This window comes from Azospira sp. MPR-E4, assembly GCF_058809645.1.
Map to the genome: position 1 here is coordinate 1 of NZ_JBXAST010000009.1, position 83,330 is coordinate 83,330.

Annotated in this window: 73 protein-coding genes and 1 pseudogene; 37 read left to right on the top strand and 37 right to left on the bottom strand. The window is 66.2% G+C overall.

Features of this window, described 5'->3' with window-relative positions:
- Nucleotides 1-166 precede the first annotated feature (166 nt).
- From AC1RTA_RS04570 to AC1RTA_RS04610, 9 genes and pseudogenes are all read left to right on the top strand, one after another.
- A complete protein-coding gene (locus AC1RTA_RS04570) occupies nt 167-526 on the top strand; it encodes a response regulator (RefSeq protein WP_130459035.1) in 360 nt (119 codons plus the stop codon).
- 557 nt (nt 527-1,083) lie between these two features.
- A pseudogene (locus AC1RTA_RS04575) lies at nt 1,084-1,383 on the top strand (methyl-accepting chemotaxis protein); the annotation flags it as partial.
- 295 nt (nt 1,384-1,678) lie between these two features.
- The gene (locus AC1RTA_RS04580; protein WP_014238480.1) at nt 1,679-2,047 is read left to right on the top strand and encodes a response regulator; all 369 of its coding nucleotides are present in this window, start codon (nt 1,679-1,681) and stop codon (nt 2,045-2,047) included.
- Between the two features lie 10 nt (nt 2,048-2,057).
- The gene (locus tag AC1RTA_RS04585) at nt 2,058-2,372 is read left to right on the top strand and encodes an STAS domain-containing protein (protein ID WP_014238481.1); all 315 of its coding nucleotides are present in this window, start codon (nt 2,058-2,060) and stop codon (nt 2,370-2,372) included.
- On the top strand, nt 2,369-4,597 hold the full coding sequence (locus AC1RTA_RS04590) for a chemotaxis protein CheA (RefSeq protein ID WP_492784066.1): 2,229 nt from the start codon (nt 2,369-2,371) through the stop codon (nt 4,595-4,597). The genes AC1RTA_RS04585 and AC1RTA_RS04590 overlap by 4 nt, the downstream gene beginning before the upstream one ends.
- A 60-nt stretch (nt 4,598-4,657) precedes the next feature.
- Nucleotides 4,658-6,829 (top strand): HAMP domain-containing methyl-accepting chemotaxis protein, encoded by a 2,172-nt coding sequence (locus tag AC1RTA_RS04595; RefSeq protein WP_492784067.1) that lies wholly within the window; start codon nt 4,658-4,660, stop codon nt 6,827-6,829.
- 11 nt (nt 6,830-6,840) lie between these two features.
- Complete coding sequence (locus AC1RTA_RS04600) at nt 6,841-7,359, top strand: chemotaxis protein CheW (RefSeq protein WP_152089687.1); 519 nt, start codon at nt 6,841-6,843, stop codon at nt 7,357-7,359.
- Between the two features lie 15 nt (nt 7,360-7,374).
- Nucleotides 7,375-8,634 (top strand): two-component system sensor histidine kinase NtrB, encoded by a 1,260-nt coding sequence (locus AC1RTA_RS04605; RefSeq protein ID WP_492784068.1) that lies wholly within the window; start codon nt 7,375-7,377, stop codon nt 8,632-8,634.
- 246 nt (nt 8,635-8,880) lie between these two features.
- Nucleotides 8,881-9,513 (top strand): DUF8189 domain-containing protein, encoded by a 633-nt coding sequence (locus AC1RTA_RS04610; RefSeq protein ID WP_492784069.1) that lies wholly within the window; start codon nt 8,881-8,883, stop codon nt 9,511-9,513.
- A 105-nt stretch (nt 9,514-9,618) separates the two neighbouring features.
- Here AC1RTA_RS04610 and ssb read toward each other — a convergent pair whose 3' ends face one another.
- Together ssb and AC1RTA_RS04620 are read right to left on the bottom strand one after the other, a co-directional pair.
- The gene (gene ssb / locus AC1RTA_RS04615) at nt 9,619-10,113 is read right to left on the bottom strand and encodes a single-stranded DNA-binding protein (RefSeq protein WP_014238487.1); all 495 of its coding nucleotides are present in this window, start codon (nt 10,111-10,113) and stop codon (nt 9,619-9,621) included.
- A gap of 32 nt (nt 10,114-10,145) precedes the next feature.
- Entirely contained in the window at nt 10,146-11,324 is a 1,179-nt protein-coding gene (locus AC1RTA_RS04620) for an MFS transporter (protein WP_043799797.1), read from the bottom strand.
- Between the two features lie 337 nt (nt 11,325-11,661).
- Between AC1RTA_RS04620 and aspA the strand changes: the two genes are divergently transcribed.
- The 6 genes from aspA (at nt 11,662) to AC1RTA_RS04650 (ending at nt 19,034) form a co-directional block, all read left to right on the top strand.
- Nucleotides 11,662-13,080, top strand: a complete 1,419-nt coding sequence (aspA, locus tag AC1RTA_RS04625; protein WP_014238489.1) for an aspartate ammonia-lyase — start codon at nt 11,662-11,664, stop codon at nt 13,078-13,080.
- 91 nt (nt 13,081-13,171) lie between these two features.
- Complete coding sequence (locus AC1RTA_RS04630) at nt 13,172-14,485, top strand: dicarboxylate/amino acid:cation symporter (RefSeq protein WP_492784070.1); 1,314 nt, start codon at nt 13,172-13,174, stop codon at nt 14,483-14,485.
- Between the two features lie 20 nt (nt 14,486-14,505).
- Nucleotides 14,506-14,856 (top strand): GlpM family protein, encoded by a 351-nt coding sequence (locus AC1RTA_RS04635; RefSeq protein ID WP_492783534.1) that lies wholly within the window; start codon nt 14,506-14,508, stop codon nt 14,854-14,856.
- 112 nt (nt 14,857-14,968) lie between these two features.
- On the top strand, nt 14,969-15,736 hold the full coding sequence (locus AC1RTA_RS04640) for a sulfite exporter TauE/SafE family protein (protein WP_014238492.1): 768 nt from the start codon (nt 14,969-14,971) through the stop codon (nt 15,734-15,736).
- A 74-nt stretch (nt 15,737-15,810) separates the two neighbouring features.
- Complete coding sequence (locus AC1RTA_RS04645; RefSeq protein ID WP_492784071.1) at nt 15,811-17,694, top strand: sensor histidine kinase; 1,884 nt, start codon at nt 15,811-15,813, stop codon at nt 17,692-17,694.
- Nucleotides 17,691-19,034, top strand: a complete 1,344-nt coding sequence (locus tag AC1RTA_RS04650) for a sigma-54-dependent transcriptional regulator (protein WP_492784072.1) — start codon at nt 17,691-17,693, stop codon at nt 19,032-19,034. The genes AC1RTA_RS04645 and AC1RTA_RS04650 overlap by 4 nt, the downstream gene beginning before the upstream one ends.
- 300 nt (nt 19,035-19,334) lie before the next feature.
- Here AC1RTA_RS04650 and AC1RTA_RS04655 read toward each other — a convergent pair whose 3' ends face one another.
- Together AC1RTA_RS04655 and AC1RTA_RS04660 are read right to left on the bottom strand one after the other, a co-directional pair.
- Nucleotides 19,335-20,288 (bottom strand): hypothetical protein, encoded by a 954-nt coding sequence (locus AC1RTA_RS04655; RefSeq protein ID WP_492784073.1) that lies wholly within the window; start codon nt 20,286-20,288, stop codon nt 19,335-19,337.
- A gap of 516 nt (nt 20,289-20,804) precedes the next feature.
- Entirely contained in the window at nt 20,805-21,029 is a 225-nt protein-coding gene (locus AC1RTA_RS04660; protein ID WP_492784074.1) for a DUF3079 domain-containing protein, read from the bottom strand.
- A 215-nt stretch (nt 21,030-21,244) separates the two neighbouring features.
- Between AC1RTA_RS04660 and uvrA the strand changes: the two genes are divergently transcribed.
- Together uvrA and AC1RTA_RS04670 are read left to right on the top strand one after the other, a co-directional pair.
- Entirely contained in the window at nt 21,245-24,064 is a 2,820-nt protein-coding gene (gene uvrA / locus AC1RTA_RS04665; protein WP_014236709.1) for an excinuclease ABC subunit UvrA, read from the top strand.
- Between the two features lie 64 nt (nt 24,065-24,128).
- The gene (locus AC1RTA_RS04670; RefSeq protein WP_050804357.1) at nt 24,129-24,446 is read left to right on the top strand and encodes a diacylglycerol kinase; all 318 of its coding nucleotides are present in this window, start codon (nt 24,129-24,131) and stop codon (nt 24,444-24,446) included.
- 146 nt (nt 24,447-24,592) lie between these two features.
- Here the strand turns inward: AC1RTA_RS04670 and AC1RTA_RS04675 are convergent, their stop codons facing one another.
- The 4 genes from AC1RTA_RS04675 to AC1RTA_RS04690 all read right to left on the bottom strand — a co-directional run bounded on the left by AC1RTA_RS04675 (nt 24,593) and on the right by AC1RTA_RS04690 (nt 29,270).
- Nucleotides 24,593-25,360: a phosphatase PAP2 family protein gene (locus AC1RTA_RS04675; RefSeq protein WP_205230895.1), complete on the bottom strand. Its 768-nt coding sequence runs from the start codon at nt 25,358-25,360 to the stop codon at nt 24,593-24,595.
- Between the two features lie 2 nt (nt 25,361-25,362).
- On the bottom strand, nt 25,363-27,114 hold the full coding sequence (locus tag AC1RTA_RS04680) for a phosphoethanolamine transferase (RefSeq protein WP_492784075.1): 1,752 nt from the start codon (nt 27,112-27,114) through the stop codon (nt 25,363-25,365).
- Between the two features lie 175 nt (nt 27,115-27,289).
- Nucleotides 27,290-28,615, bottom strand: coding sequence for a sensor histidine kinase (locus AC1RTA_RS04685; RefSeq protein WP_492784076.1), 1,326 nt, complete (start codon nt 28,613-28,615; stop codon nt 27,290-27,292).
- Complete coding sequence (locus AC1RTA_RS04690; protein WP_492784077.1) at nt 28,602-29,270, bottom strand: response regulator transcription factor; 669 nt, start codon at nt 29,268-29,270, stop codon at nt 28,602-28,604. Before AC1RTA_RS04690 ends, AC1RTA_RS04685 begins: the two co-directional genes overlap by 14 nt.
- Before the next feature lie 201 nt (nt 29,271-29,471).
- Between AC1RTA_RS04690 and AC1RTA_RS04695 the strand changes: the two genes are divergently transcribed.
- The 5 genes from AC1RTA_RS04695 to AC1RTA_RS04715 all read left to right on the top strand — a co-directional run bounded on the left by AC1RTA_RS04695 (nt 29,472) and on the right by AC1RTA_RS04715 (nt 32,564).
- Nucleotides 29,472-30,062, top strand: coding sequence for a malonic semialdehyde reductase (locus tag AC1RTA_RS04695; protein WP_205230899.1), 591 nt, complete (start codon nt 29,472-29,474; stop codon nt 30,060-30,062).
- A 58-nt stretch (nt 30,063-30,120) separates the two neighbouring features.
- Nucleotides 30,121-30,303, top strand: coding sequence for a hypothetical protein (locus tag AC1RTA_RS04700; protein ID WP_492784078.1), 183 nt, complete (start codon nt 30,121-30,123; stop codon nt 30,301-30,303).
- Between the two features lie 41 nt (nt 30,304-30,344).
- Complete coding sequence (locus AC1RTA_RS04705) at nt 30,345-30,509, top strand: hypothetical protein (protein WP_014236701.1); 165 nt, start codon at nt 30,345-30,347, stop codon at nt 30,507-30,509.
- A gap of 112 nt (nt 30,510-30,621) precedes the next feature.
- Entirely contained in the window at nt 30,622-31,308 is a 687-nt protein-coding gene (locus AC1RTA_RS04710; protein ID WP_492784079.1) for a c-type cytochrome, read from the top strand.
- A 233-nt stretch (nt 31,309-31,541) separates the two neighbouring features.
- On the top strand, nt 31,542-32,564 hold the full coding sequence (locus AC1RTA_RS04715; protein WP_416243046.1) for a hypothetical protein: 1,023 nt from the start codon (nt 31,542-31,544) through the stop codon (nt 32,562-32,564).
- A 164-nt stretch (nt 32,565-32,728) separates the two neighbouring features.
- Here the strand turns inward: AC1RTA_RS04715 and AC1RTA_RS04720 are convergent, their stop codons facing one another.
- From AC1RTA_RS04720 to ppc, 10 genes are all read right to left on the bottom strand, one after another.
- Complete coding sequence (locus AC1RTA_RS04720) at nt 32,729-33,037, bottom strand: hypothetical protein (protein ID WP_492784080.1); 309 nt, start codon at nt 33,035-33,037, stop codon at nt 32,729-32,731.
- A gap of 161 nt (nt 33,038-33,198) precedes the next feature.
- A complete protein-coding gene (locus tag AC1RTA_RS04725) occupies nt 33,199-34,095 on the bottom strand; it encodes a toll/interleukin-1 receptor domain-containing protein (RefSeq protein WP_492784081.1) in 897 nt (298 codons plus the stop codon).
- A 1,409-nt stretch (nt 34,096-35,504) separates the two neighbouring features.
- Nucleotides 35,505-35,735: a DUF3079 domain-containing protein gene (locus AC1RTA_RS04730; RefSeq protein WP_492784082.1), complete on the bottom strand. Its 231-nt coding sequence runs from the start codon at nt 35,733-35,735 to the stop codon at nt 35,505-35,507.
- Between the two features lie 130 nt (nt 35,736-35,865).
- Nucleotides 35,866-36,483 (bottom strand): methyltransferase domain-containing protein, encoded by a 618-nt coding sequence (locus AC1RTA_RS04735; RefSeq protein ID WP_492784083.1) that lies wholly within the window; start codon nt 36,481-36,483, stop codon nt 35,866-35,868.
- 49 nt (nt 36,484-36,532) lie between these two features.
- Nucleotides 36,533-36,841, bottom strand: a complete 309-nt coding sequence (locus AC1RTA_RS04740; RefSeq protein WP_014236696.1) for a hypothetical protein — start codon at nt 36,839-36,841, stop codon at nt 36,533-36,535.
- A 63-nt stretch (nt 36,842-36,904) separates the two neighbouring features.
- On the bottom strand, nt 36,905-37,870 hold the full coding sequence (locus AC1RTA_RS04745; RefSeq protein ID WP_492784084.1) for a rhodanese-like domain-containing protein: 966 nt from the start codon (nt 37,868-37,870) through the stop codon (nt 36,905-36,907).
- Between the two features lie 102 nt (nt 37,871-37,972).
- Nucleotides 37,973-39,466, bottom strand: coding sequence for a DegQ family serine endoprotease (locus tag AC1RTA_RS04750; protein ID WP_416243050.1), 1,494 nt, complete (start codon nt 39,464-39,466; stop codon nt 37,973-37,975).
- A 254-nt stretch (nt 39,467-39,720) separates the two neighbouring features.
- Complete coding sequence (locus tag AC1RTA_RS04755; protein WP_492784085.1) at nt 39,721-41,310, bottom strand: class I adenylate-forming enzyme family protein; 1,590 nt, start codon at nt 41,308-41,310, stop codon at nt 39,721-39,723.
- Nucleotides 41,311-41,495: 185 nt separating this feature from the next.
- Nucleotides 41,496-42,128 carry an acetate uptake transporter gene (locus AC1RTA_RS04760; RefSeq protein WP_014236692.1) on the bottom strand — a complete coding sequence of 211 codons (633 nt, stop codon included), beginning with the start codon at nt 42,126-42,128 and terminating at the stop codon, nt 41,496-41,498.
- 275 nt (nt 42,129-42,403) lie between these two features.
- Nucleotides 42,404-45,211, bottom strand: coding sequence for a phosphoenolpyruvate carboxylase (gene ppc / locus AC1RTA_RS04765; protein WP_492784086.1), 2,808 nt, complete (start codon nt 45,209-45,211; stop codon nt 42,404-42,406).
- Nucleotides 45,212-45,409: 198 nt separating this feature from the next.
- Between ppc and hemC the strand changes: the two genes are divergently transcribed.
- The 5 genes from hemC to AC1RTA_RS04790 all read left to right on the top strand — a co-directional run bounded on the left by hemC (nt 45,410) and on the right by AC1RTA_RS04790 (nt 49,941).
- The gene (gene hemC, locus AC1RTA_RS04770) at nt 45,410-46,369 is read left to right on the top strand and encodes a hydroxymethylbilane synthase (protein WP_492784087.1); all 960 of its coding nucleotides are present in this window, start codon (nt 45,410-45,412) and stop codon (nt 46,367-46,369) included.
- 142 nt (nt 46,370-46,511) lie between these two features.
- Nucleotides 46,512-47,279 (top strand): uroporphyrinogen-III synthase, encoded by a 768-nt coding sequence (locus tag AC1RTA_RS04775; protein WP_492784088.1) that lies wholly within the window; start codon nt 46,512-46,514, stop codon nt 47,277-47,279.
- A 27-nt stretch (nt 47,280-47,306) separates the two neighbouring features.
- The gene (locus AC1RTA_RS04780) at nt 47,307-48,392 is read left to right on the top strand and encodes a uroporphyrinogen-III C-methyltransferase (RefSeq protein WP_492784089.1); all 1,086 of its coding nucleotides are present in this window, start codon (nt 47,307-47,309) and stop codon (nt 48,390-48,392) included.
- Complete coding sequence (locus tag AC1RTA_RS04785; RefSeq protein WP_492784090.1) at nt 48,389-49,591, top strand: heme biosynthesis HemY N-terminal domain-containing protein; 1,203 nt, start codon at nt 48,389-48,391, stop codon at nt 49,589-49,591. The genes AC1RTA_RS04780 and AC1RTA_RS04785 overlap by 4 nt, the downstream gene beginning before the upstream one ends.
- A gap of 110 nt (nt 49,592-49,701) precedes the next feature.
- Nucleotides 49,702-49,941, top strand: coding sequence for a hypothetical protein (locus AC1RTA_RS04790; RefSeq protein WP_014236686.1), 240 nt, complete (start codon nt 49,702-49,704; stop codon nt 49,939-49,941).
- 165 nt (nt 49,942-50,106) lie between these two features.
- Here the strand turns inward: AC1RTA_RS04790 and hemF are convergent, their stop codons facing one another.
- The 7 genes from hemF to pepP form a co-directional block, all read right to left on the bottom strand.
- Entirely contained in the window at nt 50,107-51,015 is a 909-nt protein-coding gene (hemF, locus tag AC1RTA_RS04795; RefSeq protein WP_492784091.1) for an oxygen-dependent coproporphyrinogen oxidase, read from the bottom strand.
- Between the two features lie 77 nt (nt 51,016-51,092).
- Nucleotides 51,093-52,376, bottom strand: a complete 1,284-nt coding sequence (gene purD / locus AC1RTA_RS04800) for a phosphoribosylamine--glycine ligase (protein WP_014236684.1) — start codon at nt 52,374-52,376, stop codon at nt 51,093-51,095.
- An 85-nt stretch (nt 52,377-52,461) separates the two neighbouring features.
- On the bottom strand, nt 52,462-54,027 hold the full coding sequence (gene purH / locus AC1RTA_RS04805; RefSeq protein WP_492784092.1) for a bifunctional phosphoribosylaminoimidazolecarboxamide formyltransferase/IMP cyclohydrolase: 1,566 nt from the start codon (nt 54,025-54,027) through the stop codon (nt 52,462-52,464).
- A 59-nt stretch (nt 54,028-54,086) separates the two neighbouring features.
- Nucleotides 54,087-54,326: a helix-turn-helix domain-containing protein gene (locus AC1RTA_RS04810; protein ID WP_014236682.1), complete on the bottom strand. Its 240-nt coding sequence runs from the start codon at nt 54,324-54,326 to the stop codon at nt 54,087-54,089.
- An 84-nt stretch (nt 54,327-54,410) separates the two neighbouring features.
- A complete protein-coding gene (dusB, locus tag AC1RTA_RS04815) occupies nt 54,411-55,442 on the bottom strand; it encodes a tRNA dihydrouridine synthase DusB (protein WP_014236681.1) in 1,032 nt (343 codons plus the stop codon).
- A gap of 333 nt (nt 55,443-55,775) precedes the next feature.
- Complete coding sequence (locus AC1RTA_RS04820; RefSeq protein WP_492784093.1) at nt 55,776-56,930, bottom strand: FAD-dependent monooxygenase; 1,155 nt, start codon at nt 56,928-56,930, stop codon at nt 55,776-55,778.
- Nucleotides 56,927-58,228 (bottom strand): Xaa-Pro aminopeptidase, encoded by a 1,302-nt coding sequence (pepP, locus tag AC1RTA_RS04825; protein ID WP_492784094.1) that lies wholly within the window; start codon nt 58,226-58,228, stop codon nt 56,927-56,929. Before pepP ends, AC1RTA_RS04820 begins: the two co-directional genes overlap by 4 nt.
- 111 nt (nt 58,229-58,339) lie before the next feature.
- Between pepP and AC1RTA_RS04830 the strand changes: the two genes are divergently transcribed.
- Nucleotides 58,340-58,612 (top strand): hypothetical protein, encoded by a 273-nt coding sequence (locus AC1RTA_RS04830; RefSeq protein ID WP_014236678.1) that lies wholly within the window; start codon nt 58,340-58,342, stop codon nt 58,610-58,612.
- A 13-nt stretch (nt 58,613-58,625) separates the two neighbouring features.
- Here AC1RTA_RS04830 and murU read toward each other — a convergent pair whose 3' ends face one another.
- Together murU and AC1RTA_RS04840 are read right to left on the bottom strand one after the other, a co-directional pair.
- A complete protein-coding gene (gene murU, locus AC1RTA_RS04835) occupies nt 58,626-59,309 on the bottom strand; it encodes an N-acetylmuramate alpha-1-phosphate uridylyltransferase MurU (RefSeq protein WP_130460057.1) in 684 nt (227 codons plus the stop codon).
- Nucleotides 59,309-60,310 (bottom strand): aminoglycoside phosphotransferase family protein, encoded by a 1,002-nt coding sequence (locus AC1RTA_RS04840; RefSeq protein WP_130460058.1) that lies wholly within the window; start codon nt 60,308-60,310, stop codon nt 59,309-59,311. Before AC1RTA_RS04840 ends, murU begins: the two co-directional genes overlap by 1 nt.
- A gap of 208 nt (nt 60,311-60,518) precedes the next feature.
- Here AC1RTA_RS04840 and AC1RTA_RS04845 point away from each other — a divergent pair, with 208 nt between their 5' ends.
- From AC1RTA_RS04845 to pdxA, 3 genes are all read left to right on the top strand, one after another.
- Nucleotides 60,519-63,719 (top strand): LPS-assembly protein LptD, encoded by a 3,201-nt coding sequence (locus AC1RTA_RS04845; protein WP_492784095.1) that lies wholly within the window; start codon nt 60,519-60,521, stop codon nt 63,717-63,719.
- Nucleotides 63,719-65,032, top strand: coding sequence for a peptidylprolyl isomerase (locus tag AC1RTA_RS04850; protein WP_492784096.1), 1,314 nt, complete (start codon nt 63,719-63,721; stop codon nt 65,030-65,032). The genes AC1RTA_RS04845 and AC1RTA_RS04850 overlap by 1 nt, the downstream gene beginning before the upstream one ends.
- A gap of 65 nt (nt 65,033-65,097) precedes the next feature.
- Complete coding sequence (gene pdxA, locus AC1RTA_RS04855) at nt 65,098-66,120, top strand: 4-hydroxythreonine-4-phosphate dehydrogenase PdxA (protein ID WP_492784097.1); 1,023 nt, start codon at nt 65,098-65,100, stop codon at nt 66,118-66,120.
- A 16-nt stretch (nt 66,121-66,136) separates the two neighbouring features.
- Here the strand turns inward: pdxA and AC1RTA_RS04860 are convergent, their stop codons facing one another.
- Nucleotides 66,137-66,916 (bottom strand): YihY family inner membrane protein, encoded by a 780-nt coding sequence (locus tag AC1RTA_RS04860; protein WP_492784098.1) that lies wholly within the window; start codon nt 66,914-66,916, stop codon nt 66,137-66,139.
- Between the two features lie 129 nt (nt 66,917-67,045).
- Between AC1RTA_RS04860 and AC1RTA_RS04865 the strand changes: the two genes are divergently transcribed.
- Nucleotides 67,046-67,408: a DUF2069 domain-containing protein gene (locus tag AC1RTA_RS04865; protein ID WP_492784099.1), complete on the top strand. Its 363-nt coding sequence runs from the start codon at nt 67,046-67,048 to the stop codon at nt 67,406-67,408.
- A 52-nt stretch (nt 67,409-67,460) separates the two neighbouring features.
- On the opposite strand, the gene AC1RTA_RS04870 is transcribed toward AC1RTA_RS04865, so the two are convergent.
- The 4 genes from AC1RTA_RS04870 to AC1RTA_RS04885 form a co-directional block, all read right to left on the bottom strand.
- A complete protein-coding gene (locus AC1RTA_RS04870; protein ID WP_492783543.1) occupies nt 67,461-69,002 on the bottom strand; it encodes a 2-isopropylmalate synthase in 1,542 nt (513 codons plus the stop codon).
- Between the two features lie 166 nt (nt 69,003-69,168).
- Nucleotides 69,169-72,276 carry an efflux RND transporter permease subunit gene (locus tag AC1RTA_RS04875; RefSeq protein WP_492784100.1) on the bottom strand — a complete coding sequence of 1,036 codons (3,108 nt, stop codon included), beginning with the start codon at nt 72,274-72,276 and terminating at the stop codon, nt 69,169-69,171.
- Nucleotides 72,277-72,280: 4 nt separating this feature from the next.
- Complete coding sequence (locus AC1RTA_RS04880) at nt 72,281-73,432, bottom strand: efflux RND transporter periplasmic adaptor subunit (protein WP_492784101.1); 1,152 nt, start codon at nt 73,430-73,432, stop codon at nt 72,281-72,283.
- A gap of 16 nt (nt 73,433-73,448) precedes the next feature.
- The gene (locus AC1RTA_RS04885) at nt 73,449-74,705 is read right to left on the bottom strand and encodes a TolC family protein (RefSeq protein WP_492784102.1); all 1,257 of its coding nucleotides are present in this window, start codon (nt 74,703-74,705) and stop codon (nt 73,449-73,451) included.
- A 76-nt stretch (nt 74,706-74,781) separates the two neighbouring features.
- On the opposite strand from AC1RTA_RS04885, the gene AC1RTA_RS04890 reads away from it, so the two are divergent.
- Nucleotides 74,782-75,492, top strand: coding sequence for a response regulator (locus tag AC1RTA_RS04890; protein WP_014238531.1), 711 nt, complete (start codon nt 74,782-74,784; stop codon nt 75,490-75,492).
- The gene (locus tag AC1RTA_RS04895; protein ID WP_014238532.1) at nt 75,476-76,864 is read left to right on the top strand and encodes a sensor histidine kinase; all 1,389 of its coding nucleotides are present in this window, start codon (nt 75,476-75,478) and stop codon (nt 76,862-76,864) included. Before AC1RTA_RS04890 ends, AC1RTA_RS04895 begins: the two co-directional genes overlap by 17 nt.
- Before the next feature lies 1 nt (nt 76,865).
- Here AC1RTA_RS04895 and pssA read toward each other — a convergent pair whose 3' ends face one another.
- The 5 genes from pssA to ilvB all read right to left on the bottom strand — a co-directional run bounded on the left by pssA (nt 76,866) and on the right by ilvB (nt 81,681).
- Nucleotides 76,866-77,630 (bottom strand): CDP-diacylglycerol--serine O-phosphatidyltransferase, encoded by a 765-nt coding sequence (gene pssA, locus AC1RTA_RS04900; protein ID WP_014238533.1) that lies wholly within the window; start codon nt 77,628-77,630, stop codon nt 76,866-76,868.
- Between the two features lie 12 nt (nt 77,631-77,642).
- Nucleotides 77,643-78,287: a phosphatidylserine decarboxylase gene (locus AC1RTA_RS04905; RefSeq protein ID WP_014238534.1), complete on the bottom strand. Its 645-nt coding sequence runs from the start codon at nt 78,285-78,287 to the stop codon at nt 77,643-77,645.
- A gap of 138 nt (nt 78,288-78,425) precedes the next feature.
- Nucleotides 78,426-79,442, bottom strand: coding sequence for a ketol-acid reductoisomerase (gene ilvC, locus AC1RTA_RS04910; protein ID WP_014238535.1), 1,017 nt, complete (start codon nt 79,440-79,442; stop codon nt 78,426-78,428).
- A gap of 29 nt (nt 79,443-79,471) precedes the next feature.
- On the bottom strand, nt 79,472-79,963 hold the full coding sequence (gene ilvN, locus AC1RTA_RS04915; protein WP_014238536.1) for an acetolactate synthase small subunit: 492 nt from the start codon (nt 79,961-79,963) through the stop codon (nt 79,472-79,474).
- A 17-nt stretch (nt 79,964-79,980) separates the two neighbouring features.
- Entirely contained in the window at nt 79,981-81,681 is a 1,701-nt protein-coding gene (ilvB, locus tag AC1RTA_RS04920; protein WP_152090862.1) for a biosynthetic-type acetolactate synthase large subunit, read from the bottom strand.
- A 216-nt stretch (nt 81,682-81,897) separates the two neighbouring features.
- Here ilvB and AC1RTA_RS04925 point away from each other — a divergent pair, with 216 nt between their 5' ends.
- The 3 genes from AC1RTA_RS04925 to AC1RTA_RS04935 all read left to right on the top strand — a co-directional run.
- Nucleotides 81,898-82,437 carry an RNA polymerase sigma factor gene (locus AC1RTA_RS04925; protein WP_235832439.1) on the top strand — a complete coding sequence of 180 codons (540 nt, stop codon included), beginning with the start codon at nt 81,898-81,900 and terminating at the stop codon, nt 82,435-82,437.
- Nucleotides 82,434-82,805, top strand: a complete 372-nt coding sequence (locus tag AC1RTA_RS04930; RefSeq protein WP_165397465.1) for a DUF3619 family protein — start codon at nt 82,434-82,436, stop codon at nt 82,803-82,805. The genes AC1RTA_RS04925 and AC1RTA_RS04930 overlap by 4 nt, the downstream gene beginning before the upstream one ends.
- A partial coding sequence (locus AC1RTA_RS04935; protein WP_492784103.1) for a DUF3106 domain-containing protein occupies nt 82,802-83,330 on the top strand: 529 nt, incomplete at its 3' end. The genes AC1RTA_RS04930 and AC1RTA_RS04935, both read left to right, overlap by 4 nt.

Below are 83,330 nucleotides of genomic sequence, written 5' to 3' on the forward strand. Positions count from 1 at the left end.
CTCCCATCCCCGGCATGGCCGGCCCGCTGCCGCGGGCACTCCCCTTGTAGGGTTTACCTGACCCCCGAATCAGGCTTGCCCTAAGTCACATTCCGCCGTTGCCGACGGCGGCGCTTTGGCGTCTGGCGTGAAATACACCCATCGCAGCACGCCACGGACAAGCGCCATGAAAATCCTCATCGTCGAAGACTCGAAGCTGGTCAGCGAACGGCTGCGCCTGGCATTCGCCGACCTGCCCCGGGTGGAAACGGTGGTCACCGATCGCATCGACATCGGCCTGCGCCATTTCCGCCTGTTCCGCCCCGAACTGCTGATCCTGGACATCGAGGTGGCCGACGGCAGCGGCATGTCCCTGCTGGGCAAGGTGAAGCTGGAAGCGCCGGCCACCATCGTCGCCATCTTCACCAACCATCCCGGCTTCCGCCGCCGCTGCGCCGCGGCCGGCGCCGATTTCTTCTTCGACAAGTCCTCCGACTTCGAACCCCTGGCCAGTACGGTGCGCCACCTGGCGGAGGCCCGGCAATGAGCGCCCCCACCACCTGGACCCCGCTCGGCCTGGGACTGGCCGGCGCCGCCTGGTCCCTGGGCCAGGGCGGCAGCACGGCCGGCGGCATCGGCGGCGCCCTGCTGCTGGCGATCGCCGGGGCAGCCGGCGCCTGGTACGGCCGGCAGCACAGCCGCCTGCTGCAGGAACGGCTGGCCGCAGCCCTGGCGGCCGGCGCCCGGGGCGAGGCGGAGGAGCGCCAGCGCCAGGCGGGATTGACCGCCCAGGTGCACAGCATCGAAGGCCACATCCTGCCCATCTGGCGCAAGCAGCTGACCCTGGTCGGCGAGCAGACGGAAACGGCCATCGCCGCCCTCTCCTCCCGCTTCGCCGGAATCGTGGACGGCCTGGAGGCCAGCGCCCGGGCCTCCGACGCCTCGGTGGGAGGCAACCTGCTGCAGACCCTGGAGCACAGCCGCCGGGAACTGGACGCCCTGCTCGCCACCCTGGCCGGGCTGCTGGCCAACAAGCGCCGCATGCTGGAAGAGATCGGCCGCCTCGCCGCCTTCACCGACGAACTGGATGCCATGGCCCAGGGGGTCGGCCGCATCGCCGGCCAGACCAACCTGCTGGCCCTCAACGCCGCCATCGAGGCGGCCCGGGCCGGGGACGCGGGACGCGGCTTCGCCGTGGTCGCCGACGCGGTGCGGGAGCTTTCCAACGAATCGGCCGGCACCGGCCGGCGCATCGCCGACAAGGTGCAGCTGGTCAACGAGGCCATCCACGGCGCCCTGCAGGCGGCGGACCAGGGCGCCCTGGCCGACGAGCAGGCCCTGGGCCAGGCCCAGCAATCGGTGGCGGGAATCCTCGAAGGTTTCCAGCGCGTCACCGGCGACCTGGCGGACACCGCCAACACCCTGCGCCGGCAGCACCAGGGCATCCAGCAGGAAGTGGCCGAATCCCTGGTCTCCCTCCAGTTCCAGGACCGCATCGGCCAGATGCTGGGCCACGTCCGCCAGGACATGGAAAGGCTGGAGCAGCACCTGGCCACCGGGCCGGAACACCTGGACGCCCAGGATTGGCTGGACAACCTGGCCAGCACCTACACCACGGCCGAGCAGCACGCCGTGCATGGCGGCAAGAGCAGCCAGGCACCGGCCGACTCCGACATCACCTTCTTTTAGGACCGCCCCCATGGCAAAGACAATTCTCATCGTCGACGACTCCGCCTCCCTGCGCCAGGTCGTCAGCATTGCCCTCAAGGGCGCCGGCTACGAAACCCTGGAAGCCTGCGACGGCCAGGATGGCCTGAACAAGCTCAAGGGCCAGAAGGTGCACCTCATCATCAGCGACGTGAACATGCCGGTGATGGACGGCATCACCTTCGTCACCGAGCTGAAGAAGCTGCCGGAACACCGCTTCACCCCGGTCATCATGCTCACCACCGAAGCCGGCGACAGCATGAAGCAGCGGGGTCAGGCGGCGGGGGCCAAGGCCTGGGTGGTGAAGCCCTTCCAGCCGGCCCAGATGCTCACCGCCGTGACCAAGCTGGTCATGCCCTGAGGAGCGCGCCATGGAGATGAAGACCCATTCCGCCGACGGCGTCATGCACCTTGCCCTGCAGGGCGAATTCACCATCTACGACGCCGGCATCAAGGACGAGCTGCTGGCCCTGTGCGCCGGCCCCCGGGTGGAGATCGACCTGAGCCAGGTCAATGAGATCGACAGCGTCGGCGTCCAGCTCCTGCTGCTGGTCCTGCGCCAGGCCCAGATGCAGCAGCGCAGCCTGCGCCTGGTGGCCCTGCACCCGGCCGTCAACACCATGTTCGAGCTGTACGACCTGCACCAGACCTTCGGTCTCGACAACAACGGGGAGCTGCCGTCGTGAGTACCGATGACGTCCTGCAGACCTTTGTCGCCGAAGCCCGGGAACTGCTGCTGGGCATGGAGGATTCCCTGCTGGCCCTGGAACGGGACCCGCGGGACGGGGAGGCCATCTCCGCCACCTTCCGCGCCATCCACACCATCAAGGGCTCGGCCGGGCTGTTCAGCCTGGACCAGCTGGTGGCCTTCGCCCACGTGGCGGAAACCCTGCTCGACCTGGTGCGGGACGGCCGCGTCGCGGTGGACGGGGACCTCATCGCCCTGCTCCTGGAGTGCAGCGACTACCTGGGCTTCCTCATCAACCAGATCGCCGGCGACGAGGTGGCCGACGCCGCCGCCCAGGAAGCCCGCAGGCCCGCCCTGCTGGCCCGTCTCCAGGCATGCATCGCCAGCAGCGGCGCCCCTTCTGCCTCCCAGGCCGAGAGCCCCCGGCAGGCCTCGCCGAGCGCAGTGCCGGCCGCCGGCGAGGTGGCGGACCCGGTGCATAACGATGCCTGGCACATCTCCCTGCGCTTCGGCCCCGAAGTCCTGAAGAACGGCATGGACCCGGCCTCCTTCCTGCGCTATCTCGGCACCCTGGGGGAAATCGCTCACATCACCACCCTGTGGCAGCAGATGCCGGCGCCGGAAGCCATGGACGCGGAAAGCTGCTACCTGGGCTTCGAGCTGGATTTCCGCAGCGAGGCCAGCCGGGAAGCCATCGACAGCACCTTCGACTTCGTCCGGGACGACTGCCGCATCACCCTCCTGCCGCCCCGCAGTTCCATCGACGACTACCTCAAGCTCATCGCCGAAGCGCCGGAAGGGCTGGAGCGCCTGGGCGAGATCCTGGTGGCCAGCGGCGCCCTCAGCCAGGCCGAGCTGGAACGGGCCCTGGAACGGCAGCGTCAGGCCGCCCCGCCGGCCCTGGGAGAGATGCTGATCCAGGAAGACGGCATTCCCGCCCCCGTGGTCCAGGCCGCCCTGGAAAAGCAGGCGAAAGGCCGGGAGAACCGCTCCGCCGCCACCCGCTTCATCCGCGTCGATGCGGAAAAGCTGGAGGACCTGATCAACCAGGTGGGGGAACTGGTCATCGCCGGCGCCTCCGCCACCCTGCTCTCCCAGCGCAACGGCGATACCGCCCTGATCGAGGCCATGGCCCAGGTGGGACGCCACGTGGAGGAGATCCGGGACCGGGCCCTGTCCCTGCGCATGGTGGAGATCGGCGAGTCCTTCAACCGCTTCCCCCGGGTGGTTCGGGACGTTTCCCGGGAACTGGGCAAGGACATCGAACTGGTCATCACCGGCGCCGAAACCGAGCTGGACAAGACCGTGGTGGAGAAGATCGGCGACCCCCTCATGCATCTGGTGCGCAACTCCATGGACCACGGCATCGAATCCATCGAAGAGCGCCTGGCCCGGGGCAAGCCGGCCCAGGGCCGCCTCAGCCTCCACGCCTACCACGAGTCCGGCAGCATCGTCATCGAGGTGGCCGACGACGGCGGCGGCCTGAAGCGGGACAAGATCCTGGCCAAGGCCATGGACCGGGGCCTGGTGGCGCCGGGCCAGGCCCTCACCGACCGGGACGTCTTCAACCTCATTTTCGAGCCCGGCTTTTCCACCGCCGAGCAGGTCACCAACCTCTCCGGCCGCGGCGTCGGCATGGACGTGGTCCGCCGCAACATCAGCGCCCTGCGCGGCAGCATCGACATCGAGAGCCAGGAGGGCGTGGGCACCACCATGCGCATCCGCCTGCCCCTGACCCTGGCCATCATCGACGGCTTCCTCATCCAGGTGGCGGACAGCGCCTTCGTCCTGCCCCTGGACCTGGTGCAGGAATGCATGGAACTGCCCGACGGGGAGCGCCTGCAGAGCCGGGGCCAGAGCAGCCACTACCTGGACCTGCGCGGCGAGGCCCTGCCCTGCCTGCGCCTGCGCAACCTGCTCAACCTGGAAGGGGAAAGCAGCCAGCGGGAGAACGTGGTCATCGTGCAGTACGGCAACCGCCGGGCCGGCCTGGTGGTGGACCGCCTGCTGGGCGAGTTCCAGACCGTGATCAAGCCTCTCGGCCAGATCTTCCGCCACCTGCGCGGCTTCTCCGGTTCCACCATCCTCGGCACCGGCGAGGTGGCCCTCATTCTCGACGTACCCACCCTGGTGCACGACGCCAGCGACAAGGAAGCCCGGGAGCTGGGCGAGAAGTGCACCACCGCCAACCAACGTTTAAGCAGCAGCGAGCAGGTCGATTAGATCCCGCCCGCCCGGCAACACACCTTAACCGACCGATTTCTTCGTACGAAGGAGCTTGAAATGACTCTCAAACAACGCCTCTACCTGCTCATCTGCAGCGCCGCCCTGGGCCTGGCCATCCTCGCCGGACTCGCGACCTACCAGATCGAACGGGTGTTCACCATCACCAATTTCTCCAACATCAATGCCCTGCCTTCGGTGCAGGTGCTGCAGGAGGCCTACGTGCCCCTGGCCAGTGTGCGGGCCCAGGTATGGCAGCACATCACCCTGGAAGACAAGGGGCGAATGGCCGAGATCGAGACCCGCATCAACGCCAACATGGCCAAACTCGACGAAGCGCTGAAACGCTACGAGGGGCTGATTGCCGACGACAAGGACCGGCAATTGCTGCGCGAAGACCGGGAGGCGCTTGAAGGCTACCGCCAGGTGCGGGAGCAGACCATGGCCCTCTCCCGGGAGAACCGCATGGCCCAGGCACGGGATTATCTCCTGGCCAACCAATCCGCCTTCAACCGTATCAACGACGCTTTCCTCGCTCACCTGCAATACAACCTGGACCTGGGCAACCAGTCAGCCAAGGAAGCGGAGAAGGTAAGTTCTGCCGCGGTATGGCAGTCCGCTGCGCTTAGCATCGCCACCCTGGTACTGGTGGTGGGTCTGGGGATTCTCATCATGCGCTCGGTCTCCCGCCAGCTTGGTGCCGACCCCGCCGTGGTGGCCGTCTGCGTCAATCGGGTGGCCCAGGGCGACCTGTCCCAGGAAATCGCCCTGGATGGCGTGGCCAAGGAAGCGCTGCTGGCCAACGTGGCCCGCATGCAGGACACCATCCGCACGTTGATCAACGACATGAATCACATGAGCCGCGAACACGAACTGGGCGACATCGACGTGGTCGTTCCCACCGACAAGTACCAGGGCGGCTTCCGCGCCGTGGCCGAAGGTGTCAATGGCATGGTGGCGGGGCACATCGCTGTGAAGAAAAAGGCCATGGCCTGCGTCGGAGAATTCGGCCGGGGCAATTTCGAGGCGCCGCTGGAACGCTTCCCGGGTAAGAAGGCTTTCATCAACGACACCATCGAGCAGGTGCGCGCCAACCTCAAGGCCCTCATCGAGGACACCTCCACCCTGGCCACCGCCGCCCTCCAGGGCCGCCTGGAAACCCGCGCCAATGCTGAACGCCACACCGGCGACTTCCGCCGCATCGTGGTCGGCATCAACGACACCCTGGATGCCATCGTCACCCCGCTCAACGAAGCCATGCGGGTACTGCAGTCGGTGGAGCAGGGCGACCTGACCCAGAGCATCAATGGCAACTACCACGGCAAGCTGCAGGACCTGAAGGACTGCGTCAATAGCATGGTGGGCCGCCTCAGCACCGTGGTCGCCGAAGTGCGCACCGCTGCCGACGCCCTCAGCAACGCCAGCGAGCAGATCTCCGGCACCTCCCAGGCCCTCTCTTCCGCCGCTTCCCAGCAGTCCTCCAGCGTCGAGGAGACCAGCGCCTCCATGGAACAGATGAGCAGCTCCATCAACCAGAACACGGAGAACGCCAGCGTCACCGACGGCATCGCCAGCAAGGCCTCCACCCAGGCGGTGGACGGCGGCAAGGCCGTCACCGATACCGTGGCCGCCATGAAGTCCATCGCCGCCAAGATCGGCATCATCGACGACATCGCCTACCAGACCAACCTGCTGGCCCTCAACGCCGCCATCGAGGCGGCCCGGGCCGGGGACCACGGCAAGGGCTTCGCCGTGGTTGCCGCCGAAGTGCGCAAGCTGGCCGAACGCAGCCAGGTGGCGGCCCAGGAAATCGGCCAGGTGGCGGGCAACAGCGTCTCCCTGGCGGAACACGCCGGCAAGCTGCTGGACGAGATCGTCCCCTCCATCAAGAAGACCTCCGACCTGGTGCAGGAAATCACCGCGGCCTCCAAGGAACAGGCCCTGGGCGTCGGCCAGATCAACAGCGCCATGTCCCAGCTGACCCAGACCACCCAGCAGAATGCGGCTTCCTCCGAGGAGCTGGCCGCCACGGCCGAGGAAATGACCGGCCAGGCCGAGCAGTTGCAGCAGCTGATGGGCTTCTTCAACACCGGTCACGGCACCACCCAGCGCAACGTGCAGTTACGTGGCACCAAGAAGTCCGGCCAGGCACCGCGCCAGGCATCCCGGCAGGAAAGCTGGGAAAGCGCTTCTGCCGAAGTGGAAGCTGGCGGCGACTTCGTCCAGTTCTAAGGAGAATGGCCATGAACGCACCAGTCACCGCCGCTCCCGAGAGGGAGTCGGAAGCCCGCACCCAGTGCCTCACCTTCCAGCTGGGCAATGAGCTGTTCGCCGTGGGCATCCTCAACGTCCGGGAAATCATCGAGTACGGCCACCTGACGGTGGTGCCGATGATGCCCGACTCGGTCCGCGGCGTGATCAACCTCCGCGGCGCCGTGGTTCCGGTGATCGACCTGCGCCGCCGCTTCGGCCACGCACCGACCGTGGTCGGGCGGCGCACCTGCATCGTCATCGTCGAGACCCCCACCGCCGAGGAAACCCAGGTGGTGGGCATCATGGTGGATGCGGTGAACGAGGTCCTGGACATCCCGGACACCCAGATCGAACCGCCGCCGGCCTTCGGCACCCACCTGCGCACCGACTTCATCCGGGGCATGGCCAAAATGGACAAGGGTTTCATCCTGGTCCTGGATCTCAACCACGTGCTGGCCGAGGACGATTTTCACGCGCTGGTCCAGGACAGCGAATGCGCCGCGGCCTGAGCAGGGAGGAACTCCATGGAACCGGACCACAACCCCGCCGGGGATTCGCAGCAGCAACAGGTGCTGGCCGCCTTCGCCCGCTGGAGCCGTACCTACGAGCTGATCCTGCACTCGGCCAGTGAAGGCATCTTCAGCCTGGATACCAACGGCTGCATCACCTTCGCCAACCCGGCTGCCTCGCGCCTGCTGGGCTGGCCGGTGGAGGACATGCTGACCCGGCCGGTGGCCGCCGTGCTCTATGGCGACAAACCCAATCCCCTGGCGGGGGAGGCGGAGTTCCAGCACCGCCGCCAGGTGTTCCTGCAGCGGGACGGTTCCAGCATCGTCGTCGAGTGCAACCAGGCCCTGATCCTGGAGGAGGACCAGACGGTCGGCGCCGTCCTCATGTTCAACGACATCAGCGAGCGGGAACGGGCCGAACGGGCCCTGCAGGACACCCTGACCTCCCTGGAACAGACCAATCGCCGCCTGACCCAGACCCACGACCAGCTGCTCCATGCCGAAAAGCTGGCCGCCATCGGCCAGCTGGCCGCCGGCGTGGCCCACGAGATCAACACGCCCCTCGGCTACATCCAGAGCAACCTGGGCGCCATGGCCCGGCACCTGGAGGACCTGCTGACCCTGGTGGACGCCTACGAGAGCGCCGCCGCCGGCCAGCAACCGCCCGGCCGGGAGCGCATCGACCTGGACTTCCTGCGCCAGGACGCCCCCCAGGTACTGGCCGAAACCCGCCAGGGCATTTCCCGGGTGAGCACGGTGGTACGCCATCTCCTGGAGTTCTCCAGCACCTGCGCCAGCGGCGAATGGCGCCAGGCCGACCTGGAAGCCATCTGCCGCACGGCGGCGGAACGGGCCTGCCAGAAACGCCACAACTTCCGCCTGGAACAGCGCTACGACGCCCTGCCGCCGCTGCACTGCCTGCCGGAACGGCTGCAGCAGGCCCTGGAAAACCTCATCGACAATGCCCTGCTGGCCATCCCGGCCGAGGGCATGGTGCGCCTGCACGGCAGCTGCCCCGACGGCCGCCAGATCTGCCTGACAGTGGAGGACAACGGCTGCGGCATCGCGCCGCAGCATCTGGAAAGCATCTTCAACCCCTTCTTCACCACCCGGCCGGTGGGTTCCGGCGAAGGCATGGGACTCTCCGTCGCCGATACCGTCGCCCGTCTCCACGGCGGCAACATCGAGGTGGAAAGCAGCCCGGGCCTGGGCAGCCGCTTCACCCTCCACCTGCCACTTCAAAACAACCTTCCTCAGGCGAAGGCAGCCGAATGATCAATCCTGGCCGTTGGTGCAACTTGAATGCAAGCGAATCGCCTCGTAATCAGTGGGGATGAGAGCAAGTCAACGCCAAAACATACCAAAGTCATATTGCAATAATCCGGCGACAGACTATTGTTTTCCAACTGCCGTCTGCCCGCTTCTCAACCGCTCAGACGGCGGGTCGCCGGACTTCCCTGGATTGCCTTCATCATGGCGCCCCCAGCCTCCGGCCTGTGCAAGATCACCAAGGAGGCAAGCATGAGCAAGACCAACTACATCATCAGGAACAATCCCAACAACGGCCCGCTGGAAGCATTCACCATCGGCCCCAATGCCGAACTCTGGCATTCGTGGCAGTCGCCCACCGGCCCCGGCGGCTGGAGCGGCTGGTCCAGCCTGGGCCGCCCAGCCGGCGTCTTCATCAGCCAGCTGGAGGTGATCGGCAACGCCAGGGACAGCGGCCCCTTGGAAGCCTTCGCCGCGGGCTCCGACGGGGCCCTCTGGCATATCTGGCAGGGCGGCGGCCAGAAGGACAACTGGAGCAACTGGGAATCCCTCGGCGCCCCCGGCCCCAAAGCCCTGATCACCTCGGTGGAAGTGGTGGAAAATGCCGGCAAGGGCACCCTGGAAGCCTTTTCCATCGCCACCGATGGCGCCCTCTGGCACAACTGGCAATCCCCCAGTGGCCCGGGCGGGTGGAATGGCTGGTCGTCCCTAGGACAACCGCCGGGCGGCATTGCCATCGGCCAACTGCTGGTGGCCGAGAACGCCGGCACCAGCGGTCCCCTGGAAGCCTTCGCCCTGGGTTCGGACCGGGCCCTGTGGCACATCTGGCAGGGTGGCGGCCAGAAGGACAACTGGAGCAACTGGGAATCCCTCGGCGTGCCCTGACCTGGACGGGCACCGTTCCCACACCGGCGTGCCGGTTGCAATGAAAAAGCCCGGAATCCGTTGAGGATTCCGGGCTTTTCTTCAGCGCAAGAGACTGGACGGCTTTTAGAAGGGAATGTCGTCGTCCATGTCGTCGAAAGACGGGGCCTTCTTCTTCGGCGCAGAGGCAGCGGGGGCGGAGGAACGGGGGCTGAAATCGCCGCCGCCGAAGTCGTCGCCGCCGCCGTAGGAGGCACCGCTGCCGCCACCTTGGCCGCCCTGGCCGCCACGGCCGCCGAGCATCTGCATTTCGGTGGCTTCGATTTCGGTGGTGTAGCGTTCCTGGCCGTCCTTGTCCTGCCACTTGCGGGTACGGATGCGGCCTTCGATATAGACGGAAGAACCCTTCTTCAGGTACTGGCCGACGATCTCAGCCAGCTTGCGGAAGAACACCACCCGGTGCCATTCGGTGGCTTCACGCTTCTCGCCGGAATTGCGGTCTTTCCAGGTTTCGGTGGTAGCCAGGCGGACAGTGGCCACAGCGTCACCGTTGGGCATGTAACGGGTTTCCGGATCGGCCCCCAGATTGCCCAAAAGAATCACTTTATTGACTGCAGCCATCGATGTTTCCCCAATAGTAAAAAATGTTGAATTCAGGCCGGGCGCTGCTGGGCGCGGACCGGCGGCTTCATGGTCAGCCCCAGGGCCAGCCAGACGAGACTCAGGATTCCGGTACACCACCACACCGCATCGCCCCCCAGACGTTGCGCCAGCATACCGCCGACGGCGCCGCCAAGGAACAACCCGAGAGACTGGGTCGTATTATAAATGCCAAGTGCCGCTCCCTTGGCTTCCACCGGTGCGATACGGGAAATCAGGGAAGGCTGGGTCGCTTCCAGGATATTGAAGGCGACGAAAAAGGCGGTCAACAGCAGGGCCAGGGGCCACAGGCCCTGGCCGAAGAGGCCGAAACCGGCCTGCACCAGGAGCAACAGGACCACGGCGCCGTTAAAGACCATTTTCATGCGGCCGTACTTCTCCGCCGCGATCACCGCCGGCACCATGAAGGCGAAGGAAACCAGCACGGCAGGCAGATACACCTTCCAGTGCTCGGCCAGGGGCAGGTCGCCGGTCTTGACCAGGGCGGCGGGGATCAGCACCCACATGGCGGTCTGGGTCAGGTGCAGGACGAAAACGCCGAAGTTGAGACGCAGCAGCTGGGGATGGAACAGCACGTCGGCAAAGCGGGTACGGCCGCCATCCACCAGCACCTTGGGCGCCGGCGGTACCACCTTGTACAGGGCGACGATGGCCAGCAGGGCCAGCCCCCCGGTGAGAGCGAAGATGCCGGCCATGCCGATGGCGGCGTAGAGCAGGGGGGCCGCCACCAGGGAGAGGGCGAAGACCAGGCCGATGGAGGAGCCGATCATGGCCATCACCTTGGTGCGGTGCTGCTCCCGGGTGAGGTCGGCGGCCAGGGCGGTGACGGCGGCGGAAATGGCGCCGGCCCCCTGCAACACCCGGCCGGCGATGATCATGGGCAGGTCGTCGGCGGCGGCCGCGATGAAGCTGCCCAGGGCGAACAACAGCAGGCCGAAGACGATCACCGGCTTGCGCCCGAAACGGTCCGAGGCGATGCCGTAGGGAATCTGGAACAGGGCCTGGGTGGCCCCGTAGATGCCGATGGCCAGGCCCACCAGCAGGCCATTGTCGCCACTGGGCAGGGTGTGGGCGTAGACGGCGAAGACCGGCAGGATGAGGAACAGGCCCAGCATGCGCAGGGCAAAGATGGAGGCCAGGCTGGCGCCGGCGCGGCGTTCCTCGGGGGTCATGGCATCGCCGGCGGGAGCGGCAGCGGTCAGGGGCTTGGCGGACACAGGGAGCAGGTAGGGATGGGGGGAAGAAGCAGGGGCGAATCTTAGCAGGTTTGCCCGGCGCCACGAAAAGCACCGCAGCCCCACGGAGCCACCGCCGGCCCATTCGTTCGGATTTCCGAACGCCATACCCGACCCTTGTCCGGAAAGCCGAACAACGCCCCCCACAACGACGGTCAAAACCCCATAAAAAACAAGCCACTAAAAACCCGACTCGGACCCCTCCCGATGGCACGGCCCGTGCTGAAGAACAGGGACCGCCGCCGAGCGGGCACATCAGAACAGAGGAGACACCATGAACCAGCCACACCGCGTCGAACACGACCTGCTGGGCGACCGCAAGGTCCCGGCCGAGGCCTATTACGGCGTCCATACCCTGCGGGCGGTGGAAAACTTCCCCATCACCGGCACCCCCATCTCCATCTACCCGGACCTGATCCGGGCCCTGGCCCAGATCAAGCTCGCCGCCGCCAAGGCCAACGAGCAACTGGGCCTGCTGGAAGCCCCCCTGGCCCAGGCCATCGTCGCCGCCTGCCAGGAGGTGATCGCCGGCAAGCTGCACGAACAGTTCGTGGTGGACGTCATCCAGGGTGGCGCCGGCACCTCCACCAACATGAACGCCAACGAGGTCATCGCCAACCGGGCCCTGGAAATCATGGGCCATGCCAAGGGCGAGTACCAGCACCTGCACCCCAACCAGCACGTGAACATGAGCCAGTCCACCAACGACGTGTACCCGTCGGCGCTGAAGCTGGCCACCTACGTCGGCATCTTCCGCCTGGTGGACGCCCTGGCCTACCTGCGCCGCACCTTCGAGCGCAAGGCCGAGGAGTTCAAGGACGTGCTGAAAATGGGCCGCACCCAGCTGCAGGATGCGGTGCCCATGACCCTGGGCCAGGAATTCTCCACCTACGCCGTGATGCTGGGCGAAGACGAGGAACGGCTGAAGGAAGCCGCCCTCCTGATCCGGGAAATCAACCTGGGGGCCACCGCCATCGGCACCGGCATCAATGCCCACCCGGACTACGCCCCCCTGGTCTGCCGCCTGCTGGCCGAGACCAGCGGCGTGCCGGTCATCACCGCCCCCAACCTGGTGGAAGCGACCCAGGACTGCGGCTCCTTCGTGCAGCTTTCCGGCGTCCTGAAGCGGGTGGCGGTGAAACTGTCCAAGACCTGCAACGACCTGCGCCTGCTCTCCTCCGGCCCCCGCGCCGGCTTCGGCGAGATCAACCTGCCGCCGCGCCAGGCCGGCTCCTCCATCATGCCGGGCAAGGTCAATCCGGTGATCCCGGAAGTGGTGAACCAGATCGCCTTCGAGGTCATCGGCAACGACCAGACCGTCACCTTCGCCGCCGAGGCGGGCCAGCTCCAGCTCAACGCCTTCGAACCCATCATCGCCCACAGCCTGTTCAAGAGCGTCAATCACCTGCGTCAGGGCTGTCTGACCCTGGCCGACCGCTGCGTGGACGGCATCACCGCCAACCGGGATGCCCTGCGGGCTCGGGTGGAGAACTCCATCGGCATCGTCACCGCGCTGAACCCCTACATCGGCTACGCCGCAGCCACCTCGGTGGCTGCCGAAGCCCTGGAATCGGGCAAGGGCGTGGCCGAGATCGTGCTGGCCCGGGGCCTCATGAGCCGGGCCGAGCTGGACGATGTGCTGCGCCCCGAAGTGCTGACCCAACCCCGCGCCCTGCCCCACCGCCAGGGCTGAAACCGTTTGCGCCGGCAGCCCGCTGCCGGCCCCTTTTTTTTCTGATTTTTACTGATCTTGACCGCCGCCCCCGCGGCAACGGAGCCCTTCGATGAAAATGAACAAGCTCACCACCTGGATCGTCCTGGCCATGCTGGCCGGGGTCGGCGTCGGCTATGCCTGCAACACCATGGCCCCCGACGCCGCCAGCGCCAAGGAAATTGCCGGCTATTTCAGCATCCTCACCGACATTTTCCTGCGCCTGATCAAGATGATCATCGCCCCCCTCATCTTCGCCACCCTGGTGGCGGGCCTGGCCAACATGGGCGACGCCAAGGCTGTCGGCCGCGTCGGCGGCCGCGCCCTGGGCTGGTTCATCTGCGCCTCCTTCTGTTCCCTCTTCATCGGCCTGCTCTTCGCCAACGTGCTGCAGCCGGGCCATGCCTTGAGCGTGCCCCTGCCCGAGTCCGCCGCCGGCCTCAACCTGAAGACCTCGGCCCTCAACCTGAAGGACTTCATCACCCACGTCTTCCCCAAGAGCATCATGGAAGCCATGGCCGGCAATGAAGTGCTGCAGATCCTGGTCTTCGCCGTGTTCTTCGGCCTGGCCCTGGGTCACCTGCACAACCAGGCCGCCCGCTCCCTGGTGAACACCATGGACGAAGTGGTGCATGTGATGCTGAAGGTCACCGACTACGTCATGCGCTTCGCTCCCTTCGGCGTCTTCGGCGCCGTGGCCGGTGCCATCACCACCAATGGCCTGGGCATGCTGCTGGTGTTCGGCAAGTTCATGCTCAGCTTCTACGTCGCCCTGGCCGCCCTGTGGGGCCTGCTGATCCTGGCCGGCTTCATCGTCCTGGGCAAGGATGTGTTCCGTCTCATCAAGCTGGTGCGCGGCCCGCTGCTGGTGGGCTTCTCCACCGCCTCCAGCGAGTCCGTCTATCCCAAGCTGATGGAACAGCTGGAAAAGTTCGGCATCAAGACCCGCGTCACCGGTTTCGTCCTGCCCCTGGGTTATTCCTTCAACCTGGACGGCTCCATGATGTACACCACCTTCCTGGCCCTGTTCATCGCCCAGGCCTACGACATCCCCATGAGCCTGACCGCCCAGATCACCATGCTGCTGGTGCTGATGGTCTCCTCCAAGGGTATCGCCGGTGTGCCGCGGGCTTCCCTGGTGGTGGTGGCCGCCGTGCTGCCCATGTTCAACCTGCCGGAAGCCGGCCTGCTGCTGGTGCTGGGCATCGACCACTTCCTCGACATGGGCCGCACCGTCACCAACGTGCTGGGCAATTCCATCGCCACCGCCGTGGTGGCCAAGTGGGAAGGGGCCATCGACCCGGTGAGCGAGGAGCTGGCCGAGGCCGAGGAATCCCTGCCGGTGCCGGAAGACGATTCCCTGGCCACCGCCAAGGCCGCTGCCTGATCCGTCCGGCCGGAGCCCCCATGTTCGCCCTGTTCCTGAAGAGCCTGCTGGGGGCCCTGGCCGTCCTGCTGATTGCCCTGCTGTCCCGCAGCAAGAGCTTTTTCATCGCCGGCCTGGTGCCCCTGTTCCCCACCTTCGCTCTCATTGCCCACGCCATCGTCGGCAGTGAGCGGGGCGGGGCGGACCTGCGCACCACGGCCATCTTCGGCCTGTGGTCCCTGCTGCCCTACGCGGTCTATCTGCTGGTGGTGGCCTGGCTCAGCCTGCGCTGCAGCCTGGGCCTGACCCTCGCCAGCGCAACCGCGGCCTGGCTGGGCAGCGCCGGCCTGCTGCTCCTGGCCTGGAGCCGCCTGTTCCCGCAAGGGAACTGAAGCATGTCGCGGGAGGCGCCCGGAACTGACCGGGAGCCACCCGCCAAACGGTGTTTTATCCCTCCGCTTTAGGCCCGGCATACAATGCCGGGCACTTTTTTCCTTTATCGCCATGGATATCAACTGGTTCCTCCTCGCTCCCGCAGCCTTTTTCGCCGGCATGGTCGATGCCGTGGTGGGCGGCGGCGGACTGATCCAGATTCCCGTGCTGCTTTCCCAGTTTTCCCAGACGGCCATCCCCACCCTCTTCGGCACCAACAAGGTGTCGTCCATCGCCGGCACCGGCGCCTCCCTCTGGCGCTACGCCCGGGCCGTCCCCATTCCCTGGGCCGTGGTCCTGCCGGCCACCCTGGCCGCCCTGGTGGGCGCCTGGCTCGGCGCCGCCGTGGTCGCCTGGCTGCCCCGGGAGGCCATGCGCCCCCTGGTGCTGGTGCTGATGCTGGCGGTGGCCATCTACACCTTCCGCCGCAAGGATTTCGGCCATAGCGCCAGCCGCGAGCTGGTGCCCGCCGACCGCTGGCGCGGCGCCCTCCTGGGCCTGACCATCGGCTTCTACGACGGCTTTTTCGGCCCCGGCACCGGCAGTTTCCTCATCTTCGGTTTCGTCCGCCTGTTCGGCATGGATTTCCTCAAGGCCTCGGCCAGCGCCAAGGTCATCAACGCCGCCACCAACCTTTCCGCCATCGCCTTCTTCGCCAGCCACGGCCCCATCCTGTGGACCGTGGGCCTGATCATGGCCGCCTGCAACCTGGCCGGGGCCCAGGTCGGCACCCTGCTGGCCCTCAAGCGGGGCGCCGGCTTCGTGCGCCAGGCCTTCCTCGTCGTGGTGGCAGTGCTCATCGTCAAGCTTGCCTGGGACATGCTCGCCCCAGCCGCCTGAGCCCCCGCAAAGGGCCCGGGACCGGCATAATCCGGAAATCCGAACGGGGCTTCCCTCCACCACCGCCACGCTCCATGCCACCCAGCCAGCGCCTCTTCCGCCTCGCCATCCTGCTCCTGGGCTTCGCCGCCCTGGTGGGCGGCACCAGCCTGCTGGCCTTCCGCTTCAGCCTGGCCATGGGCCTGGCCGAACTGCAGGCCACGGGCCGGCACCGGCTGGACCTCTACGCCACCAGCCTGGAGCGGGAAATCGACAAGTACGCCTACTTCCCCACCACCCTGGGGCTGGAAAAGGACGTGCTGCACCTGCTCACCACCCCCAAGCCCACGCCGGCCCAGATCGAACAGCTCAATCTATACCTCGAGCAGCTCAACGAGCGGGCCGGCACCCTTTCCATCTACGTCCTCAACGTCAATGGCCGGGTCATGGCCACCAGCAACTGGCGCCGGCCGGATAGCTACCTGGGGGAAGACCTCTCCTTCCGTCCTTATTTCCGCCAGGCCATGGATACGGGCAGCGGCCGCTTCTTCGGCATCGGCACCACCCGAGGCGAGCCGGGTTACTACCTGACCTCGGCCCTGACCAACGCCCAGGGCACGGTGGGCGTGGCAGTGCTCAAGGTGGGCCTGCAACAGCTGGAAAAGACCTGGTCCACCGTGGAGGCTCCGGCCCTGGTGGCGGACGAGAACGGCGTGGTCATCCTGGCCTCGGTGCCGGACTGGAAATTCACCACCCTGAAGCCCCTGGACGATGCCACCCGCCGTGCCTTCGACCAGACCCAGCAGTACAACCGCCGCGCCCTCAACCCCCTGGGGGTGGTGGAGCTGGCGGAACTGGACCACGGCGCCCGTCTGGTGCGCCTGCCCAAGGCCGGGCCGGAGATGGTTTCCATGTTCCCGGTGGCCGGCAAATTCCTGGCCCAGACCCAGCTCCTGCCGGGCACCCCCTGGACCATCACCGTTTTCTCCCATCAGGAGCAGGTGCGCGAAATCGCTGCCAACCGGGCCGCCCTGGCCGGCATCGGTGCCGCCTTCCTGTGCATCCTGGCCCTCATGTTCAACGAACGCCGCCGCCATGTGCGGGACCGGCTGGCCGCCCGGGAAGCCCTGCAGAAGGCCCACGACGAGCTGGAACGCAAGGTGGAGGAGCGCACGGCCGACCTCTCCGCCGCCAACACCCGCCTGCAGGAAGAAGTGGCCGAGCGCACCCGGGCCGAGCGCACCCTGCGCGCCGCCCAGGACGAACTGGTGCAGGCCGGCAAGCTGGCGGTGCTCGGCCAGCTCTCCGCCGGCGTCGCCCACGAACTGAACCAGCCCCTGGCGGCCCTGCGCACCCTTTCCGGCAACGCCCGCAAATTCCTCGCCCGGGGCGACCAGGAAACCGCCGGCAGCAACCTGGAGCGCATTGGCGAACTGGTGGACCGCATGGGCCGCCTCACCGGCCAGTTGAAATCCTTCGCCCGCAAATCCACCGGCCAGCCCCAGGCCGTACCCCTGCGCCGTGCCGTGGAAAACGCCCTGTTCCTGCTGGAGCAGCGCCTCAAGAAAGCCGGGGTGGTGGCCTGCATCGACCTGCCCCAGGAGGAAGTGGAAGCCTGGTGCGACCCCAACCGGCTGGAGCAGGTGCTGGTGAACCTGGCCGGCAATGCCCTGGATGCCATGGAAAACTGCCCCGCGCCGGCCCTGGACATCAGCGCCCGGCGCGAGGGGGAACGCATCGTCGTGCAGGTGCGGGATCAAGGCCCCGGCCTCGATGAAGAAGCCCGGGCCCACCTCTTCGAACCCTTCTTCACCACCAAGGAAGCCGGCAGCGGCCTGGGCCTGGGCCTGGCCATCTCTGCCGGCATCGTCGCCGATTCCAACGGCACCCTGACCGGGGACAACCACCCGGACGGCGGCGCCGTGTTCACCCTGGACCTGCCCGCAGCCCCTGCCACCTCCCCCGGAGCGAAGTCATGACCGAGAACCAAACCCTGCAGGTGCTGCTGGTAGAAGACGATCCGGACGTACGCCTGGGCTGCGAACAGGCCCTGCAGCTGGAAGACATCCCGGTGAGCGGCGTGGACAGCGCCGAGAAGGCCCGCCGGCGCCTCTCCCGCGACTTCCCCGGCATCGTCGTCAGCGACATCCGCCTGCCGGGCATGGACGGCATGGCCCTGCTCAAGGAGCTGCAGGCCATCGACCCGGAACTGCCGGTGGTGCTCATCACCGGCCACGGCGACGTCTCCCTGGCGGTGCAGGCCATGAAGGACGGGGCCCACGACTTCATCGAAAAGCCCTTCTCCCCCGACTACCTGGTGGAAGTGGTGCGCCGCGCCCTGGACAAGCGCCGCCTGACCCTGGAGGTGCGCCAGCTGCGGGCCCGTCTGGAAAGCCGGGACGCCCTGGAAGCCCGCCTCATCGGCCGCTCCCCGGCCATGGTCAAGGTACGCCAGCTGGTAGCGGACCTGGGCAACAGTGCCGCCGACATTCTCATCTTCGGCGAGACCGGCACCGGCAAGGAACTGGTGGCCCGCTGCCTGCACGAGGCCGGGCCGCGGCGCAACGGCAACTTCGTCGCCATCAACTGCGGCGGCCTACCCGAGACCCTGTTCGAGAGCGAAATCTTCGGCCACGAGGCTGGCGCCTACACCGGCGCCGCCAAGAAGCGCATCGGCAAGATCGAGCACGCCAGCGGCGGCACCCTGTTCCTGGACGAAATCGAGTCCATGCCCATCCCCATGCAGATCAAGCTGCTGCGGGTGCTGCAGGAACGCAGCCTGGAGCGCCTGGGCTCCAACACCGCCATACCGGTGGATTGCCGGGTGATCGCCGCCACCAAGGCGGATTTGAAGGACCTCTCCGACCAGGGCCGCTTCCGGGCCGACCTCTACTACCGGTTGAACGTCGCCACCCTGCCCCTGCCGCCCCTGCGGGAGCGGCGGGAGGATATTCCGTTGCTGTTCGAGCACTTCCTGCTACAGGCCGCCGCCCGCCACGAACGGCCGGTGCCGGCGGCCGACCCGGCCCGCATGGGGCCGCTGATGGCCTACGACTGGCCGGGGAATGTGCGGGAACTGCGCAATGTGGCGGATCGTTGCGTGCTGGGGATTGAGGCGGGGGTGGCTCCGTTTGCGGTGTCTACGCCGGCCGGGCCGCGGCCGTTGGCGGAGACGGTGGAGGCGTTTGAGCGGGCTTTAATTGCCGATGCGCTGGCGCGGAATGGGGGGAGTCTGGCGCGGACGGCAGAGGCGCTGGGGGTGGCCAAGACGACCTTGCATGACAAGATTCGGAAGTATCGGCTTGGGGATCATGGGTAGGTTTTAGGCGCGTGGCAGCGGGGCTTTAGGTTGAGGCTTTAAGGGCCTTTTCCCCTCGGGCGTGGTTGGGTGTTTTATGGCTGGGTTCCGCGCCTGACGCGCGGGTTACTTTTCTTGTCTTGCCAAGAAAATGTAACCAAAAGAAGGCGCGCCCGGTTTGGCGCCCCGCTACGCGGGGTTCCCTGCGCTACTCGCTTCCGACGGGGGCTGCGCAACTCGGGCCTAAAGGCCCTCAAACAGTGCTCGCCCTTTCCCCGCCAGAAGCTGCGTTGCTCGGCGCCGCACAGGGCATTAGTCCCCTCAGCGCGACCTCTGCGTTAGAACACTTGCCAGCCCTTCGCTCTGCACCTTATCGAAGAACTCTTCTGCCCAGTTAGGGGTAGTCTTGTCTGACTGCCTTAGCCAGTTCGCGGTAACCCCCTCACTACGAGGCGGCTTGTCTGAACTCGCATCCTCGTGTTCAGCGGACCACCAGGCGCCAGTCATGCGGTCGATTGACTCCATTCGCAAGAATGAGAACCCCGACAAATCAGCATCAAGCCACATATAGCGGCCGAACCAATAATCTCCAATACGTCGCCAGCCAAAGTAAACGCCGGTAAGTTGATCGTCACCGCCAAAGCAGTAAGGCGATACGAGCTCACCTCGGACGATACGGGAGTAAATATGGCTATTGCTCTCCGTGTTGAACCAGTGCCCAACAAGCGCCTGAACCTCAGTCTGCGACTGCAGTGGCAATGGTTCTTCTCCCTTCCACGTCCGAACAATGTCGCCGACCATCCCTTTCAGTTCTGAGATTTCCGCCTTCAGGGAACCCAGCGCAGCGTCACGTGGGTCATCATTGGAACTAGAAGTAAGCGATCCAAGCGTATCCAGCAACGATCGGCGTAACGGTTCGTGAAGCGTTGCATTGAGACGAGTCCGGCTGTACTCGATGCTTTGCATGTCCTTAATGTCGAAAGGCAAGGACTGCATACTTTGGGTGACGATGATGGCCGGCTTGCCCAATGCCATAGCAAAGCCGAGTTCCCACATCACATTAGGTTTCGTATCCGTGAGATCAGCCACACATATCGTGGCGGATCGCAGTTCCCCCAAGAGACGATCAGTGATGCGTCCAGCCGGACGCGCATCATCGAGGCGAAAACAGCGCCCGTGGGAATCGCCTGCACTCACTCCCTCGACGACGTTCTTGATGACGGCGTACACATCGTCGAACTCTGGCGCGAAAGGCATTATCACGAAGCAGTTCAAGGCTGTCCCCTGAGATTAGGCATTGGATTGAGACTTTCTAGTGAGGTCGAACGTAAAGAGGGCAACGAGAAAGCCGTATAAGCACAAAGGCAATTCGACGTATTACCTTGTTTTCATTGGCGCATTCAATTATTCGCTTGGATTATACGTCAGTCATAGACGGCACTTACTCATCCAGACACGTCCCTCGGCATCAAAGCTAATAGAAAGCCACCAATCGGAGCCCAATTCAACAGAGTGTCGTGTATCACATCCCCAAGCCCCAGTTCCCTTCCACCCCCGCCGAGCAGCGCAAGGCGGGCGGGGGGAAGTCGGCGAGGACTGTCTGAGGGCCTTTAGGCCCGAGTTCCGCAGCCGCCCCGCTCGACTGAGCAGCGCAGGGAAGCCCGGAGGGCCGGGGGTGAGGGTTCCCCTTCTTTTGGTTCCTTTTCTTGGGGAAGCAAGAAAAGGAACACGCGCGCCAGGCGCGGAACACAGCCGTCAATCAACCCACCACGCCCAACGAATCCCAACGCCTCAAGCAACCGAACCCGATCCCGAGGCAGAAGGATCACCATCCCCCTTGTCCACCTCAATCCCCCAATCCCCAAACTCATACCAATCCTCCCCCAGCAACTCCATCGGATGCTGAGTACGGCTCGAGCCGTTGCCGCAGAGCATGTTGTCCGTCGAGCAATACTTGTCACACCCCCAGCAGATACGCTCGGGATGTTTGGGATGGAGAGGAAATTTCTTGGCCATGAGGGGTACCACCGAAAACCGATGCGACGGCAGAGCACCACCGATTCCCCACTAAATTACTCGGATATCCCACCCCCACCCTGATCCTCATCAAAAATCCGCCATTTCGCCACACCCGAGCCCGAATAACCCTTTGCCGACAAAGGCCGAACTCCCTTTAAGCCCGCCAGCGGGGTATAGTTACCGGTTGCCTCCAACCGAGCAGAAACACCCCCATGGACGAAATAAAAATCCGCGGCGCGCGGACCCATAATCTGAAGAACATCAGCCTGGACCTGCCCCGCGACAAGCTGATCGTGATCACCGGACTTTCCGGCTCAGGCAAGTCCTCCCTCGCCTTCGACACCCTCTACGCCGAGGGCCAGCGCCGCTATGTGGAATCCCTCTCGGCCTACGCCCGGCAGTTCCTGCAGCTGATGGAAAAGCCGGATGTGGACCTGATCGAGGGCCTGTCCCCGGCCATTTCCATCGAGCAGAAGGCCACCAGCCACAACCCCCGTTCCACCGTGGGCACGGTCACCGAAATCCACGATTACCTGCGCCTGCTCTACGCCCGCGCCGGCACTCCCTATTGCCCGGAACACGGTGAGCCCCTGGAGGCCCAGACCGTGTCCCAGATGGTGGACCACGTGCTGGCCCTGCCGGAAGAGACCAAGCTGATGATCCTGGCGCCGGTGGTGGCCAACCGCAAGGGCGAGCAGCTGGACCTGTTCACCGAACTGCGGGCCCAGGGCTTCGTCCGCCTGCGGGTGGACGGCACCATCTACGAGATCGACAACCTGCCCAAGCTGGCCAAGAGCCAGAAGCACAACATCGACGTGGTGGTGGACCGCCTCAAGGTGCGGGAAGACATGCGCCAGCGCCTGGCCGAGTCCTTCGAGACCGCCCTGCGCCACGCCGACGGCCGGGCCATCGCCCTGGAGATGGAGAGCAACCAGGAGCACCTCTTCTCCGCCAAGTTCGCCTGCCCCATCTGCTCCTATGCCCTGCAAGAGCTGGAGCCGCGCCTGTTCTCCTTCAACAACCCCATGGGGGCCTGTCCCAAGTGCGACGGCCTGGGGGTGATCCAGTTCTTCGACCCGAAGCGGGTGGTGGCCCATCCCGACCTGTCCCTGGCGGCCGGCGCCATCCGGGGCTGGGACAAGCGCAACCAGTTCTACTTCCAGATGATCGGCTCCCTCGCCGAGTACTACGGCTTCAGCGTGGACACACCCTTCAGCGAGCTGACCGACGAAGTGAAGCAGGTGCTGCTCTACGGCAGCGACAAGGACCTCGTGCCCTTCCAGTACATGAACGAGCGGGGCAAGCTGGTGCTCAAGGAACATGCCTTCGAGGGCATCATTCCCAACCTGGAGCGGCGCTACAAGGAGACCGATTCCCTGGCGGTGCGCGAGGAACTGGCCAAGTACATCAGCAACACCACCTGCCCCACCTGCGAAGGCACCCGCCTGCGCCAGGAGGCGCGCCACGTCAAGGTCGGCAGCAAGACCCTACACGAGATCAGCCATCTGCCCCTGGCCGAGGCCCGGGACTACTTCGAGACCATCCAGCTCACCGGCCACAAGGCCCAAGTGGCGGAGAAGATCCTCAAGGAAATCACCTCCCGCCTGCAGTTCCTCATCAACGTGGGCCTGGACTACCTTTCCCTGGACCGCTCCGCCGAGACCCTTTCCGGCGGCGAAGCCCAGCGCATCCGCCTGGCCAGCCAGATCGGCTCCGGCCTCACCGGCGTCATGTACGTGCTGGACGAGCCTTCCATCGGCCTGCACCAGCGCGACAACGACCGTCTGCTGCAGACCCTGCGCCAGCTACGGGACATCGGCAACACGGTGATCGTGGTGGAGCACGACGAGGACGCCATCCGCACTGCCGACTACGTGGTGGACATCGGCCCCGGCGCCGGGGTACACGGCGGCGCCATCGTCGCCGAGGGCACGCCCCAGCAGGTCACCGACAACCCGGCCTCCATGACCGGCGACTACCTCTCCGGGCGCAAGAAAATCGAGGTGCCGAAGAAGCGCCGCCAGGCCGACCCGGAGAAGAAGCTCCAGGTCATCGGCGCCAAGGGCAACAACCTGAAAGACGTTTCCCTGGAACTGCCGGTGGGCCTGATGACCTGCATCACCGGCGTTTCCGGCTCGGGCAAGTCCACCCTCATCAACGACACCCTGTACACCGCCGCCGCCAAGCACCTCTACGGCTCCACGGCGGAACCGGCGGAACACGAGGAAATCATCGGCCTGGATCACTTCGACAAGGTGATCAACGTGGACCAGAGCCCCATCGGCCGCACGCCCCGTTCCAACCCGGCCACCTACACAGGCCTGCTCACCCCCATCCGGGAGCTGTTCGCCGGGGTGCCGGAAGCCCGCTCCCGGGGCTACGGCCCGGGCCGCTTCTCCTTCAACGTCAAGGGCGGCCGCTGCGAAGCCTGCCAGGGCGACGGCGTGATCAAGGTGGAAATGCACTTCCTACCGGACATCTACGTGCCCTGCGACGTCTGCCACGGCAAGCGCTACAACCGGGAAACCCTGGAAGTGCACTACAAGGGCAAGTCCATCTACGACGTGCTGCAGATGACCGTGGAGCAGGCCCGGGAATTCTTCGACCCGGTGCCGGTGGTAGCCCGCAAGCTGCAGACCCTGGTGGATGTGGGCCTCTCCTACATCACCCTGGGCCAGAGCGCCACCACCCTCTCCGGCGGCGAGGCCCAGCGCGTCAAGCTGGCCCTGGAACTGTCCAAGCGGGACACCGGCCGCACCCTCTACATCCTGGACGAGCCCACCACGGGCCTGCACTTCGCCGACATCGAGATGCTGCTCAAGGTGCTGCATCGCCTGGCCGACCACGGCAACACCGTGGTGGTCATCGAGCACAACCTGGACGTGATCAAGACCGCCGACTGGCTGGTGGACCTGGGTCCCGAGGGCGGCGGCGGCGGCGGTCGCATCATCGCCGCCGGGGCGCCGGAAGCCGTGGTCAAGGTGGGCGAGAGCCACACCGGCCGCTTCCTCAAGCCCCTCCTGAGCCGCTGAGGAGAAGGCCGTGAGCACCTCTCCTTTCAAGGGCAAGACCGGCCTGGAGCGGCTGTGGAATGCCATGGGCTATTCCCGGGACGGCTTCAAGGCGGCCTGGCAACACGAGGCGGCCTTCCGCGAGGAAGTGCTGCTGGCCCTGGTGGCCATTCCCCTGGGCCTGTGGCTGGGCAAGAGCGGCCTGGAAAAGGCGGCCCTGGTGGCCAGCATCCTCATGGTGCTGCTGGTGGAACTGATCAACTCCGCCGTGGAAGCGGTGGTGGACCGGGTCTCGCCGGAACGCCACGACCTTTCCAAACGGGCCAAGGACCTGGGCAGCGCCGCCGTCCTTATCGCCCTGGCCACCGCCGCCGCCGTCTGGGCCCTGGTGCTGTGGCCGTGAGGCCCTGACCAGCGCCGGCGGCTGCCGCCACAACGACAAAGGGCCGTTTCCGGCCCTTTGTGTTTTTCATGGGACCATGGCCGGGAAGGCGCATGGACATTGCCGCCTGGCGATGCCAGGCCCGAAACCGGCGTCCTTGCTGCCCCTCAGGCCACCCGCTCCTGGCCACCCCGGCCCGGACGCAGCCCCAGATCGGCTCCCAGCAGGGCGGCCAGGGCCAGGCTGAGGGCCCAGGCGAACCAGGCCGACCACAGCACGTGGGAAAGGAAGTGGGCGCCCTGGAATAGGCGCACCACGCCGAGGCCGGCGCCAAAGACCAGCCCCAGGGCCAGGGCCAGGCGGGACCAGGTGCGGCCTGCCGGACGCAGGGCCACGCCCCACACCAGCCAGAGAAAGCCGGCCGCCGCATGGCCGGCGGGGAAACAGGCGCCGGCCTTGATGTCCGTCGGCCCCGGCACCAGCAGGCCCAGGTAGGGCGCGTAACCGCCGAATTCCAGCACGTCCCAGGGACAGTGGCGGTTGGTCAGGCTCTTCAGCAGGGAAACGCCGATGGGGATCAACACCATGCCCAGGGCCGCCAGCAGCGCATTGCGCCGGGGCAGCCAGTCCAGCTCGCCCTTCCAGCCGAGCCAGCAGGGCACCAGGGCGATGCACACCAGGGCGTAGGAGGCGTACTTCATGCCGTGGTGCAGCACCCGCTCGAACAGCCAGTGGTGGTGCATGGGGAAATCCCCCAGGGCCGGGTCGAACAGGGCCTGGCTCAGGGCCAGGTCCAGGCCCGTGTTCTCGAATACCGCCAGCAGCAGCACCGCCAGCAGGGCCAGCAGCAGGGCCTGGGCCAATAACCAGCGGCGTCCGGCGTGGCGTTCCAGGACACCGGCCAGGGGCAGGGGCAAGGAGGTGGCGTTGTCCATGGTCAGCTCCGGCAGCCGGCGGCCAGGTCCAGCTTGGCGTCGTAAATGCTGGTGCTGACGTCGAGCAGGCCGAGCACGGAATGGAAGATGTTGTCGTGGCTGGCCGGCTGGGCCGCCCGGGCCTTGAGGCAGGAGACATTGACCTTGAAGTCCTGGGCGAAACCACGGGACAGCCACATCACCATGGGCACCCGGGTCTGTTCCTGGGGCGCGATGCTGTAGGGCATGCCGTGCAGGAACAGATTGTTCTCGCCCAGGGACTCGCCGTGGTCGGAGAAGTACATCAGGCCCGTGTCGTAATCCTTGTCCTGGGACTTGAGGAAGTCGATGGTCTTGGCCAGCACATGGTCCGTATACAGCAGGGCGTTGTCGTAGGAATTGACGATCTGTTCCCGGCTGCACTGGCGCAGGTCGCTGGAATCGCAGGTCGGCGTATAGCGGCGATAGGCTTCCGGATAGCGCTTGTGATAGGCCGGACCATGGTTGCCCAGCTGGTGCAGTACCAGCACCCGGTTGCCCTTGTCGTCGGCCAGCACCTTGTCCAGGTTGTGCAGCAGCACTTCATCGAGGCAGCGCTCGCCGTCGCACAGGCCGGGGATGGCGGCATTGGTCAGGCTGTCGTTGGGCAGGCCTTCGCAGACGCCCTTGCAGCCGGACTGGTTGTCCCGCCACAGCACCTTGAAGCCGGCCCGGTCCAGCACGTGCAGCAAGGATTCGCTGCCGCGGATCTTCTCCTCGTCGTAATCCCGACGGCCCACGGGAGCGAAGATGCAGGGCACGGAGACTTCGGTGTTGGTGCCGCAGCTGCTGACCTGGGGGAAATTGATGACGTCGAGCCGGGCCAGTTCCGGCGTGGTCTGCCGCTCGTAGCCGTTGAGCCCCCAGTTGGCGGCGCGGGCCGTCTCGCCGACGACGATGACGAACAGGGCCGGCTTGCTGCGCCCCTTCCAGGCTGCCGCCAGGGCGGCATCGGTGCCGATGGGCTGGCGCGGCCCCTGGGCCGCCTCGGCCTTGGCCACCCGGGACAGGGAATAGACCAGGTTGGCCGGGGTGATGAGGTAGCGGATTTCCTTGTGGTTGCGCATCAGGGAGGCGAAGTCCTGGAACACCAGGAACACCGCCCCGCCGCCCAGAACCAGGGCCAGCAGCAGGGAACCGGCGCGGATGGCCAGGGTACGGCCGAGACCGGCCTCCGGCAGGCGCACCCGGGACAGCAGCAACAGGGGCAAGCCCACCACCAGGGCCAGGTGGGGCAGGAGGGACCAGGTAAACAATTCCCCCGCTTCCTTGACGTCGGTCTTGAGCACGTTGCGCAGCATGGAGGGATCGAGGTAGATGCCGTACTTCTCCATGTAGAAGCTGGCGCAGCCCACCACCAGCAGCAACAGGGCCAGCACCGGCTTGGCGGTGCGGCGGCCCATCAGGGGCGCCAGCAGGACAAAATGGATGGCACTGAGGAAGACGAAGAGGGCGGCGGCAAAGCCCCAGGTGGACCACTGGCCGCCGTCCCGGCCGGCCATGGCCGCCTGCCAGAAGAGACGGTTGCCCGCCAGGCTGAAATAGACGCTACCGAACAGGGCCAGGGTGGTGCCGCCCACCGCCGGCTGCCAGTGCCGCCAGTGGCGCAGACTCTGGCGCGAGCCCTGGTTGAGCCAGAAGGCGAAGGCCAGGAGCAGGTTGACCAGGGTCAGTCCGGTCAGGATCAGTCCGGAAGGATTTGGCACCAGAGCAGGGGCGGAAGCGAATACGGCCATGGAGCGAGAGCCTGTTAAGGGAAATTGGCCGCAACTTTAGGCAACGCCCCGTGAGGGAGTGGTGAGAGAAGTGTGAGGGAAGTGTGAAGAAAGGTTAGGCACGACCCCGGCCTGGGGCGCCGGGTCACTGCCGCCCGCAGGGATAGGGAGAACGCCCCCGGGGCAGCAGAAAGACTCAGGCGGCGGCAGACGGTGACGGTCCCTGCAGGGATGCCCCCAGATCCACGCTGAGGACAGCGCCGCCGTCGGGGCAGTTGGCGGCAGACGGCACCCAGCCGCAGGCATTGCAGACGTGGGCCACCAGGGCCAGGCCAAGGCCGTGGCCGGCACCGGGGCCGCGGCGGTAGAAACGGTCGAAGACCCGGGGCAGGTCGTCCGGGGCAAAGCCCGGCCCCTGGTCCGCCACTTCCAGCACACTGCCCCGCAGGCGGCAGGTGATGGTGCCCGACTCGGTGTGGCGCAGGGCATTTTCCAGCAGATTGCGCAGCACCAATCGCAGCAGGGCCGGGTCGGCCCGCACCAGGACCAGTTCCGGCACCTCCAGGGCCAGCATCACCGGCTTGGCGTACTGGTTGCTCAGGGACTCCCACAGGGACTGGATTTCCAGGGACAGGCGCAGATCGTCCTGCAGCTGGGGTCGGGTCTCCCGGGCCAGCAAGAGTAGGCTCTCGGCCAGACGGGTGATGCGGTCCGCGTTGTCCACGATGCGCCGGGAGCGGCGGCAGACCGACTCAGACAGGCCGCCTGTAGAACAGAGCATCTCCGCATCGGTGCGGATGGCGGTGAGGGGGGTACGCAGTTCGTGGGACAGGTTGGCGGTAAACTCCCGCTCCCGCTGCAACAGTTCCGCCTGGCGGGCCTCCAGGGCGTCCAGGGCCTGGGCCACGGCCAGCACCTCCCGCTCCATGCCGTCCTGGGCATAGCTACCCGCCTCCGGCGTCTCACCCCGGACCCGGCGGGCCAGCCATTCCAGGCGCTGGGTGAAACGACCAGAGAGGAAATAGACCAGGGCCAGTACCACTCCACCAATGATCAGAGCGCCAGAGACGATCGTCACCGTCACCGCTTCAAGCCGCTCCTCGTGCTCTTCCACGTCGTCCAGGAGGATGAAGCGGATGCCACTATCCTCACGCACTGCCACATGAAATTCCTTGTTGCCCTCGAAAATTTCGTGGTTGCCGATGGGCAGCCGGGCCAGGTTGTCCGGCACGCTGCCCGGCGGTGAATGGGGTTCGAGCCGGTACAGGGTCATGAATGGGGGATTGGAAAATGCCGTCTCGGGCGAGGTGTGCCACAGCTCGATGCTGTGTTCCACCTGGGTGGTGAGGAGGTTGTCGATGAACTCCTCCTCCATCTCGTCGAACATCAGGAGCAGGGCCACCGACTGGGCCAGGATGATGACCAGGGCCAGGGCCGCTACCCACAGGGCGATGCGCAGGCGCATGCTGGGCGCCTGGCGGTCGGCGGCCAGCTCCTCGGCGGAATGATTAGCGAGCGACAAGTTTGTACCCCAGTCCGTGAATGTTCACCACTTCGACCCCGGCCCCCTCCCCCAGGGCCCGGCGCAGGGTGTGCAGGACGCTGCGCAGGTTGTCGCTGGCCTCCTGCTCGTGGCCCCAGATGGCGATCTCCAGCTCCCGCCGGGAAAAGACCCGGTTCGGCTGCTGCAGCAGCAGGGCCGCCAGGCGCAGGGCCTTGGGCGGCAGACGCAGGGCTTGGCCGGCCAGGCGCAGTTCCTGGGAGGTGGCGTCGTATTCCAGGGGCCCCTGGCGCCACACGCCCGCATCCTTGCGCGGCGCCGCCCGGCGCACCAGGGCCGTCAGGCGCACCTCCACCTCCTGCAGGGCGAAGGGCTTGACCAGGTAGTCGTCGGCCCCGGCGTCGAAGCCGGCCAGCTTGTCCTCCAGGGTGTCCCGGGCCGTCAGCATCAGCACCGGCAGGCTGCTGCCCTCGGCGCGCAGGCGCCGGGTCAGGCTGAGGGCGTCGCCGTCGGGCAGGCTGCGGTCGAAGACGGCGCAGTCGAAGCTGCCGCCGGCCAGGAGGCGCCCCGCCGCCGCCAGGGAATCGGCGTAGTCGCACTGGTGCCCCCGGGATTCCAGGAACTCGTAGAGGTTCTCGGCGATGGACCGGTCGTCTTCGACGATGAGGATGTGCATGGCGCTGTCCGTGGCGGAAGGGCCCCATTATAGGGCGCCCGGACCGCCGTACGGCGAGCTAGCGAATCGTTCAATTAAATTGAACGGTTCCGCCAATTCTTATCGCTTTTCAGCCCTGGCCCGGGGCCCTAGGATGGTCGGCATTCAGGCTGGGCCCTGGCCGGCCCTCCTGCCGCAATAAAACATGAAAGGAAATCAACGATGAAATCTCCCGCCGCCCCCGAGATCCTGGCCCAGGCGTTCCTCGACGCCCGCAGCTTCAACCGCTTTGCCGACCGTCCGGTGAGCCCGGAAACCCTGCAGCAGCTTTATGACCTGGCCAAGTGGGGGCCCACCGCCATGAATTCCCAGCCGGCCCGCTTCGTCTTCGTCACCAGCCCCGAGGCCAAGGCCCGCCTGGCCCGGTCCCTCTCCCCGGGCAATGTGGAAAAGACCCTGGCGGCGCCGGTGACCGTCATCGTCGCCCAGGACACGGCCTTCTACGAGCACCTGCCGACCCAGTTCCCGGCCTACGACGCCAAGCCCATGTTCGAGGCCAACCCGGCCATGGCCGCCAGCACCGCCTTCCGCAATTCCAGCCTGCAGGGCGCCTACCTCATCGTCGCCGCCCGCCTGCTGGGCCTGGACGCGGGCCCCATGTCCGGCTTCGACGCCGCCAAGCTGGACGCCGAGTTCTTCCCCGACGGCCGCTGGCAGAGCAATTTCATCATCAACCTGGGCTACGGCGATGCCGCCGGCAACCACCCCCGGGGACCGCGCCTGCCCTTTGCCGAAGCCGCCCGTATTCTTTAGTCATTTTTTCGATCTAGATCAAACCCGGACGCCGCCGGCGCGCGTAGGGTAGCTCCCCATGGAGACCAAGCCCCACACGTCCGGCCACGCCCACTCATGCGGCACCTGTGGCCAGGCCATTCCCCTCAAGGACTGGCCCGGCACCATCGTCTGTGCGGCCTGTCTCGACCTGCGTCCCGCCGACAGCCCGGCCCACTGCCAGCACTTTTGCGGCGGCGAGGAACGGGAAACGGGCGTCTGATCCCCGGTTTTCAGGCAACCTTCCACCAAGAGGTCCGCACCATGGAATACCAAGTTCAACTCCGCCATTCCGCCGCCCCCGCCCTGGACAAGGCCAACCAGCTCCTGCTGCAGGCCCGGGAATACCTCTGTGCCGGCTGCAAGCGCGACTGCGAGCGCCGCCTGACCCAGTTCGGCCAGGTGCCCCAGTCCTGTCGCCGCTCCTGAGCCGGACCTCCCCCGCCCGCGCCGGCCCTGCTGCGGCCGGCTTTTGACCCGCATCATTTTCAGCCCCGGAGACGGCGCCTAGAATGGCCCTGCTCATTTCTCCGGGTGCCCCATGATCGCCAAGCTTCTCCCTTCCCTGCGCACTTCCCTCCTCCTCGCCGCCGGCCTTGGCGCCCTGCTCTCGCCTCTGGCCGGCCATGCCGACGAACGGGGCAAGGAAATCTACGGCCCCTGCGCCGCCTGCCACGGCGAATTCGGCCAGGGCGGCAAGAAAGGCGAATACCCCCGCATCGCCGGCCAGCAGGCCAAGTACATGGAATCCCAGCTGAAGGCCTTCCAGAAGCGCATCCGGGTGAACATCCCCATGGTGCCCTACACCGAAGAGCGGGAACTGTCCCACGAGGACATGAAGATCGTCTCCGAATACGTTGCCGGCATCGAACTGCCCACCGCCATCCCCACCTTCAAGGACACGGACGACGCCCTGACCCGCCTGCAGGCCATGGAAAAGGTCATGATCGTGCCCCGGGAACCGGGCGACGTGGAGGCCGGCAAGGCCATCTACCAGAAGCAGTGCGCCGCCTGCCACGGCAAGACCGCCAAGGGCCGGGGCATGTTCCCCCGCCTGGTGGGCCAGTATTCCCAATACCTGAAGCGCCAGGTGGACCTCTACCTGAAGGGCGACCGCCCCCACGACGAGGAAACCACCCAGGGCGTGCTCAACACCCTCAAGCCCGAGGATATCCAGAACATCATGGCCTATGTGACGGCGCTGCAGGAAGAAGTGAACAAGCAGTAGGAATGACCCATTGCCTCCGGCTCCATGCCGGAGAGGCAGCAAGGACGGCTCTTTCGGCCATGGGGTGGCTGGGAGGGCCGTTTTTGTTGGGGTGTAGCTGAGGTGGGTTTGAGGCCTTGTCGGCGCCTCAAGCGTGGCGGGGTGTTTGGCCGCTGTGTTCCGCGCCTGACGCGCGGGTTACTGATTCCTGGCGCAAGTAGCCCAAGCGGTACACCGCCGGTTAAGATCAGCCAATGGACAAAAATATGGTCGATTTCAGGGATATTCCTCAGGGCCTCAAGCCCCGTTGGGTATCGCGCAAGGTATGGATCGAAAGGACAAGACGGAACGATCCAAGGCCGCCAATGGCAGATGTACTGGCCTATAACAATTACGCTCCGCGTAATGAGCATCAGAGCAAGCTGAAATCTATTGTTTTCCTGGACTACTACTTCGTCGCCCTCTATGACGAATGCCAAGCGTTGGTCTCTGCAATGGAGATACAGCCAGACTGGCAATCGCAGATGGCGACCATGCTTCGTTATTACCTGTTTTACGACACACTAGATTACTTCTGGCATACCAAGATGACAGCGACGCAAGATGGCCAAGGCTTGCAGATGCAGAATATCGAACGCATGACGAATAACATGGCCTATAGCTTCATGCTCGGCTGGACTGACCAGTCCATCTATCAAGGCTATCTGACCCATGCAGCGCTAAACCAGGGGCATCAACTGTGCAAATATGGTGTTTCTCGCAAACATGCCCACACCTTCATGCTGCGCCTCTTTGCCGACTGGCGGGGTGATGTCAGCCACCCCTTTCTCGAATGGGCGTATGAGTTGCCACTCTATGAAGGATTGCTGGAGCGCTGGCGAGAGCCCGATCCCGAGGCGCTAAAGCCCTGGCTGCAGGCCGCCTGCGAACACCACGCCCATGAGGCCAAGAAGGACACCTCCCGTACTTTCTTCGATTTCGGTGATTTCCGCATCATGCGTACGCCGCTGGAGATTCATCTGCTAATGCGGCTACGCGAACTGGAAGGACTGTCAAATCCGAAGCTCGACCATGAACTGATGGCCCCGCCCTTCGATACTCTGATGCCGCCGCAGCCCGTACTCCCGCCAGATGAAATGATGTCAGGAACACTAAAGCGCGTTCGGAAGGAGTGGCCCGATTTCGACCAGGTGACAGCCCTGGAAACACTCAAAACCATTCCAGCCAAACCTTGGCGATACACAACCCAACAAGCACGAAAAATGCTGGGGCTTTGATGCACGAATGCCCCTAGCGGGGGCTGCGCAACTCGGGCCTGAAGGCCCTCAGACAGTGCTCGCCCTTGTTCCGCCGCAAGCTCCGTTGCTCGGCGCCGCACAGGGCCAATGGCGGTTACCTCGAACGTTTAGGACAAGCCAGCCGCCTTACTCTTGCGGAAGGTTCAGGGGCGATCCGACTCGTCGTTGGCGGGCAAGAACTTTCGATACCGGAAAGGCACGGCCCAGCCGCCCAATAACACTTCGGCCACGCCTCGCAAGCAGTCCCGCACACCCAGCTTTGCGCAGACAAAACTCTCCTGGTGGCCCTCACGGAATACGCCGAAGAGTTCTATGGACGCCTCCGCATATGCCACCGGCACCATGACCCGCTGGACGTTGTAGAGCGACACCTGCATTCCCGGATACAAACCGCCAAAGCCGCGGTTGTGCACATAGAAGGGAATCCGGTGTGCGATCAGCATGCTTTCCATGACAGCAAGCTCTGATGCCGATCGGGGGGCGGCCAGGTGGAAGAATTCCATAGCTCAGTTTTTGTGCTTGCCAAATCGAAAGCTAGATGGGCCTAACGTTCAAGGCAGCCGGCCTTGCGCGGCTTTATGCGCAAGGCCCGTGTTGACCGCAGGGTTAGCCATCAGAGTTCTCCCAAGAGCACTTTTAGCCGGGCCAACTCCTCTTTGGTGGGCTTCCTTGAAATATTTCGCATGAAATCTCGGATGCCACGGAGGTAGTTGGAAATGTTCACAAGCTGATCCTTTCCGTTATCTTCGCCAAGGCGTCTGCAACGAATGATTACGTTGTATTCGGTGCCACGACGTGGATCAACTAAGCAAGCCTCATAAATTTCGGGGAATTGATTTTCGAGTAGAAGGCGAATGTCTTGTGCATCGGCGAGATCGGCAAGCGCTTCAGTGATAACACGGCGCCCCATCCAGTCGAGGCCGGCGGCGACATACTTCCGGTAGCCCTCCGTGACCACCCCGTTGCAGTGAAGTGTGACTTCGGTAAGAAGCGTGAATGGCCATTCTGGCGATGACTCAATGATCGTGAAGTTCAGAATGAACAGGTCGTCATGGAATCCCCAATCCTCGGCCCAATCCATGTTTCCCTTCCCGGAGTGGATTCGACCTTGATCCGCATTTGTGACCTTGGCGACTGCATCGACTATTGCGGATACACCCTTGTCAAAGTCCTTCCGGAAGTCCGCGTACATCTTTTCACGAAGAAACATTGGAATCTCGCAGTCCTCAAGCAGGACAGGAAGGACGACTACTCGCTTCTCATCGAGTTCTCGCATAAGGCCGGCGGAGAGTTCCTTCTTGCACCACTCCGACTGTACGGACGCTTTCGAAAGAACTACGAGTAGCGCACTGGAATCTTGGATCGCCTCTTGAACCCGGCCAATAATCGAATCACCGACATTCAACTCCCACGAGTCCACCCAGACGTGCGCGTTGCGCTTGACCAAGTGTGCCGCAAGCGTATCGACAAACGATTTGTCGGCGTGCGAGTAGCTGATGAAGATTGGCATAGCGCGTGTCCCGATGGCTAACGTTGAAAATCACCGGACGGAGGCAAGCGCAGCTTGCCGGAGGTCCGGTGGATTGGAATGTTAGACGTCACCACGCGGGATACCTCGCGTGAATTTCATCTAGACGTTTGACGAGTAGGGCGGGCGAGGCTGCTTCCTCCAGAGCATGCCGCTCCTGAGGTAGGAATTGCTTAATTGCTCCGTGGCGCACACGCCAATACAGCAGCCCGAAAGATGCCAAGTGAAGAGAAGCAGAATCGACAGCCAGAAGAAATGAGTTAACGGTGCCTGTCGGACTTGCGCTCCCTCCCCCCACCTCGGGTAGGCCTAGCGAGAATGAATGGGCACTGTGCGAAAAGAGAGTGTAAAGCCCACTTTCAATGTGAAGTGGAAGCAGTCTCGGACCGGAGTACCGCGCGTGTAGGTAAGGCGATTTCCCTCGGCTCAGGTTTTCTCTGTGCTTTTCATCGAGCGACATAAAGATTGGGTTCTTGGCAAGTTCGTCTAGCGACCATTTGCGCCCCACGCGATGCCAGAAATCGGACTTTGATGTACCGAGGCGGTCGTGAATTTTCTCAAGGTCAGTTGAGTGATTTAGAAGAAAAAGATGCAAGCGCATGTGCGCTTCGTCTTTCGATAGGCCAACCTCAAGAAAATAAGACGCGGCCTTGTGAACTTCCATGATGCAACGGGAAAGAACACATATGGCGCCGACATCGGGTTCATGTTCTCCACTCGCCAGGGTCAAGATGGAGCGCCCATGCTTAACGGCCTTTGCGAACAAACCGTGACCATAGAGAACGCGCGAAGTGGATCTGGAACTCTCTCGAGCACGAGAAAGCACCTGCTCGCAGATCTCGACTACACCACGCAAGGGATGAACTTGTGACATCTAACTAGTAGTAGACGACAAAAACGTCCAATAAAAATGGGGCTGTCCAATGTCCTGGAACACCGGACAGCCGAAGCGATTGGCCCGCAACGGATTCAGCAAACCTTCCGTTTACTGGCCCCACTAAAAATCCGTGAAACCGGACAGCCTCAAAGTTACCGTCAGCAAACCCGCACCGCAACAGAAAGTTGCCAATCGCATATCCCAAGTAACTGAACCACCACCCCCAACCAATGCGACTGCGTTCGCTACACCACCGGTTTCCCCATCCCCTTCCACCCCCGCCGAGCAGCACAAGGCGGGCGGGGGGCTTTCGGCGAGGACTGTCTGAGGCCCGCAGGGCCGAGTTCCGCAGCCGCCCCGTCCGACTGAGCAGCGCAGGGGAGCCCGCAGGGCCGGGGGTGAGGGTCCGCCTTCTTTTGGCTACTTTTCTTAGCGGTTAAGAAAAGTACGCCCGCCGGGCAACGGCGGAACCCAGCCGCAAATCAACAAACCACGCCCAACCAATCCCCAAACCTCAAGCCGCCGGACCAGAACCCGATCCCGGGGCAGAGGGATCATCCTCCCCCTTGTCCACCTCGATCCCCCAATCCCCATGCTCATACCAATCCTCCCCCAGCAGCTCCATCGGATGCTGGGTGCGGCTGGAGCCGTTGCCGCATTGCAGGTTGTCCGTGGAGCAATACTTGTCGCAGCCCCAGCAGATGCGCTCGGGGTGCTTGGGATGGAGGGGGAATTTCTTGGCCATGGGGATTCACCGGAAAGGACGGGACCGGCCCGTTCATAACCAAGCAGATTACTCGGGTATACGGACCACGCCCTGATCCTGGTCAAAAAAGGGGCGCCGGCGATCCGGCGGCAAAGAGTGGCAGCGAAGGCTAGCGGCGGCGCCACACCTGCCAACGCTCGCCGCCGGCGAAGACCGGGATGGGGGCCTGGGCGGGCGCGTCGACCATACGCTCGAACCAGGGGGAAAGCAGGGCCTCCTGCTCCGCCACGCCGATGCCGAAGGGCGGGCCCTTGGGCTCGTCGCTGAAAAAGAAGAAGCCGGCCAGATAGCCGCCGGGGCGCACCAGTTCGGCCGCCCGGGGACCGTAGCCGGGCCACAGCTTGCGCGGCAGGGCGCAGAGGAAGGCCCGTTCGTACACCACGTCGTAGGGCGCGGCCACGGGGAAATCGAAGAAGTCGGCGCAGCGCAGTTCGCCGCCCCACTCGCCGAGGACTTCCCGGGCGGCGGCGATGGCGGCGGGGGCGAAGTCCAGGGCCGTCACCGCCCAGCCGCGCTGGTCGAGCCAGGCGGCCTCCCGGGCGTGGCCGCAGCCGGGCACCAGGATGCGCGGCGACGTGGCGCTGCCGGGGGGCGGCAGCAGGGCCTCCAGTTCCGCCGGGGCGCTGCCGTGGTCCCAGGGCGTGGTGCCGGCGGCGAAGCGCTTGTCCCAGAAGTCGGGCAGTTCCGGTCGCTGGTGGTCGGGCTTGGCGGACGGGGCTTGGGTCATGGGCGTCTCCTGATTCTTGTATGCGCCATTCTACCGGCCCCGCCCCTTCTCAATGACAGTGGCCGCCCACCTGGAAGGGGTCGAGCAGGTTGCTGCAGATCCAGCGGGCCAGACGGCCGCGCCAGCTCTGGTCGGGCTTGTAGCGTTCCAGGCGCTGGGTGAAGGTCCATTCCCGGGGCAGGTCGAGGAAGAGAATGGTGGCGATGAAGATGTTGAAGAAGACGTCGAGGAACAGGGCCACCAGGGCGGCGGGGGCGATCAGCACCCGGGGCACCGTGGTCAGTTTGGGCCAGGCGGCCTTGCCGGCCATGGTGACGATGAAGAGCAACCAGAAAACGTAGATGTAGACGAGCAGCATGATGTTCTCCCTGAATCGTTATGGATGACCGCGACGGCAATACGCCGTCATGGCCTGGGACGATTATGGGCGGGAGAGGCCGCCGCTGGAAGCCTCATCGGCGACGGCCGCCATGGCGCCACCTCCGGCCTGCTGGGCCAGCCAGGCCTCGTAGCCGCCCCGCACCGGGCGCACGTTGCGGTAGCCCAGGGCCATCAGGCGACGGGCGGCCTGCACGGCGCTGGCATCGGCGGGGCAGTTACACAGGGTCGCCACCAGGGCCTCCCGGGGCCAGTGGGCGGCCCGCTCCGCCAGGTCGTCCAGGGTGGCGGCGGTGGCGCCGGGGAGAAGGCCCGTCTCCCGGATCATGGCCTCGCCGCGCAGGTCGAGGAACAGGGGCGGGGCGGCGGACTGCAGGGCATCGGCCAGTTCCGCCGGGGTGAGGTGGGGAATGGCGGACAGCTTCTCGAAACGGTATTTCTGCCAGAACTTCCAGCCCAGCCACAGGCCCATCAGGGCCAAGAGCAGCGTCACGGCCAGGTCGCCGTTGCCCTGCAGGCGGGCCAGGACCTGCTGCAGTTCGCCCCGCAGCCACCAGCCGGCCAGGATGGCGCCGCCGGCCCACAGGGCGGCGGCGGCGAGGAAGGACGGCAGGGCCAGGCGCAGGGAGCCAGCGATGGGCGGGGCCACGGTGGAAAAGCCGGGGATGAACTTGGCCAGCACCAGGGACCAGGCGCCCCAGCGGGTGAAGCGGGCTTCCGTGGCGCTGACGCAGGAGCCCGGGTTGATGGAGAGGCGGCAGAGGCCGGCCAGGACCCGGTAGCCGAAGCTGCGTCCGGCCAGGTACCACACCCAGTCCGCCAGGACCGAGGCCAGCACGGCGGCGGCCAGCAATTGCATACCGTGCAGGGGCGAGGCGGCCAGGCTGCCGGCCAGCAGCAGGGTCGGCACCGCCGGCACCGGCAGCCCCAGTTGCTGCAGCAGCACGTTGAGGAAGACCACCCAGGCGGCGTCCCGTTGCAGGGCATCGGTCAGCTGGGCAAGGTCCATGGGCGGCTCCGGAGGCGGCAGGGAATTAGGGATGGGGCCAAGAAAAAGGGCCCGGGCTTGTCACTATAGCCCGGGCCCCGCGGGGAGTAGAAGCCGGCGGCCTCAGTCGGTGCGCACCGGCACGTAGAGGCGGGCGTCCTCCCGCTGGATGAGCAGGGCGAAGCGCTTGCCGGCCTGGTCCAGCAGTTCCTTGAGCTGGGCCGGGGAGGAGACCCGGGTGTTGTTCACCGCCAGGACCACGTCCCCTTCCTGCAGGCCGGCCCGGGCGGCGGGGCCGTTCACTCCCACCACCACCACGCCGCTGCTGCCCAGGGCCGCCGCCTCTTCCCGGGAGAGGGAACGCACGGCGAGGCCGACGCGGCCGCCGCCGGCGCTCTCGCCCCGGGCCTGGGGCGCCGTCTCGCTGGGCATGGCGGCCAGCACGGCCTGCTTCTCCAGGCGCTTGCCGTCCCGCAGCACGGTGAGGCCGAGCTTGGTGCCGGGAGCACTGTCGCCCACCTTGCGCGGCAGGTCGGTGGCCTCCTCGATGGGCACGCCGTCCAGGGCGATGATGACGTCGCCGGGCTGCAGGCCGGCCTTGTCCGCCGGGCTGCTGCGGTCTACTCCGGTCACCAGGGCGCCCACGGGCTTGGCCAGACCGAAGGACTCGGCCAGTTCCTTGGTCACCGGCTGCATGGTGACGCCGAGGCGGCCGCGCTGCACCTTGCCGGTCTTCTGCAGCTGCTCCTTGACCTTCATGGCGACGTCGATGGGGATGGCGAAGGAGATGCCCTGGTAGCCGCCGGAACGGCTGTAGATCTGGGAGTTGATGCCCACCACCTCGCCCTTGAGGTTGAACAGGGGGCCGCCGGAGTTGCCCGGGTTGATGGCCACGTCGGTCTGGATGAAGGGCACGTAGGTCTCGTCGGGCAGGGCCCGGGACTTGGCGCTGACGATGCCGGCGGTGACGGAGTTCTCGAAGCCGAAGGGGGCGCCGATGGCGGCCACCCACTCGCCCACCTTGAGGCGGTCCGGGCTGCCGATGCGCACCGTGGGCAGGTTGCTGGCGGCGATCTTGATCAGGGCCACGTCGCTGCGGCGGTCGATGCCCACCACCTTGGCCTTGAATTCCCGCTTGTCGGTGAGCTTCACCGCCACCTCGTCGGCATCGGCCACCACGTGGGCGTTGGTCAGCACATAGCCGTCGGCGCTGACGATGAAGCCGGAGCCGATGCCGCGGCTTTCCTGGGGTTGCTGGGAGCCCATGCCGGGGGCGATGCCGAAGCGGCGCAGGAAGTCGTAGAAGGGGTCGTTGGGATTGATGCCGCTGACGTTGCTGTTCTTGGCCAGGGTCACGGTGGAAATGTTCACCACCGCCGAACCCACCTGCTCCACCAGGGCGGAAAAGTCCGGCAAAGCGGCCAGGGGCGCGCCGGCGGCGGGCCCTGGGACGGCCGCGGCGGAGGCGGCGGCAACCGTGGCGGGGGCGGCGTTGGAGCGGGAGATCAGGGACAGGTCGGCCTGGGCGGCGACGAAGGCCAGCAGGCCGCCGGCGGCAAAGGCGGCGACGCTGCGGGAGAAACGGAACGGCAGGGGACGGAAGGGGATTTTGGTCATGGTCTTATATCCTCCAAAAGTTGGGGCACGGCAGAAGACTACCGAAAATCCGCCGCCATGCGCCTGACCTTACAAGGTGTTACAACGACGACACAGAACGTCATCAAGCAATGCCGGAGGAAATGGGGGCGCCGGCCGCCGAACACAAGCCCTGCCAAGAGGCAGAAGGGACGGCCATCTCCGGCATGGCATGGCGGAGATAGCCGTCCCTTCTAGGTTTGCAGCCACCCATCCTGGTGGCTCCGCGCTAGTCCCTAGATCTGCCGCTCCCGCCCGGCCCACCAGGGGTCCCGCAGGGTGCGCTTCAAGGTCTTGCCGGCGGCGTTGCGCGGAAAGTCGGGGACGATCTCCACCGAATGCAGGCGCTGGTACTTGGCCGCCACCCGCTCGTTCACCCAGTCCCGCAGTTCCGTCGGGCTCGCCGCCGCCGGCTGCCGCAGGACGATGGCGGCATGGGGCGTCTCGCCCCATTTATCGTGGGGAATGCCGAACACCGCCACCTCCCGCACCGCCGGGTGGCGGGCGGCCACCTCCTCGATGTCCTTGGGGTACACCTTGACCCCGCCGGAATCGATCATGTCCTTCTTGCGGTCCACCAGGTGCAGGTAGCCCTCCTCATCCCGGTAGCCCAGGTCGCCGGTATGCAGCCAGCCGTCCTTGAGGGTCTGGGCCGTCAGCTCGGGCCGGTTGTAGTAGCCGCTCATGAGGATGGGCCCCTTGCCCACCACCTCCCCCACTGCGCCGGGGGGCAGGTCGCGGCCGTCCTCGCCGACGATGCGCAGCTCGTAGAACTGGGGCGGGGTGCCCACCGAGAGAGGCTTGCGCAGGGACTGGCTGCGGTCGAGCACGGTGATGAAGCCTTCGGTGAGGCCGTACAGCTCGTAGAAGCGGTTGGGCAGGAGCCGGTTCAAAGCCTGCTTGCGCTCCTGCAGCAGGGGGGCGCCGACGGAGAGGAAGGTCTCGATGCTGGCCAGCTTCTCCGCGGCGAAATCCGGGTGGTCCAGGATGGCGACGATCTGGGAGGGCACCACCACCGTGTGAGTCACCTTTTCCTGCGCAATCAGGTCGATGGCCAGGGCCGCATCGAAGGCCCCGGCCAGGACATAGGTGGCCCCCAGGTAGAAGGCGGGGAACATGGTCAGCAGGGCGCCGTTGAAGACGATGCCGCCGCTGTGCAGCACCACCGACTCCGGCGTCATGCGCCAGGTGGAGGCCAGCAGGGTGCAATAGGCGGCGCGGCAGGCGTGGGACTGCAGGATGCCCTTGGGCTGGCCCGTGGTGCCGCTGGAATACATGATGGCGAAGATGTCGTCGCCGGCGGGGTGGGGCACGGCCGGCTCGTCCTCGGAAGCCGCTGCGGTGAGGGCAGCATAGGCGGGATGGTCGCCCGGGGAAGTCCCGGAATCCAAGGGCGCGGCAGATGAGGGATCGCCCTCCCCCACCACCACGATGCGCTCCCGGGCCAGGGCGGGCAGGGCCTGGCCCAGGCCATCCACTTCCGCCGCCGCAGCGGGGTGGATGAAGAGCGCCGCCGCTCCCGCATCCGCCAGCAGGCTGCCGAGGCCGGCGGCGTTGAGCAGGGGCGAGAGGGGTACCAGCACGGCGCCGATGCGCGGCACCGCCCAGTAGATTTCCAGCAGCTCCAGGCTGTTGGGCAGCACCGTCGCCACCCGGTCCCCTTTCCTGATACCCAGGGCCAGCAGGGCGTTGGCCAGGCGATTGACCCGGCGGTGGAACTGGCGCCAGGTGAGGCGCCGGGTCTGCCGGCCGTCGGCGAAGACCACGGCCGCGTGTTCGGGCCGGTAGCGGGCGTGGTGGGCGATGAGAGTGGTGGGTTGCTGCATGGGGCCTCCGGAGACGGGAGGCGGCAAAGGGCCGCCGGACAGCAGCCAGTCTAGGAAGGCGCCGGGGCCGGACCCAACGATTGTTTTGGAATATTTTTATGACAAAAGAACGGGGCCGGGGAGGTTGCCCTCGCCGGCCCCGCTGGCAGGCGCTCCCGCACGGGCGGGAGCTGCCGTGGTGGCGCTTACTTGGCCGGGCCCTTGCGGATCAGGCCCAGGGGCTTGCCCAGGGGCAGCAGGGTGCGGCCGAAGTAGCTGTTGATGAAGATGGAACCGGCGGCATAGAACCCCAGCAGGGCGATGGCCAGTTCGGACCAGGCGGCGGCACCGCTGAAGAAGGCGGGGGCCACGCCCAGCATGGAGAGGGCCAGGGAAGGCAGCAGCACGTTGATCAGCACCAGGATGGCGGCGAACACCTTGTTGGCTTCGAAAGCCGCCACCATGATGAAGATGGAGAAGATGAAGTAGGCGATACAGGCAAAGGCGAACTGGCGCGGGTCGGCCTTGGCCGCATCGATCTCGCCGAACCAGCCCAGGCTGATGGCCCAGTGCATGGCCACGGCGATCCAGAACAGGCCGTAGGCGCCGAGAACGATGGCGCCGAAGTAGTTGTTCTTCTTGAAGTCGATGGTGGAGGCCCAGATCTGGGCGATGGAACCCAGGAACAGGGCCCAGGGGATCAGGTAGGTGACGCCGCTGGTCCAGCCCAGTTTGGCGGAGGCGGCGACGAAAGTGACGGTGGCCAGGCCGAACACCCCCAGGGCGGTGGGGTCGGACATGACAATCTTGGTCTCCATGACCTGTGCTTGCTGCTGCATAAAAACTCCCTCGCGTTGTGTTTGATTGGATCGAGGTCGGTTTTTGCTGCCCTGGCCATGGCACAGAAAAGGGGGAAAGGCCTGGCGGCCCGCCCCCCTATTTCCAGCGACTGTCACCTGGCACCACCGCCAGGCGCAACAAATTACGAATTATGAAATCGTATTTACCGTATCTCGCCCGACACTATAGAGAGCCTTTATTTGCAGTCAATCCGCAGTGCACAATAGATTACGATTAGTAAAAACAATTGCTTATAAAACACCCTGACGGGATATCAGCCGCTGTTGCGCAGACCGGCGGCCACCCCGTTGATGGTGAGGTGGATGCCGCGGCGGATGCGCTCGTCCGTCTCCCCGGCCCGGTGGCGGTGCAGCAGTTCCACCTGCAGGTGATTCAGCGGGTCCATGTAGGGGAAGCGGTTGCGGATGGAGCGCTTCAGGAGCGGGTTGTCCGCCAGCAGTTCGGCCTGGTCCTCGATGGCCAGCAGCAGTTCCCGGGTGCGCTCCCACTCGGCCTTGATGCGGCCGAAGATGGCGGCGCGCAGCTCGGCATCGGTCACCAGTTCGGCGTAGCGGGAAGCGATGGCGATGTCGCTCTTGGCCAGCACCATGTCCATGTTGGAGAGCAGGGTGCGGAAGAAGGGCCAGTTGCGGTACATCTTGCGCAGGGTGGCCAGACCCGCCTCCCGCCCTTCCGGGTGCTCGCCCAGCCAGGCCTCGACGGCGCTGCCAAAGCCGTACCAGCCGGGCAGCATGAGGCGGCACTGGGCCCAACTGAAGACCCAGGGAATGGCCCGCAGGTCTTCGATGGCCTCCGACTTCTTGCGCGAGGCCGGGCGGCTGCCGATGTTGAGGTTGGCGATCTCGGAAACCGGCGTCGATTCGCGGAAATAGGTGGTAAAGCCCGGGGTCTCGTACACCAGGCCCCGGTAGGCGGCAAAGGCCAGCTGGGAAAGGCGGTCGAGCACGGCGTGGTAGGGCCGGGCCGGCTCCACCCGGTTTTCGTGGTCGGTGAGGGTGGCTTCCAGGGTGGCGGCGGCGAGAATCTCCAGGTTGCGCCGGCCCACTTCCGGGTTGGCGTACTTGGAGGCGATCACCTCGCCCTGCTCGGTGATGCGGATCTGGCCGGAGACAGCGCCGGCGGGCTGGGCCAGGATGGCCTGATAGCTGGGGCCGCCGCCCCGGCCGACGGAACCGCCGCGGCCGTGGAAGAGGCGCAGGCGCACGCCTGCTGCGGCAAAAACCCGGGTCAGGTCGATCTCGGCCTTGTACAGCTCCCAGCCGGAAGTGAGGAAGCCGCCGTCCTTGTTGCTGTCCGAATAGCCCAGCATCACCTCCTGCTCCTCGCCCCGGGCGGCCACCAGGGCCCGGTAGGCCGGCAGGGCAAAGAGGCTGGCCATGACCGGGGCGGAGCGGCGCAGGTCGTCGATGGTCTCGAACAGGGGAATGATGTTTACCGCCAGCTTCGGTTGGGCACCCGGAATCAGCAGCCCGGCCTCCTTGGCCAGCAGGGCCACTTCCAGCAGGTCGGAAGCGCCGTCGGTCTTGGAGATGATGCAGTTGGGCAGGGCGGCGTCGCCGTAGCGGGCCTTCAGTTCCCGGGCGGCGAAGAAGATGGCCAGTTCGCCGGCCGTTTCTTCCGAGTACGCCAGGTAGGGCGAGTAGAGGGGCCGGGGGCTGGCGATTTCCTCCGCCAGCAGGGCGATGCGTGCGGCTTCGTCGAGGGCGGAATAGGCTGCGACGGAAGGCAGGCGGCCGGCCAAGGCCAGCAGTTCGGCGACGCTGCGTTCGTGCACGTCCGAGTTCTGGCGCAGGTCGATGGGGGCCAGGTGGAAGCCGAACACCTGCACCGCCCGGATCAGGCGGCGCAGGCGGCCCCGGGCCAGCAGGCCGGCGCCGTGGGCGGCGAGGGAGGCGGCCAGCACCTGGAGATCGGCCACCAGGGCGGCGGACGAGTCATAGGGCGCGCTCTCGGCCACGGCGTGGCGCAGCGGCGGGTGCCGGTCCAGGGATTCGGAGGTGGCGGCCAGGCGGGCGTAGATGCCGGTGAGGGCGCGCCGGTAGGCTTCGTCCGCCCGGTGGGGGGAACGGTCCGGGGAGCGGTCGGCCAGGGCCGCCAGTTCCGCCGACACGGGCAGCAGCATCTGGGACAGGGGCAGGTCGGCGCCGAGGGCGTGGATTTCGTCGAGATAGAAATCCAGGGCGGCGGACGACTGCAGGCGCAGGGCCTCCTTGAGGATGTCGGCGGTGACGAAGGGGTTGCCGTCCCGGTCGCCGCCGATCCAGCTGCCGATGCGGAAGAAATTGGGCAGGTCCCAGGACTGCTCCGGGAAGCGGGATTTCAGCTGATCCTCGAACTGGCAGTAGAGCCGGGGCAGTTCGGCGAAGAAGGTGTCGTCGTAGTAGCTGATGCCGTTCTTCACCTCGTCCACCACCGCCAGCCGGTTGGGCCGCAGCATGCGGGTACGCCACAGGGTGAGCACGGCGGCGCGCAGGGCGGCGTCGTTGTCGGCCGCCTCTTCCGGGGTCATGGCCACCCGGTCCCGGGTATCCAGCAGGCGGGCCACCTCCCGCTGGCAGTGCAGGATGCTCTTGCGGCTGACCTCGGTGGGGTGGGCCGTCAGCACCGGCGAGACCAGGGCATGACCGAGGGCCTCGGCCAGGGCCCCGCCGCCGACGCCGGCTTCGGCCAGGCGCTCCAGGGCGTAGGCCAGACTGCCTTCCCGCGCCTCGGAGCCGGCGATTTCATGGGTGCGGCGGCGGCGGATGTGGTGCTGATCCTCGGCGATGTTGGCGAAGTGCAGGAAATAGGTGAAGGCCCGCACCACGGAGAGCATGGTGTCCCGGGGCAGGCCGTTGAGGATGGCGGCCAGCTCGTCCCGGGCCGCAGGCTCCTGGTCCCGGGCGAAGCGCACGGCGATCTGGCGGATGGTCTCGACGGCGGTGAAGGCCTCGCCGCCCTCCTGTTCGCGCACGGTGTCGCCGAGGAGGCGGCCGAGGAGGCGGATGTCCTCCCGCAGGGGCTGGTCCTTGTCGGCGGCGGCGGAGAGGTCGGCAGAAGGGGCGGGAGCGTGCAGGGACACGGTTTTTCCTTGGATGCGAGTCATGACCCGGCCAGATTACTGCGCTGCAACAGAGGCGCCTATGGGGGTTTTCACCGATGCCGCGCCGGGGATGGCGCTTTTGTGCCGCATCAAAGTGGCGCCCCGCCCCCATGCTAGAATGGGCGCCACTTTTTTCCACCCGCCGCACGGCATTTTCACGCTTTTCCGGGGACCGCTTTGACCACTACGCCCGCTACTGTCACCACTCCTTCCCGCATCGTCATCGCCTCCCGGGAATCCCGCCTGGCCATGTGGCAGGCCGAGCACGTGCGCGACCGCCTGGCCGAGATCCACGCCGGCGCCGAAGTCTCCATCCTGGGCATGACCACCCAGGGCGACCAGATCCTCGACCGCCCCCTGTCCACCATCGGCGGCAAGGGCCTCTTCATCAAGGAACTGGAAGTGGCCATGGAAGAAGGCCGGGCCGACCTGGCGGTGCACTCCCTGAAGGACGTGCCCATGGACATGCCCGAAGGCTTCGCCCTGGTGGCCATCTCCGCCCGGGAGAATCCCCGGGACGCCTTCGTCTCCAATAAGTTCCGCGACCTGGAAGACCTGCCGGAAGGCGCCGTGGTCGGCACCTCCAGCCTGCGCCGGGAAGCCATCCTGCGGGCCAAGTACCCCAAGCTGCAGATCCGCAGCCTGCGCGGCAACCTGGACACCCGCCTGCGCAAGCTCGACGAAGGCCAGTACGACGCCATCATCCTGGCCGCCGCCGGCCTCATCCGCCTGGGCCTCTCAGACCGCATCCGCTCCGTGCTCACCCCCGAGCAGTCCCTGCCGGCCCCCGGCCAGGGCGCCCTGGGCATCGAGGTGCGGGCCGACCGCCTGGATGCCGCCGCCTGGGTGGCGCCCCTCAACGACGCCACCACCGCCGCCTGCGTCATCGCCGAGCGGGCCTTCTCCCGGGCCCTGGGCGGCAGCTGCCAGATTCCCCTGGGCGGTTACGCCGAAATGAAAAACGGCCAGGTCTGGCTGCGGGGCTTCGTCGCCAGCGTGGACGGCCAGCAGATGGTGGAAGGCGAAGCCTGGGGCACCCCGGTGGAAGCCGCCGCCCTGGGCCGCCAGCTGGCCGAGGACCTGAAGGCCAAGGGCGCCGGCGAAATCCTCGCCGCCCTGGCTTGTGCCAAGCACTGATTGAAAACCCTTAGCCACAGAGGGCACAGAGAACGCAGAGAAAAACGAGGGCAAAGCAAAGGCAAGGAGTTGCCACTGACGTGGATTCCCTCCTGCCGGTTTTCCCCTCTGTGTTCTCTGTGCCCTCTGTGGCAAAAATGACATGCCCCTGACCGGCCGCACCATCGTCGTCACCCGGCCCCGGGCCCAGGCGGACAGCCTGGCCCAGGCCATTGCCGCTGCCGGCGGCACTCCCCTGCTCTACCCCCTGCTGGAAATCGAGGCCGCCGACCCGGCAGCGCTGCAGGCCGTGGCCCCCCGTCTGGCGGACTACGCCATCGTCTTCTGCGTCAGTCCCAATGCGGTGGAACACGCCCTGCCCACTCTCCTGGCGGCCGGCCCCTGGCCGGCCGGCACCCGCCCGGCCGGCGTCGGCACCGGCACGGAAAAGGCCTGGGCCCGCTTCGGCCTGGGCCAGGTCATCGCCCCCAGGGAACGTTTCGACTCCGAGGCATTGCTGGAACTGCCGGAATTCCAGGCCGAGGCCGTGGCCGGCAAGAAGGTGCTGATCCTGCGCGGCGATGGCGGCCGGGAGCTGCTGCGGGAAACCCTGGAAGCCCGGGGCGCCACGGTGGACGTGCTCACCTGCTACCACCGCCGCCCGCCGAGCCAGGGCACGGCAGCCCTGGAGCAGGCCTGGACCGCCGGCCGCCTTGATGCCATCATCATCTCCTCCAGCGAAGCCCTGCGCCACCTGTGGCAGTTGCTGGACGAAGACGGCCGCCGCCGCCTGGCCCAAACGCCCCTGTTCGTCCCCCACGAGCGCATCGCCCAGGGGGCCAAGGACCTGGGACTGCAACGGGTCATCCTCACGCCCCCTGCCGACCAGGGCCTATTGGCCGGCTTATGCGCCTATAATTGGGCTCAATAATTCGCTTCAGACAACACGGCCCCAGCCATGAACGACTCCCTGCCCCCCAACGAGAGCCCTGCCCCTGCCGAGACGACGCCTGCGGCGTCCCCCACCCCGCCCCCGGCCAAGCCGCGCCAGGAAGCCTGGCGCAATCCCTGGATCGGCGTCGCCGTGGTGGCCCTGGGCCTGGCCGGCTGGCAGTGGGTGGAAACCCGCATCAAGCTCTCCGACACCCAGCAGGAACTGGCCAAGCGCCTGGCCGACGCAGACAGCCTGTCCAAGGAAACCCGGGGCGTGGCCAAGCAGTCCCAGGAGGAAGTGGGCCGTCTGCAGGCCAAGCTGGGCGCCCTGGAAGCCAAGCTGGCCGAATCCCAGAACCAGCAGGCCGCCCTGGAAAACCTCTACCAGGACCTGGCCCGCAACCGGGACGAAGCGGCCCTGGCCGAAATCGAGCAGAGCGTCACCCTGGCCGCCCAGCAGCTGCAGCTGGCCGGCAACGTGCAGGGCGCCATCCTGGCCCTGCAGGCCGCCGACGCCCGCCTCTCCCGCAGCGAACGGCCCCAGTTCACCGCCCTGCGCAAGACCATCAACCGGGATCTGGAAAAGCTGCGTGCCGCTCCCTATGTGGATGTTTCCGGCATGAACCTGCGCCTGGAAAACATCATCGTCGCCACCGACACCCTGGCCCTAGCCTTCGACGAGCGCCCCAAGCCCGAGAAGGAGGCCAAGGAAGCCGCCCCTGACGGTACGCCCGCCAGCGGCTTCTGGCAGCGCCTGGGCCTGGACCTGTGGAGCGAGGTGAAGGGCCTGGTGCGCATCCAGCGCTTCGACCGCCCCGAACCGGCCCTGCTCTCCCCCTCCCAGAGCTTCTTCCTGCGGGAGAACCTCAAGCTGCGCCTGCTCAATGCCCGCCTGGCCCTGCTTTCCCGGGACCAGTGGACCTTCCGCAGCGAGCTGAAGATGTCCCAGGCCTGGCTGGAGCGCTACTTCAACACCAACGACAAGTCGGTGCAGACCGCCATCGCCAGCGTCAAGCAGCTGGCCGGCACCGAAATCGTCATCGAGCTGCCCCTGCTCAACGACAGCCTCAACGCCCTGAAGACCCTGAAGCTGGCCAAGGAGCGCAAATGAGAGGCCTGTTCTGGATTCTCGCCCTGTTCGCCGCCGCCGTCGGCCTGGCCCTGGCGGCCCGGGTCAATGACGGCTACGTGCTGGTGGTGTTCCCGCCCTGGCGTCTGGAAGTCTCCCTCAACCTGCTGATCATCGGCCTCATCGCCGCCTTCGCCGTGCTGCACGGCCTGCTGCGCCTGGTTTCCCTGACCCTGGGCCTGCCCGCCCGGGTCAGCGAGTTCCGCGAACGGCGCAGCAAGGACAAGGCCGCCACCGCCCTGCAGGACGCCCTGCGCCACTTCTTCGAAGGCCGCTACGGCCAATCCATGAAGCGGGCCGAGGAATCCTTCAGCGCCGGTTACGTGCCCGGCCTCTCCGCCCTGGTAGCCGCCCGGGCCGCCCACGCCCTGCGCGAAAACGCCAAGGAAGGCCAGTGGCTGAAGGATGCTGAAGGGGACAACAACCTGAGGGTCGCCCGCCTCATGCTGACCGCCGAGATGCGCCTGGATTCCCGGGACTTCAGCGGCGCCCTGGACGCCCTGCGCCAGCTACAGGAAACCGCCGGCCGCCACATCGCCGCCATGCGCCTGGAACTGAAAGCCCAGCAGGGCCGCAAGGACTGGGAACAGGTACTGCGCCTGGCCCGGCAGTTGGAGAAGCGGGACGCCCTGGCACCGGAGCAGGCCCGGGAAATCATCCTCAAGGCCCACCGGGAAAACATCCGCCAGCGCCAGGAAGACACCCCTTCCCTGCTCGCCTACCTGCGCACCATCCCCAGCCGGGAAGGCTCGCCCCGCCTGGCCGCCACCGTGGCCCGGGCCCTGCTCAGCCTGGACGCCAAGGCCGAGGCCCTGAAGGTGGTGGAAAGCACCCTGGAAAAGTGCGACGAGGACGACTGGAATTCGGACCTGGTGGAAATCTACGGCCAGGTGGCCGTGGCCGACGCCGACGGCGGCGAGCTCACCGCCCGCATCGCCCGGGCCGAGGGCTGGCTCAAGCAGCGCCCCCGGGATGCCGGCCTGCTCCTGGCCCTGGGCCGGCTGTGCCTGCAGCAGAAGCTGTGGGGCAAGGCCCAGAACTACCTGGAAGCCTCCCTCTCGGTGGAGGAAAGCCGCGATGCCCACCTGGAACTGGCCCGGCTGCTGGACCAGCTGGAGCGCCCCGGCGAGGCCGACCGCCACTACCGCCAGGGCTCGCGCCCGGACCTCTACCGCAACTGACGGCCCGACGGCCCCTTACGGGGGCCTGTTGCGGCAGCCGGGAAGCGCGCTAGAATGGTCATCCCAACGAGGGAAACACAGACAACACAGAGGGTATACGGGGACTAGTCATGCTCAACATCGATCTGCGCAAAATCTACAACTTCTACCCGGTGGAGCCGGCCCCCGATGCGGCCAACCTGCCCACCGGCGGCGACATCTACTACGAGTGCCTGGACTGCACCACCGTCATCAACTCGGTGCCCCACATCAAGAGCGCCTGCCCCTGCGGCAACCTGACCGGCGGCGGCGGCAACCTGACGGTGAAGCACCCGGACCGGGTGAAGGTGGTCAAGGGCAAGCTGAAGTAAGCCAAGCCGCAACGAAAAAAAGGGAGCCCATGGCTCCCTTTTTTATTGGCCGCTGCCGGCGCCGGCGGACGGTTGCACGACCTGCGCCAGCAGCCAGTATCCACACCATTCTCGACAGACATGCCTGGGAGAATGGCTTCCCGCCTGCCTCCCGGGCCGGGTGCCCTAGACCCAATCCCGCGGCGGCAGGAAGTCGGTGTACAGGGCGGCTTCGGCGCTGCCCGCTTCCGGCTGCCAGTCGTAGCGCCACTTGACCACCGGCGGCATGGACATGAGGATGGATTCGCTGCGGCCGCCGGATTGCAGGCCGAACAGGGTGCCCCGGTCCCACACCAGGTTGAATTCCACGTAGCGGCCCCGGCGGTAGGCCTGGAAGTCCCGCTCCCGCTCGCCGTAGGCCAGGTGGCGGCGCTGTTCCAGGATGGGCAGGTAGGCCGACACGAAGGCATCGCCGACGCTGCGGGTGAGGTCGAAGCAGCGTTCGAAGCCGCCCTCGTTGAGGTCGTCGTAGAAGACGCCGCCGACGCCCCGGGGCTCGTTGCGGTGCTTGAGGAAGAAGTATTCGTCGCACCACTTCTTGTAGCGCGGGTGCACCGTCTCGCCGAAGGGCGCCAGGGCGTCCTTGCAGGTCTGGTGGAAGTGGCGGGCATCCTCGGCGAAGCCGTAATAGGGGGTCAGGTCCATGCCGCCGCCGAACCACCACACCGGCTCCTGGCCCTCTGCCGTGGCGATGAAGAAGCGCACATTCATGTGGGCCGTGGGGCAGTAGGGATTGCGCGGATGCAGCACCAGGGAGACGCCCATGGCCTCGAAGCTGCGGCCGGCCAGTTCGGGCCGGTTGGCGGTGGCCGACGGCGGCAGGTTGCCGCCGGTGACATGGGAGAAATTGACGCCGCCCCGTTCGAACAGGTGGCTCTCCTCGATCACCCGGGATTCGCCGCTGCCGCCCTGGGGCCGCTGCCAGGCATCGCGGCGGAAGGTGCCGCCGTCCAGGGCCTCGAGGGCGGCGATGATGCGGTTCTGCAGGTCGGTGAGGTAGGCGCGGACGGGGGCGCTGCTGGGAAGCTGGCTCATGGGGAATTCTCGCAGGGGAAAAGAAACGGGGCGGTCATGGCCGCCCCGCTGTTTAGTGTGGTGTTGCGCGCAAAGGTTCAGCGGCTGACGGCCCGGTAGCCGATGTCCTTGCGGTACTGGACGCCGTCGAAGCGCACCTGGGCGGCCACTTCGTAGGCCCGCTTCTGGGCCAGCTTGACGTTGTCGCCCAAGGCGGTGACGCACAGCACACGGCCGCCGGAGGTCAGCACTTCGCCGTTGGGGCCGCTGCTGGTGCCGGCGTGGAAGACCTGGGCATCGTCGCCGAAGGCGTTGCCGTGGGCCGGCAGGCCGGTGATGACGTCGCCCTTCTTCGGCGTGTCGGGATAGTTGGCGGCGGCCAGCACCACGCCGAGGGCGACGCGGCGGTCCCACTCGGCTTCCACCTGGTCCAGGGTGCCGGCGATGGCGTGCTCCAGGACCTTGGTCAGGTCGGACTTGAGCCGCATCATGATGGGCTGGGTTTCCGGGTCGCCCATGCGGCAGTTGAATTCCAGGGTCTTCACGGAGCCGTCCTTGCCGATCATCAGACCGGCGTAGAGGAAGCCGGTGAAGGGGATGCCGTCGGCTTCCATGCCGCGCACCGTGGGCATGATGATTTCGCGCATGACCTTGGCGTGCACTTCCGGAGTCACCACGGGCGCCGGGGAATAGGCCCCCATGCCGCCGGTGTTGGGGCCGGTGTCGCCGTCGCCGATGCGCTTGTGGTCCTGGCTGGAGGCCAGGGGCAGCACGTTCTTGCCGTCCACCATGACGATGAAGCTGGCTTCCTCGCCGTCGAGGAAGTCCTCGATCACCACCCGGGCGCCAGCGTCGCCCAGGGCGTTGCCGGAGAGCATGTGGTCGATGGCGGCGTGGGCTTCCGCCAGATCCATGGCCACCACCACGCCCTTGCCGGCAGCCAGGCCGTCGGCCTTGATGACGATGGGGGCGCCCTGGCGATCCACGTAGGCGTGGGCCGCGGCAGCGTCGGAGAAGGTCTCGAAGCCGGCGGTGGGAATCTTGTGGCGGGCCATGAAGCGCTTGGCGAAATCCTTGGAGGATTCCAGCTGGGCCGCTTCCTTGGTGGGGCCGAAAATCTTCAGGCCCCGGGCGCGGAAGATATTGACCACGCCGGCTGCCAGGGGCGCCTCGGGACCCACCAGGGTGAGGTGGATCTTTTCCTTCTCGGCGAAGTCGGCCAGGGCCACCGGATCGGTGATGTTGAGGTTTTCCAGTTCCGCTTCCCGGGCGGTGCCGGCGTTGCCGGGCGCCACGTAGACCTTCTGCAGGCCGGGGGACTGGGACAGCTTCCAGGCCAGGGCGTGCTCGCGGCCGCCGGAACCGATGACGAGGAGTTTCATTGTTTGTCCTTTGCGCTTCTCAGATATTGCACTGGGTACTGTACCAATGCGCTCGGCGGGGCAGCCCGGCTGCCCCGTCACGCAATCAATGGCGGAAGTGGCGGGCGCCGGTGACCACCATGGCCAGGCCGTGCTCGTCGGCGGCGGCAATCACTTCGGCGTCACGCATGGAGCCGCCGGGCTGGATCACGGCCTTGGCGCCGGCCTGGGCCAGCACGTCCACGCCGTCGCGGAAGGGGAAGAAGGCGTCGGATGCCACACAGGAACCGTCCAGGGAGAGGCCGGCGGCCTGGGCCTTGATGGCGGCGATCTTGGTGGAATCGACGCGGCTCATCTGGCCGGCACCCACGCCCAGGGTCATGCCGCCGCCGCAGAAGACGATGGCGTTGGACTTGACGAACTTGGCGACGCGGTAGGCAAAGAGCAGGTCTTCCAGCTGGGCATCGGTGGGGGCCTTCTTGGTCACCACTTTCAGGTCGGAGGGCTGGACGTTGAACATGTCCGGGCTCTGGATCAGCAGGCCGCCGCCGACGCGCTTGTATTCGAAGGCGTGGTAGGCGCGCTGCAGGGGCACTTCCAGCACCCGCAGGTTGGTCTTGCCGGCCAACAGTTCCTTGGCAGCGGCAGTGAAGGCCGGGGCGATCAGCACTTCGACGAAGTGCTTGCGCTCGTTCATGGCGTTCACCACATCCACGTCCACGGTGCCGTTGAAGGCGATGATGCCGCCGAAGGCGGAGGTGGAGTCGGTCTTGAAGGCATTTTCATAGGCTTCCAGCAGCTTGCCGCCGATGGCCACGCCACAGGGGTTGGCGTGCTTGATGATGACGCAGGCCGGGGTGTCGAAGACCTTGACGCATTCCCAGGCGGCATCGGCATCGGCGATGTTGTTGTAGGACAGTTCCTTGCCCTGCAGCTGGCTGTAGTTGGCGATGGCGCCGGGGGTGTGCACCGGGTCCTTGTAGAAGGCGGCCTGCTGGTGGGGGTTCTCGCCGTAGCGCAGCACTTCGACGCGGTCGAAGGCGGCATGGTAGGCGGCGGGGAACTGCTGGGGCTGGTTCTGCTCGTCCAGGCTGGTGAGCCAGTTGGCGATGGCGGAATCGTAGCGGGCGGTATGGGTGAAGGCCTTCTTGGCCAGGCCGAAGCGGGTGTTGAGGGACAGCTCGCCGCCGTGGCCCTGCATTTCGTCCAGCAGGGGCTGGTAGTCGGCCGGATCGGTGACGATGGCGACACCGGCGTAGTTCTTGGCGGAGGAGCGGACCATGGCGGGGCCGCCGATGTCGATGTTCTCGATGGCATCTTCCAGGGTGACGTTGGGCTTGGCCACGGTCTCGCGGAAGGGATAGAGGTTCACGCACACCAGGTCGATGGTGGGAATGCCGTGCTGCTCGATGGTGGCCAGGTGCTCGGGCAGGTCGCGGCGGGCCAGGATGCCGCCGTGCACCTTGGGATGCAGGGTCTTGACGCGGCCGTCGAGCATTTCCGGGAAGCCGGTGTAGTCGCCGATTTCGGTGACCGCCAGGCCGGCGTCGCGCAGCATCTTGGCGGTGCCGCCGGTGGACAGGAGCTTGACGCCTTGGGCGGCCAGGCCTTGGGCGAATTCGAGAACGCCGCGCTTATCGGAAACGGAAATGAGGGCTTGACGGATTTTCATGGTGGATGCGATGAAAGATTGAAAACGGTGAATGGCGATGAAACGGGAACGGGTGGGGCTCAGATGAGCTTGTAGTCCACCAGTTTCTTGCGCAGGGTATTGCGGTTGATGCCCAGCATCTCGGCGGCCAGGGTCTGGTTGCCGCCGGCCTGCTGCAGAACGATCTGCAGCATGGGTTTTTCCACATTACGCATGACCATGTCGTAGATGGCTGCCGGACGCTCCCCGTCCAGGTCCCGGAAATACTGCTCCAGTGCCCCGAACACGCAGGCGGAAATATCATTGTTATTGCGGCTCATGGCCGAGGTACCTCTCCAAAAGTGTGTTGCTGACGCCCTCTGTGAGGCGGCGTCCGGCCTGCCCGGGAAGCGCGCGGCTCCCGCTCAGGCGGCCAGATCGTGATCCTGCTCTTGTTGTGGTGCTTCGTACTTCAGGTGTTCGCCGGCCTGGGCCAGGCTGGCAAAGAATTCGTTGACGGCGGCCTGCTGGGCATCCAGTTCCATGAGCTGGTTCATGGTCTTGCGGAAGGCGGCGGAACCCACCAGGCCCTTGGTGTACCAGGAGATATGCTTGCGGGCGATCTTCACCCCGGTCTCGATGCCGTAGAAGGCATAGAGGTCCTGCAGGTGCTCCTGCAGGATGCGGTGGATTTCCTCCACCCGGGGCGGGGGCAGGTGCTCGCCGGTCTTCAGGAAGTGTTCGATCTCGCGGAAAATCCAGGGCCGGCCCTGGGCGGCGCGACCGATCATGACGCCGTCGGCGCCGGTCACTTCCAGCACATGCCTGGCCTTTTCCGGGGTGGTGATGTCGCCGTTGGCGATCACCGGAATGCCGATCTGGCTTTTCACCAGGGCGATGGTTTCGTATTCGGCCTCGCCGGTGTACTGGTCGGCCCGGGTGCGGCCATGGATGGCCACGGCGCGGATGCCGGATGCCTCGGCGATGCGGGCGATGGTGGGGGCGTTCTTGTTGAGGCGGTTCCAGCCGGTGCGGAACTTGAGGGTCACCGGGGTATCGGGCACGGCGCCGACCACGGCCTCCAGGATGCGGCCCACCAGCACCTCGTCCTGCATCAGGGCCGAGCCGGCCATGACGTTGCACACTTTCTTGGCAGGGCAGCCCATGTTGATGTCGATGATCTGGGCGCCGTTGTCCACGTTGTACTTGGCCGCCTCAGCCATCATGGCCGGATCGGCGCCGGCGATCTGCACGGAAATGGGCGCCACTTCCCCTTCGTGGTTGGCCCGGCGCTGGGTTTTCTTGCTGCCGTAGAGCAGGGAATTGGAGGTGACCATCTCGGACACCGCCAGGCCCGCGCCCAGGGTCTTGCACAATTGCCGGAACGGCCGGTCCGTGACCCCCGCCATGGGAGCGACGAACAGATTGTTGCGCAAGGTAAAACCGCAAAATTCCATAGGTATTGCCGGGCAAGAAAGGGGTGAGGAAGGGGGCGGATTCTACCCCAAGCGCTGCCTAAAAAATAGTCACCAGACGGGGCGCGGCTTTGCGGGGCACAGGCGGAACCCGAAAAACCAATTTGTGAAATAAGTCACAGATAACAAAGACTACCCCAACCTGGGTAAGCAACTGGCTTTTTCGCTGCCGGAAGTCGCCCGGGCCAGACAGAAACACGCCTCCATTCAACGGAAAGGGGCAGTGGCACCGTCAGGGCAAGGCGCGCCGGCCCGCCGTTGGCTCACTGCCAACAAGGGCCAGCGCAACGCCGCCCTGGCGGTGTCAATGCCCCTTTACGGCCAGGCGCGGGCGCCCCAGATCATGCGCTTGGCGACAAAATGGCGGGCCGGCGGGAACAGGTCCAGGGCCAGCAGGCCCAGGCCCCGGGCCAGGCGCAGGGGGGCAATGTCGTTGGAGAAGAGACGCACGATGCCGTCGGTGAACAGGGCGCTGCCCTGCCGGTCCGTCCGTCGCCCCCGGGCGTAGGCCTGGAGCGTTGCCGCAGCCCCGGGGTCCGGGCTGGGAGCCAGGAGGGACGCCAGTTCCCAGGCATCGCGCAGGCCCAGGTTGAAGCCCTGGCCGGAGACCGGATGCAGGGTCTGGGCGGTGTTGCCGACCCACACTTCCCGCTGGGCCACGGTCTCCTGGCGCAGGCGCAGGGCCAGGGGGAAGCGGGCCCGGGGGCCGGCGCCGGTGAAGGTGAGGCGGTTGCCGAACTGGGCCTGGAGGGCGGCGACGAAGGCCTCGTCGTCCAGCCCCATGAGCCAGTCGGCCTTGGCCGGCGGCACGGTGAAGACGATGGCGTAGCCGTCCTCCAGGGGCAGCAGGGCCAGGGGACCGTCGGCGGTGAAACGCTCCCAGGCCTGGCGGCCGTGGGGTTCCCGGGTGCGCACTTCGGCCAGCACCGCATGCTGGCGGTAATCCCGCACCGACACGGCCGGGTCGTCGTAGGGCGTGCCTTCGGCATGGACCAGCAGGCGGGCGCCCAGGCGCAACACCTCGCCCTGCTGCTGCAGGGTGACGCCGACGCCGGCCCCATCGGCACGCCAATCCACGGCCCTGCTCTGGCGCAGGACGCTGATGGCCGGCGTCCGGGCCACCCGTTCGGCCAGGGCCGCGGCCAGGTCGCCGTAGCGCATGACGTAGCCGAGGGAGGGCAGCTGGTAGTCGGCCGCGGTCATGACGGCGCGGCCGAAGCCGTCCCGCTGGGAGATATGGATGTGGTCGATGGCGGTGGCGGCCCGGGCGTTCCAGGCCTCCAGGGTTTCCAGCAGCTGGCGGGCGCCGTGGGACAGGGCCAGGGCCCGGGGATCGCCGGCTGCGGCGTCGGCCGGGGCGGCATCCACCAGGGTCACCCGGTGCCGGCTGGCGGCCAGGGCCAGCGCCAGGGTCATGCCCACCGGGCCGGCGCCCAGGACCAGGATGTCGGTATCGGGGGCGGCGCTCACGACAGATGCTCCATGACCGCCTCGATCTCCGCCACGGTGCGGGGCGCCGTGGTGTAGACGCGGCAGCCGTCGGCGGTGACCACCACGTCGTCCTCGATGCGGATGCCGATGCCGTGCAGGTGGGCCGGCACGTCGTCGCCGGGGCGGATGTAGAGGCCGGGTTCGACGGTGAGGGTCATGCCCGGCTGCAGGGTCACCCAGTTGTCCCCTTCCTTGTATTCGCCGGCATCGTGCACGTCCAGCCCCAGCCAGTGGCCGGTGCGGTGCATGTAAAAACGGGTATAGGCCTTGCCTTCGACGAGGGTATCCACGTCGCCCTTGAGCAGGCCCAGATCCACCATGCCCCGGGTCAGGACCCGCACCGCCGCATCGTGGGGGGCCATGAAGGCGACGCCGGGACGGGTGGCGTCGATGGCTGCCGCCTGGGCCGCCAGGACGATTTCGTAGACATCCCGCTGGGCCGCGGAAAAGCGGCCATTGACGGGGAAGGTGCGGGTGATGTCGGAGGCGTAGCCCTCCACCTCGCAGCCGGCGTCGATCAGCACCAGGGCGCCGTCGGCCAGCAGCTTGTCGTTTTCCACATAGTGCAGGACGCAGGCGTTGGCACCGCCGGCGACGATGGGCGGATAGGCGTGGGAGGAGGCGCCGCGGCGGCGGAATTCATAGGTCAGCTCAGCCTCCAGCTCGTACTCGGCGAGGCCGGGACGGCAGCGGGCCATGGCCCGGGCATGGCCGGCGGCGGCGATGTCGGCGGCGCGCTGCATGCAGTCCAGCTCGTGGGCATCCTTCACCAGGCGCTGCCGGTCCAGGGCGGCGCGCAGGTCGCGGATTTCCGTCGGGGCCCGCTTGCCGGCCCGGCTCTGGGCCCGCACCGCATTGAGGGCGCCGGCGATGCGGGCATCCCAGTCGCTGTCATGGCCGAGGGAATGCCAAAGGGAGTCCCGGTCCGCCAGCAGTTCGGCCAGGCGGCCGTCCAGTTCGCCGATGGGATAGGCGGCATCGACACCGAAGGCTTCCCGGGCGGCCTCGGGACCATAGCGGAAGCCGTCCCAGATTTCCCGCTCCTCGTTTTTCTCGCGGCAGAAGAGCAGGGACTGGGGCTCGGCCCCGCCCACCAGCACCAGCACCGCATCGGGCTCGGGAAAACCGGTGAGATACCAGAAATAGGAATCGAAGCGGTAGGGATGGTGGGTGTCCCGGTTGCGCACCCGCTCGGGCGCGGTGGGAACGACGGCGACGCCGTTGCCGAGGGCCTGCAGCAGGCGTTGGCGACGGGCGCGGAAAGGATCTTGGGTCATGGCGGAGAGCCTCGTATTACCTTGTTTCTAGGACGTTCGACGTAATGCTTTTGCGGACGGGTTTGGCTATAGTGCGCACGTCTTTGTCATGCCCCGCCGTCGGATATCAACATGATCAACACCTTGAAGCAGCTCGAAAGCCATCGGGAGCAGATCATCGCTCGCCTGCCCAGTTATTGCCAGAGCCGCATCAACGACCGCTTCGGCCGTTACCAGAACGAGTGCCAGGAATGCCGCCGTCTGCTGCGCAATTTCGCCAGCGACCACAACGAACACCCGGACCAGGCGGCGGGCCGCCTGCGTCAGCACATCATCAACTGCGACTGCCTCGGCGGCGCCCATCTGCGGCGCAGCGCCGACCGGCAGCCGGCCACGGCCCGCTGAGGCCGCCGCCGGGCTAGACCCGGGCGGCACCGCCCAGTTCCGCATCCAGGGCCTGCAGGCGGGCCGGCGTGCCCACATCCTCCCAGCGCCCCCGGTACAACTCGCCCCCCACCTGGCCCCGGGCCATGGCCTGGCGCAGCAGGGGCGCCAGCTTGGCCGGCTGGCCGGCCACGAGTCCGGCAAAGAGGGCAGGGCGATAGAGGCCGATGCCGGCGAAGGTATGGCGCGGTGTGCCGGCATCCGTCACCCGCCCATCCGCCAGCGCAAAATCCCCTTCCGGGTGCTGGGGCGGATTGGGTACCAGCACCAGATGGGCCTGGTCCTCGCCCAGGGCCAATGCCGGCGCCCGGCCCACATCCCAGTCGCAATAAACGTCACCGTTGATCACCAGGAAAGGCTCCTCTCCCAGCAGGGACAGGGCCTGGACGATGCCGCCGGCAGTTTCCAGGGCCCCCGGCGGCTCGGGCGAATAGGCGAGATGCAGGCCCCAGGCGGAACCATTGCCGAGGGCGGCCTCGATCTGCGCCCCCAGGTGGGCATGGTTGATCACCACCTCGCGGAAGCCCGCGGCGGCCAGGCGCTCCAGGTGCCAGACGATGAGGGGCTTGCCGCCCACCGGCAGCAGGGGCTTGGGGCAGGTGTCGGTGAGGGGGCGCATGCGTTCGCCGCGCCCCGCCGCCAGGATCATGGCCCGCATCAGAAGGTGTAGCCCACCTGGACTTCGCCCTGGGGCTCCAGCTCGTCGAGGAGCCGGGCCAGGGCCCGCAGGTCGCCGTAACGCTCGCAGGTGCGGCGCAGGTAGGACATGACCCGGGGCATGTCCTTCAGGTAGCCGTCCTTGCCGTCCCGATGGCAGAGGCGGGCAAAGATGCCCAGGACCTTGAGCTGGCGCTGGGCCCCCATCCACTCGTAGTCCTTGTAGAAATCGTCGAAATTGGCATGGACCGGCAGGCCGGCCTTGCGCGCCTTTTCCCAGTAGCGGATGACCCAGTCCAGTTCCTGATCCTCTTCCCACTGGATGTAGGCATCGCGGAAGAGGGACACCAGGTCGTAGGTGATGGGGCCGTACACCGCGTCCTGGAAATCGATGATGCCCGGATTGGGAATGGTCACCATGAGGTTGCGGGAGTGGTAATCCCGGTGCACATACACCGAGGGCTGGGCCAGGTTGTTGGCCAGCAGCTTGGCGAAGACGTCGTCCAGCACATGCTGCTGCTTGTCGCTGAGGCTCTTGCCCAGGTGCTTGCCCACATACCATTCGGGGAACAGGTCCAGCTCCCGCTGCAGCAGGGCCGCATCGTAGGGAGGCAGCTCCCCGGGCCGGCTGGCCTGCTGGATGCGCACCAGGGCATCCACCGCCTCGCCGTAGAGGGCCCCGGCGTTTTCCCCGTCCAGCACCGACAGGTAGGTGGTGCTGCCCAGGTCGGAAAGGAGCAGGAAACCCTGGGCCAGGTCGGCAGCGAAAACCTCCGGCACATGCACCCCGGCGCCCCGCAGCAGCTGCTCCACATGCAGCCAGGGGGCGCAGTCTTCGTGGCTCGGCGGCGCATCCATGACGATGCGGGAAGGGCTGCCGTCGGCAAAGCTGACACGGAAATAGCGCCGGAAGCTGGCATCGGCGGAAGCCGGGGTCAGGCTGAAGGTTGCACCGGAAAACTGACTCTCTAGCCAGGCCTGAAGCTGGGCGGTACGCGGCATGCCGCTTCTCCTCGTTCGAAGATGCTAAAATGCGGCGATTTTAGCATCCACGCTGCACGCCTCACGGGGCTTCGCCGCGGCATGCCCACCGATTTCCCTGAATTCCCTGTCCATGCCATTTGCCCGTCGCCCTCTGGCGCTCCTTCTCTGCTGCGGCTTTGCCGGTGCCGTTCTCGGCTCCCTACCCGAGGAAGCGCTCGCCCAGGGAATGACGCCGCTGAGTGTGGATCCGACCCTGCTCGGCCTGCCGCCGGCCCAACCCAAACCCAAGCCTGCCCCCCGTCCCGCCGAAGCGGAAAGCGCCCCCCGGGCCACGGCCACCCCGGTGACCGCTCCGGAGCCGATCCCGAGCAAGGAACTGAACAACGACGGCCCCGCGCCGGCAGCTGCCAAGCCGGCACCGGCCACCAAAGCCGTGGCGGCTCCCGCTCCCCAGCCCGCGCCGGCACCGGCCGCCCCCGCACGCAAGGCGGCGGCACCTGCTGCACCGATCGTCGCCGCCCCGCCCGTGACCCAGCCGGCCCCGGTGGTGCCCGTGACGACTCCGGCGGCAGAATCCTCCCGCCCGGCCACCGTCGCCCCGGCGGCCGTGACCTATCCCACCCCTGCCCGTCCGGCTCCCCAGGCCGCCCAGGCCAGCGGCGGTCTGGCGCCGCTGCGGGTGGACCCGGCCCTGCTCGGCCTGCCACCGGCTCCGGCAACCACCCAGGTGGCCCGTCCCGCGGCGCCTGCAGCCACGCCCACCACCAGCACCGGCGCGGCTCCGGCGGCAGCCCCGGCAACAACGACTGCCGCTACCGCCACCAGCCCGGCTGGCGCCGCGACAACCAGTGCCGTCGCTCCTGGCCGGCGCGCTGTCCGGGCGCCCCTGGTGGCCCCGGCGGAAGTCCTGGCCCGGGAGCCGGCAGCGACGCCCGCTCCGGCCCGCACCGTGGCAGCGGCAGCAGCGCCCGCTCCCATCGCCCACAAGGGTGAGGCTGCGGGTGGCACGGCCCTCGGTCCCCTCAAGGTGGATCCGACCCTGCTGGGTCTGGCCCCCCTGCCGGCGCCGGCGGCGCCGCCCCAGATCGTGAACGCGGTCTCCGATCCCCAGGCCGAAGCCGAAGCCATGGCCCCGGCCCTGCCGCCCCGCCGCCGTCGCGGCGAGGAGACCGAGAACGCCGTCCCCCTGCCCTACGCCGAGCGGGATCCGGGACCGGCCCTGGCACTGCGTCGTTCGCGCAACATGACGCCGCTGCCGAAGAACGACGACGCCCGCCCCACCTTCCTCACCGCCCGCCGCCTGTACGGCGTCGCCGACCGGGAAGCCGTGCTGGAAGGCGATGCCGAAATGCGCCGCTCCGACACCGTCCTCACCTCGGACCGGCTGGTCTACTGGCAGAACGAAGACGAAGTGGAGGCCACCGGCAACGTGGTCTATGAACAGGAAGGCACCAAGGTATCCGGCCCCAGCCTGTTGATGCGTCTTTCCGACAGCACCGGTGTCTTCGACCAGGCCGCCTACTCCATCCGCCAGGAGCGCAAGGTGCCGGTGTGGGGCATGCGGGAAAATAGCCAGGCCATGGGCACCACCCTGACCACCGGCCGCGGCCAGTCGGAAAAGATGGAATTCCTCGGCGAAAACCATATCCGCCTGGCCAATGCCACCTACACCACCTGCGCCCCGGGCAACAACGACTGGTACGCCAAGGCCGAATCTCTCGACCTCAATTACGATAGTGAGGCTGGTGAAGGCAAAAACGGTACCCTCTATTTCAAGGACGTGCCGATTTTCTATGCCCCCAGCCTGAGCTTCGCCCTCAACAACCGGCGTAAGTCTGGCTTCCTGGCCCCCACCTTCGGCACCAACAGCCTCAGCGGCGCCATGCTGACGGCCCCCTACTACTGGAACATCGCCCCCAACATGGACGCCACCATCGCGCCCAGGTTGATGACAAAGCGAGGCCTGCAGCTGGGCGGAGAGCTGCGCTATCTGGACTACAATTACACCGGCTATGCGCGAGGCGAGTATGTGCCAACGGACAATGTGCGCAACCTAAAAAATCGCTACGCGATCAACATCTGGCACAACCACAATTTTGGCCACGGTTTCTCAGGTCTGCTAAACCTGAACAAGGTCTCGGACGACTACTTCTATACCGACCTTTCTAGCCGCATCGGCGTCAGTGCCCAGACTCTGCTACCTCGCCAGGGAGTACTCTCATATGGTTCAACCTGGTGGTCAGCCTCAGCCAATATCAATCGCTATCAAACGCTCCAGCCAGACATCGACAATCGAGTCGAGGTCCCCTACGATCTGACCCCCCAGCTTTCGATAAATGCTCGGCGCCCGGACTATTTTGGGACAGATGTGGCATTCATGGGTCAGTTCTCCGCCTTTAGCCACAAGACCAAGGTTGAAGGTGATCGCACGGTAATCTACCCCCAGGTATCCCTGCCGCTGATGTTCCCGGCCTTCTACGTGACTCCGAAGGTGGGCATGCACGTCACCAGCTACAGCCTGTCGCGGCAAGCAGCAACGGTGCCAGATCGAATCAGCCGCAGCCTCCCAATCTTTAGCCTGGATAGCGGCATCACCTTCGAGCGCGACACTTCCCTGTTGGGCACAGCCTTCACCCAGACCCTGGAGCCACGGCTGTACTACGTCTATGTCCCAAACAAGGATCAGAGCAAAATTCCGGTATTCGATACGGGTATCGCCGATTTCAACTTCGGTCAAATTTTCTCTGAGAACCGCTACGTTGGCCAAGACCGTATCGGCGATGCCAATCAGCTCACAGCCGCTGTCACTACCAGGTTCATTGGCCCCAATAGCGGCCGGGAGTATTTCCGTGCCCTAGTCGGACAACGCTATTACTTCGACGATCAGTTGGTTATCTTGCCCGACGAGAAGCCGCGTCAGCGCAAAAACACGAACTGGTTAGCAGCGATCTCCGGCCAGATCATGCCGAAAACTTATGTGGATGGTGCCGTCGAATACAACCCCTTCGATGCCCGCACTGACCGCCTCTCCCTCTCGGGCCGTTACCAACCGGAACTAGGCAAGGTGGTCAATGCCGGTTACCGTTACACCCGGGACGTGCTAGGCAACCTTGACGTTTCCGGCCAGTGGCCCTTGGGTCGTGGCTGGTACGGCGTCGGTCGCTACAATTACTCGCTGAAAGAAAAGCGGGTGGTGGAAAACATCGCAGGCCTGGAATATAACGGCGGCTGCTGGGTTGTTCGTGGCGTCATACAACGCTATGCATTGACGGCAAACAGTTCATCTACCGCCTTCTTCGTACAGCTCGAACTCAACGACTTTTCCCGCATCGGCTCCAACCCGCTGGACCTGCTGCGCCGGACCATCCCTGGTTACGGCCGCATCAACCAGCCTATGGCTGACCCGGTGTTCGGAGGAGAGGAATAATGCAGACCGTGATGAAATATTGCTACTTACTGCTGCTATGCCTAGTGGCAAGCCAAGCCAGCGCTCAAACCTACCGTGGCCAGCGCACAGATCCGGTGGAAGCAGACCGCATCATAGCCGTCGTAAATGACGAAGTCATCACCCTCAACGAATTACGCCAACGTCTCGATTCCGTGGTCAGCCAACTGCGCCGCCAGGGCACACCTCTCCCCCCGGCCGACGTGCTGGAAAAGCAAATGTTGGAACGCATGGTAGTGGACAAAGTACAAGTCCAGTTTGCCAAAGACAATGGGATTCGCATTGATGATGGCCAACTTGATATGGCACTCAACCGTATCGCTGCCAATAACAAGATGACACTGTCGCAGTTTCGTCAAACCCTCGAGAAGGATGGAGTTTCGTTTCTCAAATTCCGTGAAGAGATTCGCCAGGAAATTATGATGGCGCGCTTGAAGGAACGGGAGGTAGATGCGAAGCTGCTGATTTCTGAAGGCGAGATTGACAACTACTTGGCGGGGGACGGGGCTGGCGGTAGCGCTGAAGAATTCCAGGTGGCACACATCCTGGTGCGCGCTCCGGAATCTGCCAGCCCCGAACAGTTGCAAAAGCTCAAAGCCAAGACCGAGCAAATTCTCGACCGTCTCAAGCGCGGCGAAGATTTTGCCCAAGTGGCCGCCGCCTACTCCGATGCCCCCGACGCCCTCCAGGGTGGTAACCTAGGCTTTCGTTCCCTAAACCGCATGCCTAACATCTTCGCCGAAGCAGTGCAGAAGATGCAGCCCAACCAGCTGTCCCCAGTGATTCGCAGCCCCAACGGTTTTCATATCATCAAACTGGTTGCCAAGAAGGGCGGCGCCTCCATTCCTGCTGTGCAGCAGACCCACGCTCGCCATATCCTGATCAAGGTGAACGAAGTGGTGTCCGAGGCCGAAGCCAAACGCAAGCTGCAGGCCGTCAAAGAACGCCTGGATCACGGAGGTGACTTTGCCGAACTTGCCCGCCTTTATTCCCAGGATGGCTCTGCCCCCAAGGGCGGCGACCTGGGGTGGTTATACCCTGGCGATACCGTCCCCGAATTTGAACGAGGCATGGATGCTCTGAAAGTGGGAGAAATCAGTCAGCCAATTCAATCCATGTTCGGCTGGCACCTGATCCAGGTCTTGGATCGTCGCGTCCAGGACGTGTCCGATGACCGCAAGCGAGCACTGGCCCGTAACACGCTGCGCGAACGCAAGTCCGACGAGGCCTACCAGGATTGGCTGCGCCAGTTGCGCGACCGGGCCTACGTGGAGTATCGCTGGGAAGAGCAGTAAGCACCCGGCAATCACCAGGGGGCCTGCGGGCCCCTTTTGCATTTCAGTCCAGCGGAGTCTGCCCCATGCGCCCCACCCTAGCCGTCACTTCCGGCGAACCGGCCGGCATCGGTCCCGAACTGTGCCTGGCCCTGTCCCGCTACCCGGCACAAGCCCGTCTGGTGGTGCTGGCAGACAAGGAACTGCTGCACCAGCGCGCCGCCCAGCTGGGAATGGACGTTCCCCTGCACGACTACGCCCCGGACCGCCCCGCCCCGGCCGGCAGCCTGGAAGTGCTGCACCTGCCCCTGGCCGCTCCCTCCGCCCCGGGCCGCCTGGATGCCGCCAACGGCCCCTACGTCCTCCAACTGCTGGACCGGGCCCTGGCCGGCTGCCTTCAGGGTGAGTTCGCCGCCATGGTCACCGCCCCCCTGCACAAGGGCGTCATCAACGACGCCGGCATCCGCGGCTTCACCGGCCACACCGAGTACCTGGCGGACAAGACCGGCACCCCCCTGGTGGTGATGATGCTGGCCGGCACCTCGCCCATTGGCGGCCACGGCCCCCTGGGCCAGCCCGGCCCCTTGAGGGTGGCCCTGGCCACCACCCACCTGCCCCTGAAGGAGGTGCCGGCAGCCATCACCCCGGCGGTGCTGGAGGACGTGCTGCGCATCCTGCACGTCGACATGGCACGCAAGTACGGCATCTCCCGGCCCCGAATCCTGGTGGCCGGCCTCAACCCCCATGCCGGCGAAGGGGGCTACCTGGGCCGGGAAGAGATCGAGGTCATCACCCCGGTACTGGAAAAATTGCGGGGCGAAGGCATGGAACTGCTCGGCCCCCTGCCCGCCGACACCCTGTTCACCCCGCCCCAGCTGGCCCGGGGCGACTGCGTCCTGGCCATGTACCACGACCAGGGCCTGGCGCCCCTGAAGTTCGCCACCTTCGGCCAGGGCATCAACGTCACCCTGGGCCTGCCCATCATCCGCACCTCGGTGGATCACGGCACCGCCCTGGATCTGGCTGGTACAGGCAAAGCCGATCCGGGTAGCCTATTTGTTGCTGTAGAACAAGCGATAGAGATGGCACAACGCTCGGCAATAAACTAAGCCAAGTTCTTCTTCGCTAGGGCGGATTGCGGCGGTGCAGGGTGGCGGCCAGCAGGGCGCCCAGCAGCACCACCAGCCAGGACAGGTACAGCCACACCAGGAAGATGGGTACGGCGGCGAAGGCGCCGTAGATCAGGGTATAGGACGGCACCTTGGCCAGGTAGAACTCGAAGCCGCGCTGCATCAGGGTGATGGCCAGGGAGGCGAAGGCCCCGCCCCAGATGGCATGGCGCAGGCGCACCGGCACATTGGGCACGGCGAAGTAGAGGAAGGCGAAGAAGCCCCCCAGCAGTACCGCCGAAAGGGCCTTGAGCAGGGCGTTGCGCACCCAGAGAGCCTCGTTGAAGAAGCCCAGGGAGGCCGTCACCACGTAGGAGGTGACGCCGAAGACGGCGCCGAGCACCAGGGGCCCGAGCAGGGCGATCACCAGATAAAGTTTCAGCCGCCGCCCCGGGGAACGGGAGACGCCGACCTGCCACACGTGGTTGAGGGCCCGCTCGATGGTCAGCATCAGCACCAGGGCCGTGCCGGCCAGCACCATGACGCCGAGCCAGGTCAGGCGATTGACCTTCTGGGAAAAGATCAGGGTGTACTTGGCGATCACCACGCCGGCCTTGTCCGGCAGCAGGTTGGCCACCAGGAAGGTGTTCACCTGGTCCAGGATCACCGGGAAGAAGGGCAGGTCCGAGAGCACAGCCACCACCAGGCCCACCAGGGGCACCAGGGACAGCAGGGTGGTGTACGCCAGGCTGGCGGCGGTCTGGGTGAAGCGCTCCTCCCGGAAACGTCTGAACATTTCCGGCAGCATGCCTTCCCGCTGGGAGTAACGTCGTCTGGCCATCGCCACCATCAAATAGGAAAAAACCCGGGACAGGCCGCCCCGACACCGCCGCTATAATAGCCGACCCCGCCTGGAAGCCCCGTCATGGAAAAACGCCTCGTCCTCATCGCCAGCACCCTGCTGATCGCCCTGATCTTTCTCTGCCTGGCCTGGGAGCTATGGCTGGCGCCGCTCAAGCCGGGTGGCTCCTGGCTGGCGCTGAAGGCGGTGTTCCTGCTGCCGCCCCTGTTCGGCATCCTCAAGGGGCGCCGCTACACCTACCAGTGGAGCTCCCTTTTCATTCTCTTCTACCTGGCCGAAGGGTCCGTGCGGGCCACCTCCGACCAGGGCCTGACCCAGTGGCTGGCGGGCATCGAAACCCTGCTCAGCCTGGCCTTCTTTGCCTGCGTCGTGGCCTACGCCCGCCTCACCCGCCCGTCCAAACAAAAGGCCCCCACCGCAGGGTGAGGGCCCGGGCCGGGCGCTGCTGCACTTGGCCGACGCGGCCAGTTCAGCCCATTCAGATATCGCCCTGGGGATTGAGCTTTTCCAGGGAGGAGTGGAGCTTGTTGAGGGCGTTGAGATAGGCCTTGGCCGAGGCGATGACGATATCCGTGTCGGCCCCCTGGCCGTTCACGATGCGCCCGCCCTTGGCCAGGCGCACGGTCACTTCGCCCTGGGCATCGGTGCCGGTGGTGATGGCGTTGACCGAATACAGCAGCTGCTCGGCGCCGCTGGCGGCGATTTTCTCGATGGCCTTGAAGGTGGCATCCACCGGACCGCTGCCAGTGGAGGCCGCCTTATGCTCGGCGCCGCCGACGGCAAGGGTGACGGCGGATTCTGGAATCTCGCCGGTCTCGGAACAGACCTGGGAATAGACCAGTTTGTAGTGCTCCTGCTCCGGGGTCACGGTCTCGTCGGAAACCAGGGCCTGCAGATCCTCGTCGAAAATCTCGTGCTTCTTGTCGGCCAGTTCCTTGAAGCGGGCGAAGGCGGCATTGAGGGCCTCTTCGCTGGGCAGGTCGATGCCCAGTTCGGCCAGGCGGGTCTTGAAGGCGTTGCGGCCGGAGTGCTTGCCCAGCACCAGCTTGTTCTGGGACCAGCCCACGTCTTCGGCCCGCATGATCTCGTAGGTTTCCCGGTGCTTGAGCACGCCGTCCTGGTGGATGCCGGATTCGTGGGCGAAGGCATTGGCGCCGACGATGGCCTTGTTCGGCTGCACCGGGTAGCCGGTGATCTGGGACACCAGCTTGGAGGCCGGCACGATCTGGGTGGTATCGACCCGGGTTTCCACCGGGAAGATGTCGGCCCGGGTGCGGGTCGCCATCACCACCTCTTCCAGGGAGGCATTGCCGGCCCGTTCGCCCAGGCCGTTGATGGTGCATTCCACCTGGCGGGCGCCGGCCAGCACGGCGGCCAGGGAATTGGCCACGGCCAGGCCCAGGTCGTTGTGGCAGTGCACGGACCACACCACCTTGTCGGCACCGGGCACCCGCTCGATCAGCTGGCGGATGGTCTCGGCGAACTGGCTGGGCAGGTTGTAGCCCACGGTGTCGGGCACGTTGATGGTGGTGGCGCCGGCCTTGATCACGGCCTCGAAAATGCGGCACAGGAAGTCGATCTCGGAGCGGCCCGCATCCTCGGCGGAGAATTCCACGTCGTTGGTGTATTCCCGGGCCCAGCCGATGGCCTTGACCGCCTGCTCCACCACCTGGTCCGGGCTCATGCGCAGCTTCTTCTCCATGTGGATCGGGCTGGTGGCGATGAAGGTGTGGATGCGGCCCCGGGCGGCGGGCTTGATGGCCTCGCCGGCGCGGCGGATGTCGTTCTCGTTGGCCCGGGCCAGGGAACAGACGGTGGAATCCTTGATCGCCTCGGCGATGGCGTGGATGGCGTCGAAGTCGCCGGGAGAGGCGGCGGCGAAGCCGGCCTCGATCACATCCACCCGCATCCGCTCGAGCTGGCGGGCCACCCGCAGCTTCTCTTCCTTGGTCATGGAAGCGCCGGGGCTCTGTTCGCCGTCGCGCAGGGTGGTGTCGAAAATGATCAGCTGCTGTTTCATGGTCTCTCTCCGGAATCTGCCGCCGCTGGAATTATTTGCGCAGGGGAAAGGATTCTAGCGCACCGCGCCGCCAAAGCGGGATGCCCTGCAAGGCAGAAGGGACGCCACTGTCGGGCATGGATGCCCGGAGATGGCCGTCCCTCCTGCCTCCCGGGGGAGTACCGCCTCAGTTTTCCTCGGTCCGGCACAGGGCCGGGAACAGCAGGGGCAGCAGGATCAGGGTGAAGATGGTGGCGGAGACGATGCCGCCGACGATGACCACGGCGAAGGGCCGCTGGGTCTCGGAGCCGATGCCGTGGGAGAGGGCCGCCGGCAGCAGGCCCAGGCCGGCCATCAGGGCCGTCATGAGGATCGGGCGCAGGCGGCCGACGGCGCCTTCCCGCACCGAAACGGCGACGCTCTGGCCGTTGCGCACGCCCTCGAGGAACTGCTCCACCATGATCACCCCGTTCTGCACCGAGATGCCGGCCACGGCGATGAAGCCGACGGCGGCGGAGACGGACATGTGCAGGCCGGCGGCGGCCAGGCCGAGAATGCCGCCGACCCAGGTGAAGGGCACCATGCCCAGCACCAGCAGGGCGAAGGGCATGGAGCGGAAGGCCCAGAACAGCAGCACGAAAATGCCCAGCACCGAGAGGGGCACGATCACCGCCAGGCGCTTGGTGGCCCGCTGCTGGTTCTCGAACTGGCCGCCCCAGGTCATGCTGTAGCCGCTGGGCAGATGCACCCGTTCCTTGACCTTGGCCATGGCCTCGGCGACGAAGCTGCCCTGGTCCCGCCCCAGCAGGTTGGCCTTCACCGCCACATAGCGGCCGCCGGCCTCCCGGGCGATGCGGGCCGGGCCCTGGCGCACTTCCACATTGGCGATGGCGGCCAGGGGTATGGTGCCGGGGTCGGCCAGGGAGGGATGGTCGCTGTGGGGCAGGGCGATGGGCAGGTCCGCCACGTCATCCACCGCGTCCCGGTATTCCTTCTCCAGGCGCACCACGATGTCGAAGCGGCGGTCGCCGTCGTAGAAGACCGCCACGGCGCTGCCGGCCAGGGCCGTCTGCACCGTGGCATTGACGTCCTGGGCGCTGATGCCGTAGCGGGCCATGCGTTCCCGGTCCAGGGTGATGTCCAGCTCGGTCTGGCCGCTGACCTTGATGGCGGCCACGTCGGCGGCGCCGTGGATGGCGCCGAGCACGCCCACCACCTGCTCCGCCTTGTCCTCCAGGATGTCCAGGTCGGGGCCGAAGATTTTCACCGCGATCTCCCCCTTCACCCCGGAAATGGATTCCTGCACGTTGTCCTCGATGACCTGGGAGAAGTTGGTGGGCACCCCGGGAATGGCCCGGATCTTCCCGCTCATGTCGGCGATGAGGGCCTCCTTGCTGGGGAAGCGCCACTCGTTGTGGGGCTTCAAGTCCGCCAGGATTTCCATGTTGTTGGGGCCCTTGGGGTCGGTGCCGTCGTCGGGACGGCCGACGTGGGCGATGACCTTGCTCACCTCCGGATAGGAAAGCAGGATGCGCCGCACCTCCTGCTCCACCTCCTTGGTCTTGGCCAGGTTGGTGGCCGGCGGCAGGGTCACGGTGAGCCAGATATTGCCCTCGTCCAGCTTGGGCAGGAATTCGCTGCCCAGGTGGGGCACCAGGGCCAGGGAGAGGGCCAGGATGAGGCCGGAGCCGACCACGATCTGCCGCCGCCGGCCGTCGGCCCACTGCATCAGGTCCCGGTAGCGCCCCTGCAGGCGGTGCATCCAGTCCAGGTGCTTTTCCGCCAGATTGTGCTGCTTCAGGTAGAAGGAGGTCAGGGCCGGGGTCAGGGTCAGGGTCAGCAGGATGGCGCCGATGATGGCGAAGGAGAGGGTGTAGGCCATGGGGGCGAAAATCTTCCCCTCCACCCGCTCGAAGGTGAAGATGGGCAGGAAGGCCAGGATGATGATGGCCTTGGAGAAGATGATCGGGTGCCCCATCTCGATGGCGGTGTGCTTCAGGGTCAGCATGCGCCACTGCAGGGTGCCGTGCAGGGGGTTCTTCTCCGGCTCGCCCATGGCCAGGCGCACCATGAGGGCCTCCACCAGCACCACGGCGCCGTCGATGATGATGCCGAAGTCCACCGCCCCCAGGGAGATGAGATTGGCCGCCACGCCCTTGGTATGCATCATGACGAAGGCGGTGAGCAGGGACAGGGGAATCACCACCGCCACTACGGCGGCGGCGAACCAGGAGCGCAGGAACAGGATCAGGATGCCCACCACCAGCACCGCCCCCACCAGCAGGTTCTCGCTGACGGTGTGCACGGTGTGCTTGACCAGTTCGATGCGGTCGTAGATGGGCACCAGGCGCACGCCCGCGGGCAGGCGCTCGCCGACCCGGGCCATTTCCTCCTTGAGGGCGGCGGAGACCTTGATGGCATTCTGGCCCTTGCTCATCTGCACGATGCCCTGCACCACGTCGTCCCGCTCGTTGAAGGAAACGATGCCGGAGCGGGTGCGGGGGCCGATCTCGACCCGGGCCACGTCGCCCACCAGGACGGGCTTGCCGTCCCGCACCGCCACGGTGACCCGGGCGATGTCGTCCACCTTGGACAGCAGGCCGATGGAACGCACCACCAGGGCCTCGTCGCCGCGGCGCATGATGCCGCCGCCGGCGTTGGCGTTGTTGCTGGCCAGGGCCTGGGAGACCTGGTCGATGCTGACCGCGAACTTGCGCAGGCGGGCCGGGTCGATGCGCACCTGGTATTCCTTCACCGCACCGCCGAAGCTGACCACGTCGGCCACCCCGGTGACCCGGCGCAGGGCCGGCCGCACCACCCAGTCCTGCAGGGCCCGCACTTCGTGCAGAGGCATGTCGGCGGGGGCCTCGAAGACGTAGCGGTAGATTTCCCCCACCGCCGTGGTCAGGGGCGCCAGCCCGGGCTGGGCGCCGGGCGGCAAGACCACGTTCTGCAGCTTTTCCGTCACCTGCTGGCGGGCGAAATAGTCGTCCGTATTGTCGGCGAAGGTCAGGGTGACGATGGACAGGCCGGTGATGGAGACGGAGCGCAGCTGGGTCATGCGCGGCACCCCGTTCATCTCCCGCTCGATGGGCAGGGAGATGCTCCGTTCCACTTCCTCCGGCGCCAGGCCCGGGGCCTGGGTGACGATATTGACCTGCACGTCCTGCACGTCGGGGAAGGCCTCGATGGGCAGATTGACCACGGCGTAGCCGCCCACGGCGATCAGCACCAGGACGCCGACGATGACGAACAGGCGCTGGGCCAGGGCGAAGGTAACCAGGCGTTCCAGCATGGCCTCAGTTCCCGGCCAGTTCGGCGTTGAGCAGCAGGGCGCCGGCGGTGACCACCCGCTCCCCGGCCTTCAGCCCGCTTTCGACGAAGCTGCTGTCGTGGCCGCGGAAGGCCAGCACCACTTCGCGCCGGGCCACCACCCCCGGCTCGGATTCGACGAAGAGATAGGTGTGCAGGCCTTCGGTCACCAGGGCCGTGTTGGGCACCTTGGGCAGGCGCCGGTCCGGATTCTCCGGCACGATGCGGGCGAACATCTCCGGCTTCAGGCGGCGCTCCGGATTGGCCACGGCACAGCGCACCGGCACCCGGCGGGACTGGGGATCGAGCACGTCGCCGATGGCCTCCACCGTGCCGGGGAAGCGCTGTTCCGGATAGGCGTCCACGGCGATGGAAACGGCCTGACCCACCTTCAGCTTGCCCAGGTCTTTTTCCGTCAGTTCGGCCATGACCCACAGGGAACGGGGATCGCTGACCACGAACAGGGGCGCGGCGCCGTCGGGGCGGACCTCGACGCCGGGGCTGGCCTGGCGCTCGGTGACGATGCCGGCCAGGGGCGTGCGCAGGGCAAAACCGCTCTCCCCGGCCAGGGGCGAGAGATTGCGCAGGCGGGCGCGGCTGCGCTCCACTTCGGCCTCGGCCGCCCGGTAATCGTTCTGGCTGGCTTCCAGATCCTTGCGCGCCACCACTTCCAGCTCGTACAGGGCCTTGCTCCGTTCCAGGGCGGAACGCTTGGTCTCCCGGTCCGACTCGGCCTTGCGCAGGTCGGCGTAGTCCGGCACGTCCAGGGTCAGCAGGGGGGCGCCGGCCTTGACCGTGTCGCCGGCCTGGGCCAGCACCTTCAGCACCCGGCCGCTGGTGGGGGCGAAAATGCGGGCGGTACGGTTTTCGTCGTAACTGACCCGTCCAGCCAGGGGCTCCAGCAGGGGCACCGGCAGCTCGGGCGCGGCTTCGATGCGCAGGTAGGCCAGCTGGGGCGCCCCCGGCGGGAAGCTGATGCTGTGGTTGGTGTTGAGGGCCGGCTTGGCCAGGGGCGCCGGTCCGGCCGGCGGTCCGGCCGGACGCAGGACCAGCGCGGCCGCCACGGCCAGGGCCGCGGCGATGCCCAGGGGGAGCAGGACTTTCTTCTGCAGCAGGGGGGAGTGCTTCAGGGGCTTCATGGGCGTTCCTTTTGTTCTATTGGCCCAGGACCGCCTGCCAGGCGGCCAGGGCTTTGGCGTATTCGGCCCGGAGAATGGCGGCATCGAGGCGCACGGCGCGCAGGGTGCGGCGGGCATCGAGCAGGTCGAGCAGGCCCAGGGCGCCGCGGCCGTAGGCATATTCGCTGGCACTGGCGACCCGCTCGGCCTCGGCCAGCAGGCCGTCCTCGAGCCGCTGACGGCGCTCCCGGGCGGCGCCCAGCAGGGATTCGGCCTGGGCCACCTCGCCCAGGGCCAGGGCCCGCACCTGCTCCTCCTGGGTGCGGGCGGCCAGCAGTTCGGCCTCGGCCCGGGCGATCTCGCCCTCGTAGGCATGGCGCAGGAACAGGGGCACACTCAGGCTGACCCCGTAGGTGTTGTTGGGCGATGCGTCGCCCGGGGGAAAGTGTTCGAACTGCACGCCCACCGTCACATCCCGGCTGCGGGCGGCCCGCGCCAGCTCCCGGGCGGCTTCGGCAGCCTTGACCCGGGCCCGGGCGGCAAGAACGTCGGCCCGGTTCTCCAGCTCGGGACGGCGGGCGGTGACCGCCTCGCCTTCGCTGCGGGGCCAGGGCTCCGTCGCCCGCAGGCTGGCGGCCTCGGATTCCTTGCCGATCAGGTAGGCCAGGTTCTGGCGGGCCCGCTCCAGGTCGGCCTGGGCCGCCCGGGCCTCGTTCTCGGCGCGACCGGCCTCGATGCGCAGGCGGGAAACGTCGGCGCCGGCCACATCGCCGACCTTGAGGCGCATCTCCGCCGCCTTGACGCTGCGCCGGTAGAGTTCGCCGCTTTCTTCGGCCACCTGGCGGCGCTCCTGGGCCAGGCGCAGGTCCCAGTAGGCGACCCGCAGCTGGAAGCGGCTCTGCCGCTGCACCTCCGCCAGGCCCTGGCCGGCGGCCTCGAGGGCGGCGCCGGCCACCTGCTGGCGCAGCTCCCGCTTGTCGCCCCGCTCGATCACCTGATCCAGGCGCAGCACCGAATCCACCCGCTTCTGCCCCAGGCTGCCGGCACCGATGCCGCTGCGGGGGTTGATGGAGGAGGTGGACAGGCTGAACTGGGGATTGGGCGCCTGGGCCGCGGTGAGGCTGTCCGCCTGGGCCGCCTGCACGCCCTCCCGGGCCAGCCGCACTTCCCGGTTGTGGGCCAGCCACAGGGCCTCGGCCTGGGCCAGGCCCAGCTCCTGCAGCGGCTCGGCAGCATGCAGTGAGGCGGGGCCGGTCGCCAACAGGGCCAGACAGATGAGGAGGGAACGTGACATCGAAGCGGCCTGCAGTTTCTCGATACCTAGGAGGCTGGTATCGTATTGCCCCTTACTGACCAACTACTGACGCCCCATGCGCATTCTCCTGGTGGAAGACGACGAGTTGCTGGCCGACGGGCTGGTGAAGGCTTTGCGGCAATCGGGCTACGTCACCGACTGGACCCGGGACGGCAAGCAGGCCGACAGCTGGCTGACGGACCAGAACTATGACCTGGCCATCCTGGACCTGGGCCTGCCGGGAATGGAAGGCAGCGAGGTGCTGCAACGGCTGCGCGGACGCAAGCTGGCGACGCCGGTGCTGATCCTCTCGGCCCGGGAGGCCCTGGAGGAGCGGGTGCGCCTGCTGGACCTGGGCGCCGACGACTACCTGGTCAAGCCGGTCGCCCTGTCCGAACTGGAAGCACGGGCCCGGGCCCTGATCCGCCGCGGCCGCACCCAGCCGGACCCGGAGCTGCGCCTGGGCAAGCTGCGCCTGGACACGGTGGGCAAGCGGGCCTGGCTGGGGGAGGAGCCCCTGGACCTGACCGCCCGGGAGTGGGCGGCCCTGGAGTTCCTGGTCAGCCGGGCCAACCGCATCGTCAGCAAGGAACAGATCATGCAGTCCCTCTACAGCTGGGACGAGGACATCACCCCCAACGCCATCGAGAAATTCATCTCCCGCCTGCGGGTCAAGCTGGAGACCGGGGGCATTTCCATCCGCACCGTGCGCGGCCTGGGCTACTACCTGGAAAAGCCGAAGGACGAGGACGGCGCGGACGCGGCCAGCGATGATCCGCCAGCCTAGCCTGCGGCGCCTGCTGCTGATCTGGCTGCTGCCGGCCATGCTGGCCCTGGTGGCGGCCGGCGGCCTGATGGCCTACGGCATCGCCCTGCGTTCCGCCACCTGGGCCTACGACCGGGCCCTGCTCGACACCTCCCTGGCCCTCTCCGGCCAGATCCACATCGTCAGCGGCCACCCGGTGCTCAACCTGCCGTCCCAGGCCCAGGAAATCCTCCTCACCGACCGCTACGACAACGTCTTCTACGAGGTCATCGGCCCCCAGGGCGAATCCGTCGCCGGCCACCGGGGCATTCCGCGCCCGCCCCAGCAGCTGCCCGAGGACGGCCGCATCTACTACGACGGCTGGTTCCACGACCGGGAAGTGCGGGTCGCCGCCCTCTTCGTCCTGCGTGAAGGCATTCCCCTGCTGATCCTGGCGGCCGAGACCCAGACCAAGCGGGACAACCTGGTGCGGGAAATCCTCACCTCCATGCTGCTGCCGGAACTGCTGCTGGTGGCGGCCACCCTGGGCCTGGGCTGGCTCGGCATCCGCCACGGCCTGAAGCCGGTGGAGGACCTGCGGGAGCAGCTCTCCCAGCGCTCCCACCACGATCTCAGCGCCGTCTCCTCGGACCGGGTGCCCCGGGAAATCGGCCCCCTGGTGGAAGAACTGAATCATCTGCTGTCCCGCCTCGACGGCTCCCTCTCGGCCCAGCGCAACTTCGTCTCCGATGCGGCCCACCAGCTGCGCACGCCCCTGGCCGCCCTGCAGGCCCAGGCGGAACTGGCCCTGCGCCGCCTCAACGGCCCGGCCCCGGCCCAGACCGGGGAACTGCGGGCCGAGCTGGAACGCATCCTGGCCGCCACCCGGCGCCTCACCCACCTGGCCCACCAGCTGCTGGCCCTGGCCCGGGCCGAGCCGGGCGGCGAACAGGCGATGAAGCCCCTGGACCTGGTGGAAGTGGTGCACCAGTGCGCCGAGACCTGGCACCCCCGGGCCCTGGAACGCAACATCGACCTGGGTTTCGACCTGGCGCCGGCTCCCCTTCTCGGCCACCCGCGGCTGCTGGAGGAGCTGCTGAGCAACCTCATCGACAACGCCATCCATTACACGCCCGCCGGCGGCAGCGTCACGGTGCGCACCTTCGCCCGGGACGGGGCGGCCGTGCTGCAGGTGGACGACACCGGCCCGGGCATTGCGCCGGAGCAGCGGGAAAAGGTGTTCGAGCGCTTCCACCGCATCAACGGGGAGCAGAATCCGGAAGGCTGCGGCCTGGGCCTGGCCATCGTCAGGGAGATCGCCAAACAGCACGGGGCCGACGTCTGGCTGGACGAGGCCCCGGTGCTGGGAGGTGCGCGGCTGGAAGTGAGCTTCCCGCCGCCACCCGGAAGGTGAATCAGAGGGGAGTGGAAGCGGGCTTGCGCCGCAGCAGGCGCAGGCCGGAGAGGGCGTAGCCGGAGAGGGCATAGACCACGAACAGGCCGAACAGCACGCCCGGGGGATACATGAAGACCAGGGCGAAGGCGAGGACGATGGCACCGACGAAGATGAAGGGCACGCTCTTGCGCAGGTTGATGTCCTTGAAGCTGTAGAAGCGGCAGTTGGTGACCATGGAGACGCCGGCGAAGATGGTCAGGATGCAGGCGATGACCCGCACGTCGCTGCCGACGATGTCGTTGTCCAGCATCAGCCAGACGAAGCCCGCCACCAGGGCGGCCGCAGCCGGGCTGGGCAGGCCCTGGAAGAAGCGCTTGTCGATCACTTCCAGGGTGGTGTTGAAACGGGCCAGGCGCAGGGCGGCGCCGGCGCAGTAGATGAAGGCGGCGATCCAGCCCAGCTTGCCCATGCCGCGCAGGGCCCACTCGTAGATCACCAGGGAGGGCGCGGCGCCGAAGGAAACCATGTCGGACAGGGAATCGTATTCGGCACCGAAGGCGCTCTGGGTGTGGGTCAGGCGCGCCACCCGGCCGTCCAGCCCGTCCAGCACCATGGCCACGAAAATGGCCACGGCGGACTGTTCATAGAACCCGTTCATGGCCTGGACGATGGCGAAGAAGCCGGCGAACAGGGCTGCGGTGGTGAACAGGTTGGGAAGGACGTAGATGCCCCGGCGTTTCAATTCCGGGTTGAAGAGGACCTTGCGGGGTTTCAGTTCGGACATTTTTTCTGTGAATTACGCCAACTCGGCAAGAACGGTGGAGGAAGCATACACCTTCTCCCCGATGCTGGCCTTGATGCGGGCATCCAGGGGCAGGTACACGTCCACACGGGAGCCGAAGCGGATGAAGCCGTAACGCTGGCCTCGGGCCAGCTGCACGCCGCCATCCACGTAGTTGAGGATGCGCCGGGCCACCAGGCCGGCCACCTGCACGGAGGTCACGTCCTGGCCGTCGGCGGTCTTGATCCACAGGGCGCAGCGCTCGTTCTCGACGGAGGCCTTGTCCAGGGCGGCATTGACGAAGGCGCCCGGGTTGTACCACTTCTGTTGCACGGTGCCATCCACCGGGCTGCGGTTGGAGTGCACGTTGAAGACGTTCATGAAGACGCTGACCTTCACTGCCTCACGGTTGAGGTAGGGGTCCAGGGCCTTTTCCACGGCGACGATGCGGCCGTCGGCGGGGGCCACGATGGTCTTGGCGCCGCCGGCGATCTTGCGCGCCGGGTCGCGGAAAAACTGCAGCACGAAGAGGGCGATGATCCACAGGGGCACGGCCACGTAAACCGGGGCAAAGGCGCTGCCGGCAAGGGCCGCCACCACGGCGATGGTCAGGAAGGGCCAGCCTTCGCGGGCGATGATGGGATGGGGATAGTTGTTCAAGGACGCGCTCTCAGGGCTGTTTTGCGGACGCTCCGGCCGGGGCCGCAGCGTGAAGACGGGAGTTGCAACGAAACCGGGGCGGAGCCCCGGAAAGCGCGTGCAGCCTGCGCCTCCGGTTAGCTCCGCCCCGCGCCAGTCTTAGTTCTTGGACTGGTCCACCAGCTTGTTCTTCTTGATCCAGGGCATCATGTCGCGCAGCTTGGAACCGACCTGCTCGATGGGATGATCGGCGGTCAGGCGGCGGCGGGCGGTCATGCTGGGGTAGCCGGTCTTGCCTTCCAGGATGAACATCTTGGCGTATTCGCCGGTCTGGATGCGCTTCAGAGCGTTGCGCATGGCGTAGCGGGACTCTTCGTTGATGACTTCGGGGCCGGTCACGTACTCGCCATACTCCGCGTTGTTGGAGATGGAGTAGTTCATGTTGGCGATGCCGCCTTCGTACATCAGGTCCACGATCAGCTTCAGTTCGTGCAGGCACTCGAAGTAGGCCATTTCGGGAGCGTAGCCGGCTTCCACCAGGGTCTCGAAGCCCATCTTCACCAGTTCCACGGCGCCGCCACAGAGCACGGCCTGTTCGCCGAAGAGGTCGGTTTCGGTCTCTTCACGGAAGTTGGTTTCGATGACGCCACCCTTGGTGCCGCCGTTGGCAGCGGCGTAGGACAGGGCGATGTCCTTGGCCTTGCCGGTCTTGTCCTGGTACACGGCGATCAGGGAAGGCACGCCGCCGCCCTTCAGGTACTCGGAGCGCACGGTGTGGCCGGGGCCCTTGGGGGCGACCATGATGACGTCCACGTCTTCGCGGGGCACCACCTGGTTGTAATGCACGTTGAAACCGTGGGCGAAGGCCAGGGCGGCGCCCTTCTTCAGGTTGGGTTCCACGTCGGCGTAGTACACGGCGGGGATGTTCTCGTCGGGCAGCAGGATCATGACCACGTCGGCGCCCTTGACGGCCTTGGCGATCTCTTCCACCTTCAGACCGGCCTTTTCGGCCTTGGCCCAGGAGGCACCGCCCTTGCGCAGGCCGACGGTGACCTTGCAGCCGGAATCCTTCAGGTTCTGGGCGTGGGCGTGGCCCTGGGAGCCGTAGCCGACGATGGTGACTTTCTTGCCCTTGATGAGGGAGAGGTCGGCGTCCTTGTCGTAATAAACTTTCATTTTTTTCCTTTCGGGTTCAAGGGCTTGCTTCAAACTTTGAGAATGCGGTCGCCGCGGCCGATGCCGCAGACGCCGGTACGCACGGTTTCGAGGATCAGACCGGCATCGAGGGCGGCAATGAAGGAATCCAGCTTGGCGCCGGTGCCGGTCAGCTCGATGACGTAGGTCGAATCGGTCACGTCAATGATACGGCCGCGGAAGATATCGGCCATACGCTTCATCTCTTCGCGGTCCTTGCCGGTGGCGCGGACCTTGATGAGCATGAGTTCCCGCTCGGAATGAGCGGCTTCGGAAAGATCCACCACCTTGACCACGTCCACCAGCTTGTTGAGCTGTTTGGTGATCTGTTCCAGCACATCTTCTGACCCCGTGGTAACGATGGTCATGCGGGACAGGGAGGCATCCTCGGTAGGAGCCACGGTGAGGGATTCGATATTGTAGCCGCGGGCGGAGAACAGGCCCGCCACCCGGGACAGGGCGCCGGCTTCGTTTTCCAGCAGGATGGAAATGATGTGTCGCATGGTTCTCTACTCCGGGCTCACAGGTCTTCGGACAGGATCATTTCGGACAGGCCCTTGCCGGCCGCCACCATGGGGTAGACGTTGGCTTCGGGGTCGATGATGAAGTCCATGAACACCAGGCGGTCCTTGTATTCGGTGAAGGCCTTCTTCAGGGCCGGCACCACGTCCTCGGGCTTCTCGATGCGCATGCCGACGTGGCCGTAGGATTCGGCCAGCTTGACGAAATCGGGCAGGGAAGTGACGTAGGACTGGGAGTAGCGCTTGGAGTAGAACATCTCCTGCCACTGCCGCACCATGCCCAGCATGCCGTTGTTGAGGTTGATGATCTTCACCGGCAGTTCGAACTGCTTGCAGGTGGACAGCTCCTGGATGCACATCTGGATGGAGCCTTCGCCGGTGATACAGGCCACCTGGGCGCCCGGATTGGCGAAAAGCACGCCCATGGCGTAGGGCAGGCCCACGCCCATGGTGCCCAGACCGCCGGAGTTGATCCAGCGGCGGGGCTTGTCGAACTTGTAGTACTGGGCGGCGAACATCTGGTGCTGGCCCACGTCGGAGGTGATGAAGGCTTCGCCCTGGGTCACCTCGTAGAGCTTCTCCACCACGTACTGGGGCTCGATCAGGTCGCCCTGCTTGTAGCCCAGGCTGTTCTTGGCGCGCCAGCCGTCGATCTGCTGCCACCAGTCGGAGACGTCGGGAGCCGGCTTGGCGCCGTCGTCCAGCAGCTTGAGCAGCTCGTCCAGCACATCGGGCACGTTGCCGACGATGGGCACATCCACCTTGACCCGCTTGGAAATGGAGGAAGGATCGATATCCACATGGATGATCTTGCGCGGCACGCCGCCGAAATGCTCGGGATTGCCGATCACCCGGTCGTCGAAGCGGGCACCGATGGCCAGCACCACATCGGCGTGCTGCATGGTCATGTTGGCTTCGTAGGTGCCGTGCATGCCCAGCATGCCGACGAACTGCTTGTCGGTGGCCGGGTAGCCGCCCAGGCCCATGAGGGTGTTGGTGACCGGGAAGTTGAGACGCTTGGCCAGCTTCACCAGCTTCTCGGAGGCGTCGGAGAGGACCACGCCGCCACCGGTGTAGATGATGGGCTGCTTGGCTTCCAGCAGCATCTGCACGGCCTTCTTGATCTGCCCCAGGTGGCCCTTGACCACCGGGTTGTAGGAGCGCATCTGCACGGAGGCCGGATATTCGAACTCGCACTTGTTGGCGGTGATGTCCTTGGGGATATCCACCACCACCGGGCCGGGACGGCCGGTCTTGGCGATGTGGAAGGCCTTCTTCATGGTGGAGGCCAGATCCTTGACGTCCTTCACCAGGAAGTTGTGCTTGACGCAGGGGCGGGTGATGCCCACGGTGTCGCATTCCTGGAAGGCATCCTGGCCGATGTAGTAGGTCGGCACCTGGCCGCACAGCACCACCATCGGGATGGAGTCCATATAGGCCGTGGCAATGCCGGTGACGGCATTGGTGACGCCGGGACCGGAGGTCACCAGGGCCACGCCGACCCGTTCGGAGGAGCGGGAATAGGCATCGGCAGCATGGACGGCAGCCTGTTCATGGCGTACCAGGATATGCTTGATGTCGTCCTGCTTGAACAGTTCGTCGTAAATATGCAGCACCGAACCGCCAGGATAGCCGAACACATAGTCGACCTTTTCTTCCTGAAGGCACCTGATTACAATCTCCGCACCGGTAAGCGTCATTTTTATGGCCTTACGTAAGTCGCTCGAAAAACCTGCTACGTTAATGGCTCGCCCCGGATTGGTCAAGGTAAAATACCCGCCCAAGGCCAGTAAAAGCCCGCCATTCAGCCGCACCCCGAGGCCCGCATCCAGGCCGGGCGCAGGCCGGAAAAACAAGCCCCGCACAGCGGGCAATTATCTCCCCGACTAGGATTCATTCTGGCTACACCACGCGAACTGTCGGATTTTCTCGCCGGCGTCGAACGCCGGGCCTTCAAACAGGCCCTGTTCGCCGTGCGTGACGAAGAAGCTGCCCTGGACCTGGTCCAGGATGCCATGATGCGCCTGGCCGAGAAATACGGCGACCGGCCGGCAGAAGAATTGCCGATGCTGTTCCAGCGCATCCTGCAAAATGCCATCCGGGACTATTACCGCCGCAGCAAGGTCCGCTCCATGTGGACCACCCTGCTCTCCTCCCTGACCCCGGGGGACGACGAGGACAGCGACCCGCTAGACACACTGGAGGTGGAAGGCAAGGCCGGCGACAGCCCGGAAGGCTCCCTGGAACAGTCCCAGGTCCTGGCCGTCATTGAAGCAGAGATTTCCCGCCTACCCGGACGTCAACGGGAGGCCTTCCTCATGCGTTATTGGGAAGATATGGACGTCGCAGAGACGGCGGCAGCCATGGGATGCTCCGAAGGGAGCGTCAAGACCCATTGCTCCCGGGCCACCCACACCCTGGCCGCCGCATTGAAAGCAAAAGGAATAACCCTATGAACGAACAGCACTTTGCCTACCAGATACGGCGGCATCTGAACCAGGAGACCATGGCGCTCAGCCCGAGCATCACGGATCGCCTGGCGGCAGCCCGTAGCCAGGCGCTCGCCCACCAGCGGGTGGCCGCCCACGCCCCCATCCTGGCCGGCCTGGGTTTCCACCTGCACCTGGACGGCTTCCGCCCCAAGCACATGCTGGCCGCCCTGGCCCTGGTCGTCGGCCTTTCCTCCGGCATGCTGTGGCAGGCCGACGAACAGATGAACGAACTGGAAGACGTGGATAGCGCCCTGCTGGCCGACGATCTACCCCTGGACGCCTACACGGACCAGGGATTTGCCGCCTGGCTGGACCAGAACCCTGACGAATGACCGGTAAGCCGGCCTCCTTCCCCTTCCTGCTCTTGCTGGCCCTGCTGGCAGGCTTGGTTGCGCCCGCCGGCGCCCAGACCCCCGGCACCACCGCCGTGGTCGCCACCCCGCCCCAGCCGGCCTGGCAGGAGCTGGACCAGACCCAGCAGCAGATCCTTGCCCCCCTGGCGGAGGACTGGAACCGGATGGAGAACTACCGGCGCAAGAAGTGGCTCGGCATTGCCGCCCGCTATCCGCGCATGGCCGAGCAGGAACAGGAGCGGGTCCAGCGGCGCATGCGGGAATGGGCCAACATGACCCCCGAGCAGCGCAAGGAAGTCCGGGAAAAGTACAAAAACATCAAACAGTTGCCGCCGGAACGCAAGAATGCGGTGAAGCAGAAGTGGGAAGAGTACGCCAACCTGTCGGAAGAGCAGCGCCTGCAGCTCAAGGAAGCGGGCGCCGCCCGGCCGCGCCAGGCGGCGCCCCAGGGCATCGGCAAGGCCTTTACCACCCTGCCCCTGCGCAGCCTCGCCCCCCTGTCGC

What these genes read in the sequence shown, in the direction of transcription:
- AC1RTA_RS04570 (WP_130459035.1), top strand. Translation starts at nt 167, where the DNA reads ATGAAAATCCTCATCGTCGAAGACTCGAAGCTGGTCAGCGAACGGCTG.
- AC1RTA_RS04580 (WP_014238480.1), top strand. Translation starts at nt 1,679, where the DNA reads ATGGCAAAGACAATTCTCATCGTCGACGACTCCGCCTCCCTGCGCCAG.
- AC1RTA_RS04585 (WP_014238481.1), top strand. Translation starts at nt 2,058, where the DNA reads ATGGAGATGAAGACCCATTCCGCCGACGGCGTCATGCACCTTGCCCTG.
- AC1RTA_RS04595 (WP_492784067.1), top strand. Translation starts at nt 4,658, where the DNA reads ATGACTCTCAAACAACGCCTCTACCTGCTCATCTGCAGCGCCGCCCTG.
- AC1RTA_RS04600 (WP_152089687.1), top strand. Translation starts at nt 6,841, where the DNA reads ATGAACGCACCAGTCACCGCCGCTCCCGAGAGGGAGTCGGAAGCCCGC.
- AC1RTA_RS04605 (WP_492784068.1), top strand. Translation starts at nt 7,375, where the DNA reads ATGGAACCGGACCACAACCCCGCCGGGGATTCGCAGCAGCAACAGGTG.
- AC1RTA_RS04610 (WP_492784069.1), top strand. Translation starts at nt 8,881, where the DNA reads ATGAGCAAGACCAACTACATCATCAGGAACAATCCCAACAACGGCCCG.
- ssb (WP_014238487.1), bottom strand. Translation starts at nt 10,113, where the DNA reads ATGGCTGCAGTCAATAAAGTGATTCTTTTGGGCAATCTGGGGGCCGAT.
- AC1RTA_RS04620 (WP_043799797.1), bottom strand. Translation starts at nt 11,324, where the DNA reads ATGACCCCCGAGGAACGCCGCGCCGGCGCCAGCCTGGCCTCCATCTTT.
- aspA (WP_014238489.1), top strand. Translation starts at nt 11,662, where the DNA reads ATGAACCAGCCACACCGCGTCGAACACGACCTGCTGGGCGACCGCAAG.
- AC1RTA_RS04630 (WP_492784070.1), top strand. Translation starts at nt 13,172, where the DNA reads ATGAAAATGAACAAGCTCACCACCTGGATCGTCCTGGCCATGCTGGCC.
- AC1RTA_RS04635 (WP_492783534.1), top strand. Translation starts at nt 14,506, where the DNA reads ATGTTCGCCCTGTTCCTGAAGAGCCTGCTGGGGGCCCTGGCCGTCCTG.
- AC1RTA_RS04640 (WP_014238492.1), top strand. Translation starts at nt 14,969, where the DNA reads ATGGATATCAACTGGTTCCTCCTCGCTCCCGCAGCCTTTTTCGCCGGC.
- AC1RTA_RS04645 (WP_492784071.1), top strand. Translation starts at nt 15,811, where the DNA reads ATGCCACCCAGCCAGCGCCTCTTCCGCCTCGCCATCCTGCTCCTGGGC.
- AC1RTA_RS04650 (WP_492784072.1), top strand. Translation starts at nt 17,691, where the DNA reads ATGACCGAGAACCAAACCCTGCAGGTGCTGCTGGTAGAAGACGATCCG.
- AC1RTA_RS04660 (WP_492784074.1), bottom strand. Translation starts at nt 21,029, where the DNA reads ATGGCCAAGAAATTTCCTCTCCATCCCAAACATCCCGAGCGTATCTGC.
- uvrA (WP_014236709.1), top strand. Translation starts at nt 21,245, where the DNA reads ATGGACGAAATAAAAATCCGCGGCGCGCGGACCCATAATCTGAAGAAC.
- AC1RTA_RS04670 (WP_050804357.1), top strand. Translation starts at nt 24,129, where the DNA reads ATGGGCTATTCCCGGGACGGCTTCAAGGCGGCCTGGCAACACGAGGCG.
- AC1RTA_RS04675 (WP_205230895.1), bottom strand. Translation starts at nt 25,360, where the DNA reads ATGGACAACGCCACCTCCTTGCCCCTGCCCCTGGCCGGTGTCCTGGAA.
- AC1RTA_RS04680 (WP_492784075.1), bottom strand. Translation starts at nt 27,114, where the DNA reads ATGGCCGTATTCGCTTCCGCCCCTGCTCTGGTGCCAAATCCTTCCGGA.
- AC1RTA_RS04690 (WP_492784077.1), bottom strand. Translation starts at nt 29,270, where the DNA reads ATGCACATCCTCATCGTCGAAGACGACCGGTCCATCGCCGAGAACCTC.
- AC1RTA_RS04695 (WP_205230899.1), top strand. Translation starts at nt 29,472, where the DNA reads ATGAAATCTCCCGCCGCCCCCGAGATCCTGGCCCAGGCGTTCCTCGAC.
- AC1RTA_RS04700 (WP_492784078.1), top strand. Translation starts at nt 30,121, where the DNA reads ATGGAGACCAAGCCCCACACGTCCGGCCACGCCCACTCATGCGGCACC.
- AC1RTA_RS04705 (WP_014236701.1), top strand. Translation starts at nt 30,345, where the DNA reads ATGGAATACCAAGTTCAACTCCGCCATTCCGCCGCCCCCGCCCTGGAC.
- AC1RTA_RS04710 (WP_492784079.1), top strand. Translation starts at nt 30,622, where the DNA reads ATGATCGCCAAGCTTCTCCCTTCCCTGCGCACTTCCCTCCTCCTCGCC.
- AC1RTA_RS04715 (WP_416243046.1), top strand. Translation starts at nt 31,542, where the DNA reads ATGGACAAAAATATGGTCGATTTCAGGGATATTCCTCAGGGCCTCAAG.
- AC1RTA_RS04720 (WP_492784080.1), bottom strand. Translation starts at nt 33,037, where the DNA reads ATGGAAAGCATGCTGATCGCACACCGGATTCCCTTCTATGTGCACAAC.
- AC1RTA_RS04725 (WP_492784081.1), bottom strand. Translation starts at nt 34,095, where the DNA reads ATGCCAATCTTCATCAGCTACTCGCACGCCGACAAATCGTTTGTCGAT.
- AC1RTA_RS04730 (WP_492784082.1), bottom strand. Translation starts at nt 35,735, where the DNA reads ATGGCCAAGAAATTCCCCCTCCATCCCAAGCACCCCGAGCGCATCTGC.
- AC1RTA_RS04735 (WP_492784083.1), bottom strand. Translation starts at nt 36,483, where the DNA reads ATGACCCAAGCCCCGTCCGCCAAGCCCGACCACCAGCGACCGGAACTG.
- AC1RTA_RS04740 (WP_014236696.1), bottom strand. Translation starts at nt 36,841, where the DNA reads ATGCTGCTCGTCTACATCTACGTTTTCTGGTTGCTCTTCATCGTCACC.
- AC1RTA_RS04745 (WP_492784084.1), bottom strand. Translation starts at nt 37,870, where the DNA reads ATGGACCTTGCCCAGCTGACCGATGCCCTGCAACGGGACGCCGCCTGG.
- AC1RTA_RS04750 (WP_416243050.1), bottom strand. Translation starts at nt 39,466, where the DNA reads ATGACCAAAATCCCCTTCCGTCCCCTGCCGTTCCGTTTCTCCCGCAGC.
- AC1RTA_RS04755 (WP_492784085.1), bottom strand. Translation starts at nt 41,310, where the DNA reads ATGCAGCAACCCACCACTCTCATCGCCCACCACGCCCGCTACCGGCCC.
- AC1RTA_RS04760 (WP_014236692.1), bottom strand. Translation starts at nt 42,128, where the DNA reads ATGCAGCAGCAAGCACAGGTCATGGAGACCAAGATTGTCATGTCCGAC.
- AC1RTA_RS04775 (WP_492784088.1), top strand. Translation starts at nt 46,512, where the DNA reads ATGCCCCTGACCGGCCGCACCATCGTCGTCACCCGGCCCCGGGCCCAG.
- AC1RTA_RS04780 (WP_492784089.1), top strand. Translation starts at nt 47,307, where the DNA reads ATGAACGACTCCCTGCCCCCCAACGAGAGCCCTGCCCCTGCCGAGACG.
- AC1RTA_RS04785 (WP_492784090.1), top strand. Translation starts at nt 48,389, where the DNA reads ATGAGAGGCCTGTTCTGGATTCTCGCCCTGTTCGCCGCCGCCGTCGGC.
- AC1RTA_RS04790 (WP_014236686.1), top strand. Translation starts at nt 49,702, where the DNA reads ATGCTCAACATCGATCTGCGCAAAATCTACAACTTCTACCCGGTGGAG.
- hemF (WP_492784091.1), bottom strand. Translation starts at nt 51,015, where the DNA reads ATGAGCCAGCTTCCCAGCAGCGCCCCCGTCCGCGCCTACCTCACCGAC.
- purD (WP_014236684.1), bottom strand. Translation starts at nt 52,376, where the DNA reads ATGAAACTCCTCGTCATCGGTTCCGGCGGCCGCGAGCACGCCCTGGCC.
- purH (WP_492784092.1), bottom strand. Translation starts at nt 54,027, where the DNA reads ATGAAAATCCGTCAAGCCCTCATTTCCGTTTCCGATAAGCGCGGCGTT.
- AC1RTA_RS04810 (WP_014236682.1), bottom strand. Translation starts at nt 54,326, where the DNA reads ATGAGCCGCAATAACAATGATATTTCCGCCTGCGTGTTCGGGGCACTG.
- dusB (WP_014236681.1), bottom strand. Translation starts at nt 55,442, where the DNA reads ATGGAATTTTGCGGTTTTACCTTGCGCAACAATCTGTTCGTCGCTCCC.
- pepP (WP_492784094.1), bottom strand. Translation starts at nt 58,228, where the DNA reads ATGACCCAAGATCCTTTCCGCGCCCGTCGCCAACGCCTGCTGCAGGCC.
- AC1RTA_RS04830 (WP_014236678.1), top strand. Translation starts at nt 58,340, where the DNA reads ATGATCAACACCTTGAAGCAGCTCGAAAGCCATCGGGAGCAGATCATC.
- murU (WP_130460057.1), bottom strand. Translation starts at nt 59,309, where the DNA reads ATGCGGGCCATGATCCTGGCGGCGGGGCGCGGCGAACGCATGCGCCCC.
- AC1RTA_RS04840 (WP_130460058.1), bottom strand. Translation starts at nt 60,310, where the DNA reads ATGCCGCGTACCGCCCAGCTTCAGGCCTGGCTAGAGAGTCAGTTTTCC.
- AC1RTA_RS04845 (WP_492784095.1), top strand. Translation starts at nt 60,519, where the DNA reads ATGACGCCGCTGAGTGTGGATCCGACCCTGCTCGGCCTGCCGCCGGCC.
- AC1RTA_RS04850 (WP_492784096.1), top strand. Translation starts at nt 63,719, where the DNA reads ATGCAGACCGTGATGAAATATTGCTACTTACTGCTGCTATGCCTAGTG.
- pdxA (WP_492784097.1), top strand. Translation starts at nt 65,098, where the DNA reads ATGCGCCCCACCCTAGCCGTCACTTCCGGCGAACCGGCCGGCATCGGT.
- AC1RTA_RS04860 (WP_492784098.1), bottom strand. Translation starts at nt 66,916, where the DNA reads ATGTTCAGACGTTTCCGGGAGGAGCGCTTCACCCAGACCGCCGCCAGC.
- AC1RTA_RS04865 (WP_492784099.1), top strand. Translation starts at nt 67,046, where the DNA reads ATGGAAAAACGCCTCGTCCTCATCGCCAGCACCCTGCTGATCGCCCTG.
- AC1RTA_RS04870 (WP_492783543.1), bottom strand. Translation starts at nt 69,002, where the DNA reads ATGAAACAGCAGCTGATCATTTTCGACACCACCCTGCGCGACGGCGAA.
- AC1RTA_RS04875 (WP_492784100.1), bottom strand. Translation starts at nt 72,276, where the DNA reads ATGCTGGAACGCCTGGTTACCTTCGCCCTGGCCCAGCGCCTGTTCGTC.
- AC1RTA_RS04880 (WP_492784101.1), bottom strand. Translation starts at nt 73,432, where the DNA reads ATGAAGCCCCTGAAGCACTCCCCCCTGCTGCAGAAGAAAGTCCTGCTC.
- AC1RTA_RS04885 (WP_492784102.1), bottom strand. Translation starts at nt 74,705, where the DNA reads ATGTCACGTTCCCTCCTCATCTGTCTGGCCCTGTTGGCGACCGGCCCC.
- AC1RTA_RS04890 (WP_014238531.1), top strand. Translation starts at nt 74,782, where the DNA reads ATGCGCATTCTCCTGGTGGAAGACGACGAGTTGCTGGCCGACGGGCTG.
- AC1RTA_RS04895 (WP_014238532.1), top strand. Translation starts at nt 75,476, where the DNA reads ATGATCCGCCAGCCTAGCCTGCGGCGCCTGCTGCTGATCTGGCTGCTG.
- pssA (WP_014238533.1), bottom strand. Translation starts at nt 77,630, where the DNA reads ATGTCCGAACTGAAACCCCGCAAGGTCCTCTTCAACCCGGAATTGAAA.
- ilvC (WP_014238535.1), bottom strand. Translation starts at nt 79,442, where the DNA reads ATGAAAGTTTATTACGACAAGGACGCCGACCTCTCCCTCATCAAGGGC.
- ilvN (WP_014238536.1), bottom strand. Translation starts at nt 79,963, where the DNA reads ATGCGACACATCATTTCCATCCTGCTGGAAAACGAAGCCGGCGCCCTG.
- ilvB (WP_152090862.1), bottom strand. Translation starts at nt 81,681, where the DNA reads ATGACGCTTACCGGTGCGGAGATTGTAATCAGGTGCCTTCAGGAAGAA.
- AC1RTA_RS04930 (WP_165397465.1), top strand. Translation starts at nt 82,434, where the DNA reads ATGAACGAACAGCACTTTGCCTACCAGATACGGCGGCATCTGAACCAG.